Source organism: Streptomyces sp. NPDC048331 (genome assembly GCF_043201215.1).
Taxonomy (GTDB): domain Bacteria; phylum Actinomycetota; class Actinomycetes; order Streptomycetales; family Streptomycetaceae; genus Streptomyces.
Map to the genome: position 1 here is coordinate 169883 of NZ_JBICYT010000003.1, position 113204 is coordinate 283086.

General features: G+C 73.3%; 99 protein-coding genes and 1 pseudogene (1 of these 100 cut by a window edge). 51 read left to right on the forward strand and 49 right to left on the reverse strand.

Features of this window, described 5'->3' with window-relative positions; all coding sequences use genetic code 11:
- The first annotated feature begins 36 nt into the window (after nt 1-36).
- The 3 genes from ACGFYY_RS06795 (at nt 37) to ACGFYY_RS06805 (ending at nt 3541) form a co-directional block, all read left to right on the forward strand.
- Nucleotides 37-432 (forward strand): molybdopterin-binding protein, encoded by a 396-nt coding sequence (locus tag ACGFYY_RS06795; protein ID WP_393707444.1) that lies wholly within the window; start codon nt 37-39, stop codon nt 430-432.
- A gap of 159 nt (nt 433-591) precedes the next feature.
- Nucleotides 592-1386, forward strand: coding sequence for a molybdate ABC transporter substrate-binding protein (modA, locus tag ACGFYY_RS06800; RefSeq protein ID WP_365266472.1), 795 nt, complete (start codon nt 592-594; stop codon nt 1384-1386).
- Between the two features lie 172 nt (nt 1387-1558).
- On the forward strand, nt 1559-3541 hold the full coding sequence (locus ACGFYY_RS06805; RefSeq protein WP_393707445.1) for an ABC transporter permease: 1983 nt from the start codon (nt 1559-1561) through the stop codon (nt 3539-3541).
- Nucleotides 3542-3591: 50 nt separating this feature from the next.
- Here ACGFYY_RS06805 and ACGFYY_RS06810 read toward each other — a convergent pair whose 3' ends face one another.
- From ACGFYY_RS06810 to ACGFYY_RS06820, 3 genes are all read right to left on the reverse strand, one after another.
- Nucleotides 3592-5661, reverse strand: coding sequence for a SpoIIE family protein phosphatase (locus tag ACGFYY_RS06810; RefSeq protein WP_393707446.1), 2070 nt, complete (start codon nt 5659-5661; stop codon nt 3592-3594).
- 119 nt (nt 5662-5780) lie between these two features.
- Nucleotides 5781-6449 (reverse strand): response regulator, encoded by a 669-nt coding sequence (locus ACGFYY_RS06815; protein WP_393707447.1) that lies wholly within the window; start codon nt 6447-6449, stop codon nt 5781-5783.
- Nucleotides 6450-6534: 85 nt separating this feature from the next.
- Nucleotides 6535-7704, reverse strand: a complete 1170-nt coding sequence (locus tag ACGFYY_RS06820) for a sensor histidine kinase (protein ID WP_393707448.1) — start codon at nt 7702-7704, stop codon at nt 6535-6537.
- A 126-nt stretch (nt 7705-7830) separates the two neighbouring features.
- Between ACGFYY_RS06820 and ACGFYY_RS06825 the strand changes: the two genes are divergently transcribed.
- A complete protein-coding gene (locus tag ACGFYY_RS06825) occupies nt 7831-8070 on the forward strand; it encodes a hypothetical protein (protein ID WP_365266487.1) in 240 nt (79 codons plus the stop codon).
- A gap of 331 nt (nt 8071-8401) precedes the next feature.
- Here the strand turns inward: ACGFYY_RS06825 and ACGFYY_RS06830 are convergent.
- Nucleotides 8402-9745: pseudogene (locus ACGFYY_RS06830) on the reverse strand (DUF6777 domain-containing protein); the annotation flags it as partial.
- 93 nt (nt 9746-9838) lie between these two features.
- Here ACGFYY_RS06830 and ACGFYY_RS06835 point away from each other — a divergent pair.
- On the forward strand, nt 9839-11134 hold the full coding sequence (locus ACGFYY_RS06835) for a streptophobe family protein (protein ID WP_393707449.1): 1296 nt from the start codon (nt 9839-9841) through the stop codon (nt 11132-11134).
- A gap of 26 nt (nt 11135-11160) precedes the next feature.
- On the opposite strand, the gene ACGFYY_RS06840 is transcribed toward ACGFYY_RS06835, so the two are convergent.
- Genes ACGFYY_RS06840 through ACGFYY_RS06850 form a run of 3 tightly spaced genes read right to left on the reverse strand, consistent with a single transcriptional unit; the run spans nt 11161 to nt 15361 of the window.
- Nucleotides 11161-12204: a serine/threonine-protein kinase gene (locus ACGFYY_RS06840; protein ID WP_393707450.1), complete on the reverse strand. Its 1044-nt coding sequence runs from the start codon at nt 12202-12204 to the stop codon at nt 11161-11163.
- A gap of 2 nt (nt 12205-12206) precedes the next feature.
- Nucleotides 12207-12956 (reverse strand): hypothetical protein, encoded by a 750-nt coding sequence (locus ACGFYY_RS06845; protein WP_393707451.1) that lies wholly within the window; start codon nt 12954-12956, stop codon nt 12207-12209.
- Nucleotides 12957-12961: 5 nt separating this feature from the next.
- On the reverse strand, nt 12962-15361 hold the full coding sequence (locus tag ACGFYY_RS06850; RefSeq protein WP_393707452.1) for an FHA domain-containing protein: 2400 nt from the start codon (nt 15359-15361) through the stop codon (nt 12962-12964).
- A 179-nt stretch (nt 15362-15540) separates the two neighbouring features.
- Between ACGFYY_RS06850 and ACGFYY_RS06855 the strand changes: the two genes are divergently transcribed.
- The 5 genes from ACGFYY_RS06855 (at nt 15541) to ACGFYY_RS06875 (ending at nt 20819) form a co-directional block, all read left to right on the forward strand.
- Entirely contained in the window at nt 15541-16569 is a 1029-nt protein-coding gene (locus ACGFYY_RS06855; protein ID WP_365276054.1) for a cation diffusion facilitator family transporter, read from the forward strand.
- Nucleotides 16570-16652: 83 nt separating this feature from the next.
- Entirely contained in the window at nt 16653-17132 is a 480-nt protein-coding gene (locus tag ACGFYY_RS06860) for an NUDIX domain-containing protein (protein ID WP_393707453.1), read from the forward strand.
- A gap of 48 nt (nt 17133-17180) precedes the next feature.
- Entirely contained in the window at nt 17181-18434 is a 1254-nt protein-coding gene (locus ACGFYY_RS06865) for a Tm-1-like ATP-binding domain-containing protein (RefSeq protein ID WP_393707631.1), read from the forward strand.
- A gap of 145 nt (nt 18435-18579) precedes the next feature.
- Complete coding sequence (locus ACGFYY_RS06870; protein WP_393707454.1) at nt 18580-20196, forward strand: serine/threonine-protein kinase; 1617 nt, start codon at nt 18580-18582, stop codon at nt 20194-20196.
- Nucleotides 20193-20819 carry a hypothetical protein gene (locus ACGFYY_RS06875; RefSeq protein ID WP_393707455.1) on the forward strand — a complete coding sequence of 209 codons (627 nt, stop codon included), beginning with the start codon at nt 20193-20195 and terminating at the stop codon, nt 20817-20819. The genes ACGFYY_RS06870 and ACGFYY_RS06875 overlap by 4 nt, the downstream gene beginning before the upstream one ends.
- Here the strand turns inward: ACGFYY_RS06875 and ACGFYY_RS06880 are convergent.
- The 3 genes from ACGFYY_RS06880 to ACGFYY_RS06890 form a co-directional block, all read right to left on the reverse strand.
- Nucleotides 20797-21141 (reverse strand): DUF6191 domain-containing protein, encoded by a 345-nt coding sequence (locus ACGFYY_RS06880; RefSeq protein ID WP_393707456.1) that lies wholly within the window; start codon nt 21139-21141, stop codon nt 20797-20799. The genes ACGFYY_RS06875 and ACGFYY_RS06880 overlap by 23 nt on opposite strands.
- A 67-nt stretch (nt 21142-21208) precedes the next feature.
- Nucleotides 21209-22705 carry an IMP dehydrogenase gene (locus tag ACGFYY_RS06885; RefSeq protein ID WP_393707457.1) on the reverse strand — a complete coding sequence of 499 codons (1497 nt, stop codon included), beginning with the start codon at nt 22703-22705 and terminating at the stop codon, nt 21209-21211.
- 377 nt (nt 22706-23082) lie between these two features.
- Complete coding sequence (locus tag ACGFYY_RS06890) at nt 23083-24372, reverse strand: ATP-binding protein (RefSeq protein WP_393707458.1); 1290 nt, start codon at nt 24370-24372, stop codon at nt 23083-23085.
- A 159-nt stretch (nt 24373-24531) separates the two neighbouring features.
- Between ACGFYY_RS06890 and ACGFYY_RS06895 the strand changes: the two genes are divergently transcribed.
- The 3 genes from ACGFYY_RS06895 to ACGFYY_RS06905 all read left to right on the forward strand — a co-directional run bounded on the left by ACGFYY_RS06895 (nt 24532) and on the right by ACGFYY_RS06905 (nt 28498).
- The gene (locus ACGFYY_RS06895; RefSeq protein WP_393707459.1) at nt 24532-26007 is read left to right on the forward strand and encodes a hypothetical protein; all 1476 of its coding nucleotides are present in this window, start codon (nt 24532-24534) and stop codon (nt 26005-26007) included.
- 140 nt (nt 26008-26147) lie between these two features.
- Nucleotides 26148-26912: a trypsin-like serine peptidase gene (locus tag ACGFYY_RS06900; RefSeq protein WP_393707460.1), complete on the forward strand. Its 765-nt coding sequence runs from the start codon at nt 26148-26150 to the stop codon at nt 26910-26912.
- A gap of 359 nt (nt 26913-27271) precedes the next feature.
- On the forward strand, nt 27272-28498 hold the full coding sequence (locus tag ACGFYY_RS06905; protein ID WP_393707461.1) for a cytochrome P450: 1227 nt from the start codon (nt 27272-27274) through the stop codon (nt 28496-28498).
- A gap of 92 nt (nt 28499-28590) precedes the next feature.
- Here ACGFYY_RS06905 and ACGFYY_RS06910 read toward each other — a convergent pair whose 3' ends face one another.
- The 4 genes from ACGFYY_RS06910 to ACGFYY_RS06925 all read right to left on the reverse strand — a co-directional run bounded on the left by ACGFYY_RS06910 (nt 28591) and on the right by ACGFYY_RS06925 (nt 32657).
- Nucleotides 28591-29790, reverse strand: a complete 1200-nt coding sequence (locus ACGFYY_RS06910) for an acyltransferase family protein (RefSeq protein ID WP_393707462.1) — start codon at nt 29788-29790, stop codon at nt 28591-28593.
- A gap of 102 nt (nt 29791-29892) precedes the next feature.
- On the reverse strand, nt 29893-30375 hold the full coding sequence (locus tag ACGFYY_RS06915; RefSeq protein ID WP_393707463.1) for an NUDIX domain-containing protein: 483 nt from the start codon (nt 30373-30375) through the stop codon (nt 29893-29895).
- A gap of 37 nt (nt 30376-30412) precedes the next feature.
- Nucleotides 30413-32038 (reverse strand): apolipoprotein N-acyltransferase, encoded by a 1626-nt coding sequence (lnt, locus tag ACGFYY_RS06920; protein WP_393707464.1) that lies wholly within the window; start codon nt 32036-32038, stop codon nt 30413-30415.
- 103 nt (nt 32039-32141) lie between these two features.
- A complete protein-coding gene (locus ACGFYY_RS06925) occupies nt 32142-32657 on the reverse strand; it encodes a hypothetical protein (RefSeq protein ID WP_365276091.1) in 516 nt (171 codons plus the stop codon).
- Nucleotides 32658-32858: 201 nt separating this feature from the next.
- On the opposite strand from ACGFYY_RS06925, the gene ACGFYY_RS06930 reads away from it, so the two are divergent.
- Both ACGFYY_RS06930 and ACGFYY_RS06935 read left to right on the forward strand, forming a co-directional pair.
- Nucleotides 32859-33497: a TetR/AcrR family transcriptional regulator gene (locus ACGFYY_RS06930; protein ID WP_393707465.1), complete on the forward strand. Its 639-nt coding sequence runs from the start codon at nt 32859-32861 to the stop codon at nt 33495-33497.
- A complete protein-coding gene (locus ACGFYY_RS06935) occupies nt 33497-34420 on the forward strand; it encodes an ADP-ribosylglycohydrolase family protein (RefSeq protein WP_393707632.1) in 924 nt (307 codons plus the stop codon). Before ACGFYY_RS06930 ends, ACGFYY_RS06935 begins: the two co-directional genes overlap by 1 nt.
- An 18-nt stretch (nt 34421-34438) precedes the next feature.
- Here ACGFYY_RS06935 and ACGFYY_RS06940 read toward each other — a convergent pair whose 3' ends face one another.
- Nucleotides 34439-35230 carry a glutamate racemase gene (locus ACGFYY_RS06940; RefSeq protein WP_393707466.1) on the reverse strand — a complete coding sequence of 264 codons (792 nt, stop codon included), beginning with the start codon at nt 35228-35230 and terminating at the stop codon, nt 34439-34441.
- Between the two features lie 288 nt (nt 35231-35518).
- Here ACGFYY_RS06940 and ACGFYY_RS06945 point away from each other — a divergent pair, with 288 nt between their 5' ends.
- The 5 genes from ACGFYY_RS06945 to ACGFYY_RS06965 all read left to right on the forward strand — a co-directional run bounded on the left by ACGFYY_RS06945 (nt 35519) and on the right by ACGFYY_RS06965 (nt 41815).
- Nucleotides 35519-36697 (forward strand): glycosyltransferase, encoded by a 1179-nt coding sequence (locus ACGFYY_RS06945; RefSeq protein ID WP_393707467.1) that lies wholly within the window; start codon nt 35519-35521, stop codon nt 36695-36697.
- A 246-nt stretch (nt 36698-36943) separates the two neighbouring features.
- Complete coding sequence (locus ACGFYY_RS06950) at nt 36944-37453, forward strand: DUF6643 family protein (protein WP_030713698.1); 510 nt, start codon at nt 36944-36946, stop codon at nt 37451-37453.
- 46 nt (nt 37454-37499) lie between these two features.
- Nucleotides 37500-38324 (forward strand): MOSC domain-containing protein, encoded by an 825-nt coding sequence (locus tag ACGFYY_RS06955; RefSeq protein ID WP_393707468.1) that lies wholly within the window; start codon nt 37500-37502, stop codon nt 38322-38324.
- 207 nt (nt 38325-38531) lie between these two features.
- Nucleotides 38532-39203: a hypothetical protein gene (locus tag ACGFYY_RS06960; RefSeq protein WP_393707469.1), complete on the forward strand. Its 672-nt coding sequence runs from the start codon at nt 38532-38534 to the stop codon at nt 39201-39203.
- Nucleotides 39204-39349: 146 nt separating this feature from the next.
- Entirely contained in the window at nt 39350-41815 is a 2466-nt protein-coding gene (locus ACGFYY_RS06965; RefSeq protein ID WP_393707470.1) for a right-handed parallel beta-helix repeat-containing protein, read from the forward strand.
- Here the strand turns inward: ACGFYY_RS06965 and ACGFYY_RS06970 are convergent.
- Complete coding sequence (locus tag ACGFYY_RS06970) at nt 41757-44141, reverse strand: hypothetical protein (RefSeq protein ID WP_393707633.1); 2385 nt, start codon at nt 44139-44141, stop codon at nt 41757-41759. The two genes, ACGFYY_RS06965 and ACGFYY_RS06970, sit on opposite strands and share 59 nt — an antisense overlap.
- 337 nt (nt 44142-44478) lie before the next feature.
- Between ACGFYY_RS06970 and ACGFYY_RS06975 the strand changes: the two genes are divergently transcribed.
- Nucleotides 44479-44961 carry an SRPBCC family protein gene (locus ACGFYY_RS06975; protein ID WP_393707471.1) on the forward strand — a complete coding sequence of 161 codons (483 nt, stop codon included), beginning with the start codon at nt 44479-44481 and terminating at the stop codon, nt 44959-44961.
- Here ACGFYY_RS06975 and ACGFYY_RS06980 read toward each other — a convergent pair.
- Together ACGFYY_RS06980 and ACGFYY_RS06985 are read right to left on the reverse strand one after the other, a co-directional pair.
- Nucleotides 44958-45623: a hypothetical protein gene (locus tag ACGFYY_RS06980; RefSeq protein WP_393707472.1), complete on the reverse strand. Its 666-nt coding sequence runs from the start codon at nt 45621-45623 to the stop codon at nt 44958-44960. The genes ACGFYY_RS06975 and ACGFYY_RS06980 overlap by 4 nt on opposite strands.
- A 147-nt stretch (nt 45624-45770) precedes the next feature.
- On the reverse strand, nt 45771-46925 hold the full coding sequence (locus tag ACGFYY_RS06985; protein ID WP_393707473.1) for a PLP-dependent cysteine synthase family protein: 1155 nt from the start codon (nt 46923-46925) through the stop codon (nt 45771-45773).
- A 199-nt stretch (nt 46926-47124) separates the two neighbouring features.
- On the opposite strand from ACGFYY_RS06985, the gene ACGFYY_RS06990 reads away from it, so the two are divergent.
- Complete coding sequence (locus ACGFYY_RS06990; RefSeq protein WP_393707474.1) at nt 47125-47673, forward strand: ATP-binding protein; 549 nt, start codon at nt 47125-47127, stop codon at nt 47671-47673.
- 170 nt (nt 47674-47843) lie between these two features.
- Here ACGFYY_RS06990 and ACGFYY_RS06995 read toward each other — a convergent pair whose 3' ends face one another.
- Nucleotides 47844-49112 carry an ROK family protein gene (locus ACGFYY_RS06995; RefSeq protein ID WP_365276656.1) on the reverse strand — a complete coding sequence of 423 codons (1269 nt, stop codon included), beginning with the start codon at nt 49110-49112 and terminating at the stop codon, nt 47844-47846.
- 43 nt (nt 49113-49155) lie between these two features.
- On the reverse strand, nt 49156-49815 hold the full coding sequence (locus ACGFYY_RS07000) for an alpha-ketoglutarate-dependent dioxygenase AlkB family protein (protein ID WP_393707475.1): 660 nt from the start codon (nt 49813-49815) through the stop codon (nt 49156-49158).
- Nucleotides 49816-49854: 39 nt separating this feature from the next.
- On the opposite strand from ACGFYY_RS07000, the gene ACGFYY_RS07005 reads away from it, so the two are divergent.
- Nucleotides 49855-50598 (forward strand): maleylpyruvate isomerase family mycothiol-dependent enzyme, encoded by a 744-nt coding sequence (locus ACGFYY_RS07005; RefSeq protein WP_393707476.1) that lies wholly within the window; start codon nt 49855-49857, stop codon nt 50596-50598.
- Between the two features lie 67 nt (nt 50599-50665).
- Nucleotides 50666-50917, forward strand: a complete 252-nt coding sequence (locus ACGFYY_RS07010; protein WP_393707477.1) for a DUF6332 family protein — start codon at nt 50666-50668, stop codon at nt 50915-50917.
- Between the two features lie 215 nt (nt 50918-51132).
- Here ACGFYY_RS07010 and ACGFYY_RS07015 read toward each other — a convergent pair whose 3' ends face one another.
- Both ACGFYY_RS07015 and ACGFYY_RS07020 read right to left on the reverse strand, forming a co-directional pair.
- Nucleotides 51133-52077 (reverse strand): spherulation-specific family 4 protein, encoded by a 945-nt coding sequence (locus ACGFYY_RS07015; protein WP_393707478.1) that lies wholly within the window; start codon nt 52075-52077, stop codon nt 51133-51135.
- Nucleotides 52078-52246: 169 nt separating this feature from the next.
- Complete coding sequence (locus tag ACGFYY_RS07020) at nt 52247-52945, reverse strand: TetR/AcrR family transcriptional regulator (RefSeq protein WP_393707479.1); 699 nt, start codon at nt 52943-52945, stop codon at nt 52247-52249.
- Nucleotides 52946-53102: 157 nt separating this feature from the next.
- Between ACGFYY_RS07020 and ACGFYY_RS07025 the strand changes: the two genes are divergently transcribed.
- Nucleotides 53103-53561: a nitroreductase/quinone reductase family protein gene (locus tag ACGFYY_RS07025; protein WP_393707480.1), complete on the forward strand. Its 459-nt coding sequence runs from the start codon at nt 53103-53105 to the stop codon at nt 53559-53561.
- A gap of 106 nt (nt 53562-53667) precedes the next feature.
- Here ACGFYY_RS07025 and ACGFYY_RS07030 read toward each other — a convergent pair whose 3' ends face one another.
- Both ACGFYY_RS07030 and ACGFYY_RS07035 read right to left on the reverse strand, forming a co-directional pair.
- A complete protein-coding gene (locus tag ACGFYY_RS07030) occupies nt 53668-54165 on the reverse strand; it encodes a hypothetical protein (protein ID WP_393707481.1) in 498 nt (165 codons plus the stop codon).
- 9 nt (nt 54166-54174) lie between these two features.
- The gene (locus tag ACGFYY_RS07035; protein ID WP_393707634.1) at nt 54175-55374 is read right to left on the reverse strand and encodes a geranylgeranyl reductase family protein; all 1200 of its coding nucleotides are present in this window, start codon (nt 55372-55374) and stop codon (nt 54175-54177) included.
- Nucleotides 55375-55767: 393 nt separating this feature from the next.
- Here ACGFYY_RS07035 and ACGFYY_RS07040 point away from each other — a divergent pair, with 393 nt between their 5' ends.
- Both ACGFYY_RS07040 and ACGFYY_RS07045 read left to right on the forward strand, forming a co-directional pair.
- Nucleotides 55768-57132 (forward strand): dipeptidase, encoded by a 1365-nt coding sequence (locus tag ACGFYY_RS07040; protein WP_393707482.1) that lies wholly within the window; start codon nt 55768-55770, stop codon nt 57130-57132.
- Between the two features lie 232 nt (nt 57133-57364).
- Nucleotides 57365-57904, forward strand: coding sequence for a hypothetical protein (locus tag ACGFYY_RS07045; RefSeq protein ID WP_393707483.1), 540 nt, complete (start codon nt 57365-57367; stop codon nt 57902-57904).
- Here ACGFYY_RS07045 and ACGFYY_RS07050 read toward each other — a convergent pair.
- A complete protein-coding gene (locus ACGFYY_RS07050) occupies nt 57823-58860 on the reverse strand; it encodes an NUDIX domain-containing protein (RefSeq protein WP_393707484.1) in 1038 nt (345 codons plus the stop codon). The two genes, ACGFYY_RS07045 and ACGFYY_RS07050, sit on opposite strands and share 82 nt — an antisense overlap.
- Nucleotides 58861-59049: 189 nt before the next feature.
- On the opposite strand from ACGFYY_RS07050, the gene ACGFYY_RS07055 reads away from it, so the two are divergent.
- A complete protein-coding gene (locus ACGFYY_RS07055; protein WP_393707635.1) occupies nt 59050-60036 on the forward strand; it encodes a LacI family DNA-binding transcriptional regulator in 987 nt (328 codons plus the stop codon).
- 189 nt (nt 60037-60225) lie between these two features.
- Here the strand turns inward: ACGFYY_RS07055 and ACGFYY_RS07060 are convergent, their stop codons facing one another.
- The 6 genes from ACGFYY_RS07060 to ACGFYY_RS07085 all read right to left on the reverse strand — a co-directional run bounded on the left by ACGFYY_RS07060 (nt 60226) and on the right by ACGFYY_RS07085 (nt 66752).
- Complete coding sequence (locus ACGFYY_RS07060; RefSeq protein ID WP_393707485.1) at nt 60226-61524, reverse strand: DUF6986 family protein; 1299 nt, start codon at nt 61522-61524, stop codon at nt 60226-60228.
- 170 nt (nt 61525-61694) lie between these two features.
- Nucleotides 61695-63260, reverse strand: a complete 1566-nt coding sequence (locus ACGFYY_RS07065) for a protein kinase (protein ID WP_393707486.1) — start codon at nt 63258-63260, stop codon at nt 61695-61697.
- A gap of 237 nt (nt 63261-63497) precedes the next feature.
- Complete coding sequence (locus ACGFYY_RS07070) at nt 63498-64460, reverse strand: electron transfer flavoprotein subunit alpha/FixB family protein (RefSeq protein WP_365276308.1); 963 nt, start codon at nt 64458-64460, stop codon at nt 63498-63500.
- 58 nt (nt 64461-64518) lie between these two features.
- Nucleotides 64519-65304 carry an electron transfer flavoprotein subunit beta/FixA family protein gene (locus ACGFYY_RS07075; RefSeq protein ID WP_030012969.1) on the reverse strand — a complete coding sequence of 262 codons (786 nt, stop codon included), beginning with the start codon at nt 65302-65304 and terminating at the stop codon, nt 64519-64521.
- Nucleotides 65305-65504: 200 nt separating this feature from the next.
- A complete protein-coding gene (locus ACGFYY_RS07080) occupies nt 65505-66026 on the reverse strand; it encodes a flavin reductase family protein (protein WP_365276314.1) in 522 nt (173 codons plus the stop codon).
- Nucleotides 66027-66383: 357 nt separating this feature from the next.
- Complete coding sequence (locus ACGFYY_RS07085) at nt 66384-66752, reverse strand: thioredoxin family protein (protein WP_393707636.1); 369 nt, start codon at nt 66750-66752, stop codon at nt 66384-66386.
- A 197-nt stretch (nt 66753-66949) separates the two neighbouring features.
- On the opposite strand from ACGFYY_RS07085, the gene ACGFYY_RS07090 reads away from it, so the two are divergent.
- A complete protein-coding gene (locus ACGFYY_RS07090; protein WP_030713622.1) occupies nt 66950-67672 on the forward strand; it encodes a 1-acyl-sn-glycerol-3-phosphate acyltransferase in 723 nt (240 codons plus the stop codon).
- A gap of 67 nt (nt 67673-67739) precedes the next feature.
- Here ACGFYY_RS07090 and ACGFYY_RS07095 read toward each other — a convergent pair whose 3' ends face one another.
- Nucleotides 67740-68129 (reverse strand): hypothetical protein, encoded by a 390-nt coding sequence (locus tag ACGFYY_RS07095; protein ID WP_393707487.1) that lies wholly within the window; start codon nt 68127-68129, stop codon nt 67740-67742.
- Between the two features lie 263 nt (nt 68130-68392).
- Nucleotides 68393-68956 carry a CGNR zinc finger domain-containing protein gene (locus tag ACGFYY_RS07100; RefSeq protein WP_393707488.1) on the reverse strand — a complete coding sequence of 188 codons (564 nt, stop codon included), beginning with the start codon at nt 68954-68956 and terminating at the stop codon, nt 68393-68395.
- A gap of 81 nt (nt 68957-69037) precedes the next feature.
- On the opposite strand from ACGFYY_RS07100, the gene ACGFYY_RS07105 reads away from it, so the two are divergent.
- Complete coding sequence (locus ACGFYY_RS07105) at nt 69038-70294, forward strand: MFS transporter (RefSeq protein WP_393707489.1); 1257 nt, start codon at nt 69038-69040, stop codon at nt 70292-70294.
- On the opposite strand, the gene ACGFYY_RS07110 is transcribed toward ACGFYY_RS07105, so the two are convergent.
- From ACGFYY_RS07110 to ACGFYY_RS07130, 5 genes are all read right to left on the reverse strand, one after another.
- Nucleotides 70230-70829, reverse strand: a complete 600-nt coding sequence (locus ACGFYY_RS07110; RefSeq protein WP_393707490.1) for a transglutaminase family protein — start codon at nt 70827-70829, stop codon at nt 70230-70232. The genes ACGFYY_RS07105 and ACGFYY_RS07110 overlap by 65 nt on opposite strands.
- Before the next feature lie 85 nt (nt 70830-70914).
- On the reverse strand, nt 70915-72009 hold the full coding sequence (locus ACGFYY_RS07115) for a threonine aldolase family protein (RefSeq protein ID WP_393707491.1): 1095 nt from the start codon (nt 72007-72009) through the stop codon (nt 70915-70917).
- Entirely contained in the window at nt 71988-72749 is a 762-nt protein-coding gene (locus ACGFYY_RS07120; RefSeq protein WP_393707492.1) for an SDR family NAD(P)-dependent oxidoreductase, read from the reverse strand. Before ACGFYY_RS07120 ends, ACGFYY_RS07115 begins: the two co-directional genes overlap by 22 nt.
- Nucleotides 72750-72775: 26 nt before the next feature.
- On the reverse strand, nt 72776-74182 hold the full coding sequence (locus ACGFYY_RS07125) for a DUF6421 family protein (protein WP_365276334.1): 1407 nt from the start codon (nt 74180-74182) through the stop codon (nt 72776-72778).
- 236 nt (nt 74183-74418) lie between these two features.
- Nucleotides 74419-75540 (reverse strand): LLM class flavin-dependent oxidoreductase, encoded by a 1122-nt coding sequence (locus tag ACGFYY_RS07130; protein ID WP_393707493.1) that lies wholly within the window; start codon nt 75538-75540, stop codon nt 74419-74421.
- A gap of 49 nt (nt 75541-75589) precedes the next feature.
- Here ACGFYY_RS07130 and ACGFYY_RS07135 point away from each other — a divergent pair, with 49 nt between their 5' ends.
- The gene (locus tag ACGFYY_RS07135) at nt 75590-76216 is read left to right on the forward strand and encodes a PadR family transcriptional regulator (RefSeq protein ID WP_393707494.1); all 627 of its coding nucleotides are present in this window, start codon (nt 75590-75592) and stop codon (nt 76214-76216) included.
- 190 nt (nt 76217-76406) lie between these two features.
- Nucleotides 76407-77093 carry a glycerophosphodiester phosphodiesterase family protein gene (locus tag ACGFYY_RS07140; protein ID WP_365276343.1) on the forward strand — a complete coding sequence of 229 codons (687 nt, stop codon included), beginning with the start codon at nt 76407-76409 and terminating at the stop codon, nt 77091-77093.
- A 75-nt stretch (nt 77094-77168) separates the two neighbouring features.
- Here ACGFYY_RS07140 and ACGFYY_RS07145 read toward each other — a convergent pair whose 3' ends face one another.
- Complete coding sequence (locus ACGFYY_RS07145; RefSeq protein ID WP_393707495.1) at nt 77169-77708, reverse strand: GNAT family N-acetyltransferase; 540 nt, start codon at nt 77706-77708, stop codon at nt 77169-77171.
- A 130-nt stretch (nt 77709-77838) separates the two neighbouring features.
- Here ACGFYY_RS07145 and ACGFYY_RS07150 point away from each other — a divergent pair, with 130 nt between their 5' ends.
- The 4 genes from ACGFYY_RS07150 to ACGFYY_RS07165 all read left to right on the forward strand — a co-directional run bounded on the left by ACGFYY_RS07150 (nt 77839) and on the right by ACGFYY_RS07165 (nt 80889).
- Nucleotides 77839-78390 (forward strand): DUF5134 domain-containing protein, encoded by a 552-nt coding sequence (locus ACGFYY_RS07150; protein ID WP_393707496.1) that lies wholly within the window; start codon nt 77839-77841, stop codon nt 78388-78390.
- Between the two features lie 81 nt (nt 78391-78471).
- Entirely contained in the window at nt 78472-79410 is a 939-nt protein-coding gene (locus ACGFYY_RS07155) for a M56 family metallopeptidase (RefSeq protein WP_393707497.1), read from the forward strand.
- 99 nt (nt 79411-79509) lie between these two features.
- The gene (locus tag ACGFYY_RS07160; protein WP_393707498.1) at nt 79510-80157 is read left to right on the forward strand and encodes a phosphatase PAP2 family protein; all 648 of its coding nucleotides are present in this window, start codon (nt 79510-79512) and stop codon (nt 80155-80157) included.
- Nucleotides 80158-80259: 102 nt separating this feature from the next.
- Nucleotides 80260-80889, forward strand: coding sequence for a helix-turn-helix domain-containing protein (locus ACGFYY_RS07165; protein ID WP_365276356.1), 630 nt, complete (start codon nt 80260-80262; stop codon nt 80887-80889).
- Nucleotides 80890-80908: 19 nt separating this feature from the next.
- Here the strand turns inward: ACGFYY_RS07165 and ACGFYY_RS07170 are convergent, their stop codons facing one another.
- Entirely contained in the window at nt 80909-82393 is a 1485-nt protein-coding gene (locus tag ACGFYY_RS07170; protein ID WP_393707499.1) for an LVIVD repeat-containing protein, read from the reverse strand.
- 76 nt (nt 82394-82469) lie between these two features.
- Here ACGFYY_RS07170 and ACGFYY_RS07175 point away from each other — a divergent pair, with 76 nt between their 5' ends.
- From ACGFYY_RS07175 to ACGFYY_RS07185, 3 genes are all read left to right on the forward strand, one after another.
- A complete protein-coding gene (locus ACGFYY_RS07175; protein WP_393707500.1) occupies nt 82470-83174 on the forward strand; it encodes a DUF305 domain-containing protein in 705 nt (234 codons plus the stop codon).
- Between the two features lie 52 nt (nt 83175-83226).
- Nucleotides 83227-84591, forward strand: a complete 1365-nt coding sequence (locus tag ACGFYY_RS07180) for an FAD-dependent oxidoreductase (protein WP_393707501.1) — start codon at nt 83227-83229, stop codon at nt 84589-84591.
- A gap of 184 nt (nt 84592-84775) precedes the next feature.
- Nucleotides 84776-85288, forward strand: a complete 513-nt coding sequence (locus ACGFYY_RS07185; protein ID WP_393707502.1) for a collagen binding domain-containing protein — start codon at nt 84776-84778, stop codon at nt 85286-85288.
- 15 nt (nt 85289-85303) lie between these two features.
- Here the strand turns inward: ACGFYY_RS07185 and ACGFYY_RS07190 are convergent, their stop codons facing one another.
- The 3 genes from ACGFYY_RS07190 to ACGFYY_RS07200 all read right to left on the reverse strand — a co-directional run bounded on the left by ACGFYY_RS07190 (nt 85304) and on the right by ACGFYY_RS07200 (nt 88286).
- Nucleotides 85304-85651 (reverse strand): ArsR/SmtB family transcription factor, encoded by a 348-nt coding sequence (locus ACGFYY_RS07190; protein WP_393707503.1) that lies wholly within the window; start codon nt 85649-85651, stop codon nt 85304-85306.
- A gap of 136 nt (nt 85652-85787) precedes the next feature.
- Entirely contained in the window at nt 85788-86888 is a 1101-nt protein-coding gene (locus ACGFYY_RS07195) for an NADH:flavin oxidoreductase/NADH oxidase (RefSeq protein ID WP_393707504.1), read from the reverse strand.
- A gap of 75 nt (nt 86889-86963) precedes the next feature.
- On the reverse strand, nt 86964-88286 hold the full coding sequence (locus ACGFYY_RS07200; protein WP_393707505.1) for a wax ester/triacylglycerol synthase family O-acyltransferase: 1323 nt from the start codon (nt 88284-88286) through the stop codon (nt 86964-86966).
- Nucleotides 88287-88510: 224 nt separating this feature from the next.
- Between ACGFYY_RS07200 and ACGFYY_RS07205 the strand changes: the two genes are divergently transcribed.
- From ACGFYY_RS07205 to ACGFYY_RS07215, 3 genes are all read left to right on the forward strand, one after another.
- A complete protein-coding gene (locus ACGFYY_RS07205; protein WP_393707506.1) occupies nt 88511-89602 on the forward strand; it encodes a WD40/YVTN/BNR-like repeat-containing protein in 1092 nt (363 codons plus the stop codon).
- 11 nt (nt 89603-89613) lie between these two features.
- Nucleotides 89614-90300: a uracil-DNA glycosylase gene (locus ACGFYY_RS07210; protein WP_365278582.1), complete on the forward strand. Its 687-nt coding sequence runs from the start codon at nt 89614-89616 to the stop codon at nt 90298-90300.
- A gap of 96 nt (nt 90301-90396) precedes the next feature.
- Nucleotides 90397-91311, forward strand: coding sequence for a sirohydrochlorin chelatase (locus ACGFYY_RS07215; RefSeq protein WP_393707507.1), 915 nt, complete (start codon nt 90397-90399; stop codon nt 91309-91311).
- A 90-nt stretch (nt 91312-91401) separates the two neighbouring features.
- Here the strand turns inward: ACGFYY_RS07215 and ACGFYY_RS07220 are convergent, their stop codons facing one another.
- From ACGFYY_RS07220 to ACGFYY_RS07230, 3 genes are all read right to left on the reverse strand, one after another.
- Entirely contained in the window at nt 91402-92466 is a 1065-nt protein-coding gene (locus ACGFYY_RS07220; protein WP_393707508.1) for a lactonase family protein, read from the reverse strand.
- Between the two features lie 55 nt (nt 92467-92521).
- Nucleotides 92522-93670 (reverse strand): nitric oxide synthase oxygenase, encoded by a 1149-nt coding sequence (locus ACGFYY_RS07225; protein ID WP_393707509.1) that lies wholly within the window; start codon nt 93668-93670, stop codon nt 92522-92524.
- Nucleotides 93671-93881: 211 nt separating this feature from the next.
- A complete protein-coding gene (locus ACGFYY_RS07230) occupies nt 93882-94493 on the reverse strand; it encodes a GNAT family N-acetyltransferase (RefSeq protein ID WP_393707510.1) in 612 nt (203 codons plus the stop codon).
- A 141-nt stretch (nt 94494-94634) separates the two neighbouring features.
- Here ACGFYY_RS07230 and ACGFYY_RS07235 point away from each other — a divergent pair, with 141 nt between their 5' ends.
- On the forward strand, nt 94635-96932 hold the full coding sequence (locus ACGFYY_RS07235; RefSeq protein WP_393707511.1) for a HelD family protein: 2298 nt from the start codon (nt 94635-94637) through the stop codon (nt 96930-96932).
- Here ACGFYY_RS07235 and ACGFYY_RS07240 read toward each other — a convergent pair.
- Complete coding sequence (locus ACGFYY_RS07240) at nt 96922-98415, reverse strand: FUSC family protein (RefSeq protein WP_365266432.1); 1494 nt, start codon at nt 98413-98415, stop codon at nt 96922-96924. The genes ACGFYY_RS07235 and ACGFYY_RS07240 overlap by 11 nt on opposite strands.
- Nucleotides 98416-98797: 382 nt before the next feature.
- Here ACGFYY_RS07240 and ACGFYY_RS07245 point away from each other — a divergent pair, with 382 nt between their 5' ends.
- Nucleotides 98798-99268, forward strand: a complete 471-nt coding sequence (locus ACGFYY_RS07245; RefSeq protein WP_393707512.1) for a MarR family winged helix-turn-helix transcriptional regulator — start codon at nt 98798-98800, stop codon at nt 99266-99268.
- 160 nt (nt 99269-99428) lie between these two features.
- On the forward strand, nt 99429-102479 hold the full coding sequence (locus tag ACGFYY_RS07250) for a BTAD domain-containing putative transcriptional regulator (protein WP_393707513.1): 3051 nt from the start codon (nt 99429-99431) through the stop codon (nt 102477-102479).
- 128 nt (nt 102480-102607) lie between these two features.
- On the opposite strand, the gene ACGFYY_RS07255 is transcribed toward ACGFYY_RS07250, so the two are convergent.
- Complete coding sequence (locus tag ACGFYY_RS07255; RefSeq protein ID WP_365266301.1) at nt 102608-102829, reverse strand: hypothetical protein; 222 nt, start codon at nt 102827-102829, stop codon at nt 102608-102610.
- Between the two features lie 200 nt (nt 102830-103029).
- Here ACGFYY_RS07255 and ACGFYY_RS07260 point away from each other — a divergent pair, with 200 nt between their 5' ends.
- The 6 genes from ACGFYY_RS07260 (at nt 103030) to ACGFYY_RS07285 (ending at nt 112087) form a co-directional block, all read left to right on the forward strand.
- The gene (locus tag ACGFYY_RS07260) at nt 103030-104901 is read left to right on the forward strand and encodes a BTAD domain-containing putative transcriptional regulator (RefSeq protein ID WP_393707514.1); all 1872 of its coding nucleotides are present in this window, start codon (nt 103030-103032) and stop codon (nt 104899-104901) included.
- A 94-nt stretch (nt 104902-104995) separates the two neighbouring features.
- Complete coding sequence (locus tag ACGFYY_RS07265; protein WP_393707515.1) at nt 104996-108271, forward strand: amino acid adenylation domain-containing protein; 3276 nt, start codon at nt 104996-104998, stop codon at nt 108269-108271.
- Nucleotides 108272-108325: 54 nt separating this feature from the next.
- Nucleotides 108326-109726, forward strand: a complete 1401-nt coding sequence (gene glyA, locus ACGFYY_RS07270) for a serine hydroxymethyltransferase (RefSeq protein WP_393707516.1) — start codon at nt 108326-108328, stop codon at nt 109724-109726.
- The gene (locus tag ACGFYY_RS07275; RefSeq protein ID WP_393707517.1) at nt 109723-110412 is read left to right on the forward strand and encodes a DUF2461 domain-containing protein; all 690 of its coding nucleotides are present in this window, start codon (nt 109723-109725) and stop codon (nt 110410-110412) included. The genes glyA and ACGFYY_RS07275 overlap by 4 nt, the downstream gene beginning before the upstream one ends.
- Nucleotides 110409-111479, forward strand: a complete 1071-nt coding sequence (locus ACGFYY_RS07280; RefSeq protein WP_393707518.1) for a threonine aldolase family protein — start codon at nt 110409-110411, stop codon at nt 111477-111479. The genes ACGFYY_RS07275 and ACGFYY_RS07280 overlap by 4 nt, the downstream gene beginning before the upstream one ends.
- A gap of 26 nt (nt 111480-111505) precedes the next feature.
- Nucleotides 111506-112087 carry a GNAT family N-acetyltransferase gene (locus ACGFYY_RS07285; RefSeq protein WP_030713495.1) on the forward strand — a complete coding sequence of 194 codons (582 nt, stop codon included), beginning with the start codon at nt 111506-111508 and terminating at the stop codon, nt 112085-112087.
- A gap of 64 nt (nt 112088-112151) precedes the next feature.
- Here the strand turns inward: ACGFYY_RS07285 and ACGFYY_RS07290 are convergent, their stop codons facing one another.
- Nucleotides 112152-113204: the 3' portion of an acyl-CoA dehydrogenase family protein gene (locus ACGFYY_RS07290; RefSeq protein WP_365266318.1), read on the reverse strand. Its footprint extends 93 nt past the window's final position; only the last 1053 of its 1146 coding nucleotides appear in the window; the start codon falls outside the window, past its right edge; its stop codon occupies nt 112152-112154.

Genomic DNA, 113204 nt, shown 5'->3' on the forward strand with positions numbered 1-113204 from the left:
TGCAAATGCGCCACAAGTACCCCTACGTTGTCGCCCATGCAGTCCTACACCATCGGACAGGCGGCGCGTCTGCTGGGCGTCAGCCCGGACACCGCCCGCCGCTGGGCCGACGCCGGCCGGGTCGTGACCCATCGCGACGAAGGCGGCCGACGCCTGATCGACGGACGCGACCTGGCCGCCTTCTCCGTCGAGGTGGGCAAGAGTGCCCACCTCGACGACGGGGAGCCGTACACCTCGGCACGCAATGCCTTTCCCGGCATCGTCACGGCCGTCGAACTCGGCGACGTGGCCGCCCAGGTCGAGATCCAGGCGGGTCCCCACCGGCTGGTCTCGCTGCTCACCCGTGAGGCCGTCGAGGAGCTCGGGCTGAAGGTCGGCATGCGGGCCACCGCCCGCGTGAAGTCCACCAGCGTGCACATCGACCGCACCTGATCCGGACGGCGCCGCCCGCCCACCACCCGCGGTCCCCCCCGTACCAGCCGCTCAGCACCACCGAACGTCCCCACCCGCTCCGCCCGTCACCGGCGCGGGTCACCACCGCGCGGTTCCGGCACCACGCCGGCCGCCGACCCGACCGAGGAGCATCTGCTCATGTCCCCGAACATGATCCGTCGTCGTACCGCCGCCGCCGCGCTGACCGCCGCCCTGCTCGTGCCGCTGGCCGCCTGCGGCAAGAGCGACGACGGCAAGGCCGCCGCCGACCCCACCCCCGAGCCGAAGGCCGTGAACCTCACGGTGCTGGCCGCTTCCTCCCTCACCGACGTCTTCAAGACCGCGGGCGAGGAGTACCAGAAGACCCACCCCGGTACGAAGATCACGTTCTCCTTCGCCGGCTCTCAGGAGCTCGCGGCCCAGGTCAAGCAGGGCGCTCCGGCCGACGCGCTGGTCACCGCCGACACCAAGACCATGGACGGGCTGAAGGCCGAGACCGGCGACGCCACGATCATCGCGAAGAACCGCCTGGTCATCGCGGCCACCAAGGCCAACCCGTTCAAGATCGACGAGCTCAAGGACCTCGCCGACACCAAGATCAAGGTGGTGCTCGCCGCGCCTGAGGTCCCGGTCGGCCGCTACAGCAAGCAGATCCTCGACGCCCAGAAGATCGAGGTCAAGCCGGTCTCGCAGGAGCCGAACGTCCGTGCGGTGCTCAGCAAGGTCGAGCTCGGCGAGGCCGACGCCGGTCTCGTCTACAAGACCGACTCCGCCAAGTCCGGCGACAAGGTCGTCACCGTGGAGATCCCGGACGAGCAGAACGCCGTGGCCTCCTACCCGGCCGCCACGCTGAAGCAGTCCAAGAACGCCACGGACGCGGCCGCCTTCGTGGCCTGGCTGAGCACGCCCGAGGCGCAGAAGATCCTCCAGGACGCGGGCTTCCAGAAGGCGTAACCACCGTCCGGCCCCACACCCTTCGAGGGGCTGCCTGGTCCGGGGGGCCAGGCAGCCCCTTCCGGCGTTCGCGGGCAGGGCCCCCGGACCCGCCGTCGGCCACGGTCCGGGGACACCCGCCGCCGGCCGGCTACGCTTCTCCCGCATCCGACACCCGCAGCCAGGAACCCTGATGAGCAGACTCCGCAGCCGCACCGGCACGCGCTCCGGCGTGGGCGTCCGTACCCGTACCCGCACCCGGCCGCCGTTGGCCTTGGCCCTCCCCGCGCTGCTCGCCGTCGCCTTCCTGCTGCTGCCGCTCATCGGCATCCTCGTCCGTACGCAGTGGGGCGAGCTCGGCGACCACCTCACCAGCCCCGGCGTGGTCGAGGCCCTGAAGCTCTCGCTGCTGGTGTCCCTGTGGGCCCTGGGCCTCTCGCTGTTCCTCGGCGTACCACTGGCCTGGCTGCTGGCCCGCGTCGAGTTCAAGGGCAAGGCCCTGGTCCGCTCCCTCGTCCTGCTCCCGATGGTGCTGCCACCGACCGTCGGCGGTGTCGCCCTGCTCCTCGGGTTCGGCCGGCGCGGGCTGCTCGGACCCTGGCTGGAGGACACCTTCGGGATCACCCTGCCGTTCCACACCTCGGGCGCCGTCGTGGCGGCCACGTTCGTCGCCATGCCCTTCCTGGTGATCAGCCTCGAAGGCGCGCTCGGCGGTCTCAAGCAGAGCTACGAGGAGACCGCCGCCTCGCTGGGCGCCTCGCCGGTCCGGGTGTTCTTCACCGTGACCCTGCCCATGGTCGCCCCCGGCCTGATCGCCGGCGCGGCACTGACCTGGGCCCGCGCGCTGGGCGAGTTCGGCGCGACCATCACCTTCGCCGGGAACCTGCCCGGGACCACCCAGACCCTGCCGCTCCAGGTGTACCTGCTGCTCCAGGACCGGCCCGAGGCCGCCACCTCCGTCTCGCTGCTGCTCCTGGCGATCGCCATGGGCGTACTGATCGCCCTGCGCGGACGGTGGACGGGCACCCCGGTGGCCCGCGAGGCCGCTCCGGCGTCGGTCCCGGAGGAGCCGCCCGGCGCCGACACCCGCCCCACCGCCACCACCGACGTCGGCGGCGTCGCATCGCCCCACGACAGCGGCAGCTGGCCCTTGCACGCCACCGTCACCGGCTTCAACGAGCTCACCCTCGACGCCGAACCCGGCACCACCATCGCCGTGGTCGGCGAGAACGGCGCCGGCAAGACCACCCTGCTGCGCGCCCTCCTCGGCCTCACCCCGCGGGCCCACGCCGCACTGCGGCTCGGCGACACCGACGTCACCGCCCTGCCCCCGCACCGGCGCCAGGTCGCCTGGGTACCGCAGGACGGGGCGCTGTTCCCGCACCTGACCGCCGTGGCCAACACCGCGTACGGGCTGCGCGCCCGCGGGGTGCCGCGCGCGCGGGCCCGCCGTGAGGCCCTGGCCTGGCTGGACCGGCTCGGCGTGCTGCACCTAGCGGACCGCAGGCCCGCCCAGCTCTCCGGCGGCCAGGCCCAACGGGTGGCGCTGGCTCGGGCGTTGGCCGCCCGTCCCCGGCTCCTCCTGCTGGACGAGCCCCTCGCCGCGCTCGACCAGACCACCCGGGCCCGGGTGCGGCACACCCTGCGCACCCACCTGGCCGGCTTCGGTGGGGTCTGCCTCATCGTCACCCACGATCCCGTGGAGGCGGTGTCGCTGGCCGACCGGGTCCTCGTCCTGGCCGACGGCCGGGCCCTGCAGGACGCACCGCCCGCCGAGGTGACCCGGCACCCGCGTTCCCCGTGGGTGGCCCGCATGCTGGGTCGCAACGCCTGGCCGGGGACGGCGTCGGCCGACGGGCTCGGCCTCGCGGCGGGCGGTCGGCTCGTGGTCGCCGAGACGCTGCCCGAGGGCGCGAAGGCGCTGGCGATCATCGCTCCGGAGGCGGTCTCCGTGCACCGGGACCGGCCGGGCGGCAGCCCCCGTAACGTGTGGCCGGGCACCGTACGGGAGATCACCGCGGTCGGCAGCCGGTTGCGCGTGCTGATCGCCTCGGAGACCGCGCCCGACCTGGTCGCCGAGATCACCCCGGACGCGGCGGCGGAACTGGGGCTCGCGGACGGCGCGGCGGTGTGGACGAGCGTGAAGGCCACCGAGGTCACCCTGGTACAACTGTGACCCGTCTTCGACCCGGCTGACCGGGCTCGGACCCGGCCAGGAACCGGGTCTCAGCCGGCGTCCTCCGGGGCAGCCAACTCGAACTCGCACCACACGCACTTGCCGCCGCCCCGGGGCTCCACCCCCCACTCGTCCGCGAGCCGGTCCACCAGCATCAGCCCGCGCCCCGACACCGCCCAGTCGCCCGCCTCGCGCCGCCTCGGCAGGGCGCTGCTGCTGTCCTCCACCTCGATCCGGATCCGGCCCTGCGCCGTCAGCCGCATGCTGACGTGACCGCCGCCCTCCGTGTGGACCAGGGCGTTGGTCATCAGCTCGTCCGCCGCCAGTTCGATCTCGTCGGCCCGGTGCCGCGCGCCCCAGGCCGCCACCGCCGCCCGGATCAGGTGCCGGGCCAGCGCCGGGGCCTTCGTGTCACCCGGTTCCAGCCGCTGCCGCAGCGGGCCGCCACCGCGCGCGGTAGGGGTGCCGCGGCGGCGCAGGACGAGCATGGCCATGTCGTCCCCGCCGCCCGAGTCACCGACCAGGTCGCACAGCACGTCGGCGAGTTCCTCGACGTCGATCGGGCCGCTGTGGACCGCCGCCATCAGCTCCCGCATGCCGCTGTCCGGGTCGGCGCCGGGGCGTTCGATCAGGCCGTCGGTGCACAGCAGCAGGGTGTCCCCCGGGTGCAGTTCGAGGCTGGTGACGGGGTAGCCGGAGCCCGTCCCGGACTGCTCGCGGGGCGGCAGCCCGAGCGGTAGTCCGCCGGCCACCTGGACCCGGTGGACGCTGCCGTCGCCGCGCCGCACGACCGGGTCGAGGTGCCCGGCGCGGACCAGCCGGGCCATCCCGGTGGTGAGGTCCACCTCGGCGTAGGTGCAGGTGGCGAAGCGTTCCGTCGCCAGGTCGCGCAGGAAGGCCGAGGCCCTGGCCATCGCCGTGCCCGGCGTGTGCCCCTCGACGATGTAGGCGCGCATCACGATGCGCAGCTGCCCCATGACGGCGGCCGCGTCCGTGTCGTGGCCCTCGACGTCGCCGACCATCACCCCGACCCGACTCTCGCCGAGCGGGACCACGTCGTACCAGTCACCGCCGATGTCCCGCCCCATCCGGGCGGACCGGTACCGTACGGCGATCAGCGCGCCCGGCACGTCCGGGATCCGGCGGGGCAGCATGGCCCGCTGGAGTCCCTCGGCCAGGTCGTGCTCCTGCTCGAAGAGGATGGCCCGCTGGAGGCTCTGCGCGACGCCGCTGCCGAGCGCCATCAGCAGGTTCCGTTCCTCGGCGGTGAAATCGCCGTCCCGGGTGTAGAGCAGCCCGAGCGCCCCGATGGGCCGTCCCTGGGCGATCAGCGGGAGGTAGACGCCGCTGCGGACGGACAGCGGCTCGATGTACGGCCACAGGTCCGGGTAGCGCTGCTGGAACTCCTCCCGGGAGACGAGGAAGAGCGACTGCATGGTGCGTACGACCTCGCTCATCGGGAGCCGCGCGTCGATCCGCGTGTACTCGATCTCGGGCACGTACGAGCCGAGCTGTCCCTCCGCGACCAGATGGATGCGGCCGCCGTCGACGACGCCCAGCATCACGCTGACCGCGCCGAGGTGCCCGAGGGCCTGCGGGTCCTTGAGGATGTCGGTCACGTCGTTGACGGTGCGGGCGTGGGCGAGGATGGCGGTGGTCCGCTCCACGACGCCGGTCATCCGGCGTCGCCCCTCGATCTCCTCGCCGCCGGCACCTGGCTCGCCGGGGTCGTGGGCGGCGTCGCGGAGGATCCCGATGACGCGGTACGCGCGACCGGACGGCTCCCGCAGGATGTGCCCCTGGATATGGGTCCAGGTCGGCGCACCGTCGCGGGCGCGGCTGCGGACGTACGCCCCGTAGTGGCTCCGGCCGTCCTTGATCGCCTGCGCGACCCGGGTGTCGAGCCGGGCCTCCTCACCGGGTGCCAAGCGGCTCCGGAGCCCGCCGGGGGTCCCGTCGTACTCGTCCTGACGCAGGTCGAGCACCTCGAGGGCGGTGGGATCGAGATGCATCCGTCCGCTGTCGAGGTCCCAGTCGAAGGTGCCCATGCGGTTGAGCGCGAGGCTGGTGTCCGGCCTCGCCGGCCAGCCGACGGCGGGGTTCTCTGCCCTACGGGCCATGCAGCCAGGGTCTCACTCTCGCCCGCCGGTGTCCCTGCGGCAGGACCGGACACCCTCCGTGCCCGGTCCGACACGGCGGAGGTCGGGCGCCGCGACCGGGGCCCCGGCGGCCGGGCGGTTCAGTGCCGGGCGTCGTCCGGCAGGGCTGCGTCATGGACCAACAAGGCGATCTGGACCCGGTTGTTGAGGTCGAGCCGGGTCAGGATCCGGGACACGTGGGTCTTCACCGTGGGCAGGGCCAGGTGGAGGTCCCGTCCGATCTCCGCGTTGGACAGGCCCCGCCCGACCGCCAGGGCCACCTCGCGTTCGCGCCCGGCCAGCGCCGCCAGTCGGGCGCGGGCGGCGGTGGCCCGGGTGTCCCGGCCCGGGTCGCCCGCCACCTGGTCGATGAGCCGGCGGGTGACGGCCGGGGAGAGCACCGGGTCGCCGGCGGCCACCGTCCGGACTGCCGCCACGATCTCCCGCGGCGGGGTGTCCTTCAGGAGGAACCCGGCCGCTCCGGCCCGTAGCGCCCGCAGGACGTGCGTGTCGGTGTGGAAGGTGGTGAGGACCAGCACCTCCGGCGCTCCGGGCAGCGCCCGGAGCCGCTCGGTGGCGGCCAGCCCGTCGACGCCGGGCATCCGGATGTCCATCAGTACGAGGTCGGGTCCGTGCGCGGCGACCAGCGCGGGCACCTCCGCCCCGTCCGCGGCTTCCGCGACCACCTCGATGTCCGGAGCGCCGCCCAGCATCAGGCGCAGCCCGGCCCGGACGATCGCGTCGTCGTCGACCAGCAGTAGGCGGATCACCGGCGCCTCGTCTCCCGTCTCTCCTCGCGTCCTTCGTATCCCGAGTCCTGGGTCCCGGGTCCCGGGTCCCGTCCTCGTCCCCCGGTCAGCCCTGCCAGGGTAGCCAGGCCCGTACCCGGAACCCGTCGTCGGCGGGGAGCGCCGTCAGTCTCCCGCCTGCCAGCCGGGTGCGTTCGGCCAGCCCGATCAGTCCCTGCCCGCCGCCTTCGAGGGCCCCCGGGACCGTGCCCCGGACCGGATCCGGACCGGGCGGCCGGGTGTTGCGGATCTCCACCGTCAGGCCGTCGCCCGGGGCCCCGGACACCCGTACGTGCGCCGCCGCACCGGGCGCGTGCTTGCGTACGTTGGTCAGCGCCTCCTGCACGATGCGGTACGCCGTACGCCCGACCAGGGCGGGCGGCGCGGCCCCTTCGGGCGGGCCGGCCAGCTCGATCGGTCCGCCCCCGGCCCTGGCCTCGGCCACCAGCCGGGGCAGGTCCGCCAGTTCCGGTTGCGGGCGCTCGCCGCCCTCCGCGGTCTCCGGTCCCGCCCGGAGTACGCCGATCACCTCGCGCAGGTCGTGCAGCGCCAGGTGGGCGCTCTCGCGCATCACCCCGGCGGCCCGCTCGATCTCGGCCCGCTGGGCGCCGGGATTGAACTCCAGGGCCCCCGCGTGCACGCTCAGCAGCGACAGCCGGTGGCCGAGTACGTCGTGCATCTCGCGGGCGATCTCCTCCCGCGCCTCCATCCGGGCCCGCTCGGCGCGTGACTCCGCGTCCGCCTCGGCCAGCTCGGCGCGCTCGCGCAGCGAGGCGATGAGCTGCTGTCGGGACCGCCGGAACAGCCCCCAGCCGATCGCCCCGGCGATCAGGGCGAAGTAGGTCACCGCCGCACCGGCCCGTTCCTCGGGCATGTCCGGGAGCTGCCACAGGAAGAAGGGCAGCGGTCCGAAGGCGAGGGCCGCCACCCAGGCCGTGGCCTTCCACGGCCGGGTCGCGGCGACCGTGAACACCGCGACCATCGCCGGTCCGGTCAGGTAGTGCGCCACGCTCCCGGCCAGGAGCAGCACCACGGCCAGTTGGACCGGCCACCGCCGGCGCAGCAGGACCGCCGCGCACCCCAGTCCGCCGACGACCTGGTCGGCGGCCCGCCAGCCCGGCCCGAGGCTCTCCGCGACCGGGATGGACCGCGAGCTCACGGCGGCGAAGCAGGCGGCGAAGAGGAACAGGGCCAGGTCGGCGGCCAGGTCCCGGCGGGTGCGGTGGATGCGGCGCATGTCCTGGAAATCTACGCGGCCGGGTGCGGGAGCGGGCGGCCGCGCCGCGTACCGAATACTTGAGTACGAGCGGGCGCAGCCCTATGGCCGATGTCCGGCCGGGTGGCCCGCTCCTAGCGTCGGAGCATGACCACTACCGATCCGAAATCTCCGACGGCCGCCGTCACGGGTGTGCTCTGTTTCGTCCTCGTCGTCGGCGGCGCGAGCGGCCTGTTGCACGAGTGGCTCGGCTGGATCCACTTCATGGGCTTCGTCCGTTTCCTCGCCCCCGACGGCTACGAGATCTACAGCTACGTCGTCATGATCGCCCTCGGTCTCGCGGTGGGCGCCGCGGGCGACTCGCTCTCCCGTCGCGGGCGCGGCTGATCCGCGGTCCGTCACGGACGGGAGGCGGTCAGCTCTCCTGGGCGGGGCGCTCGGGCTCCTGCTGCTGCGGCGCCGTCCGGGCCGGTTCCGGCTTGGGCTCGGGCCGCGGCGCTGCCGACGGCGGGGCGGACGGGGGCGGGGGCGCGGCCGAGGTCGGCGGGCGCGACGCGGGAGGCGCCTGGGTGGCGGCGGCCGTGGGAGATGCCGGCGCCGCGGAGGTGGCGGGCGCGGACTTCGGTGTCGGTGACGGCCCGGCCGGCTCGGACGGCGGCTTGGAAGGCGTCTCCGGGGCCGGCTTCGACGGCGACTTCGACTCGGCGGTCGACTCCGTGGGAGACGCCTTCGGTGACTCCGTCGGAGTCTTCTTCGCCGACTCCGACGGGGACGGCGTGGGCGACTTCGGTGTCTCGGAGGGCGACTTCTTCGGCGACTCCGACGCGGACGGCGACGGGGTCTTCGAGGGCGACTCGGACGGCGACGTGGTCGGGGACTTCGACGGGGACTCCGAAGGCGACTTCGACGGGGACTTCGACGGCGATGTGGACGGGGACTTCGTCGCTGTCGGGGAGGTCCCGGAGGGGGTCGGCCTCGGCGAGGTCCCGGACGGGTTCGGGGACGTGATCGTCGGGGGCGGCGTCAGCGGCGGCGTCGGGACGGGCGGCGGCGGAATCGGCCGGTCGGGCCGGGGCTTGCCGCCTTGCTGGTGGTGCTCACCCTTGGGGCGCTCGTACCACTGGTTGTCACGGTGGTCGTAGATCACGATCTTGGTGATGACGGTCGGCGCCGGCGCGATGGCCACCACCTTCGTCGGCTGGTAGGAGGGCCACGTCTGTCCGAAGCGCTTCGGGGCGGCCTTCAGCGCCACCGGCGGACCCAGCGGGTTCCCGCACGCGCACCGCACCCGCGGCACACCCCGGTCGTCCACCAGCACGGCCGTCCCGGCCTGCAGCACGGCCTGGTAGGGGACGAGCTTGCCGTCCCGGTAGCCATGGTTCGTCACGCGGGTGTCCATCCGCAGCTGCACGGAGGTGAGGGAGCGGAGGTAGCCGGGAACGGCGGCCGGCTGGAGGCCGAGCGCCGAGGCGAAGGCGGCGTTCCTGGGAGGGTCCGCACCGAGCGAACCGATCAGCTGCTCGACGTCACAGCTGGCCACGTTCCTGGTGCCGCCGTACACGCCCGGGGCGGAGCCGCTGACGCTCCGGGTGCCCACCGGCCCGGTCGGGCTGGCGCTCGGGCTGACCTGGCCGGTGCCGGTGCCCTGGGGAGAGGGCGGTGGGCTCTCGGGCGGGGGCGGTGCGTCCTTGGTCACCGTGGACTCGGTGAAGGGGTCGGGGCCGGTGGCGGCGACCGGCTGGAGGAACACCTCGCCGCCGGCGTTGTCGGTGGTCCCGCTCGGCCGGATGAGCACCACGGCCAGCGCCACCACCGCCGCCACCGCGACGAGCGCGGTGGCCAGCCGTGGCACGGAGCGCCACCAGGGACCCTTGGTCGGCCCCTGCGGCGGGCCGCCCGTGCCGCCGCCCGTGCCGCCCGGTCCTGCCGGGCCTCCCGGCCCACCCGGCGGCGCCGGCGGAGGCGGTGGCGGAGGCCCCTGCTGCCCGCCCGAGAGCGGGCCGGAAGGCGGTCCGGTGGGGCGTTCTCGAGACGGCGGTCGGCCGGACGGTTGTGTGGTCACGGGCTCTTCTTCCCAGGAGGAGTGAGTTCCCCGGGGACCATTGTGTGCGCCGTCCGGGTGGTGCCCGCAAGCCGAGGGTGTCACGGTGGCAGGGTGAGTCCGACGCCAAGATCGTCATCGTCGGGGGGCTCCGCGAGGGCATGGCGGGACGCCCTCGTCGCCGTCGTCGCGGGCTTCGTGGTGATGGCCGTCGTCGCCGCCGCCGGGGTGCTGTGCGCGGGCGCCGGCGACCTTCCGGACGGCGCGTTCCCGCATGTGGTCGCCGCGGTCGTGGTGATGGCGGCGGGCGGTTCGCTGGAGGTGTCGGGCGGTGCCGGTTCGCTGGCGGGGGCGGAGGTGAGCCTGTCGGTGGTCCCCCTCTCGGTGAGTCTGGCCGGCGCCCTCGTCACCGGGTATCTGTTCCTACGCCCCCTGCACAACCGGGCCGTGGCCCGGCCCCGCGAACTCATCGGCCGCGCGGTCCCGTTGGTCGTGCTCTGGCTGCTCGCCCTGACCGGCGCCGCCTTCCTCGCCCGCGAGACCTTCGGCATCTCCACCGGAGACTCACCCATCGGGACCATCACCGAACTGCTGGACGCCGCGCCCACGGTGGGCTTCCGGGCCGATCTGCCCGCCACCCTCCTGTACGGACTGCTGTGGATCCTGGGCCTGTTGCTGATCGCCCTGCTGGTCTCGCGCCGTGCCCCGCTCCCGGCCCGACTGGTCCGCTTCCACTCGGCCCTGCGCCCCGCCGCCTTCGCCACGATGCTGCTGCTCCTCGCCTACGTCGTCGTCGGCATCGGGATCGGCGTGGTCGTGGCCGCCACCCAGGGCCATGCCGACCGGACCTTGGCCGTCATCCTGCTCGGGCTGCCGAACCTCGTCTGGCTCGCTCTCACCCTGGGCTTCGGCGGCGCCTGGGAGGGCAATGTCGAGGGGCCCTTCGGGCTGCCGATGCCGCAGTTGCTGGATCAGGTGCTGCGCGGCTCCGACCCGTCCCGGATCGACGTCTCCGCGCTCGCGGAGCAGGACTCCCGGGCGTGGTGGCTGGTGGTGGTGGCCGCCGTCCTGCTGCTCGGCACGGGCGTGCTGGCCGCCGTACGCTCGCCTGCCCACGTCCGCCCCTGGCAGCACGCCCTCCACCTGGGTGTGGCCCTGGCCCTGGCGACCCTGGCGGTCTGCCTGCTGGGCCGGATCCAGGCCCAGTTCGGCCTTTCCTTGCTGGGTATCGGTGAGGTGGACGGCCTCGGTGGCCAGGTGCGGCTGGAGCCCGTGCTGTGGCGCAACGTCGGGCTCGGGCTGCTGTGGGGCGCGGTGGCGGGTTTCCTGGGCGCTCTGGTGGCCCGGCCGCTGCGCCGCGGCGGCCGGGTCGACGAACCTGCCGGCGCGACCCGCGCGGCGCCCGAGTAGGTGGTCCGACACGACGTCCGGACCGCTCAGGCCGGCCCGGCGGACGCCGGCGGGTCGAACACCGGGAGCGCCCAAGACGGCACCGGTGGCGGGGCGGGCAGGTCGGGCCCCGCGGTCCGCGCCGCCTCGCCCTCGGCGGCCACCTGTCCGGCCCCCTCTCCGGCCGCCTCGGTCGTCGCCGGTCGGGCGCCCTCCCCCGCGCGCCGCAGGGCCCCGGTGAACTCCAGACAGCTGTTCCACCGGTCGTCCGGGGACTTGGCCAGCGCCTTCGCCAGTACCTCGTCCACCGCCACCGGCAGGTCCGGCCGCCGCGCGCTCAGCGGGGGCGGGGCGTCGTACTGGTGGGCCCACAGCAGGGCGATGTCGTCGTCCCGCTGGAAGGGCGGTTCCCCGGCGAGGGCCTCGTAGACCACGCATCCCAGGCTGTAGACGTCGCAGCGGCCGTCCACCGGCTTGCCGGAGATCTGTTCCGGCGCCACGTAGGTGAGGGTCCCGACGAACTGCCCGTCGGTCGTGAACCCGGTCAACGACAGCGACTTCTTCGTCAGGCCGAAGTCCGTGAGGTAGGCGTGTTCCGGGTGGTCGCGGTCCGTGCCCGGCGCGATCAGGATGTTGCCCGGTTTCACGTCCCGGTGGACCAGGTCGTGGGCGTGGGCCGCGTCCAGCGCGGAGGCCACCTGGCCGGCGATCCGCGCGGCCGTCTCCACCGGCAGCGGACCCGTCCGGTCCAGCATCACCCGCAGGTCGGGGCCCTCGACGAGGCGCATGGCGATGTAGAGCAGCCCGTCCGCCTCCCCCGCTTCGAAGACGGGAACGATGTGCGGGTGCTCGATGGTCGCGGCCACCTTGGACTCGTGGGCGAACCGCTGCCTGAAGGTGTCGTTCCGGGCCAGTTCGGGGGCCAGCAGTTTCAATGCCACCCGCCGGTCGAGGCGCAGGTCCCGCGCTTCGTAGACGACGGCCATGCCGCCGCGTCCGATCTCGCTCTCCACCAGGTACCCGGCGATCTGCTGCCCGCGCAGGTCGGTGCGGGCGGCCCCGCCGACGGGCTCCGCGCGTTCCTCGGCCACCGTCAGTCGCCTCCGGGATCGCGGGTCTCCACGATCCGGGTCGGGTCATGGGCCCCCGACCGGTCGGACCCCTCCTCGGGCCCTTCGCGCGGGACTCCGACCACGTCGGTCGGGGTCGGTTCCCTCCGTACGGGGTCCGCTCCTCCCGGACGCGGGTCCGCGGGCGTCGGCACCTCCGTCGGCGGCGGCGGGGGCGCGGGGGTGGGTGCGGGCGTGGGCGTGGGCGTGGCGGGGGCCCCCGGCCCGGCGACCACCGCGTAGGTCGTCATGCGGTCCCCGTCGTCGTACAGCCACCGGCCCGAGTTCTCGTCGTAGAGCCACACCGACTCGCCGTCGATGACCACTCCGGCCCGCAGTCCGCGGAGCGAGCGGCGAAAGGCGTCGGTGTCGATCCGGCCCGAGGCCAGCTCGTCCACGGCCCGCCGGTAGCGTTCCAGGGCCTCGGAGCCCCGGGTGAGCAGCGGCCGCGGGTCCTCGGAGCGGACCGGGGGCCGTCCGCCGACGGTCGGCGGTGGGTGCGGCACGGCGACCAGCAGCCGTCCGTCCACCCAGGCGGACCAGCCGTTGGCACACAGGACCTCCCCCCACTCCCCGCGCCGGGACAGCAGCTGCACGGGCAGGAACGGGTCCAGGGGCACGGTCGGCCGGGAGACGTCGGGGCTCTCCCAGGCGGACAGCCCCTCCTGTGGCACCACATGGGTGGGCCGGAAGTCCGCCACCTCGCCTCCGGGGTATCCCAGCGGGCTGCTCATGAGGCCTACTTCCGCATGACGGTCGGCTCGTGGCGGCGCAGCAGCCGGGCGACCAGCACGGCGAACAGCACGGACAGGACGACGAGCATGCCCATTTCGAGAAGCCAGAGGTGGGCCTTGTGGTCGAACAGCGGGTCCTGGGTGATCTTTCCGGGCACGATCGCGCCGAGGTCGATGGTGCCCGCCATGGCTCCCATGGCCCACCGGGCCGGTACGAACCAGGCCAGCTGTTCGATGACGGGGACGCCGGTGAGTTTCAGCAGGGAGCCGCAGAAGACGACCTGGACGATCGTGAGGAGGACCAGGAGCGGCATGGTGACCTCCTCCTTGGTCACCAGGGCGGAGATCAGCAGGCCGAGCAGCATCGCGGTGAGGGACAGCAGGGCGACGGCGAGCGTGATTTCGATCAGTGGTGGCATGAAGTTGCCGCGGCCACCGGGGGCGTTGATGGTGACTCCGGCGAGGCCGACGAGGGTGAGGACCACGGCCTGGGCGACGGTGATCACGCCGAGGACCACGATCTTGGACATCAGGTAGGCGGACCGGGACAGGCCGACGGAACGCTCGCGCCGATAGATGACGCGCTCCTTGACGAGTTCGCGCACCGCGTTGGCGGCGCCGATCAGGACGCCACCCACGCACAGGATGAACAGGGCGTTCAGCGCCGTTTCGGCGTTGAGGGTGTTGCCGGCCAGCGCGCGGGTCATGGCTCCCATGACGAACGGCAGCGCGACCATGATGATCAGGAAGGTGCGGTCGGACCTGAGCACGGCGGCGTACCGGCGGGTCAGGGTGGACAGCTGAGAGCCCCAACTCTGGGCCTTGTGGGGTGGCCGCGGCGGGACGCCGGCGGCTCGGTCGGCCTGTGCCGTGAGCGGCGGCCCGCCGGCGACGTCGATGTAGCGGTGCTGCAGCGGCGAGGCCCGGTACTCCCCGGCCCAGTCGCGGTCGCGCTCGTTCTCGAAGGCTTCGAAGGCCTCGGGCCACTGTTCGAAGCCGAAGAAGTCGAGGGCGTCCCCGGGGGCGCCGTAGTACGCGATGCGCCCGCCGGGGGCGAGGACCAGGAGGCGGTCGCAGCCTTCGAGGTTGAGCACGCTGTGGGTGACGACGATGACCGTGCGGCCGTCGTCCGCGAGGTCGCGCAGCATGTTCATCACCGAGCGGTCCATGCCGGGGTCGAGGCCGGAGGTGGGCTCGTCCAGGAAGAGCAGGGAGGGCTTGGTGAGCAGTTCCAGGGCGACGGAGACACGTTTGCGCTGGCCGCCGGAGAGGCTGTGGATGGGCTGGTCGGCGCGTTGTTCGAGGCCGAGTTCGCCGATCACCTCGTCGACCCGGGCCTGCCGCTCGGCCGTGGCGGTGTCCTGCGGAAAGCGCAGTTCGGCGGCGTAGGTGAGGGCGCGCCGGACGGTGAGCTGGGAGTGCAGGATGTCGTCCTGCGGGACGAGGCCGATGCGGCTGCGCAGCTCGGCGTAGTCGCGGTAGAGGTCGCGCCCGTCGTACAGGACGGTGCCCTGGTCGGCGGGGCGTAGGCCGGTCAGTGCGCCGAGCAGGGTGGATTTGCCGGCTCCGCTGGGGCCCACGACGGCGAGCAGGCATTTGGCGCCGACCGGGAAGGTGACCCGGTCGAGGAGGGTCTTGCGGCCACGGTCGACGACGACGCCGAGGCCCTGCACGTCGAGGGAGATCTCGCCGGTGTCCACGTACTCCTGGAGCTGGTCGCCGACGAGGCAGAAGACCGAGTGGCCGATGCCGACGATGTCGCCCTCGGTGACGGGGGTGGCCCGGGTGACGGCGGCGCCGTTGAGGTAGGTGCCGTTGTGACTGCCGAGGTCGACGATCTCGTAGCCGCCGTCGGCGAGGGCGTGCAGTTCGGCGTGCCGGCGGGACACGGTGAGGTCGTCCACGACGAGGTCGCTGTCGGGGGCGCGGCCGATGCGGACGGTGGTACGGACCGGCAGCGGTCGTACGGTCGTCGGCTGCCGGAAGGTACCGGTCATGGACGGGTTCGCGACCTGGGAGGGTCGGCCGCCGGCCGCCGCGGGGGGCGGCGGGGGTGGCGGTGGTGGCGGTGGCGACGCCGGCGGCGCGGGGCTGATGACGGCGGCGCGCGGCCCGTCCTCGACGCTGCCGAAGCGCAGCTCGGTGCCGACGCCGACGCTCCACTCGTGGACCCGGTGGCCGTCGGCGTAGGTGCCGTTGGTGCTGCCCTCGTCCTCAAGCGTCCAGTGGTCGCCGTCCGGGCGCAGGATCGCGTGGTGCCAGGAGACGCGGGCGTCGTCGAGGCAGATCTCGCAAAGGGGGTCCCGACCGACGTGGTAGATCCGGTCGGGATCCATCTCGGTGGCGCCCCAGTCGGTCACCAGGACGAGCTGGGGCGCGGTCGGCACACCGGGGCGCTGGACCATGAACAGATTTTCCCACGATCGCGAAGGTCCGGCACCGGTCGGACATCGTCGCAGGTCAGAGGCCCCTTATGGGTAATGACAACGGTCCCCGTTGCAGCCTTTGCCGATCCCGCCGCGGTGCGCTTCACTTCACGCGACGGGACCGAACACACGGGTGCCGCGACGAGACGGGGGACGCCATGAGTGGGCACGACCACGCGCACGACGGCCACGCACACGGGTCGGACGGCCACGGCCACGGACCCGGAGGGCACAGCCACGGCGTGTCGGCGGACGCCGACCGGCGCTGGCTGGCGATCGCGCTGGCCCTGATCGGCGGGTTCATGGCCGTCGAGGTGGTCATCGGCGTCATGGCCAACTCGCTGGCCCTGATCTCGGACGCGGCCCACATGCTGACCGACGCCGTCTCGATCGTCCTGGCGCTGATCGCCATGCGGCTGGCCGCACGCCCCGCCCGCGGCGGTTTCACGTACGGCCTCAAGCGGGCGGAGATACTCTCCGCCCAGGCGAACGGGCTGACGCTGATCCTTCTGGCGCTCTGGCTGGCGTACGAGGCGGTGCGGCGGCTGCTGGACCCGCCGCCCGTGGAGGGCGGGCTGGTCGTGGTGACGGCGCTCGCGGGCATCGTCGTCAATGTGGCCGCGGCCTGGTGCATCTCCCGGGCGAACCGTTCGACGCTCGTCGTCGAGGGCGCCTACCAGCACATCCTGAACGACCTGTTCGCCTTCATCGGAACCGCGATCGCCGGTCTGATCGTGCTGACCACCGGTTTCCGGCAGGCGGACGCGATCGCCACGCTGGTCGTGGTGGTGTTGATGGTCAAGGCGGGCTACGGGCTGGTCCGCGAGTCCGGCCGGATCCTCCTGGAGGCAGCTCCCGCCCATGTGGACCCGGACGCGGTCGGCGACCGGCTGGTGGGGCACCCGCCCGTCACCGAGGTGCACGACCTGCACATCTGGACGATCACCTCGGGTCAGGCCGCGCTGTCCGCGCACGTGCTGGTGGAGCCGGCGGGCGACTGCCACGCCGTACGTCGGGAGCTGGAGCAGCTGCTGGACAAGGAGTACGGGATCACGCACACCACCCTCCAGGTGGACCACGCGCAGGAGTCCCTCCTGACGGTCGGCCGTGGGGGCGGGGGCGCGTCCGACGCCCACTGCGCCGACGCTCACGGTCCGGTCCACCGGCAGGGGCCGCACGACCACTGAGGGCCGTCGGTGCCGGCCGCCGTCACGGCGGAACGCGGACCGCACGTCATTGGCACGGGTCCCCACGGGGCATGGATGGACCCATGACGCACAAACGCAGTGCCGGACTGCTTCTCTTCCGGCGGACGGGTCCGGAGTCGAAGTCCGGGGTCGAGGTGCTCCTCGGACGTATGGGCGGCCCCCTCTGGGCCGGGCGGGAAGTCGGTGGCTGGGCCATCCCCAAGGGTGAATACGGACCGGAGGAGACTCCACGGGACGCGGCCCGGCGGGAATTCACCGAGGAGATCGGGCTGCCACCGCCGGAGGGCGAGTACGTCCCGCTGGGCGAGGTGCGCCTGACCAGCGGAAAGCTGGTGACCATCTGGGCGGTGGAGGCGGATCTCGACCCCGCGCTGATGGTGCCCGGGACCTTCTCGATGGAGTGGCCGCCGCACTCCGGGAACGTCCAGGACTTCCCGGAGCTGGACCGAGTGGCCTGGTTTGCTCCAACCATGGCGCAAAACCTGCTGATTCCCGCCCAACTTCCCTTCCTGGAGCGACTGTTGGAGCTCCTGAAGGTTTGACCCACACTTGCACTTGCCAACACCCTTACCTGCATGGACATTGCACACATGACGAACGTCGTGCTGGTGGGAACCTTGGACACCAAGGGTGTGGAGTACGGCTGGCTGCGCGAGAGGCTGCTGCGCGCCGGCGTCGAAGTGGTACTGGTCGACACAGGAATCATGGGCGAACCCCGGGTGGCCGCCGACGTGCCGCGGGACGCGGTGGCCCGGGCGGCGGGAACGGAACTGTCGGAACTGCGCACGGCCGCCGACCGGGGTGCGGCCGTGACCACCATGGCGAGGGGCGCGGAGGCGACCCTCTTACGCCTGCACGCCGAGGGCCGGCTGCACGGGGTGCTCGCCATCGGCGGGAGCGGCGGCACCTCCATCGCCACCCGGGCAATGCGCGCCCTGCCGCTCGGCGTACCAAAACTGATGGTCTCGTCCATGGCGTCCGGGGACGTCCGCCCCTACGTGGGCTCCTCGGACATCACCATGATGTACAGCGTGGTGGACATCGCGGGGATCAACAGCGTCTCCGCACCGGTCCTGGCGAACGCCGTGGCGGCGATCTCCGGAATGGCCGGGGCCTACGCCCGCACCTCCCCGGAGGGCCGCCCGCCCCGGCTGGGCACGGGTGGCCGCCCGCTGATCGCGGCGAGTATGGCGGGCGTGACCACGGCCGGGGTGGACGCGGCGCGCGAGCGGCTGACGGAGCTCGGCTACGAGGTGCTGGTCTTCCACGTCAGCGGCACCGGCGGCCGCACCCTGGAGAACCTTGCCGGACAGGGGGTCTTCGCGGGGGTCCTCGACCTCACACTCAGCGAGCTCGCCGACGACCTGTGCGGGGGCATCCTCAGCGCGGGCCCCGACCGGCTCAGCGCCGCCGGGCGGGCCGGAATCCCGCAGGTGGTGAGCCTGGGGGCACTGGACATGGTGAAGTTCGGCCCGCTGGAGAGCCTGCCCCGGCAGCTCCTCGACCGGGGCGTCCACGTCCACAATCCGTCCATCACGGTGACCCGTACGACCCCGGCCGAGTGCGCGGAACTCGGCCGCCGGGTCGCCGCCAAACTGCGCGTGGCGAACGGGCCCACGGCGGTCTGCGTCCCGCTCCGTGGACTGTCCACGCTCGGCGCGCCGGGCGGGCCGTACCATGACGCGGGCGCGGACCGGGCCTTGTTCTCGGCGCTGCGCGAGGGCCTGCGGGGAAGTGCCACCAGGCTCTACGACTACGACACGCACATCAACGATCCGGCCTTCGGGCAGGCGGCGGCCGACCGGCTGCACGCCATGATCGGTGCGCTGTCGGCCGCGGCCTGAGCCATCCGCCGTGGTGGGGAACCGGCCACGGCGGAAACCACGTCCCTTGGGGCGTCCGGTCCGGGAAGGGCCGGTGGACGCCGGTCCGGGACCGGTCGTCCGAGCGAATGCGGCGGCGCCACACGGCAGGCAGGGGGCGGGAACGATGAACGACACACGGGCGGCATGGTCGGTCCCCGGTTACACCGAGGTCCGCGAGCTCGGTGCGGGTGGCAGCGGCCGCGTGGTGCTCGCCGTCCACGACGGTACCGGCACCCCGGTCGCGGTGAAGTACCTCAGCGACAGGCTGCGCCAGGATCCGGCGTTCGTCGGCGAGTTCCGGGCCGAGGCGCGGCTCCTGGGCGGGCTGCAGACCCCGTACGTGGTCCGACTGTACGAGTACGTGGAGGCGTCCGGCGGCGCCGCCATCGTCATGGAGCTGGTGGACGGGATCTCCCTGCGCGCCCTGCTGAAGCAGTCCGGGCGGGCCGATGCCGAGGCCGCGCTGGTGGTCCTCAAGGGCTCCTTGCTGGGGCTCGCGGCGGCGCACCGGGCGGGCGTGGTCCACCGCGACTACAAGCCGGAGAACGTCCTGGTCGCGCCGGACGGCTCGTCGAAGCTGGTGGACTTCGGGATCGCGGCGAACCGAGGCAGCACGCCCGGCGTGGCCGGAACCCCCGCCTACATGGCTCCCGAGCAGTGGCAGGGCCGGCCGGCTTCACCCGCGGCCGACGTGTACGCGGCGACGGCGACCTTCTTCGAGTGCCTCACCGGCCGCAAGCCCTTCGACGGGGAGAACTTCGCCGAGCTCGCCGTCCAGCACATCGAGGCGCCGGTACCGGAGACCGAGGCGCCCGAGCCCGTACGTCCGCTGATCCGGCGCGGCCTCGCGAAGGCGCCCGAGCAGCGGCCGGAGAACGCCGAGGCGTTCGTCGCCGAGCTGGAGGGCGTGGCGCTGGCGGCGTACGGGCCCGAGTGGGAGGAGCGCGGACAGCGCAAGCTGGCGGCGCTGGCCGCCCTGCTGCCGCTGCTGTTCCCTTCGGCGGGCGGCTCGGCGGCGGGCACCACGGCGGTCGCCACGACCACCGTGCCCAGCGGTTCCAGCTGGGCACCGGGCCGTCGCGGCTGGCTCGCCGCGGGAGTGGCACTGGTGCTGGGAACCGTGCTGGTCCTGACGACGGACGCGATCGGCGCGGCCCCGGACGCGGCCTCGGCGGTGAGCTCCTTCGCCACGACGAGTGCGGCCCCGCCCGGCTCGGGCTCGCCGAGCCCGAGCCCGAGCCCGAGCGAGTCCGCCTCCCCCTCGCCGAGTCCGAGCCCCTCCGCGTCCCCGAGCCCCTCGCCGACTCCGTCCGCGTCGCCGTCCACCTCCCCCTCGTGGTCGACGAGCCCCACCCCGACGCCGACGGTGAGCTGGTCCCCCACACCGACCCCGACACCGACGCCCACGCTGAAGGTCACGGACGTCTCCGTGTCGCTCAGGACCGGGGTCTACCGGGGCGACGCGACGATCGCCGTCAACTCCCAGGGCACCGGCTCGGTCACCGTGACGGTGGAGTGGTTCCTGGGCAGGACGCAGGGCTCCTACTCCGTCGCCGACGGCTCGGAATCGTTCGTGGTGCCGGCCGGCTCGACGGCTCCGGTGGTCAGGTCCCACGCCTTCTCGCGCGGCCTCGGCTGCTACGGCGGCGTCCGCGTCACCACCAAGCCCACCGCGGGCAACAAGTCCGCGTCGGCCTCGCAGTACCTGCTGCGCTGCACGGACCAGGAGGTGCCCCGATGACCGGGTCCGGTGCCCCCGAGGGCGACGACTACAGCGCCACCGTCCTCGGCAGCCACTGGTTCAGCGGCCCCCCGGACGCGACGAAGCGGATGCCGCCCGAGTCGGTGGCTCCCGACCGGGTCGAGGGCTCCGTGCTGCGGTTCGGGCCCGGGGTCACCGCGGCCATGCCCGCGCCGTTCCCCGTCCATGCCACGACGGGCCTCGGACCGGCGCCCCGGCGGCGCCGCCTGGCGGGCCTGCGGCGGTACGCCCTCGCGGCGTTCGTCCTGGCCGGGGTCCTCGTGTACCTCGGGTGGCAGCGGTTCGGCCCCGGCATCGAGGTGCGGGAGGTGGCCGTGAGCACCGACCCGAAGGGCCCGGCCTGTGACTCGGCGGCCGATGTGGTGGCCGTCGTGGGGACGAACGGGCGCCCGGGCATCCTCACCTACCGGTGGGTGCGCAGCGACGGCACCCGGTCCGAGCAGCTGACCGAGCGGGTGCCGCGCGGCCGACGGGAGGCCCGACTGCACCTGTTGTGGACCTTCAAGGGCACGGGGAGCTACCCGGCGAAGGCGGAGCTCCAGCTGGTGTCGCCCGGGCAGCGCACGGCCGCGGTGGACTTCACGTACCGCTGCACCCCGTAGTCGGCGCGGCGGCGGTGCCGGGCAGCCGGACGACGGCGAGCCCGCCGTCGAGGTCGACCCGGGTGCGCGGCGGGGCGCCGTCCTCCTCGTCGTCGCGCATGACGAGGGCGCTCTGCCGCTCCTTGAGCTCGTTCTGCTTGCCCGGCGAGAAGCCGGCGTGGAGCTGCTCGAAGCCGGTGGCGGCGATCTGCCCCTGGCGGCCGTTCCACCGCCAGGGCAGCAGCCCGGCGCGGCCCGCGCGGGCGAGTGCCAGGTCGAGGAAGGCCACGGCCGTGAGGACCAGAGCCAGACCGGGAAGGGTCATGAAGACGACGAAGCCCATGCGGAGACGGTAGCCGACCCGGGGCCCGGGCCTCTCGGCCCGGGGTCGGGGGGAGGCCGGCGGTGCGTCAGGAGATCGTCACCGGGGTGTCGCGCAGGGTGACGTTCGCGTGGCTCTCCTGGAAGCTCTGGTCGGAGACGAGGGTCAGCCGGGCCGTGGACCGGAACTCCGGCAGGGTCCGGGAGCCGCAGGAGACCATCGTGGTCCGGAGCTTCGCGACGGTCAGCGCGAGCCCCTCGTCGAGGTCCCCCGCGTAGGGGACGTAGCCGTCGACACCCTCCTCGAAGAGCAGCCCTTGGCCCCCCTGGCCGTAGCGCTGCCAGTTGCGGGCCCGGTTCGAGCCCTCGCCCCAGTACTCCTTCACGAACCCGTCCCGGGTGGGCAGCTTCGCACCCGCGGCCTGGTCGAAGCGGGCGAAGTAGCGCCCCATCATGACGAAGTCGGCGCCCATCGCCAGCGCCAGGGCCACGTGGTAGTCGTGCACCAGCCCGCCGTCGGAGCAGATCGGCACGTACTCCCCCGTGCGTTCGCGGAAGGCGTCCCGGGCCGCGGCGACGTCGAGCACGGCGCTTGCCTGGCCGCGGCCGATGCCCTTCTGGTCGCGGGTGATGCAGATGGAGCCGCCGCCCACCCCGACCTTCACGAAGTCCGCGCCGGCTTCGGCGAGGAAGGTGAACGCCTCGCCGTCGACCACGTTGCCGCCGCCGACCGGGACCTCCGGGTAGTGCTTCTTCACCCAGGTCAGGGCCTGCGCCTGCCAGTCGCTGTAGCCGTCGGACGAGTCGAAGCAGAGGGCGTCCGCCCCCGCCTCCAGCAGGGCCGGAACGCGCTCCTGGTAGTCGTGGGTGTTGATGCCCGCACCCACGCGCAGGCGCTTGGCGGCGTCGACGAGCTGGTGGGGGAACCGCTTGTTGTCCGCGTAGTCCGAGCGGAACACCAGGTGTTGCAGGTGGCCCTCGGCGGTCAGCACCGGGAGGCAGTCCAGTCGCTCGTCCCACAGCAGCGCGTTGGCCTCGGACAGGGTGGTGTCGGGCCCGGCGTGGGTCAGGTCGGCGACGGCGGTCATCCGGCCACCGACCGGTCCGGCCAGGTCGTGGCGCTGCGGGTGGAAGTCCCGGGAGGTCACCAGCCCGAGCAGACGGCCGGTGGCGCTCCCGTCGTGGGTGACGGCGGCGGTGCTGTGACCGGTCCGGCGCATGACGTCGACCAGGAGGGCCAGGCTGTCGTCGGGCCGGACGTTGGTGTCGCTGGTGACGAATCCGGCTTTGAAGCCCTTCACCTGGCGGACCGCGGCCGCCTGCTCCTCGATCGAGCGGTTGTGGTGCAGGAAGCTGAGGCCGCCGTTGCGGGCGAGCGCGATGGCGAGTTCGGGGGTGCTGACGGCCTGCATGATCGCGGACGTGAACGGGGACCGCAGCTCGATCGCCGGTGCCTCGCCCACGATGTGCCGGGCCAGGGGGGTGCGCAGGTCGACGGTCGCGGCCGAGCAGTCCGTCCGGGTCCGGTTCGGCAGGAGCAGGAACTCGTTGAACGTCCGCGAGACCTCGGCGATGATCTGTGCCACTCGTTTCCTCCAGACCGGTCGGCCGGGGCCTGGCTGCCCCGCCGTGGGGGATCGCCCCCGCTTCAGGGCCCGGGCAGGCAGAGACCGGCACACCGGCCGTGGAGTTGCCACCGGCCGTGGCAGAGCCCTGACCGGCCCATGGATCCACGGGGTGCGGTCGTGACCTGGCACTTTAGCGGTCGTTCGGCTGTCGCACGAATCGCGACCCCGGCAACGTCGGTTTTCGCCAAGGGAGTTGTAGGCGGCGCAGGCCGGTCCGGGCCGTCCCGGTGTCGGGGTCGTCGGGAGGCCCGCGGCCACTTCCGTGCGTGGCCGCGGGCCGTTCCGCGTTCCGCCCCCGCCGCAACCGGGGGACGGAAGTTCGGGCTCCGGCCGGGTCAGAACCGGGCGTGCGCGGTGATGTCGGCCTCGAACTCGCCCGTCATCGCCGGGGTCACCGTCGGCCGGCACTGCCGGACCGCCGCCAGGTGGTCCTCGGTGGTCGCGCCCAGCTGCGCGGCCGCCGCGCCCCGCGCGCCCACCGCCTCCAGGTCGCGCTCGAAGGAGACCTGGGCCGCGATCCGCGCCGCGTGTTCGATGTCGGCCGGCGTGAAGAGCTCGGTGGCCGCCACCAGGGCGCTCACGTCGACGTCCGGGCGGCCCGCCGTGTAGCGCGACCAGATCGCGGCGCGCGCCCCGGCGTCCGGGGTGCCGATGGGGATGAGGTAGTCGAAGCGCCCGGGCCGCAAGAAGGCCGGGTCCAGGGAACGGATGGAGTTGGTGGCGCACACCAGCAGCCGCTCGTCGCCCTCACGGAAGCCCGGTATCAGCTTCAGCAGCTCGTTGGTCACCCCGTGGATCCCGCCGGGGTGGGCGGGCTCGGTGCGCACCGGGGCGATCTCCTCGACCTCGTCGATGAAGACGAGGACGCGCTCCAGCTCGGCGATCCGGGCGAAGGCGTCGCGCAGCGCGGCCGCCAGGTTGCCCTGGTCGGCGAGGCGGGAGGGCAGCAGTTCCACGAAGGGCCAGCCGAGCCGGGAGGCGATGGCCCGGGCGAAGGTGGTCTTGCCGGTACCGGGTGGTCCGAAGAGGGTGATGGCACGCGGCGGCCGTACCCCGTGCGAGGCGGCCCGCTCCGGTTCGGCGAGCGGCAGCACCACGCGCCGCTCGATGAGGTCCTTCTCCTTCTCCATGCCGGCGACCTTGGCCCACAGGTCGCCCTGGAGGAAGCGGCCGCCGAGGTCGTCGAGGAGGCCCGCGGCCGGTCCGTGCAGCGGCTCGGTCTTCTCGAAGTAGGCGACGGCCGGCTGTCGGGTGTATCCGGCGTTGAGGAGGCCCTCTCCGAGCATGTCCTCCTCCGGCAGGACGTACGCGATGCGGCCGACGCGGGCGGCGACGAGCCGTCGCTCCAGTTCCACGAGCAGGGCGCTGGCCAGGCCCCGGCCGCGCCAGCCGGAGGCGATCGCGATGCGCATGACCCAGGCCCGTTCGCCGGTGACGCAGGCGAGCGCCGCGCCGATCGGGACGCCTTGGTGGACGGCGACCACGCAGGGCTGGCGGTCGGTCAGCGCGCTGATGCACTCGGCGAGCGAGAAGACGGACTCCTGGCCGAGTTCGGCCGTGGTGTCGATCAGATGGACCACCGCCGCGAGATCGCTCTCGCGGTAGTCGTGGATGAGCCAGTTCACCGGGTACCGCCCCTCGTTCGTGCTCCTGCGGCGAGGCTAGGGGCGGCGGGCCGGACGAACACGCTCCGTCATGCACAACACCCGGTCCGGAAACCGTCCGTGGCGTCCATAGACTGGTGCTTTCCGACGACGCCCCGCACCGAGGATCCGCGTACCTTCATGCCTTCCGACATATCTGCCATATCCGGATCCCGTTGTCGGCGCGTTCTGGTGTGGCTGGTCCCGCTGCTGTGGACCCTGGGACTCGGTCTGTGGGGGCTCTCCCGGCAGGACAGCGTGTGGCGGGACGAGGCGGCGACCTGGCAGGTGGCGGGGCGGTCGGCGGGTGAGATATGGGCGATGCTCGCGAACGTGGACGCCGTGCACGGGCTCTACTACCTGCTGATGCACTGCCTCTTCGAGGTCTTCGGGGCGAGCACGACGACCCTGCGGCTGCCCTCGGTCCTCGCCGTCGCGGCCGCCGCGGTGTGCGTGGCGCTGATCGGGCGGCGCCTGGCCGGCTTCTGGGCGGGGCTCGGCGGCGGAATGACCCTCGGACTGCTGCCGGCGGTCCAGTTCCACCTCCAGGAGGGCCGCCCGTACGCGCTGGTCGCGGCGGGGGTCGGGCTCTCCACGCTGCTGCTGGTCTCGCTCCTGGAGCGCGGGCCCGGGCGGCGGGCCTGGCCACGCTGGGCGGCGTACGGGGTCACCGTGCTGGTGTGCGCCCTGCTGAACTGGCTGTCCCTGCTGGTGCTGCCCGCGCACGCGGCGACCCTGGGGTGGGTGCGGGCCGGGCGGCGGACGTGGCTGCGCTGGGCGGCGTACGGCTCGGGCGCGGTGGCGGGGGCGCTGCCGTTGATCCTGTTCAGCCGCCGCCAGTCCGAGCAGGTGTCCTGGATACAGCCGCTGACCTGGACCACGCTGATCGGGCCGGGGATCCTCCTGGCGGTCGGCGGCCTGGCCGCGTGGGCGGGCCGGCCGGGGCGGGCGGACCGTACGGCGGTCCCGGTGGCGGCGGTGGGCCTGCCGTTGCTGGCGGTGCCGCTGCTCGGGCTGATCGGGCTGTCCCTGGTGCAGCCGCTGTTCCAGGACCGGTACGTGCTGTTCGGCATGGTGGGGCTGGCGCTGCTGATCGGCGCCGCCCTGGGGGCCGCCGTACGGGCCTGCGCACCGCGCCTGCCGAGGGCGGCGGGGCTGGTGGTGCCGGGCGTGGCCGGTGTCTCGGTCCTGGCGCTGCTGCCGGTGGAGCTGGGCAACCGGGCCCCGGCCAGCCGGATCGACGACGTGCTCGCGGTGGCCGGCGAAGTGGCCGGGCTGAAGCGGGACGGGGACGCGGTGCTGTTCGTGCCGGCCGCGCGGCGGGACACGGCGCTGGTCTCGCCCGGCGCCTTCGGAGGGCTGGCCGATGTGGCGCTGGCCGCGTCCCCGGCCGCCTCGGCCACGTTGAAGGGCGAGGAGGAGGAGCCCGCGCTGATCCGGGCGGCGCTGCTCGGGCAGCGGCGGGTGCTGCTGGTGACGGACGCGGAGCAGGTGGCGAAGGCGCCGTCGGCGGACCGGGACAAGGTCAAGGCGGAGGTCCTGCGGGAGCACTTCGCGGTGGTGGCCGACCGGCAGGTGCGGGGGCGTCGGGTGACGGTCTACGAGCGGCGTGGATAGCCGCCGATCGACTGCCGACATCCGACATAGCGGGGCCTGTCCGGGCATGACCCGGCCTTCACACGAGCTTCACAGGATTCACAGGGGATTCATACGGAACACCATCCTCCGGACATAGGTTCGGGGGGCAGGGTGGAAAAATGATCCACTCCACGCTCCCCCGAACGGCCCGGCGCACCCGTGCGCGGCGGGCGTCCCGGATCCTGCTCGCGCTGGCCGCGATGGGCGCGCTGCTCGGCGTGGACCTGCCCGACACCGGACCGCCGCTCGGCGTGACCGCACGGGCCCTGCCCGGCGGCACCACCGACCGGGTGGGCGCGCTCTTCGCGGGCGGACCGGACGGCGGACATCACTGCACCGCCTCCGTGGTGCACAGCGAGCGGGGCGATGTGATCGCCACGGCCGCGCACTGCCTGGAGAGCCCGGACACCACCCTCTTCGCGCCGGGCTACCGCGACGGCACGGCCCCGTACGGCTTCTGGAAGCTCACCGGCGCCTACCTCGCTGCGGGCTGGACGGACGGTCAGGACCCGGACGACGACGTCGCGTTCGCCACGGTGGCCCCGGTGGACGGCGAGGAGACCGAGGCCGTGGAGGACCGCGTGGGTGGGTTCGTGGTCGCCGCCGCGCAGCCGGCCGACGCCAAGGTGACGATCATCGGCTACCCGCGCAGCCTGGAGGCCCCGGTGCGTTGCGCGAACACCACCGACCTCTTCTCGGCGACCCAACGCCGGATCGGCTGCCCGGACCTCACCGGCGGTACCAGCGGCAGCCCTTGGCTGGTGGACGGCCGGCTGGCCGGGGTGCTCGGCGGCTACGAGGGCGGCGGGAGCGTCCCGGAGATCTCGTACAGCGCGGTACTGGGCGACCGGGCGGCGGAGCTGTACCGGCAAGCACGATCCTGAGGCGGTCGGACCTGGGACCGTCGGGCCCTGAGACCGTCGGGCCCTGGGACCGAAAGAACGGACGAACCTCCGGCTGTTGTGCCGTCCGGGGCGTCGCCGACGAACTCCCAGGAGCCCGTCGAACCCCATGGATCGCCCCATGTCACGTGCGGTCAGGGCCCGTTCGGGCACGGGTGCCGAAGCCCTGGCGACGGGGGTCGGCGTGGTGTTTCCTTGAAGGAGTTCAGCTGAACGGACACCACCGACCGGACCGCAATCCGCAGGCTCTCCAAGCGCGTCGGACCGGTGTCCGGCATACCGGGGCGAAGACGGAGCCGGCAGGGACGGCGCGCCGGAGGCCAAGCTGATGGGGGATCTCCATGACCGCCGCGCACAACGTCCCGGACATCCTGTCGCAGGAGTTCGCCGAGAACCCGTACCCGACGTACCGCGCCCTGCGCGACCGTCCGGAGCCCGTGTGGCACGAGGCGACCCAGAGCTACCTCGTCTCGCGCTACGAGGACGTGGCGCGGGTGTTCAAGGACAAGGAATCGCACTTCACCACGGACAACTACGCCTGGCAGGCGGAACCCGTCCACGGGAAGACCCTGCTCCAGATGAGCGGCCGCGAGCACGCCACCCGGCGTGCCCTGGTGGCTCCCGCCTTCCGCGGCAACGAGCTCCGGGAGAAGGTCGTACCGCTCATCGAGCGCAACGCCCGCGAGCTGATCGACGGCTTCCGCGGGACCGGGGCCGTGGACCTCGTCAGCGGCTTCGCCTCGCACTTCCCCATCACGGTCATCGCCGACATGTTCGGGCTGGACCGGTCGGGCCAACGGCACATCGGCGGCTGGTACCGGGCCTTCGTGGCCTTCACCGGCAACCTGTCCGGCGACCCCGAGTGCGCCGCGGCCGGAACCCGCGCCCAGGCCGAGTTCGCCGCGTACATGCTGCCGATCATCCGAGCACGGCGGGACGACCTCGGCGACGACCTGCTCTCCGCGCTGTGCACCGCCGAGGTCGACGGCGTGAGCATGAGCGACGAGGACATCAAGGCCTTCTGCAGCCTGCTCCTGACCGCGGGCGCCGAGACCACGGACAAGGCCGTCGCGGGCCTCTTCGCGAACCTCCTGGCCGATCCCGAACAGTTGGAGGCCGTCCGTCAGGACCGCGGGCTCATCGACCGGGCCTTCGCCGAGACGCTGCGCTACAGTCCGCCAGTTCACATGATCATGCGTCAGGCCGCCACCGACATCCCGATGGGCAAAGGCACCATCCCCGCCGGAGCCACCGTCACCTGCCTGATCGGAGCGGCCAATCGCGATCCGGAACGTTATGCCGACCCGGACCGGTTCGACATCCTCCGCGACGACCTGACGGCGACCACCGCCTTCTCGGCAGCGGCGGACCACCTGGCGTTCGCCCTGGGACGGCACTTCTGCGTGGGGGCGCTGCTGGCGAGGGCCGAGGTGGAGATCGCCACGAACCAGCTCCTCGACGCGATGCCGGACCTGCGACCGGCCGCCGGGTACGACCCGGCCCAGCAGGGTGTGTTCACTCGCGGACCGAAGTCCGTACGGGTCGAGTTCACGCCGACCGCGGGCTGAGACGACCGTCGGCGGCACACCACCACCGCTGCCACACCGCTGGGCGGACACCCACCCATCAGCCGAATCAACAACGCTGCGGGTCAATACACCTAGCGGCCGGCCGGGACGCGTTCCGCCTCCGGGGCGGAGGGCTGTGCGGGGAGCAGTTCGATCGAGGGGGTGCGGGAGGCGTCCGCCCGGATGTCCCGCATCCCGCGGCGCAGTCCGTCGCGCAGCCTTCGGCCGAGCGGGCGTTCCACGAGCCGGTGGATGAGCCAGGCGAGCGCCAGCATCGTGGCGGTCACCCCGATGACCAGCGGTACGGGAGCCACGTCGTGCCGGAAGTGATGGATGAAGGTCAGTCCGGCCATCATGTGGATCAGGTAGAGCGGGTAGGTGAGCGCTCCGGCGTGCGGGAGCCAGCGCCACCGGACGCCGTCGAGGGCGCCGAGCGCGATGGCCGCCATCAGGGCGAAGCCGAGCGCGATGACCAGATGGGCGGGCCAGGCCGGCGTCCGCTCGGTGGCCGCCCGGCCCAGGCTGGAGATCATGCGGGCGTGCACGTAGTGCTGCGCGAGCAGGAACTGGACGCCTACGACGGCCCACAGCACGGCGTTCGGCCGGAAGCGGCGCATCAGGTAGAAGCCGATGCCGGCGATGAAGTAGGGGGACGAGGACGAGGACGCGAAGAAGGACAGCACGCCGCTGTCCGCACCGGGAGCCACGACGCCGGCCAGGGTCCAGGCCGCGCAGAACAGGACGCAGTTGCGGTAGGTCACGCCGCGCATGACCACGATCGCGAACAGGACGTAGAACTTCAGCTCGACGAAGAGCGTCCAGTACGCGTCGTCGATGTTCGGGACCCCGACGCCGCCCTGGAGCATCGAGAGGTTCACCATGACATCGCTGAACCCACTGGCCTCCCTGACCTCGGGCCAGGCGAACAGCACGAGGGTGGTGAAGGCCACGGCCGCCCAGTAGGCGGGGAAGAGCCGGGAGATCCGGGACACCGCGAAGTCGCCCACGGTGCGACCCCAGGCGCTCATGCAAATGACGAACCCGCTGACGAGGAAAAATATCTCCACGCCGAGCCAGCCGTAGACGGCGAACCGGTGAGCGTGCGGGAAGATCTCCGCGGGCGGCTTCCCCCAGGCGCTTTCGAGGGCGAAGTAGTGGTAGAAGAGCACGCCGAGCGCGGCGAGGACCCGTACCCCGTCGAGGACCGCCAGACGCCCGCCGGGAATCGCTCCGGCCGACGCGCGACCACGGCCGCCCGTCTCGGACACACCGGCTGCACTGCGCGAGGTCATCCCTCGACCGCCCCCTTGAATGTACGACTGTCTGATTTACCGCTCCGGATCAGCGGAACCCTACAGCTCACGTACGCGCGGCTCACATCGCCGGTCCGGGAATCAGGTGAGAACGGTGGGGGCCTCGAACCAGGTCGGCTCCTCGCGCAGGGCCCGGTGGATCCGGTCCAGGCCGAAGGGATCCAGCGGAGGCAGCGCGTCCACCTCGAACCAGGCCACTTCGAGGGATTCGTGATCGTTGGCACGCGCCTCGCCGCCCGTCGCCCGGCAGCGGAAGGTGATGTCCTGGAACTGACAGACGTCCCCGTTGGGGTACGTCATGGGCTCCGTCATCTGGACGAGGACCACGCGCTCGACGACGCAGCGCACCGCCGTCTCCTCGTACACCTCGCGCACGGCGGTCTCGGCGGGCTGCTCCCCCGGTTCGGCGATTCCGCCGACCACCGCCCAGTGCCCGGTGTCGGAGCGCCGGCCGAGCAGCACCCGGCCGAGGTCGTCGAAGACGATGGCCGTGACTCCGGGCAGCAGGAGCAGCTGATGCCCGGCGCTGGCGCGGATCCGGCGGATGAAATCGGGTGTGGTCATGCCCCGACCCTACGAGGCCGCCGGCCGGAAGCCGACGTCAGGCGGCGCGGCGCGAGCGGATCCGGCGGTTCAGGATCCACCCGAGGCCGCCCGCGGCCAGCAGGAGCAGCGCGTACTCCGGGAGCGGGCCGACGACCGTGGCCGGGGTGCGCCCGGAGCGCAGCGGGATCTCGGCGACCAGCGCGTCCGCGGTGAACATCTTCGTCTGCGAGACGATCTTCCCGTCGGGGCGGATGACGGCGCTGACCCCGCTGGTGACGGGAACGAGGACGGTCCGGCTGTGCTCGACGGCGCGGATCCGGTCCATGGCGAGCTGCTGGTAGGTCATCTGGGTCCGGCCGAAGGTGGCGTTGTTGCTCGGTACGGCGATCACCTGGGCGCCGGCCCGGACGGTGGAACGGACGGCGTCGTCGAAGGCCGCCTCGAAACAGGTGACCATGCCGACGCCGCTGCCTGCCATGTCGAAGACGCCGGGGTCCTTGCCGGGGCCGAAGTCGCGGCGCACCCGGTCCACGTCGGAGCTGAAGAGGCGGACGACGGAGCGCATCGGGATGCGCTCGCCGAAGGGCTGGATCTTGCGCTTGTCGTAGGTCACGGTGGGGCCCTCGACCGGGTCCCACAGGATCATCGTGTTGCGCAGCGGGCCCGTCTCCGGGGCCACCACGGCACCGATGGCGACGGGCACACCGATGGCCTTGACGGCCCGGTCGATGACGTCGTGGGCGTCGGGCTCGGCGTACGGGTCGAGGTCGGAGGAGTTCTCCGGCCAGACGACGAAGTCGGGCTTCGCGGCCCGCCCGGCCCTGACGTCCTCGGCGAGCTGGACGGTGCGCTTCGCGTGGTTGTCGAGGACGGCCCGTCGCTGGGAGTTGAAGTCGAGCCCGAGGCGGGGAACGTTGCCCTGGATGACGGCGACCACGGCGGTGCCGTCCTCGGCCGCGTCGGAGACCAGCGGGCGGGCGGCGAGGCCCACGCCGATCGGGGCGACGACGGTGAGCGCGGTCAGCGCGGCCGTGGTGCGGCCGGGGTGGCGGCGGGCGATGCGCAGGGCCTCGTAGAGGCCGAATCCACAGAGGGCGACGCCGAAGGAGAGCAGGGGCGTACCGCCGAGGGCGACGAGCGGGGTGAAGACGCCGTCCGCCTGTCCGAAGGCGAGCTTGCCCCAGGGGAAGCCGCCGAAGGGGGCCCGGGCCCGCAGGGCCTCGCCCGCGACCCAGACGGCGGCGGCGAACAACGGCCAGGCCGGGAGCCTGCTGACCAGGGCGATACCGAGGCCGGTGAGGCCGATGAGGAGGGCTTCGAGGGTGCTCAGCGCGAGCCAGGGCACCGGGCCGACCTCCTCACCGGTCCAGACGAGGAGCGGCAGCAGGAAGCCGAGGCCGGCCAGGAGCCCGAGGCCGAAGCCGGCCCGGGCGCGGCGGCCGTGCAGACAGCCGGCGAGCAGGGCGAGGGCGAAGGGGGCCAGCCACCACAGCGGGCGGGGCGGGAAGCTGAGGTAGAGCAGCACGCCGGAGAGGGTGGCGAGCAGGGCGCGCAGCAGCCACAGCCCCTTCCGGTGCGCGGCGGACCGGGCGGTCGCGGGGGGCGCGGCCGTCTCGGCCGGGTGCCCGTCGGCGGACTGCGAGGGCTCGTTCCCGGTCGCGCGGGTGACACTGCTGCTCATCTGGCGGAGTGTACGTCCCCGCGCCTCGCGGGCCGGTAAGCGCCCGGCCGCGCTCCACGGGACACCCCTCTACCGGGCCTACCCTCCCCCTGGTCCACCCGGTCTACCGGGCCAGGGCGCGCAGGTGTGTGCGGATGACGCGGACGGCGTTCTCGGCGTCGTCGACGGTGACGGTGAACCGCTTGCCGTCGTCGAGGAGGAGGGCCACTCCCTCGCCGCGCCGGACGATGATCGCGGTGCCCTTCTCGGGGCGCCAGCGGTGGCCCCAGCCGCCCCATTGCTGCGGGGTGATGCTGGGGACGAACTCGGCGGAGGTGACCTCCGTGAGCCGGATCCTGCGGCGGGGCACCCCTACGTGGCCGCAGCGCACCTCCATCGCCTCGGCGTCGACGGTGACGGCGACGTGCACGAAGGCGAGGGTGCCGTAGAGGATCAGCAGCCCTACGGCGAGGCAGCCGATCACGGACATGAGCAGCGGGATGACGCCGGCGGTCCAGGCGTAGTCGACGGCGAGTTCGATGCCCAGCGCGAGACAGGCCGCACCGATGGCGGCGAGCAGCCACTGCACACGGTTGGAGGCGCGGCCCGCCCAGAGCGGACCCGGAGGGTGACCCGTCATGAGTAGCAGCGTACTCACGTTCCGCTTGCCCGCCACCGTCCCTCGCCCACTCGGTGCAGCGCGGCCCCCGCGCCGCGGACGAGCGCGTCGCGCAGGGCGGGGTGGCGGCCGGTCATGAAGCGGTGCAGGTTCCGGGAGGCGAAGGCGACCCGCTGGGCGCTACTACATCTGTGGTACCACGGTTGTGGTTAGTCTGGCAACGTGAATCAGGACCGGAGGAACCGGCTGCGGGACGCGGCCATCGCCGTACTGGCGCGGGAAGGCGGGCGCGGGCTGACGCACCGGGCCGTCGACGCGGCCGCCGCCGTGCCGACGGGCACCGCCAAGAACTACTTCCCGACCCGCGACGCCCTGCTGCGGGCGGCGGCCGAACGCTGCGCGGAGCGGTACCACGCACTGGCCGAGGCTCTGGCGGATCCCGGACCCGAGCACGGGGCAGGACCCGGGGTGGTGGCGGAGCCGGGGCCCGGAGCGGGGCCCGCCGACGCGGCACTGCTCGCGGCACTGCTCGCGGCACTGCTGCGCGACACGGCCGGGTCGGGCCGCACCCGGGTACTGGCATATCTGGAGCTCCAGGCCGAGGCGGCGCGCCGACCCTGGCTGGCCGAGCTGCTGGACCCGGTCGCGGCGGCGGACTTCGCGGCGCACGCGCACCTGCTGCGCGCGGCCGGACTACCGGCCGGGCCGGCGCGGGTCCGCGCCCTGACGCTCGCCCTGCACGGCGCCATCCCCCACCTGTTGACCGGCGCCCCGGCCACCCTGGCGGCGGCCGGCCTGGACGACCTGGACCGTTTCACGCGCGAACTGCTGGCGGTCGTGTGCGAGGAGGAGACCCGGTGATCACCCGATCGGATCGGGCGGTGGGTGCCGTCGTCGGTTCGGCCGCCGGCGACGCGCTGGGGGCGCCCTACGAGTTCGGGGCGGCGGGGGAACTGACCGCGCGCGGCGCGGAGATGGCCGGGGGCGGCGGCTGGGACCCCGGTGAGGCCACGGACGACACGCAGATGGCCGTGCTCGTCGCGGAATCCCTGCTGGAGTGCGGCGGTCTCGAACTCCCGGACATCTTCGACCGGTTCCGGCGCTGGGCGGCCGGGCAGCCCAAGGACATCGGACTGCAGACCGAGGACGTGCTGACCAACGGCGAGTCCTGGGAGCTGGCCGCGGCCCTGCACTTCCAGATCAACGCGCGGGCCGCGGGCAACGGTTCCCTGATGCGCGCCTCCACCTCGGCGGTCTACTTCGCCCCCGCCGGGCGGGAGGGGACCATGGAGGCGGCCCGGCGGATCGCGGCGCTGACGCACGGCGACCGGGCCGCCTGGGAGGGGACCGCGATCCTGCACGAGCTCGTCCGCGTCGCCCTCGATGGGGCCGATCCGATCGCCGCCCTGCCCGCGACGCTCGCCGCGGTGCACCCGAACCACCGCGAGCGGTACGGCCGGGTGCTCGCCCCCGACTGGCATCCGGAGCTCGCCACCGAGTTCAACGGTGCGGTGTGGCCCTGCCTGGGCTCGGCCGTGTGGGCGCTGCGGACCACCTCCACCTTCGCGGGAGCCGTACGGGCCGCCGTGGACCTCGGCGGGGACACGGACACGGTGGCCGCGGTGACGGGGACCCTGGCCGGGGCCCGGTACGGCCCGGCGGCGATCCCGGAGCACTGGACGGCGACGTTGCACGTGCCGCTGCCCGGCTTCGGGGACCGGGTCCTGGACGCGGCGGACCTGCGCACCCTGGCTCAGCGGCTCGCGGCGGCCGGATCCCGCTGAAGGGGAGGTCGAGCCCGGTCAGCCGACGGGCGCACCGTGGCCGGCGAGCAGTCGACCTTCGGCGTACGCGAGCGCGGCGGCGGGCAGGGCGCCCTCGCGCCCGCTGCGCAGCACGACCAGCCCGCCCGTGCGCGGCAGGCCGGGCTCGGGGCGCAGGCCCACGCGGCGCAGCGCCTGGACCGCGACGGGCTCGGCGGAACCGTGGAAGACCAGCTCCGCGCCCTGGGTCCGCGCGGCGAGCGCGGCCCGGATGGATCCCTCGACCAACTCGTAGTGCGTGCAGCCCAGCACCACATCGGTGACATCGGCCGGGGTCAGCGCGGCGGCCGCGGCGACGGCGGCCGTCACGGCGGCGTCGTCGGCCTGCTCCACGGCATCGGCGAGTCCGGGGCAGGGCACCTCGGTGACGCGGGCCCCGGTGGCGAAGTCGCGGATGAGCCCACGCTGGTAGGCGCTGCCGGTGGTGGCCGGAGTGGCCCAGATCGCCACTCGACCGCCGGCGACGGCGGCGGGCTTGATCGCCGGCACGGTCCCGATGACCGGGATGGTCGGCTCCAGCTCGGCCCGCACCGCGTCCAGGGCGTGCACGGTGGCGGTGTTGCAGGCGACGATCAGCGCGTCCGGACGGTGCGCGGCGGCGGCCCGGGCGACGGCCAGTGCCCGCTCGGTGAGGTCGGCGGGGGTCCGCGGGCCCCACGGCATCCCGTCCGGGTCGGAGGACACGACCAGGTCGGCATCCGGCCGCAGCCGCCACACCGCCGCGGCCGCCGCGAGGAGGCCGATTCCGGAGTCCATGAGTGCGATCTTCACCCGGCCACCTTAATCGACCCCCCGCGCCGACGAGGCCCTCCCACGGCAACACCCGTGAGCGACCGAGCCCCGCCCAGGACCCCCGGCACCAGCACGGCAGAGCCCTCGCGCCCCCGGGCCGGGAACCCACCGCACCCGACCCGGAACGCCGTCGCTCGGGGGCCTCGCCCTCCGGGCGAACACACCAGGACACCCCCCACCGGCTCGGGAGACCACCGCCGGAAGGCCGCCGCACCCGGGGCCGTCGGGATGCGCGACACACCCGCCGGGGCGCGGGACACTGCCGCCATGGGCCTCCTCACCGCCGCCTGCGCGGCCTACGCCTCCCTCGCCGCCTGGCTCTGGCTCACCCTCGCCCAGGGCATGTTCTGGCGGACCGACGTCCGCCTCCCGCCGCGTACGGCCCCCGTCCACTGGCCGTCCGTCACGATCGTCGTGCCGGCCCGGGACGAGGCAGAGGTGCTGCCGTGGACCCTGCCCTCGCTGATCGCCCAGGACTATCCCGGCGAGGCCGAGGTGATCCTCGTCGACGACGGCAGCACCGACGGCACGGGCGAGCTCGCGCGACGGCTCGCCCGGGAGCACCCCGGGCTTCCGCTCACCGTCGTCTCCCCCGGCGACCCCGCGCCCGGCTGGACCGGCAAGCTGTGGGCCCTCCGGCACGGCATCGCGATCGCCCGCACCGCGCACGCGGCCGAGCCCGACTTCCTCCTCCTCACCGACGCCGACATCGCACACGAACCCGACAGTCTGCGCGAATTGGTCGCCGCCGCGACCTCCGCCGACCTCGACCTCGTCTCCCAGATGGCCCGCCTGCGGGTGGTCGGCGTGTGGGAGCGGCTCGTCGTACCGGCCTTCGTGTACTTCTTCGCCCAGCTCTACCCCTTCCGCCGGATCAATCGGCCCTCCGCCCGGACGGCGGCGGCCGCCGGCGGCTGCGTCCTGCTGCGCACCACGTCCGCCGTACGGGCCGGGATCCCCGACCGCATCCGCCAGGCGGTCATCGACGACGTCTCGCTCGCCCGCGCGGTGCAGCGGTCCGGCGGTCGGATCTGGCTGGGGCTCGCGGAGCGGGTGGACAGCGTGCGCCCGTACCCCGCGCTCGCGGACCTGTGGCGGATGGTCTCGCGCAGCGCCTACGCGCAACTGCGCCACCAGCCCCTGCTGCTGGCCGGGACGGTGGCCGGGCTGGTCCTCGTCTACCTCGTGCCCCCGGTCGCCCTGCTGACCGGGCTCGCGTTCGGGCATCCGACCGTCGCCTGGGCGGGCGGCCTGGCGTGGCTGCTGATGGCCGGCACCTACCTGCCGGTGCTCCGGTACTACCGCCGGTCGCCGGCGCTGGCTCCGCTGCTTCCGTTCACGGCGCTGCTGTACCTCCTGATGACCGTCGATTCGGCCGTGCAGCACTACCGGGGGCGCGGGGCGTCCTGGAAGGGCCGTACCTATGCCCGGCCCAGTGACGCCTGAAACCGTGAACTGCCGCACGAAACGGAGTCATCCGAGGTCATGGCGTTGTGACGCTGCGTCAGCACGAAGTCGGCGCAACACCCGCCCGGCTAGCACGAGTACGAACAAGATGGGGCGGAAGTGGCGAATCGTGCACGTGAACGTCAAGTGAAAGGTGAGGCCCTGACCTGCGAATATGCAGGTCAGGACGGGGTTGACGACACCTCGCTATGGACCCGGTGAAGTCGTGGGCTTAACTTAGGTCCCATGACCTCCCCCCGCTCCACTTATGGCGGCGGTTACTACTCCGCGCCCTCCTTCCCGGACACCCCCATCTACGACTCCCTCGTCGCCGAACGCGGCACCCCGCAGATCGCCCCGATCCGCGTCCCGGCCGCCTACGAGTCCCCGAGCGCCGGATACTCGAGCGGCGGGTATCTGCCGGCTCTCGCGTCGTCGATGCCCGCGCTGCCGCCGGCCCAGCCCCAGCAGCAACAGACCTCGGGGTACGGATACCCGTACCAGCAGCAGTCGGCCCCGCAACCGATGCCGCTGCAGCAGGCTCCGGCCCCGTACATCCCGCAGCAGCAGCCGATGGCGGCCCGCGGGGGATACATGCCGCAGCCCCAGCCTCAGCAGCCCCGCCCGGTCGCCATGGCCACCGGGTACGAGGCGATGCGGCCGGCCGCGCCGCGTCCGATGCAGGTGCCCGCACCGGTACCGGCCGCTTCGTACGAGGACCCGTACGGCCGCCCCTACCAGGGGCGCGGCTACTGACGGGGCGCCGCGACGCGGGTGACGCGGGGGCCGGCAGGATGCCCCTATGTCGAACATGCACGTGCAGGCGCTCCACATCCATCCCGTCAAATCGGTAGCGGGGGCCGCTCCCGACGAGGTGGCCGTGGAGCCCTGGGGTCTGTCCGGGGACCGACGTTGGGCGCTGATCGATCCCGAGGGCACGGTCATCACCCAACGCCGTCATCCGCGCCTGGCCCTGGCCGCGGCCCGTCCCGCGGGTGGCGGTCGGATCGTCGTGACGGCGCCGGGCATGGCGGAGCTGTTCGTGGAGGTGCCCGAGCCGGGTCCGCTGGAGCCGGCGATGCTGTTCGGGAAGAAGGTCGAGACCGTCACCGCGGCGACCACCGCGGCCGACTGGTTCAGCACGTACCTCGGGGAGCCGGTACGGCTGGTGCACATGGATGATCCGGCGGTACGCCGTCCCGTGGATCCGGACTACGCCCTGCCGGGCGAGACCGTGAGCCTGGCCGACGGCTATCCGCTGCTCATCACCACGCTCGCCTCGCTGGACGCGCTCAACGCGCTGATCGCTCAGGGGGACCACCCTGTGGAGGGTCCGCTGCCCATGAACCGTTTCCGCCCCAATGTGGTGGTTTCGGGGGCCGAGGCATGGGCGGAGGACCACTGGCTGCGTATCGCGATCGGCGACGCCGTCTTCCGCGGGGTGCGCGAATGCGGCCGGTGCGTCGTCACCACCACGGACCAGGAGACGGCGGAGCGGGGCAAGGAACCGCTGAAGACCCTGGCCAGGCATCGGCGGATCGGCAAGTCGTTGGCCTTCGGGCGGATGCTGGTGCCGGTGCGCGTCGGTACGGTGCGTGTCGGCGACGAGGTACGTGTCCTCCTCTGACGCGTGCGGCACGTGCCGGCGACAGAGGGGACGGGGGTGACGAAAGGGACGGGAGGGTGGTCGCGGACCGGCGACCGGCCGACCGGATTGACACCTTCGAGGGGCTCGGCGCCCGGGCTGGAACCAACTGGCACGACCAGGCCGTTGGAGCAGTCAGGACAGAGGCGCAGACAGGCGGAGACGGGCACAGGTTGGGGGAGCCGGACCGTGCGAACAGCAATGGGTGTGTGGCGTTGGCGGCGCAATCCGCTGCGCCGGCCGACCGATCTTTTCGAGGCGTGGGTGGCGTTCGCCGCGCTGGTGTGTGTCCTGGTGGTGGCTCCGGCCATCGGCTGGGTCGCGGGCCTGCGGGTGGACGGAACCCTTCAGCAAGCCGCGCACGAGCAGCGGCAGGAGCGTCATCTCGTCCCGGCGGTGGTCCTGCGACCCGCCTCGGAGTCGGCGACGTCTGCCGACACGGACGCGGACGCAAGCGCGTCCGTGGGCGTGAGCGCGAGTGCGAGTGCGAGTGCGAGTGCCGACACGTCGGCACCGCGGACATCCCCGCATCGGACGCAGATCGTGGCCTCGTGGACCGCGCCGGACGGCAGCAGCCACCAGGGCACGGTGCCGGCCGCGGAGGAACCGCCGCGTCCCGGCGAGCGGTTCCGGATCTGGACCGACGCCCGCGGCAGGCTGGTGGGGCAACCGCTGGACCCGTCCGCGGCCATGTTCCACGCGGGGATGGCAGGGCTGGCCGCCGCCATCTGCGTGGCCACTCTGGTGGAGACGGTCCGGCGGCTGGTCGTACGGCGGCTCATGCATCGGCGGTACATACGTCTGGACCGGGCCTGGGCGGCGGCGGGGCCGGACTGGGGTCGAGCGGGCGCGGGCAGCTGACCTGGCAGCTCATCGGCTCCGCGCGCGCTACGGTGGAGCGGCCGGACGGGTCACTCCAGTGACTCCGGTGGCCGCGGTGACTTCGGACTTCAGTGGCATCGGTCGTATCGGCAGCGCGAGCACGAGGGTGGGGGCACGACAGCACCATGGTTCAGGGCACGGTCCAGGTGACACACGGCGGGACCTCGCGGTGGCGGCGCCGCTCCGGTGAGTATCCGACGCTGACCGCCGCGCTCGCCGTCGCGGGTGACGGGGACGTGCTGACCATCGCCCCCGGCACCTACCGCGAGAACCTGGTACTGGACCATGCCGTCACCCTGCGCGGACCGGAGGGCGGTGCGGGGTCGGTGCGGATCGCCCCGGTCGACGGGGTCGCGCTGACCGTGCGCGCCTCGGCCGTCGTCCAGGACCTGTACCTGGAGGGCCAGGACCGGGCGGCGCCCGCGCTGCTGGTGGAGGACGGCTGCCCCGAGCTCACCGATCTGCGGGTGAGCACCCACTCCGCCGCCGGCATCGAGGTCCGCGGCTCGGGAGCCCGGCCGCTGGTGCGGCGCTGCACGGTGGAGAATCCGGCCGGTGTCGGCATCGCCGTACTGGACGGCGGCGGCGGGGTGTTCGAGGAGTGCGAGGTCGTGGCCGCCGGGCAGAACGGCATCTCGGTGCGCGGCGGCGGCCGGCCCCGACTGGAGCGCTGCCGCGTCCATCACGCCACGGGCGCCGGCATCGGAATCACCGGCGAGGGCTCGGGGCTGGAGGCACTGGGCTGCGAGGTGTACGAGGTCAAGGGCGCCGGGGTGCAGATCGCCGCGCGCGCCACGGCCCGGCTCACGGACTGCTCGGTGCACCGCACCTCGGCCGACGGGGTCACCCTCGACACCGACGCGGTGCTCACCCTGACCGGCTGCGACATCCACGACATTCCGGAGAACGCGGTCGATCTGCGGTCCCGTTCGGTCCTCACCCTCAGCCGCACCACCGTGCGCCGGTTCGGCCGCAACGGCCTGTCCGTGTGGGACCCGGGCACCCGGGTGGACGCCGAGTCCTGCGAGATCCACGACAGCACGGGCGACTATCCCGCGGTGTGGATCAGTGACGGGGCCACGGTCTCCCTCGACTCCTGCCGGGTGCACGACGTGCCGGACGCGCTGTTCGTGCTCGATCGCGGATCGCGGGTCGACGTCGTCGACAGCGATCTGTCCCAGGTCCGCAACACGGCCGTCTCCGTGAGCGACGGTGCCACCGCGCAGCTCGACGACTGCCGGATCCGGGAGGCGGCGACCGGGGCCTGGTTTCGCGATCACGGCAGTGGCGGCACGCTCGCCGGCTGCACGATCGACGCCGTGCAGACCGGCGTGATCGTCACCAAGGGCGCCGACCCCACCCTGGAGCGGTGCACGGTCACCTCCCCCGCCGAGGCCGGCTTCTACGTGTCGGCGGGCGGCCGGGGCACCTTCACGGCCTGCCGGGTGACGGGCAGTTCCGGTTTCGGCTTCCATGTCATGGACGGCTGCCGCACCACGCTGGCGCGCTGCCACACCGAGCGCTGCGCCCGCGGGGGTTACGAGTTCGCGGAGGACGGGCCGACCGTCGAAGGGTGCACCGGCGACGAGTCCGCCGCGCGTCTCGCCGACCGGGCCACCCCTGGTGGTGCGCCCACCGAGGCGCGGGCGGGCCTTCGTACGACCACCGCGACGCAGGGCCCCGTGGCGCGGCCGGCGGCGACGCCCCCGCCCACCGTGCCGCGACCCGCGGACGGGGCGCAGGAGGCTCCGACCGCCACCGCGCCGGCTTCCGGCGAGATGCTGGGCCGGCTCGACGCGCTGGTGGGCCTGGACAGCGTCAAGCGCGAGGTGCGGGCGCTCACCGACATGATCGAGGTGGGCCGGCGGCGGCAACAGGCGGGCCTGAAGGCCGCCTCGGTGCGCCGGCACCTGGTCTTCACCGGCTCCCCCGGCACCGGCAAGACCACGGTCGCCCGGCTGTACGGGGAGATCCTGGCCTCGCTCGGGGTGCTGGAGCGCGGGCACCTGGTCGAGGTGTCCCGGGTGGACCTGGTCGGCGAGCACATCGGCTCCACGGCGATCCGTACGCAGGAGGCGTTCGAGCGGGCGCGCGGCGGGGTGCTGTTCATCGACGAGGCGTACGCGCTGGCGCCGGAGGACTCCGGCCGGGACTTCGGGCGCGAGGCGATCGACACGCTGGTGAAGCTGATGGAGGACCACCGGGACGCGGTGGTCGTGATCGTCGCCGGGTACACGGCGGAGATGGAGCGTTTCCTGACGGTGAATCCGGGAGTGGCCTCACGCTTCTCCCGGACCATCACCTTCGGCGACTACGGCCCCGAGGAACTGCTGCGGATCGTGGAGCAGCAGGCGGAGGAGCACGAGTACCGGCTCGGGGAGGGGACGTCGCGGGCATTGCTGACGTACTTCGCGGAGCTACCCAAGGGCCCGGCCTTCGGTAACGGCCGCACGGCCCGCCAGACCTTCGAGTCGATGGTCGAGCGGCACGCGGGCCGCGTGGCCCAACTCGCGGAGCCCACTACGGACGACCTCACCCTGCTGTTCCCGGCGGATCTACCGGCGCTGCCGGCCCTGCCCGCTCCTTGCTGACCGGGAGCCGCTGACCCGGTAGATCGGCCTGCGCGGCGGCTTCCAGGCGGCCGAGCAGGGCGTCACGTTCGGCGGCGAAGGCCGGATCGGCCTGGTAGTCGCCGTGGCACAGGATCGGGGCGGGCAGCGGATGACGGGCGCTGCGCCCGTAGGCGAGCGGGTCGGCGAGCGGGCCGCGGTCCACGTCCGGGTCCGCGCCGGGCAGCGCCGGTCCGCCGATGGGGTCGGTCGCCCGCCAGAGGTTGCGCCAGCAGTCGACCTCGCGGTGCAGGGCGGTGAGCGGCCCGGGGCCGAAGTAGGCGGGGAACCAGCGGCCGTAGAGGCGGGCGAGCGGGGATCCGTAGGTGAGCAGGGCGACGCGGCGGCGGGCGGGCGGCGGCAGTTGCCAGACGGCGGCCGCGGCGAGCACGCTGCCTTGGGAGTGGCCGGAGATGACCAGGCGGCCGCCGGTGCGCCCGGTCCAGCCGGCCATCCGCCAGGTCAGGTCGGGGACGGCACGCTCGGCGTAGCAGGGCGGTGCGAAGGGGTGGGCGGCGCGCGGCCAGAAGGTGCCGACGTCCCACAGGATCCCTATGGTCCGGCGGGCGGCGGGGTCCCGGTAGGCGCGGCGGCCCCAGGCGACGAAGGCGGCGATGCCCAGGCCGATGAGCCAGGACCCGGTGTCCTGGGCGGCGCGGGCGGCGGCCTCCAGCACCGGCAGCGTCCCACGGGCCGCCTCGCCCGGAACCTTCCCGCTGAACCAGGCCCCGGCCAGGGCGCCCGCACCGAGTACCAGGGTGATCCCGGAGACGGCCGCCACGAACCAGGGCGCCGAGTCGGTGAGCGCGGCCGCGGTCCGCGCCCCGGCGATCCGGCGGCTGCGGGCCAGGTCCGGGGTCTCCCCCGGGTACTCGGCGGCCACGCCGGCGGCGAGCCGACCCCGTGCCCGGGCTCCGCGCACCGCGAACCGGACCGCGAGCAGGGCCAGTACGAGGAGCAGCGGGGGCAGCACGGCGGCCTGCCAGGACAGCAGCACGGGCGGCCCGGGCAGCGCGGCGCCGGGCATGCCGGGCTCGGCTCCTCCGTCCAGCCAGTCGGCGACGCGCTGGGCGACCCCGCCGGACATCACCCCGCCGAGCGCGCAGCCGAGCATGGCGACGGCGGGCCCGCCGAGGCCGTACAGGGCGGTCGCCGGGTCGGGCGCCCTGCGGTAGAGGTGGCGGGCGACGGCGGCCAGCGCGAGCACGCAGAGCCCCTGACCGAGCATCAGCACGCCGAAGGTCAGGTCCCCGGGGAGCCGTCCGGTGGCGGTCCAGTCGGGCCGCGACCAGCAGGCGTGCACGAGGACGGCGGCGAGCAGGGCGAGGGCGGCGCCGGGCAGCAGGGTGACGGCGGCCCGGTCGAGCCGGTGGTCGGGCCGGGCCTCGGTGCGGCCGCGCCGGCAGACGACCGAGGCCACGGCGACGGCCCCGACGGCGAGCAGGACCTGCGTGAGCGTGCCGAGGGCCGCGAGCACGGGGGCCCCGGAGCGGCGGTCGTGGCGGGCGGTCGGCACGGAGACGGCCACCGCCACGGTGAGCAGCCCGGCGGCGGTGTGCGCGGCGCGCAGCCGGGCCACGAGCCGGCGGCCGTACCAGAACCCGGGGCGCCCGAGCGCGGGCACGGGGTCCGACGCGGTGTCCGGGTCGGCGGCGCCGGCGGGCGGGGGCTGGGACTCGTAGGCGCTCCAGGTGCGGTTCGACAGGTACCAGAGCAGCCCGGTCAACGCGGCGGGGACCAGGGCCCCGAGGGCGAGGCGCCGCCCGGGCTGGGCCCACCAGCCACCGCCGGGCGCGAGGAAGCCGAGCCAGGAGCGGAACCGGGAGCCGGCGCAGGTACCGGAGCCCGCGCACTGCCAGGCGAGGAGGTCGAGCGCGACCTCGCAGGCGGCGGCGATCAGCAGCACGGTGAGGCTGAGGGCGAGGATCCGTACGAGGACCCCGTACGTGCGCACGGCGCGCGGCGCGGGGTCGGTGGCGGGCGTGGCCGGCCGGGCCCAGTGGGCGAGGTTGGCCACCATGAAGGGCAGGAGCAGCAGCCACAGGGCGCGGGCGCCGTTGCCGGAGGTGAGCCGGGACCAGCAGTAGGCCTCGGGGACGGGTCGCCCGGCGTACCGCTCGGGGTGGGCCTCGGCGTCGGCGTCCTCGGTACGGCGGAAGACGGCGGCGGTGGAGTCGCCGGTGACCCGGACGGTGCGCGGGTCCCCGAGCAGCTCGCCAGGGGCGGCTCCGGCGACTCCGTGGACGAGGAGTTCGAGGGCGAGGGGGGTACCTGACGTCGTGTCGGGCGCGGGCGGGGTGTCGGGCACGGGTGCGGGTGCGGGTGCGGCGCCGGGCCGGGTGTCCGGCCGGGCGTGGGGTGGGGCGTCCGGTGGGGAGGTGTCGGGCTGGGGGCGGTCTGGCACAACGGCCTCCGCTCGCGGGGCGGGATCGGCGCGACTCCAGCATCCCGCGCGCGGGGGCGGCTGCCCAGGTCCCACGCGGAGATCGACACAGATCGGACGGAGTCGGACGAGGTCGGGCGACGTCGGGCGAGCTCGGACCGGATCACTCAGGATCGGTCGAGATCGCTACGGACTTCTCACGGGTGCGGGGCTATGGTGGCGCGCACGCCCGTTCAGCACCTCACCCCAGGGGGTACCGCCCATGGCTCGCCGACTCCGCCCGGTGGGGCTCGACTTCATCGAGGACGCGCCCGTACGGCTGGTCTTCGACACCTACGCCGTGGCACCGCCGGAGGCCGTGTACCAGGCGCTCGCCGAGGAAGTGGAGGGCTGGGCGTACTGGTTCGGGGCGGTGACGTCGGCCCGTCCGACGCACGGGGGCGCGGGCCGCGAGGTCAGGCTGAGGGGTGGGGTGCGCTTCCAGGAGACCGTCATGGCCGCCGATCCCGAGCGGCGTTACGCCTACCGGGTCGACACCACCAACGCCCCCGGGATGCGCGCCCTGTTGGAGGAGTGGCGGCTGACCCCGGCCGGTACCGGCACGCATGTCCGCTGGACCTTCGCGGCGGACGGGCCGACCCCGTTCCGCCTGGGCCTGACCGCCGCCCGCCCGGGCCTGGGCCACTCCTTCCGCACGGCGGTCCGCAGCCTGGACCGGCGACTCGGCGCCCGCCGCACGCCTTAGGGCGTCGTGCCGGACACGCGGTACACCTCGGCGAGTTCTCCGTAGCCGCCCGCACTCCAGACGGCCCTGCGGAACTCCCGCAGGGTCATCCCCCGCCCGTCGGCGCCATGGACCACCGCGCAGCGTGCGCAGTACCAACCCCGGGACCAGACCTCCTCGGCGGCGTCCCGGCCGGCCGCGATCCGCGCCCGGAACGCCCGCCGGGTCCGTACGGACGGGACGATCAGCAGGATCGCCCCCAGCAGGGCGGACGGCGAGAGCCAGGCCAGGAACAGCAGCTCGGCCCCTGGCGCGTCGGCGAACCAGTGCCCGCCCAGCGCACCGCCGATGAAGGTACCGATCGCCACCAAAACCGACAGCACGCCCAGGGCGGTCCGACCCGCGGTCTCCGGGGCCGGTGGGGCCGCCGCCAGCGCGTCGGCCAACCGTGGGACGACCTGGCGGACAGCGGTGCGCCGGTCGCCGTCTCCGGTCTCCTCATGGAACCGGCGCTCCCCGCCGAGACAGACGGCCGGAACGGCACGGACCTCGTCGGAGCGCCGGCAGCTCGGGCACTCCAGGGAGGAGGGCCGACTCTCCTCCCCGGGCCGGACACCCGGACCGGCCACCTGGTCCTGTCCGCGCGCTTCCCGCTCCGGTCCGCTGTACTCGATGCCCGCCATGTTCCCCCCGACCGCCCGTGATCCGAACGCGCCGAGCGTAGCCAGGCAATCTCCCTGCCGACAGGGAGATTTCGTCATGACATCGTCACGGCGGCGCACTCCCAGGACCGCACCCGGGCGGGCGCGCGACCGGCGACCCCTGGACCGTCAAGCGGTGGGCTCGCTCCAGACCCCGGTCGTCAGCAGCGTGTCGATGGTCTTCGCGTACGGGGCGATGTCGAGCCGCTGCGCCGCCAGCCACTCGTCGGAGTAGTACTTGTCCAGGTAGCGGTCGCCCGGGTCGCACAGCAGGGTGACGACGCTGCCCGTGCGGCCCTCCGCCACCATCTCCGAGACGATCTTCAGGGCGCTCCACAGACCGGTGCCGGTCGAGCCGCCCGCCTTGCGCCCTATGGCCGTCTCCAGCGCCCGGCAGGCGGCGACGCTCGCCGCGTCCGGGACCTTCATCATCCGGTCGATGGCCCCCGGCACGAAGCTCGGCTCCATCCGCGGCCGGCCGATGCCCTCGATGCGGGAGCCGCAGTCGCTGCTCGCGTCCGGGTCGTTGTTCGTCCAGCCGTCGAAGAAGCAGGAGTTCTCCGGGTCCGGAACGCAGATGCGGGTGTCGTGCTGCATGTAGTGCACGTAGCGCGCGATGGTCGCCGAGGTGCCGCCGGTGCCGGCGGTCGCCACGATCCAGGCGGGCTCGGGGTACCGCTCCAGGCGCAGCTGCTGGTACATCGATTCGGCGATGTTGTTGTTGCCGCGCCAGTCGGTGGCCCGCTCCGCGTACGTGAACTGGTCCATGTAGTGCCCGCCCGTCCGTGCGGCGAGCTCCGCGGACTCCTCGTACATCTTCATCGGGTCGTCCACGAAGTGGCATGCGCCGCCATGGAATTCGATGAGGCGGCACTTCTCGGGGCTGGTCGTGCGCGGCATGACGGCGATGAAGGGGACACCGATCAGCTTGGCGAAGTACGCCTCGGAGACGGCCGTGGAGCCGGAGGAGGCCTCGATGACGGGGCGGCCGGGGCGGATCCACCCGTTGCAGAGCGCGTACAGGAACAGCGAGCGGGCGAGGCGGTGCTTGAGGGAGCCGGTCGGGTGCGTGGACTCGTCCTTGAGGTAGAGGTCGATGCCCCAGGCCTCGGGGAGCGGGAAGCGCAGCAGGTGGGTGTCGGCGGAGCGGTTGGCATCGGCCTGGACCTTGCGGACGGCCTCCTTCAGCCAGGCCCGGTAGTCGGCGTCGCTGCGATCGACATCGACGGTCGTGGCAGTCGTGCCGGTGTTACCGGATGCTCTGGTGGTGCCGGTGGTGCTCATGTGCCGCGCTCCTTCGTGGGTGAACCTCGCCCCCCTTCTTTGCAATGTACCCCTCCCACCTGCGCAAACGTTCACTTTGGGTTTCCATGCGGATCCCTTTCGATCGCGTTCGGTTGCACTGCGCGGCACCGTGGGTGACCCTGGTGGAGCATTACCGAGGGTGCAGCACCCGTAACACTCATGTCGGGGAGTCGCAGCCGTGATCAGTCATTCCCGCAGGCACTGCGTCGTCGAACTGCAGGCCTTGCCGTCGCGGATCGGCCAAATCCGCAGAATCGTTTCTGCACAACTGCGCCACTGGGAGCTGGATCCGCTCATAGACCGGGCCGCGCTCGGTGTGACGGAACTGCTCAGCAACGTCCACCGCCACGCGCAGCCGGACAAGACCTGCACCGTGGAGATCGAACTCCGGCTCGGGCGTCTTACGGTCTCGGTCATCGACAGCGATCCGCGGCTGCCGGTCGTCCACGAGACGCGGGCGGAGGCGCTGGAGACCTGCGGACGCGGGCTCGCCCTGGTGGCAGCGCTCAGTGAGGCCTGGGGGACGCGCGAGCGGCCCGACGGCCCCGGCAAGGCGGTGTGGTTCTCGCTCACCGCGGCCCCGGCCCCGGCGGCCCTGGTACGGCCGGTCCCGATCAGGGCCACGCCCGTACGAGAACCCGCGCGCGCGGTGCTCCTCGCCGTCGATCCGGGGGCCGTCGCGACAGGCCTGCCGGTGGCCTCGCCGGTCGGCGCCCGCCCCGGGTGACCGCCCGGCCGACCCGCCCGGCCGACCCGCCCGGCCGACCCGCCCGGCCGGGACCGTCCGGGCCTGGTGGACGGCCCGAGCCCGGGATGGACGGCCCGAGCCCGGGGGACGGCCCGAGCCCCCGGCAAGATCCGGCGGGCGCGAGCCCGCACCGATCGGCAGGACACCCGCTAGGACAGCGCTCCGAGCGGGTCGTCGAGCACCGGCTGCCACGCCAGCTCGGCCGCGCCGACCAGGCTGTTGTGGTCCAGGGTGCACGGCAGGATCGGTACCCCGCCGCTGCGTCCCCACAGGCTGCGGTCCGCGACCACCGCGCGCAGCCGCTCCGGGTCGGCGTGCAACAGCTCCCGGTGCAGTCCGCCCAGGATGATCCGGTCCGGGTTGAGGATGTTCACCAGGCCCGCGAGGCCGAGGCCGAGCCGGTCGATCAGCTCCTCCGTGGCCGCCCGTACCGCCGGTTCCGCGGGCTCGTCGCGCAACAGGTCACGGGCCTGCTGGAGCAGCGACACCTCGGGGCCGGGGCTGCGGCCCGCCGCCGTGAGGAAGGCCAGCGGGTCCGCCTCCACGTCCAGGCAGCCGCGGCTGCCGCAGTGGCAGGCCCGCCCCTCGGGGTTCACGGTGAGGTGGCCGACCTCCAGGGCCAGGCCCGAACTCCCGCTGTGCAGGCGGCCGTCCAGTACGAGCGCCCCACCGACCCCGCGGTGCCCGGTGGCCACGCACAGCAGGTGCTGGGCGCTGCGCCCCGCGCCGTGCCGATGCTCGGCCAGGGCCGCGAGGTTGACGTCGTTGCCGGTCAGGGCCGGGCCGTCGATCCCGGCCGCCTTCACGCGTTCGGCGAAGATGGCCCGTACCGGAGAGCCGGCCGGCCACGCCAGGTGCAGCGGGTTCAGGGCCGTACCGTCCGGTTCCGCGACCGCCGAGGGGACCGCGAGTCCCGCGCCGACGCAGCGACGGCCGCTCTGCGCGAGCAGCTCCGCGCCCGCCTCCACGACCGCGCCGAGCACCTGCGCCGGATCGGCGGAGACGGTGACCTTCCCCGGGGCGGTGGCCACGATGCGGCCGCCGAGGCCGACCAGGGCGGCGCGGAAGCCGTCGGAGTGCACCTGGGCGGCCAGCGCCACCGGACCGTCCTCGGCCACCGAGAGCCGGTGCGAGGGGCGGCCCTGGGCTCCGCCGGTCCCGCCGGCGCCGCCCGGGCGGGAATCGACCCGGATCAGCCCGAGGGCCTCCAGCTCGGCGGCGACCGCTCCGGCCGTGGCGCGGGTGACCCCGAGCTCGGCCGTCAGCACGGCGCGGGTCGGGGCGCGGCCGGTGTGGACGAGCTCCAGCGCCGGCCCGAGCGCGCCGCGACCCCGTTCCAGCCTGGTCCGCGCCGCCGTACCGGACGCGGACGGCGTGGTCACATCCCCCACCCGCGGCGGGGCCCCGTTGCCGTTCATGGCATCGATCCTCGCATGATCGGAGGACGCCGGGTGCCGCCGCTCAGCCCAGCCCGCCGACCCGGAGTGTGATGTTCAGCCGCCCGGTCAGTCCCAGCTCCCGCGGGCCCGTCCCCGGCAGGACCTTCGGTACCCCGTGATAGGCGAGTCGGCTCGCCCCGCCGAAGACGAAGAGGTCCCCGCTGCGCAGCTCGACGTCGTGGTACGGGCGTCCGCGCGAGGCGGTGTTCCCGAAGCGGAAGACGCAGGTGTCGCCGAGGCTGAGCGAGACCACGGGCGCCGTGGACCGCTCCTCGGCGTCACGGTGCATGCCCATGCGGGAGTCGCCCGCGTAGAAGTTGATCAGCGCGATGTCGTAGGCCGCCCCGGGCCCGGAATCGGGCGGGTCCCCGTACGCGGCGGTCACCGCCTCCCGCCCCAGCTCGGCGAGCCACGGCGGCATCGGCTTGACCGGCGCCCCGTCGCCGTCGACGGCGGTGCGCGCGTAGCCGTACGGGTACCAGTGCAGGCCGAGGCACACCTGGCGGGCGGTCATCACCCCACCGCCCGGGGTGCGCACGGTGCGCAGTCCGGCGGGCGGCCGGGCCCACGCGCGGCAGGCCGCCAGCAACTCGACCTGGCGCCCCGCCCCGAGCCAGTCCGGCACGTGCACCGCGCCGGGGGCGATCACGGTCCGCTCGCGCGGGAAGAGTTCCCCGTTCATGCTCCCCATTGTCGCGGGCGGGCTGATAGGACTCACGGTATGGAGATCACCGAACATGTGAAGACCCTCGCGCGCGAAGGTGAGCTGCTCGCCGAGGTGGCCGAACGCGCCGGTACGGACGCCGCGGTCCCCACCTGTCCGGGGTGGCGCGTCACCGACCTGCTGCGGCACACCGGCTCGGTGCACCGCTGGGCGACCGCGTACGTCGCGGAGCGGCGGCTGGAGCCGGTGGGCTTCCCGGACGCTCCGGAGCTGGTCGGCGGCGAACTGCTGTCCTGGTTCCGGGAGGGCCACGCGGAGCTGGTGCGGACGCTGGGCGAGGCGCCGACCGATGTGCAGTGCTGGACCTTCCTGCCGACGGCCCCGCCCTCGCCGGTGGCGTTCTGGGCCCGGCGGCAGGCGCACGAGACCGCCGTGCACCGGATGGACGCGGAGGCCGCGCTCGGGGTGCTGTTCTCGGCGCCGGCGCCGGAGTTCGCGGAGGACGGGGTGGACGAGCTGCTGACCGGCTTCCACGCCCGGCCCCGCAGCCGGGTGCGGACGGCCGAGCCCAAGGTGGTGCGGGTGCGGGCCGCCGACACGGGCGCGGCATGGACCGTACACCTGTCGGCGGCGCCGGCCCGTACGGTGCGGGGCGACACGGGCGAGGCGGCCGACTGCGAACTGATCGGCGAGGCGGCCTGGCTGTACGAGGCACTGTGGAACCGCGTCCCGCTGGCGGGTCCGGGGGTGAGCGGCGACCTGGCGCTGGCCCGGCTGTGGACGGACACGGCGGGAATCTGATGCTCGGACGGTGGGCGTGGCACGGAGGGGGCTTGTGACGGGCCGTGCGCGCTGTGACACTCCACGCATGGGGCGACGTACGCAGGCGGACCGGGACGCGATCACCATCGAGATCGTCTACGCCATTGTCAGCGCCGGTTTCGCGGCCGCCCTCGCCTTCGGCGCGGTGTACGGGCCCGCGTTCGCGTTCTCCCTCTCCTCGTCGACACGCCGGACCCTGGCCGTGGCGGGGGTGATCCTGGCGGCGGTGGTGTTCCTGCTCCGCGTGACCCATGTGCTGCTCGGATTCGCCCGCCGCCCGGAGAACGACGGCGACTGACCCGGGGCACGGCTGCCGATGCGGACGGGGCGCCGCGGCGGGTTGTCGGCGGCGTGGGGGCGGCGTGTCGGCGGGCTGTCGGCCGGTGGTTCGGCCGGTCGGGTCGCGAATCGGCGTGACGATCACCTCCGGCCCGGAAGTGCGGTGGAGCCACCGGTGATTCGATCACCGAATGCCGAAGGTGGCCGAGCGACCGGGAAGCCCGCCGGTGGCCCTCAGCCGAGGGTGGCCGCGTAGGTGGTCTGGGTGCGGTACTTCCATGTCGGGCTCGCGTTCCAGGGGTTGGGCATGACCGTGCCGGTCGCGTACGCGTAGCCCGCGCCCCGGTCGAAGGCCGTGCGGAGGGTCGCGCGCATCGCTTCGGGGTCGGGGACGTCGTGGACCAGGTGCCAGAACGCCGTTCCGCTCGGGTCGAGTTCGGTACCGGAGCGGTAGCCGGAGGAGTGGTCGAATACGTTGCCGCCGAGCCAGCCGGCGCCGGCGTACACGGCGTAGGTGTCCTCGAACGTGACGAAGATGTCGGCGGTGCGGTGGCCCGGTTCCAGGTAGCAGTCGGCTATGGCGGTGCCGGGGTTGTTGACGACGAGGTCGGAGGCGGTCGGGTCGATGGCGTCCATCCGCTCCTGGACGTAGCGGCGCAGCTCGGCGTAGTAGTCGCGGGTGGCGTTGGCGGGTCCGCAGTCGCGGCTGACGACGTCGAAGAAGATGCCGTCGACGTGGAGGCGGCCGTCGGGGGGCTCGAGGTAGTTGTCGACGGAGGCCTTGGCGGCGGCGATGTCGCGGTTGCCGTGGTCGGTGTGGACGTAGCCCAGCACCCGGGTCTTCTCGCCGGTGGCGGTGGTACGGGCGCGCAGCGCGTCGGCGCGGGAGCGCCAGGGGCCGTCGAACGGGGCGTCGCCGTTGCCCGGGTTCAGCACGACCACCGAGGGGGCCGGCGTGGTGGCGGTGAGGTCGGTCAGCATGGGGTCGTTCGCCCAGACGTAGGCGGGGACGCCGATGTCCAGGCCCCGCACGCCCGGTGTCCGGGGCGTGGGGGGCGGGTCGGGCGCCGGAGCGGCCCGCGGGGGCGTGTCACGGGCCGCGGCGATGATGGCGGGCGCCGACGCGGCCAATAAGGCGGTGACCAGGGCGGCGTACAAGGCCTTCACGGCGCGAGGCATGAACGTTTCCTCCGGCGGCGGCAAGGGGGCGACCCGAGGAACACTAGACGGGCGGCCCCTCGTTCAAGGCTGAACCGCCCGCATTCGTATGAGGAACAGAAGAGCGAGCCATCCCCTCATCATGTGAATCTCCCGGATCCGCACGGCGGTCCGGGTCACCGCCCTCCCGTCACACGGCCGGCAGTCCGACCCCGTGCGCCAACTGGTCGGCGGCGTGCGCGAAGAAGCCGGCACGGTCCTCGACGACCCGGTTGAACTGGCCGAACAGCTCGCAGGACACCAGCCCGACCAACTGCGCCCAGGCGGCGACGAGCGCGGCGGTGACCGCCGGGGGCAGACCCTCGGCGAAGTCGGCGGTCATGCGGTCGGCCTCGGGGCGCAGAGCGGGCGACAGCGGCGGGAGGGCGAGGCCGGGCCCCTCGTACGCGGCGCGGAGGATGCCGATGAAGGCGTTGCCGACGCGGGAGGCCGGGCCGACGGTGTCGACGGGGGCGCTGTAGCCGGGGACCGGGGATCCATAGATCAGGGCGTACTCGTGCGGGTGCTCCAGCGCCCAGGAGCGGACGGCCTCGCAGACCGCGATCCAGCGGGCGCGGGGCGGGGCCCCGGCGGCGCGGGCGTGGGCGTCGGCGGTCTCGGCGGCCGCGCCGATGCTGTCGTACGCGTCGATGATGAGAGCGGTGAGCAGTTCGTCCCGACTGGGGAAGTACCGGTAGAGGGCGGAGGAGACCATGCCCAGCTCGCGGGCCACGGCGCGCAGGGAGAGCTTCGCGGCGCCCTCGGCGGCGAGCATGCGGCGCGCCTCGTCCTTGATGGCGGCGGTGACCTCGATGCGGGCTCGTTCCCTGGCCCCTCGCACGGTGTTCATGCGGGTCAGTCTGCCACGTGGGCGGAGCACCGCCCAGGAAACGGATTGCCGCTCCATTTCGAGAGCACTGCTCTTGCTTTAGTGCAGCGATCCGTGCACACTGCTCTCAAGCGAGAGCAGTGCTCTCTCAATGCAGGAAGCGGCCTCGGAGGTCACGATGAACGCGCCCACTCCCTATTACGCCCAGGCCACCCCGTTCGCGATCCGCTTCAACGCGCTCTTCGGCAAGCTGGCCCGCTTCGGCATCAGCCTGGCGGGCACCGCCGAGCTGTCGGTCCGCGGTCGCAAGTCCGGCGAGATGCAGCGGATCCCGGTCAACCCGCACACCTACGAGGGCGCCCAGTACCTGGTCTCGGCCCGCGGCCACTCCCAGTGGGTCCGCAACATGCGGGTGGCGGGCGGCGGCGAGCTGCGCGTCGGGCGCAAGGTGCGCGCGTTCACCGTCACCGAGATCACCGACCCGGTGCGGAAGGCCGACATCCTGCGCGCCTACCTGGAGAAGTGGGGCTGGGAGGTCAACCGCTTCTTCCAGGGGGTCACCGCCAAGTCCTCCGACGCCGAACTCCGGGCGGCCGCCGGCGACCATCCGGTCTTCCGGATCACGGTGTCCGGCTGACCGGCCGACCGGCCGACCGGGCAGCCGTCGACGTCCGGACGGCGGCGCTCCGCCCGGACGGGGACGGCTCCGCCCGGACGGGGACGGCTCCGCCCGGACCGGTCGTTCAGCCGAACGGTCGGCCCAGCCGGTACACCAGCCGCTCCCACGCGTGGTGCCGCCACAGCCAGAGCGGCAGCTCCCGGTGCGGGACGAACGACCACAGGTCGTCATCGGCCTCGTTGCCGCGCGGGCGGCGACGCAGCAGTTCCAGGCAGCGCCGGTCCACCGTGCCGTGGAGCCGCGCCACATTGGCCAGAGCGATGACCCCCTGCTGGCGGACCTGCGGGTCCGCCGACTCCAGCGCCTTCGCGACAAGGGGGAGCACGGCGGCCGGGTCGTCGTGGTTGAGGGCGAGCCCGATCACCGCCGCCCCGACGAACCGCTCGCCGCGCCCGAACGCCGCGAGGACGACATCCGGCCGGTCCACCCCGAGCAGGTTCGTGCCGCCCCGCCAGTCCGGACCGTCGTCACCGCCGGCCGGGCGGGTACCCGTACAGGTACCCGGGCCCGAACCGTCGGCCTCGGCTTCGGCTTCGACTTCCCCTTCGCCGATCCCACCCACGACGGCACCTCAGCCCTGGCCGCCGCCCCGGGCCGCCGCCTGTCGGGCGTCCATCATGTGCAGCGCCTTGCGGGCCAGCGGGTACGTACGCACCAGCTCGGCCAGCGTCGTCGAGCCCCGCGTGATCCGGGCGAACGCCCGCCACGCCGGACCGAAGCCGGTGATCGCCGCGTGCAGCAGCCGCGGCTTGGCCTCGAAGAGGTGCAGCATCCGCGTGCCGACCCCCATCTCCACGCCCAGCCCGGCCTTCACCGCGAAGGCGTAGTTGAGGGCCTGGCGGCGCGCGTCCACGGCGTCCTGCGCCTCGGAGATCTTCACCGCCCACTCCCCCGCCAGTCGCCCGGAGCGCAGCGCGAAGGAGATGCCCTCCCGGGTCCACGGCTCCAGCAGTCCGGCCGCGTCGCCCGCCACCAGCACCCGGCCGCGCGAGAGCGGTGAATCGGGCTTGCGGCAGCGGGTCAGGTGGCCGGAGGAGACGGCCGGTTCGAAGCCGGCGAGTCCGAGCCGGGCGATGAAGTCGTCCAGGTAGCGCTTGGTCGCGGCGCCCTCGCCCTTGGCCGAGATGACCCCGACGGTCAGGGTGTCGCCCTTGGGGAACACCCAGCCGTAACTGCCGGGCAGCGGGCCCCAGTCGATCAGTACCCGCCCCTTCCAGTCCTCCGCGACCGTCTCGGGGACGGGGATCTCCGCCTCCAGGCCCAGGTCCACCTGGTCCATCTCCACCCCGACGTGCGCGCCGATCCGGCTCGCGCTGCCGTCCGCGCCGACCACCGCGCGGGCCAGCACGGTCTCGCCGTCGGCGAGCACCACGGCGACCGTGCGCCGGTCGGGGACGGCCGCTCCGTGCTGTTCGACGCGGGCCACGGCCGTACCCGTACGGATGGTGGCTCCGGCCTTCTCGGCCTCGGCGACCAGGCCGGCGTCGAACTCCGGGCGGTTGATGAGCCCGAACAGCATGTGCTTCGAGCGTCGGGTGCGGGTCAGCTTCCCGTCCATCGAGAAGGTGACCGCGTGGATGCGGTCCTTGAGGGGCAGCACGAAACCCGGGGGCAGTGCGTCGCGGGAGGGGCCGATGATGCCGCCGCCACAGGTCTTGTAGCGGGGCAGCTCGGCCTTCTCCAGCAGCAGAACGCGCCGCCCCGCCGTCGCCGCCGCGTACGCGGCCGAGGACCCGGCGGGTCCCGCCCCGACCACGACCACGTCCCACACCTCGCCGGTCTCCCCGGCCGCCTCGTCGCCCGCCCCTTGGGCGTCCTGCTCCGTGCCCACGCCTGCGTCTGCGTCTGCGTCTGCGCCCACGGCTGCCTCTGCCGCGTCCGCGGTCGCGCCCGGCTCCGCGTCGGTGCCCTCCGCGTGTGCGTCCATGCCCGTGCCTGCGCCCGCGCCTGCGTCTGTGTCGCGTACGTCGTCGTCGCTGCTCACGATGTGTTGCTGCTCCTGATCACCCGGTTGCTCCGATGCCGGGGAAATCCTACGGCGAGACACCGCCCGGTCCCGCTGTGCGAGGATCAAGTCTGTCTTTCGCCCACCCGGCATACGCACACCCCGCGGATGCGGGCGGCGTACACACGGAACAACGTCGCACCCAAAAGGAGCGTGCCCATGTCCCAGAATCCGATCGCCGAGACCATCGCCTCGCTGATGCCCCGCGCCAAGCAGGAGCTGACCGAGCTGGTGGCCTTCCAGTCGGTGGCGGACTGGGCGCAGTTCCCCAAGAGCGAGAGCGAGGCCGCCGCGAACTGGGTGGCCGACGCCCTGCGCGTCGAGGGCTTCCAGGACGTGGCGCTGCTCGACACCCCTGACGGCACCCAGTCGGTCTACGGCTTCCTGCCCGGCCCCGAGGGCGCGCCGACCGTGCTGCTCTACGCGCACTACGACGTCCAGCCGCCGCTCGACGACGCGGCCTGGACCTCCCCCGCCTTCGAGCTGACCGAGCGCGACGGCCGCTGGTACGGGCGCGGCGCGGCCGACTGCAAGGGCGGGTTCATCATGCACCTGCTGGCGCTGCGCGCGCTGAAGGCCAACGGCGGTGTGCCCGTGAGCGTGAAGGTGATCGTCGAGGGCTCGGAGGAGCAGGGCACCGGCGGCCTCCAGCAGTACGCCGAGGCGCACCCGGAGCTGCTGGCCGCCGACACCATCGTCATCGGCGACGCGGGCAACTTCCGGCTCGGCCTGCCGACGGTGACGGCCACCCTGCGCGGCATGTGCCTGGTCAAGGTGAAGATCGACACGCTGGGCGGCAACCTGCACTCGGGCATGTTCGGCGGCGCCGCCCCCGACGCGCTGGCCGCGCTGATCCGTGTGCTCGACTCGCTGCGGGCGGCGGACGGTTCGACGACCGTGGACGGGCTCGCCTCGGACGAGGTGTGGGACGGCCTGCAGTACCCGGAGGCGGACTTCCGCACGGACGCGAAGGTCCTGAACGGTGTCGAGCTCATCGGCGAGGGCACGATCGCGGACCGGCTCTGGGCCCGCCCGGCCGTCACGGTGCTCGGCATCGACTGCCCGTCCGTGGTCGGCGCGACGCCGTCCGTGCACGCGAGTGCCGGCGCGCTGATCAGCCTGCGGGTGCCGCCGGGTGTGGACACCGCCGCGGCCGTGAAGCTGCTGCAGGCCCACCTGGAGGCGCACACCCCGTGGAAGGCTCGCCTCGAACTGGAGGTCGTGGGTCAGGGTCAGCCGTTCCAGGCGGACACCGACAGCCCGGCGTACGCGTCGATGCGCAAGGCCCTGGAGGCCGCGTACCCCGGCCAGGAGATGCAGATCAGCGGCATGGGCGGGTCGATTCCGCTGTGCAACACGCTGACGTCCCTGTACCCGGAGGCGGAGATGCTGCTCATCGGGTTGAGCGAGCCGGAGGCCCAGATCCACGCGGTCAACGAGAGCGTGTCGCCGCAGGAGCTGGAGCGCCTGTCGGTGGCGGAGGCCCTCTTCCTCGTGGACTACGCGGAGTCCCGGCGCGCCTGACCCGCCCGCCGGGGCCGGAAGCGCGAGCGTGATCGCGCGCTGGAGCTCGCTGTGTACGCCCAGGGCGCACTGCCACCACGGAGTGCGCCCTGGGCGTACTACGCTCCCGGTGAATTCGCGGACGCGGGGGCTGCCGGCCGGCCGTGGGTGCGCCGTATGGATCTTGTCGAAGTACTGCCGAACCGGCTGCACATGCTCCGCTTCCCCATCGGCCGGGGGGTGGGGTGCGCGGGTGTTGGCGCACCGCTGGGACACCCCGGTGATCCGGGGCGCGCGGCCGGTGCCCGAACCGGTCCTGCTGGACCGGGAGATACCGCTCTACGCGCACGGCCTGACCGTAGCCGAGGCCCCGCCCACCCCCGTCGACCACGAGCTGGAGGACGGGGAGGCCCTGGACTTCGACGACGCGGCGCACGTCGTCCACGCCCCGGGCCGCACGGACGGCAGCATCGGGATCCGCCTTCCGCGCCACGGCGTGCTGTTCACGGGTGACCGTGTCGCCGCCGTCGGCCCGCTGATGCCGGGCGTCTTCGACGTGGACCGGCGCCGGGCCGTCGAGACCTCCACCGCCTGGCCGCGCCGGCCCCCTCGACCGCCTGCTTCCGCCACGGCGATCCGCTGCCGGTGGACACGGCCGCGGCCCTGGCCGAGGCCGCGGCGGGAACGCCCGTCCGAGGGGCGCGCGGTCCCTCAGCCGACCGGTGTGCCCGCCTCCAGGTACACCGGCCGGCCGCGTTCGCGGGCGCGCAGGGCCCGGCGCAGGCGTGCGTAGCGGTGCGGCGGCAGCATGTCGGCGGCCTCGGCCTCGGTGACGAAGCGCCAGGCCCGCAGTTCCGGGCCGGGCAGCCGGAGCCGGGCCGTCGCCTCCGCCGAGAGCCGGCCGCCGTCGAAGAGCAGGCGCAGCCCGCCGTAGCCGGGCGGCTGGGGCGGCTCCCAGTCCACGACCAGCAATCCGGGCGCCCGCTCCAGTGCGACGCCCAGTTCCTCGGCGACCTCCCGTACGCCCGCGGCCGCGGGTGCCTCGCCCGCTTCGACGACCCCGCCCGGGAACTCCCAGCCCGCCTTGTACGTCGGATCGACCAGCAGCACCCGGTCCTCTTCGTCGAAGAGCAGTACCCCGGCGGCCACCGTCTCCCGGGTGGGATCCGGGGTCTGCACGATGTCGCAGATCTTGGCCGTGTCGGAGCGGACGGCCTCGGCTATGCGCTCCGCGGTCTGCCGCGGGGTCAGCACCCCGTTGTCGATGACGTGCGCGTCGCCGGTCAGCCAGCCGAGGGCCTGCTGGTAGATCGGGATGTGGTCGTAGGCCCACCGCCGGACCCGCAGGTCGACCTCGGCGGGCTCTCCGAGTTCCTGTCGTGTGGCGATCCGCTCCCGCAGGATCGTTTCCGCAGGAGCCAGCAACACATGCCGCACCGGGATCCGCCGAGCCGCCAGGCCGCCGAAGATCTCGTCCCGGTATTCCTGGCGCAACAGCGTCATCGGTACGACGAGCACCCCGCCCAGTTCGGCGAGCATCGCGGCGGCCGTGTCCACCACCAACCGCCGCCAGCTCGGGAGGTCCTGATAATCGGTGACCTCGGCCAGTCGCTTGGCCGGCAGCAGCACGCGCAGCGCGTCGCCGATGAACTCCGGGTCGAACAGGGTGCTGTCCGGCAGGATTCCGGTCAGTTCGCGGGCCGTGCTGGTCTTTCCGGCGCTGAACGTGCCGTTGATCCAGACAATCACGTCTACCCCTTTCCCCATGGCTCGTCCGGAGCCCCCAGTGGCTTGCCCGCATCAGCCTGCCACGAAAACCTCATGACGGGCGCAGTGCTTATCCTCAAGGTCACAGCCCTGCTCGTGAGCCCCGGAGGATTCGCCACCGTGCCCCACAACCGCCACCCGTTCGAGCCCCGCTACGGCAACCGGCCGACCATGAAGGACGTGGCGTCCCAGGCGGGCGTCGGTCTGAAGACGGTGTCGCGCGTGGTCAACGGTGAGCCGGGAGTGACTCCCGAGACGGAGCGGCGGGTCCAGGAGGCGATCGAGGCGCTCGGCTTCCGCCGCAACGACAGTGCCCGCGTGCTGCGCAAGGGCCGTACCGCCACCGTGGGCCTGGTCCTGGAGGACCTCGCCGACCCCTTCTACGGTCCGCTCAACCGGGCGGTGGAGGAGGTGGCCCGCGCGCACGGGGCGCTGCTCATCAACGGCTCCAGCGCCGAGGACCCGGACCGGGAGCGGGAGTTGGCGCTCGCGCTGTGCGCCCGCCGGGTGGACGGGCTGATCGTGATCCCGGCCGGTGACGACCACCGCTACCTGGAGCCGGAGATGCGGGCCGGTGTGTCCACGGTGTTCGTCGACCGTCCGGCGGGCCGGATCGAGGCCGATGTCGTCCTGTCGGACAGCTTCGGCGGCGCCCGGGGCGGGGTGGCCCACCTGATCGCGGGCGGCCACCGCCGGATCGGTTTCATCGGCGACCAGCCGCGCATCCATACCGTGGCCGAGCGACTGCGCGGCTACCGCGCGGCGATGGCGGACGCGGGCCTGCCGGTGGCGGAAGCCTGGGTCTCGCTCGGGTCCACGGCCCCGGAACGGGTCGCGGCGGCGGCCGGGGCGATGCTCACGGGCCCGGACCCGGTGACCGCCGTCTTCGCCGGCAACAACCGGGTGACGGTGACCGTGGTCCGGGTGCTGGCGGCGCACGACCGTCCGGTGGCGCTGGTCGGCTTCGACGACTTCGAGCTGGCCGATCTGCTCCGGCCGGGCGTGACGGTGGTCGCCCAGGACCCGGCGGCCCTGGGCCGGGTGGCCACGGACCGCCTCTTCCAGCGCCTCGCGGGCGCGGATCTGACCCCGTCCCGCATCGAACTCCCGACCCGCCTGATCCCCCGCGGCTCGGGCGAACTCCCGCCGACGGGCTGACCCTTCACCGGGTCGGCCCGCGCGGCACGGCCTCGGGCCGCCCGAGGCGAGGCCGATCCCGGCTCGCGGCGATCGGCGCGACGGCGCGACGGCGGCAGGTACCGGATGGTGCCGGGCCGGGGCATGGCGGCGGCCCGGCGCCGGTGGTCCGGGGCCGGGTCGCTCACGCCGTCGGGCGGCTCGGGTCGCTCAGTTGGTCGCCGTCAGGGTGGCCGAGCGGCGCGGGATGGCGAAGGCGTCCAGTTCCGCGCGGGTCAGGCCGGTGAGGGCGGTGACCTCGTCGGTACCCACCGCCCCGCAGTCGAGGCCGCGGACCAGATAGCCGGCCAGGGCCTTGGCGGTGGCGGGCTCGTCCATCACATCGCCCTCGATCTTGGCCACGTACGCCTTCAGGCGCGCCGCGGCGGCCTCCAGGCCCTCGCGGTAGAAGGTGAAGACGGCCGCGTAGCGGGTCGGCAGGTGCGCCGGGTGCATGTCCCAGCCCTGGTAGTAGGCGCGGGCCAGGGCGCGGCGGGTCAGGCCGTAGTGCAGCTTCCAGGCCTCGTGGACGTGCTCGGTGGTGCCGATCGGCAGCACGTTGGTCGAGCCGTCGGAGACGCGTACGCCGGTGCCGGCGGCCGCGACCTGCATGATCGCCTTCGCGTGGTCGGCGGCGGGGTGGTCGCTCGACTGGTACGCGGCGGAGACGCCGACGCAGGCGCTGTAGTCGAAGGTGCCGTAGTGCAGACCCGTGGCGCGGCCCTTCGAGGCCTCGATCATCCGGGCGACCGTGGCGGTGCCGTCGGAGGCGACGATGGACTGGCTGGTCTCGATCTGGATCTCGAAGCCGATCCGGCCCGGGCGCAGGCCGCGGGTGCTCTCGAAGGCCTCCAGCAGCTTGACGAAGGCGCTGACCTGCTCGGCGTAGGTGACCTTGGGCAGGGTCAGGACGAGGCCCTCGGGCAGGCCGCCGTGCTCCAGCAGGCCGGAGAGGAAGATGTCCGTGGTGCGGATGCCCCGGTCGCGGACGTTGGACTCCATGCACTTCATGCGGATGCCCATGTACGGCGCGTTGGTGCCGTTGGAGAAGGCCTCCGAGACGAGGCGGGCGGCGCGGGCCGCGGCCTGGTCCTCCTCCTCGTCGGAGCGGACGCCGAAGCCGTCCTCGAAGTCGACGCGGAGGTCCTCGACGGGCTCGCTGCAGAGCTTGGCGCGGACGCGGTCGTAGACGGGTACGGCCAGCTCGTCGGAGATGCCGAGCACCTTGGCGAAGGTAGCGGCGTCCGGGGCGTGCTCATCGAGGGCGGCGAGGGCCTGGTCGCCCCAGGAGCGGATGGTGTCGGCGGCGAAGACGTCACCGGGTACGTAGACGGTGTGGATGGGCTGCCGGGTGCCGGGGTCGCCCGGGTAGTGGCGCGCGAGTTCCGCGTCCACCGGCGCGAGGGAGGCGCTGATGCCCTCGCTGACCGCGCCTGCGAGGCTCGTCGCCACCTTCTCCTGCTGACCCATCGTGCACTCTCCTCTTTTCCGCTTCACGGAAGCTTAGATCCGCATAGCAGAATTTAGTCACGGGGTTCCGCCCCGTCAATGGTCCCCCCGCCGTCCTGGACAAACGACCCGGGGCCGCGCGGTGACAAACACCACACAGCCCCGCCTTCGAAGAGTACGCAGGTCAGCGGCTACGGACCGGATTCGGCCGGGACGGGCGCCGCCGGCATACGGGGAACACAGACGGCCAGGACGAGGGCGGCGGCCGGCCACACCCCCAACCCCGAGGCCACCGCCAGGTACACGGCCTTCCCGTTCGCCGTCAGGACCACGGCGAACACCACGGCGTTGAGCAGCCCGGCCTCGGTGGCCAGCCAGGCCACCCACGGGTCCCGCCGCGCCAGCCCGCCCACCAGCCCCTGGACGAAATAGGACAGGAACAGCAGCGCCATCCACGCCGCGCACAGGACCAGCAGCCCCACCCACCACGGGGCCGGTGGCCAGAACAGCAGCACCACACCGATGAGGACGCCGGCCGTGACGGCCGCCGCGACCCCCCGGCCGTCCTCGGCGGCCGCGTCGGCGGAGCGCCGGGAGACGAAGAACGCGACCAGGTAGGCGAGCAGCGCGGCGCCGAGCGTCACGAGGGCCGCCGCGCTCCAGCGACCCATGCCGACGAGCTGGGCGTACACCCCGGCGGCGGCGAGCAGCGCGCCCCACAGGAGGCGCGGCCGGGTGCCGGGTACGGACGAGGCCGGGAGCGGGTGGCCGGACGCGGTCGCAACGGCCGGTGCCGCCGCGGGCGCGTCGGCTCCCAGGGCGGTCGCCGCCCCCCGTCCCTCCCCCCGTCCCGCCGCCGGGTCGGCGGCGGTCCGGGCGTGGGGCCGCGGCCTGGGCCGGGGTTGCGGCCGGACACGCGTCGCCGCCTTGCGCAACCGGTCGATCACCTGCTGCGCGTCGGCCGGTCGCGCCGCGGGCTCCTTGGCCAGCAGCTCCAGCACCAGCCGTTCCAGTTTTTCGGGCACGGAGGGCCGGAGGTCCCTGATCGGGGTGGGCTCACTGGTGAGGTGCTGCGAGAGCACCGACAGCCCGGAGCCGGTGAACGGCGGCCTGCCGGAGAGCAGCTCGTACAGCATGCAGCCGAGGGAGTACAGGTCGCTGCGGCCGTCGATGCGGCGGTCGCCGCGCGCCTGTTCCGGAGACATGTAGGTCGGCGTCCCGATGGCCGCGCCGGTGGCCGTCAGACCGGTGCCGGTCTCCTCCGCGAGGCGGGCGATACCGAAGTCGCAGATGGTGACGTCGGCCTCGGCCGGTCCGTGGACCATGATGTTGGCCGGCTTGATGTCCCGGTGGACCACACCGGCCCGGTGTGCCGCGGCCAGGCCCTCGCAGATCTGGACCGCCCACCGGACCACGGCGGCGGGGTCCGCGCCCGAGCGATGGTCGCCCAGCACGGCGGTCAGGGGCCGCCCCCGCACCAGCTCCATCACCAGGAAGAGCACCGGGCTGCCGTCGACCTCCACCTCTCCGTGATCGTGGACCGTCACGATCCGGGGGTGGGCCAGGCTCGCGGCCGTGCGGGCCTCCTTGCGGAAGCGCTCCTCCAGGAGGTGGTCGCCGGCCACGCCCCGGGAGATCACCTTGACCGCGACCTCCCGGTCGAGCCGAAGGTCCATGGCCTGCCACACCTCACCCATGCCACCGGCCCCGAGCCTGTGCTCCAGCCGGTAACGCCCCTCCAGTAACGCGCCCCGCATCGGAAGAACCCCTTCCCCGTCCCGCGCCCTCCCCGGGCTGACCGCAGCCTACGCCCCTCCCGCGACCGCACGTGGGGGTTCGAGCAGCGGCCACCGGCTCGGGGACGAGGAGGTCCGCGTACGAGTGAGGGCCTCCCGGTCCCGGTGGGGACGTCGCCGTCCTCACCGGCCCCGGAAGGCCCTCACTCGTTCGTGCACCCCGGTACGCGACTGGTCGCCTTCCCGGGATCGGGGCTACTAGCCCTTGCGCGCCTTGATCTCGTCGGTCAGCTGGGGGACGACGGCGAAGAGGTCGCCGACGACGCCGTAGTCGACGAGGTCGAAGATCGGGGCCTCGGCGTCCTTGTTGATGGCCACGATGGTCTTCGAGGTCTGCATGCCGGCGCGGTGCTGGATCGCGCCCGAGATGCCGGAGGCGATGTACAGCTGCGGGGAGACCGACTTGCCGGTCTGGCCGACCTGGTTGGTGTGCGGGTACCAGCCGGCGTCCACGGCGGCACGCGAGGCGCCGACGGCCGCGCCGAGGGAGTCCGCGAGCGCCTCGATGATGCCGAAGTTCTCGGCACCGTTGACGCCACGGCCGCCGGAGACGACGATCGCGGCCTCGGTCAGCTCGGGGCGGCCGGTCGACTCGCGCGGGGTGCGAGCGGTGACCTTGGTACCGGTGGCCAGGGCGCCGAAGGTGACGGCGAGCGCCTCGACGGCGCCGGCGGCCGGAGCCGCCTCGACCGGGGCCGAGTTCGGCTTCACGGTGATGACCGGGGTGCCCTTGGAGACGCGGGACTTGGTGGTGAACGACGCGGCGAAGGCGGACTGCGTCGCGACCGGGCCCTCGTCACCCGCCTCGAGGTCGGTGGCGTCGGTGATGATGCCCGAGCCGATACGGACCGCGAGGCGCGCGGCGATCTCCTTGCCCTCGGCGGAGGACGGGACGAGCACGGCGGCCGGGGAGACCGCGTCGTACGCGGCCTGGAGCGCGTCCACCTTCGGTACGACGAGGTACTCGGCGAACTCGGGGGCGTCGGCGGTGAGGACCTTGACCGCGCCGTGCTCGGCGAGCACCGCGGCGGTGGCGTCGGCACCGGCGCCCAGGGCGACGGCGACGGGCTCGCCGATGCGGCGGGCGAGCGTCAGCAGCTCGAGGGTGGGCTTGCGGACGGCGCCGTCCACGTGGTCGACGTAGACGAGAACTTCAGCCATGGGACTGCTCTCCTGCGATTGCGAAGTGTCTGGGGGCTAAGAGGGGTGGCCGAGGTTCTTAGATGAACTTCTGGCCGGCCAGGAACTCGGCCAGCTGCTTGCCGCCCTCGCCCTCGTCCTTGACGATCGTGCCGGCGGTGCGGGCCGGGCGCTGCGCCGCGGAGTCGACCGCGGTCCAGGAGCCCTCGAGGCCGACCTCGTCGGACTCCAGGTCCAGGTCGGACAGGTCCCAGGACTCGACCGGCTTCTTCTTGGCGGCCATGATGCCCTTGAAGGACGGGTAGCGGGCCTCGCCCGACTGGTCCGTCACCGAGACGAGCGCGGGGAGGGAGGCCTCCAGCTGCTCGCTCGCGGTGTCGCCGTCACGGCGGCCGGTCACGGTGCCGTCCTCGACCTTGACCTCGGAGAGCAGGGTGACCTGCGGGACGCCCAGGCGCTCGGCCAGGATCGCCGGCAGCACACCCATGGTGCCGTCGGTCGACGCCATGCCGGTGATGACCAGGTCGTAGCCGGCCTTCTCGATCGCCTTGGCGAGCACCAGCGAGGTGCCCATGACGTCGCTGCCGTGCAGGTCGTCGTCCTCGACGTGGATGGCCTTGTCGGCGCCCATCGAGAGCGCCTTGCGCAGCGCGTCCTTGGCGTCCTCGGGGCCCACCGTCAGGACGGTGATCTCGGCATCGTCGGCCTCGTCGGCGATCTGCAGCGCCTGCTCGACGGCGTACTCGTCGAGCTCCGACAGCAGACCGTCGACGTCGTCACGGTTGACGGTCAAGTCCTCGGTGAACTGCCGGTCGCCCGTGGCGTCGGGCACGTACTTCACACAGACAACGATCCTCAGGCTCACGCCGGCTCTCCTACCGCATCGTCTTTTCTGGTACCGCCTTATGCAGGCAGCATAGGCGCCTTGTCGGGCGGATCCCGGTCGGGGCGGCCCGCGCTCCGAAGGGAATGTTACTCGTCAGTACATCGTGGGTCCCACCAAGTCGCAAGGCTGCCGAGCTGTGATCTGCCCAACGCCGTCCGACCCGCCCAAGCAGGGACGATTCAGTCGCGCAACGCGTTGAAGCGCCCCTGGTGGTACAGCAGCGGGCGACCTTCTCCGGCCGGATCCCCGACGACCGCCTCGGCGATGATCACACGATGTTCACCGGCGGGCACACGTGCCACCACCCGGCAGACCAGCCACGCCAGTACGTCGTCCAGCACCGGCACCCCGTGCGGGCCCGCCGCCCAGCCGGTCGCCGGACCGAAGCGGTCGGCTCCGCTGCGGGCGAAGAGCCCCGCGAGCTCCCGTTGGTGCTCGCCGAGTATGTGGACGCCGAGGTGGTCGCTGTCGCGCACCGCGGGCCAGCTGGAGGCCCCGGTGCCGATCGTGAAGGACAGCAGCGGCGGATCGGCGGACACGGAGTTGAGCGAGGTGGCGGTGAACCCCACCGGGCGGCCGCCGTCCTGGGCGGTGATCACGGCGACGCCGGCGGCGTGCTGACGGAAGACCGAGCGCAGCAGGTCGGGCGAGCCGGGACGGGTCGCGCCGGGGGCCGGGTCGGAACCGGGACGGGGGGACATCGGGGAACGGGGGGACGGAGCCGTGGGGACCGTCGGGACTGTCGGAGCAGTCATCAGGGTTCTGCCTTCTGCCGCGGGGCACGCGGGCGCTGTCGAGGATCGGGGGGCCGGGGGTGTTTCAGTGGGCCCGACAGCGCGCGCTCGCGTGGCGGACGAGGTCCACATGGACCCGTCCGTAGAGCAGGAGTTCATACCGCATACCGCCAGCCTGGCGATCACCCGTGGACCCAGTCAAGCGAGATCGGGCAGATGTCAGGCGCGTCACGCTGTGTGCGGGCGCGCGCACCGGCGCCCCCGGCCCCTGGGCCGCGGGTCGCCCGACGCGGACGTCCGGCCGCCGAGCGGCGGGGCCCCACGTCATACGGCGGCCCCCAGGGCGGCGATCACATCCACCTTGCGCGGCATCCCGGCCGCCCGTCGCACGATCCGGCCCGCGGAGTCCAGGACCAGCACCGTCGGGGTCTTCTCGATCCCGAGGGCCCGCACCAGGTCGAGCCGCTCCTCGGCGTCGATCTCGATGTGCGCCACCCCGTCCACCATCGCGGCCACCTCGTCGAGGATCCGCCGCGTGGCCCGGCAGGGCTGGCAGAAGGCGCTGGAGAACTGCACCAGAGTGGCCCGCTCCCCCGGTTCCGCCCCCAGTTCGCCGGCGCTCAGCCGGGTCCTCGCGTCGCCTTGCCCCTGCACCCGCGCTCCCCTCCCCCCGTATTCGTCCGCGTACATCATCCTCGTACGCTCGTCCGTGGATCCGAGCACCCGGCGGGCCCACGACATTCCCGGCGTGATGAGAATCTCCCCGGGCAGGGGCCTCTGGACTGGCCAGCGGGCCGCGTATGGGGCACGATCCCCATGGTCGCGTACCTACGCTTCCGTAACTTCCGGCCGGGAGCACCTCCCCAGGCAGAAAGCGGGGTCTCCCCACCATGGCTGAGCTCGTCTACCCTCCCGTGATCGGCGCCGCGCACGGACTCTTCCGCGCGCTGGACATCCGTATCGACATGAAGGGCACCGAGAACATCCCCCGCAAGGGCGGTGCGGTCCTGGTGTCGAACCACATCGGATACCTCGACTTCATCTTCGCCGGCCTGACGGCGCGGCCGCAGAAGCGCCTGGTCCGGTTCATGGCCAAGGAGTCGGTGTTCCGGCACAAGGTGTCCGGTCCGCTGATGCGCGCGATGAAGCACATCCCCGTCGACCGCAAGCAGGGTGAGGCGGCTTACCAGCACGCCCTGGACTCGCTGCGGGCCGGCGAGATCATCGGCGTCTTCCCCGAGGCGACGATCTCCCAGTCCTTCACGCTCAAGAGCTTCAAGTCGGGTGCCGCGCGCATGGCGCAGGAGGCCGGGGTCCCGCTGATCCCGGTGGCGCTGTGGGGCACCCAGCGACTGTGGACCAAGGGCCGCCCGAAGAACCTCAAGCGCAGCCACATCCCCGTGACGATGCGCGTGGGCGAGCCCGTCGAGGCCCCGGCCGACCAGTACGCCGGTGCCATCACCCGGCGGCTGCGCGAGCGCGTGCAGGAGCTGCTGGACGCCGCGCAGCGCGCCTACCCGGACAAGCCGAAGGGTGCCGACGACTCGTGGTGGCTCCCGGCCCACCTGGGCGGCACCGCACCGACGGCGGCCGAGGTCCGCGAGGCCGGCTGACCGACCCCGCCCATGACGTAGGCCTCCCGGACCGCGACGCGGTCCCGGAGGCCTGATGCCCGCGCCGTCAGTGCCGGGCGCCGCCGGGGGGCTCGCACGGGGCGGCGAAGCACTGCCACTGCTGTCCGCCTTCGTCGTGCCGGCCGGGACGGTGGTCACCGCGCTTGTCGTGACGGTCCCGCTTGTCGTGGTCCCACTTGCCGTGGTGATCCCCCTCGTCGTGGTGGCCCTTCTCCGGCGCGGTGCCGCCGGGGGGCTCGCACGGAGCGGCGAAGCACTGCCACTGCTGCCCGCCGGCCGGGACGCGCACCCCGCCGTCGGCGCCGACGGCCACGACCGTGTGCGGCGCCGCCGGGGTGGCGGCGAAGGCGGTCGTCGGGACGAGCACGCCTCCCGCGGCGATGGCGGTCGAGGCTACGAGCAGGGCCAGGCGTCGGGGCCGAAAGGAATGGGTCATGGCTGTACTCCTCGCGCTGGGAGCCGGAATGGGCTCCTCCAGTACGCCGCGTCCGTCGTCTCCCGTCATGTCGCTGCATCTCGTGGCTTGACGGATCGACGAGCCCGTGTCCTCAGTTCGGGTCGTCGGCGTGCGTCAGGGTCTCCCAGGCCTCGAAGTGGTTCTCGGTACCCGCCGGGCGGCGCCCCTCGGTGAGCCTGTCCAGTCGGGCGCGGCTGTTCAGGACTCCGGGGTGGGCGAACCGCGCGGCGGCCGCGCCTCCTTCAGCCCTCCCGCTCCCCCTCCCGCCTCCGGCGGCGGTGGGCCGCGACCCGTGCCCGCGTGGCACAACTGCCGGAGCAGTAGCGGCGCGCGCTCCCCGGACCGGTGGCGAGGAAGAACCGCCCGCAGCCCTCGGCGGCGCAGGCACCCCAGGCGATCCGCCCGTACTCCGTGAGCAGTTGGGCGAGTACGAGGGCGCCCGAGGCGAGGAACCACTCGCCCCAGCCGGCCCCCTCCCCCCGATCGACGTGCAGGTGCCAGGGGTGCCCGTCGTGGCGCGTGAGGCGGGGGCGGGTGCCGCACTCCGCGAACAGCGCGTTCACGGCCTCGGCGGCGCGGTCCTCGTCGCCCTCGCCGAGCACCGCCGCCATCCGCCGGGCCGCCGCGCGCAGTTCCGCCGCGCTCGCCTCGCAGAACGCCTCCTCCGTGAGGTCGGCGGGGCGCTCGCCGTGCCCGGCCAGCAACTCCGCGAGCTCGGCGCGCGGCAGTTCGGGGGTCGCCCGGACCGCTTCGGTGAGGGCGATCAGTCGCCGGGCCGCCGAGAAGCCCTCCCGCGGGTCACCCATCCCCAAGTCCTTTCGCCCTACACGCGCATGACGTAACGTCTTGTGCGTCTATCGCGTTACAGCATACCGGGGAGGGGTCCGATGGGCGGTTTCGGGCGGTACCTGGCGGCGGCGCTGGCCGCACGCGTCGCCTCGGAGGGCATGGGCATGGCCGTGGTGCTGCTCGCGCTGGAGCGGACCGGGAGCGCGGCGCACGGGGCGTTCGTCCTGACGGCCTGGCTGGCTCCGCACGTCCTGGCCGCCCCGCTCGCGGGGGTCGCGGCGGCCCGGACCCGCCGGCCACGCCTGTTCCACGCCGGCGCCCTGGCCGGGTTCGCGACGGCCGTCGCGGCGTTGACCGTCCTGCTCGGCCGGGCCCCCGTACCGCTGGTGCTGGCCGTGGCGGTGCTCGGCGGCTCCTGCGGGCCGATGGTGACGGGTGGGCTGTCCAGCCTGATCACCGCCCTGGTCCCGGCAGGACCCGGGCGGGACCGGGCGTACGGCTGGGACGCGGCGACCTACAACGCGGCGGCGGTCACCGCGCCGGCGGCGGTCGGCCTGGTCACGGCGCTGGGCTCGGCCGGGCCTGCCATGGCCGTCCTGGCGGCGTCCGGAGCCCTGGCGGCGGCGCTGGCCGCCACCCTCCCGTACGAGGACCAGGGCGCGGGTCCGGTCCCGGGCGCACCCCGGGTCGGGCTGGGCGCGGGGCTCACGGCCCTGTGGCGGGTCCGAGAGCTGCGGGCGGTCACCTCGGCCACGACCCTGGGCTTCGTGGGCATCGGCTCGCTCACCACCGTCTCGGTGCTGCTGGCCACGGAGCTCGGCAGCCCGGGCGGCGGGGGCATCCTGATGACAGCCTTCGCGGTGGGCGCGCTGGGCGGCTCGCTCACGCTGGGCCGGATGACGTCCGTGGAGCCCGACCGGCTGGTGCGGTGGGCGCTGGCCGGGACCGGGGCGGCCCTCGCGGTGGCCGCGTTCGCCCCGTCGGTCGCCGTGACGGCGGCGGTGTTCGCGCTCGCCGGGGTGTGCGACGGGCCGCTGCTCACGGCCACGCTGCGGATCCGCGCGCAGTACGCGCCGGACGGGGTGCGGACCCAGGTGTTCACCCTGGGCGCGGGGCTGAAGGTGACGGCGGCGTCGACCGGGGCCGCCCTGGTGGGGATCGTGGCCGACGCGCCCGCGGCCGCGCTCCTGACCGGGATCGCCGGACTGCTGCTCGCGTCGGCGCTGCTGCACGCCCTGACGGCACCGCGCGAGCCCGACCGCCCCGCCGCCGGCGCGGAAGCCGCGGGACCTACAGAGCCGTCGGCAGGTTCCGCCACAACCTCGGCCGGTCGGCGGACTCCTGAAGGGCCTTGAGCGCGGCCGGGTGCGGGGCGGCATGGAGCTCGGGGTAGTCGATCTCGCCGAGTTCGGGGCGCACGGGGAAGGCGAGCCGTTCCTGGTCGAGGTCGAACCGGGCGTCCACCCCGGGCTTGTTGCCGCGCGGGTCGAGGCGGGACCAGCGCGTGCCACCGGGCAGCCGCACGGCGACCAGGCCGTGCACGACGGGGTTCGTGCCGCCGTCGTCGGTGAGGCGCTGGTAGCACAGGCCCGCCGGGATGCCCTGGGCGCGCAGCAGGGCGACGAGGGCGTGGGATTTGGCGTAGCAGATGCCGTTGCGCGTGGTGAGGACGTCGGACGCGCGCCAGGCGACGCGCGGGTCGCCGGAATCGGCCGAGTGCGGGATGGTGTCGCGGACGAACTCGAAGGCGGCCTCGGCGTATGAGTATGCGTCGCCACTGGACGACCAGAGCGTGTCGGCGGTCTCCTGTACGACCGGATGCCAGTGGTCGATCGCTTCACTGGACGCCAAGTAGGCGTGAATATCGAGGCTCTGCTGGATCAGCTGCATGGTCGGAGCATAGGTATGCCCCTGACCGTGAATCAATAGATTTACGGTCAGGGGCATATCTATGCAGACTGGTGCGGTGCGCCGATCAGCGCGCCAGCTCTTCCTTCAGTGCCTGGAGGAAGCCGTCCACGTCCTCTTCCTGGGTGTCGAAACCGCACATCCAGCGGACATCACCGGCGGCCTCGTCCCAGAAGTAGAAGCGGTAACGCTTCTGCAGTCGCCGCGAGACCTCGTGGGGCAGCCGCGCGAACACGGCGTTCGCCTGCACCGGGTAGAGGATCTCCACGCCGTCCGTCTCGCGCACGCCGGCGGCGAGCCGCTGCGCCATCGCGTTGGCGTGCCGGGCGTTGCGCAGCCACAGGTCCTTGGCGAGCAGGGCCTCCAGCTGCACCGACACGAAGCGCATCTTGGACGCGAGCTGCATCGACATCTTGCGGATGTGCTTCATCTGCCGGACCGCGTCCGGGTTGAGCACCACCACGGCCTCGCCGAACATCATGCCGTTCTTGGTGCCGCCGTACGACAGCACGTCCACGCCGACCGCGTTGGTGAAGGCGCGCATCGGCACGTCGAGGGAGGCCGCGGCGTTGGCTATCCGGGCACCGTCGAGGTGGACCTTCATGCCGAGCCCGTGGGCGTGCTCGCAGATCGCCCGGATCTCGTCCGGGGTGTAGACCGTGCCCAGCTCGGTGTTCTGGGTGATCGACACGACCTGCGGCATGGCCCGGTGCTCGTCCTCGAAGCCCCACGCCTCCTGGTCGATCAGCTCGGGGGTGAGCTTGCCGTCCGGGGTCGGTACGGCGAGCAGCTTGAGGCCCGCCATCCGCTCGGGCGCGCCGCCCTCGTCCACGTTGATGTGGGCGCTCTTGGCGCAGATCACGGCGCCCCAGCGGTCCGTCATCGCCTGGAGGGCGGTGACGTTCGCACCGGTGCCGTTGAAGACCGGGAAGGCTTCCGCGTACGGCCCGAAGTGGCTGCGTATGACCTTCTGCAGGTGTTCGGTGTAGTCGTCCTCGCCGTAAGCGACCTGGTGGCCGCCGTTGGCGAGCGCGACGGCGGCCAGGATCTCCGGGTGCACTCCCGCGTAGTTGTCGCTCGCGAAGCCACGCACCGCCGGGTCGTGGTGGCGCCTGGCGTCGGTCTTCCCTGCCTCGGTTCTCACGGTTGCGGAGTGAGCCACAGACGCTGTCCGTTCACATCGATGGCGGGCCGCTCCCAGACGCCGGCGATGGCCTCGGCCAGCTCCGTCACGTCGGTGAAGCCCGCGAACTTCGCAGTGGGACGCTCGGCGCGCATCGCCTCGTGCACCAGTGCCTTGATGACCAGGATCGCAGCTGCCGCGCCGGGGCCCTCGTCACCCCCCGCCTTGCGGAAGGAATCCGCCATGGACAGGGTCCAGGCCTCGGCCGCCGCCTTGCCCGCGTTGTACGCGGCGTTGTTGGCGACAGGCTTGTGCGCCCCGGACTGGCTGATCAGCACGTAGCGGCCGCGGTCGCTGCGCAGCAGGCCGTCGTGGAAGGCCAGCGAGGTGTGCTGGACCGTGCGGATGAGGAGCTTCTCCAGGAAGGTCCAGTCCGCGAGGTCGGTGTCGGTGAAGGTCTTGCTGCCGCGCCAGCCGCCGACGAGGTGGACCAGGCCGTCGATCCGGCCGAACTCCTTCTCGGTCTGCTCGGCCCAGGCCTTGGTGGCGTCCAGGTCGAGCAGGTCCACGGTGTCACCGGTGATGGTGGCGCCACCGTGGGCGTAGCGTGCCGCGTCCACGGCCTCCGCGAGCCGCGCCGGATCGGCGTCGGACGCGATGACCACCGCGCCCGCCTCGGCGAGGCGGAGCAGGGTGGCGCGGCCGGCGGGCCCGCCGGCCCCGGCCACCGCCACCACCGCTCCGTGCAGCTTTCCGTTGCCGTTCCCGGAGCCGTTCATCTGTGCAGCCTCCTGTGGGCGAGTGCTCACGCGGCGACCCGCTCGGCCTGATCCGCGTTCAGGGCGGTGATGCCCTTGGTCGCCGCGATCGTGCCCTTGAGCTTCTTGGCGAGCGCCTCAAAGAACATGCTGAGCGGAAACTCGTCCGGAAGCACGTCGTCCACGAGCTTGCGCGGCGGCTGCGTCAGGTCCAGGGCGTCGGCGCCCTTGGCCCACTTGGATCCCGGGTGCGGGGCGAGGTAGGTGGAGACCAGCTCGTACGCCTTGAACCAGTGCACGAGCTTCGGGCGGTCGATGCCGGCCCGGTACAGGTCCTCGATCTCGGCGCACAGCTGGTTGGTGACCTGCGGGGCGCGCATCCAGTCGATCTTCAGCTTGTTGTCCGTCCAGCGCACGACGTCGTGCTTGTGGAGGTAGGCGAAGAGCAGCTGGCCACCGAGGCCGTCGTAGTTGCGGTTGCGGTCGCCGGAGACCGGGAAGCGGAACATCCGGTCGAAGAGGACGGCGTACTGCACGTCACGGCCGTGCTCGTTGCCCTCGGACTCCAGCTTCACGGCCTCCTTGAAGGCGGTGAGGTCGCAGCGCAGCTCCTCCAGGCCGTACATCCAGAACGGCTGGCGCTGCTTGATCATGAAGGGGTCGAACGGCAGGTCGCCGTGGCTGTGGGTGCGGTCGTGGACCATGTCCCACAGGACGAAGGCCTTCTCGCAGCGCTCCTGGTCCTCGACCATGCGGGCGATGTCCTCGGGCAGGTCGATGCCCAGGATGTCGACGGCGGCCTCGGTCACCTTGCGGTAGCGGGCGGCCTCGCGGTCGCAGAAGATGCCGCCCCAGGTGAAGCGCTCGGGGGCCTCGCGCACCGCGATGGTCTCCGGGAAGAGCACGGCGGAGTGGGTGTCGTAGCCCGGGGTGAAGTCCTCGAAGGTGATGCCGAGGAAGAGCGGGTTGTCGTACCGGGTGCGCTCCAGTTCGGCGAGCCACTCGGGCCACACCATCTTGAGCACGACGGCTTCCAGATTGCGGTCCAGGTTGCCGTTCTGGGTATACATGGGGAAGACGACCAGGTGCTGGAGCCCGTCGGCGCGCTCGGCGGCCGGGTGGAAGGCCAGCAGGGAGTCGAGGAAGTCCGGCACCTTGAAGTCGTCCGCGGCCCACTTGCGCAGGTCGGCGACGAGCGCCTTGTGGTACGCGGCAGCGTGCGGGAGCAGCGGCGAGAGCGTCTCGACCGCCGTGATCACGCGTTCCACCGCGGCCAGGACGGTGGCACGGCCGTGCGCGCCCTCGACCTCGAAGTCGATGGAGCCGTCCGCGGCCTGCCAGGGCCGGATCTCCTCCACGGCGGCCTTGAGCTCGGGCCACGCGGGGTGGTCGACCACCCGCGCTTCGGCGGTTATCACGGCGCCGCCGGTACCGGGCACAAGAGTTTCCGTCATGTCACTTCCTCCACAGGAGAACCTCACGTATGGGCAGAGTATGCGCGCGAGGCTCTCCCCCTCAAGAGGAAACTCGGGAAATTATCCTGCCTCACCCCCCGTTTCGCCGGAAGTCTTCCCGTTCGTTGGTGCGGAACTGACTACTCCGCCCAATTGCGCCAAGACTTGTCCGCCTTTCGGCCACGCTCCGGCCGGGCCGGGCCGGGGTGGGGTCCGGCGGTCGACAGAGGCGCACATCACACACCCCGGAAGTGCGGAATGACCTTTTCGCCCCATTGCCTCAGGGTCTCCAGGCAGGCGTCCTGCTCCACCGTGCCCATCTGGATCAGACACATCACCTCATCGGCGCCCGCCTCCCTCAGCCGCTCCACGTACGCGATCGCGTCGTCGGCGGTTCCGTAGGCGTGGTCGGTGTCGAACGTGGCCGTCGCGGTCGGCCGGACGGGGATGTCCAGCTCGTGCAGCCGCGCCACCACCTGCTCGGCGGCCCTGCGCATCTCCTCGGCCTCGTCGGCGCCCGCGACCACGGCCTCGTCCGGGACCCCGGCCCCGCCGTACCAGTGGCCGATGGACTGGGCGAAGAACCGCTGCCCCCGGGTGCCGATCCGGCGCGCCTCCTCCCGGTCGTCGAGCACGACGGTCGGGCACAGCACGGCGAAGTGGTCGTTGACCACCGTGGACACGAAGCGGCTGCCGTCCCGCCCGGCGATCGCCGCGTCGTAGACGGAGCGCAGCCCCGCGACGGACTCGGGACCGGCGAAGCCCATCACCAGCGCCCCGATCCCCAGCTCGGCCGCCCGGACCAAGGTCTCGCCCCTGCTGCACGCCAGGAACAGCGGCGGATGCGGGGTCTGCCGCGGCCTCGGCAGGATCGGGTGCGGGTCGATGTCGATCAGCTCGCCGTGGTACTCCAGCTCCTCCTCCCGCCAGGCCCGGCCGATGATCCGCAGGGCCTCCTCGACCTCGGCCGCGGTGCGGTCGCGGTCCACCCCGCACAGGGAGGTCTCCTGCTCGGTGCCGCCGCGCCCGGCCCCGAGGTCGAGGCGCCCGCCCGAGAGCAGGTCGAGCATGGCGGCCCGCTCGGCGACCCGCACCGGGTGGTTGAAGTTGAAGGGCATGCACACGACGCCGTGACCGATGCGTATGGTGTTCGTCCTGGCCGCGACCCAGGTCAGGAAGATCTCGGGGGCCGACATGTGCGCGTACCACTTGAGCGAGTGGTGCTCGACCGCCCAGATCCGGTCGAATCCCATGCGTTCGGCGAGCACGGCCTGCTCGACGCAGTCATGGATGAGCCGGTGCTCCCGTTCCACCGTCGGGTCGGCAAGCTGAGCTTCGAAGATCACGGAGAATTCCACTGTGCCTCCAGGGTTGCGTCGCGTACCCGGTCTCACTTCAATTCGAAATATGACTAGTAGTCATGAGTCGAAGAAGCAAGAGCTGCCGCCGACCGCGTGGGCCGTGCTGGGACTGCTCTCCTTCCCGGGCGAGCGGACCGGCTACGAGCTGAAGAAGTGGGCGGACTCCTCGCTCCGCTTCTTCTACTGGTCACCGGCCATCAGCCAGATCTACGCTGAGCTGCGCCGGCTGGAGGACCTGGGCTACGCGGCCTCCGTGCGCTCGGGACCCGAGGAGGCGCGGGCCAAGCGTCGCTACGCCATCACGGACGCCGGGCGCGGCGCGCTGGCCTGCTGGGCGGCCGACACCGCGGAGGCCGGGCCCCCGGTCCTCAAGCACGGGCTGCTGCTGCGGATCTGGCTCGGCCACCTGGCGGAGCCGGAGCGGCTGCGCGCGATGGTCGGCGAGCACCTGGAGCGCACCCGGGGCGAGCTGGCCGCCGTACGCGAGGCGATGGAGCACGCGAGCGGCGTACCGGAATGGACGTTCCCGACCCTCGCGCTGCGCTGGAGCGAGCGGCAGCACCTGGCCGAACTCGAACTCGCCGAGGCCCTGCTCACGGACCTGGACGGGCTGTCCGAGGACCGCCGCGAGCCGGGCCGTCAAGCCGACGGGGACGCGCCCACCCCCGGGTGACGCGACCGGCGCGGTGCCGCTCCCGGTGGGGCGCACAACCCTGGCGGGAAGCGGCCGGAGCGCTTCCCGGGGGCCCTGCACGCCCGGTCCCTTCGCACCCGCGGCGCACTAGCATGCGACCTCATCGCGCGCGGCCGGTCGGGACACCGAAGCCGCGCGGGGAGCCGCCGTCGACGGAAGCGAGAGAACCTTGACTTTCCTCACCATCGGTCACCGCGGGGTCATGGGTGTCGAACCGGAGAACACCCTGCGGTCGTACCTCCGAGCGGAACGTTGCGGCATGGACGTCATCGCTCTGGATCTGCGTCTGAGCAAGGACGGAGCCCTGGTCGCCGTGCACGACCCCGACGTGGACCGGACCACCGACGGCTCGGGGGCCGTCGCCGATCTCACCGTGGCCGAGCTGCGCGAGCTGGACGCCGGCCAGGGCGAGCGCGTACCGGTCCTGGAGGAGGTCCTGGACGCGGTCCGGGTGCCGATCCAGGCCCTCGTCGGCGACCTGGCCACCGCCACCGCGCTCACGGCCCTGATCGTGCGCCACGACCTGACCTCCCGCGTGGAGGTGGCCTCCGCCGAGGAGGCGGTGCTCGCCGAGACGGCCCGCCTGGTGCCGGGCGTACGGACCGTCCTGTACGCGAGCTCCGGCGGAGCCGGGTCCGTCGTGGAGCGGGCGTCGGCGGTGGGCGCCGCGACGGTCGCCGTGGACGTCCACCGGCTCAGTCTGGAGACGGTGGACGCGGCGCACGCGGCGGGCCTGCGCGTGACGGGCCTGGCGGTCGACACCCTGGACCTGTTGCGGCTCGCGCGGGCGCTCGGACTGGACGGCGCGGTCACGGACTTCCCGGAGATCCGCAGTACCGGCCGCTTCACCGCCTGACGGCGACGACCCGGCTCCCGCGCCCGATGCGGCTCCCGCGCCCGGTCCGGCTCGGACCCGTGATCGGACTCCGGCTCAGAGCGACTTGACCAGCAGCTCGAAGGCCAGGTCGTCGCGGAGCGGGACGCCGAAACGCTCGTCACCGTAGGGGAAGGGGCTCATCTCGCCGGTGCGTCGGTAGCCGCGGCGCACGTAGTAGGCGATGAGCTCCTCCCGTACGTGCACCACCGTCATCCGCATCTCCTTGGCGCCCCACGTCTCGCGGGCGCGGCGCTCGGCCTCGGCCAGGATCTCCTTGCCGAGGCCCGCGCCCTGGAGGCCGGGGCGGACGGCGAACATCCCGAAGTAGACGTGGTCGTCGCGGTGTTCGAGCTGGCAGCAGGCGATGAGCTCGCCCGCGCGCTCGACGACGAGCAGGACCCCGTCCGGGGCGGCGATGACGGCGCGGACCCCGTCCGGGTCGGTGCGCTGCCCGTCCAGGTAGTCGGCCTCGGTGGTCCAGCCGGCCCGGCTCGCGTCCCCTCGGTAGGCGGACTCGACGAGCTCCACCAGTTCCGGTACGTCCGTCTCCACGGCGCTGCGGAAACTCAGGGCTTCGGGCTGGGCGGTCGTCATCGGGCGCTCCGTTCAGTGCGGCGGCATATGACATGCCGGGAAGGCACGCAGAGCCTAACCCGGAGCCGCGTGAGGGTGCTGTGAGAGGGGCATCTCTCCCCGTGACGCCGACGAACCGGGAGGTTCCGCCGTGCACGGTTCCGCCACGTCCCTCGCCACCTCCGTCTCCTCCTGGCTGCTGGTGCTGCTGTGCGCGGTGAGCGGCGCGTACTGCCTGCGGCGGGCGCGACGTTCGGGCGGCGCCGCCGGGGAGGCGGTGATGGGATTGGGGATGGCCCTGATGGCCGTGCCCCTCGGCGGGGCCGGTGAGGGGTGGCGGGCGCCCGTGCTGGGCGCGGTCTTCTGCGGTGCGGCCCTGCACGCGCTGTGGCTGCTGCGGTGCGGATCGCACCACGCCCACCACCTGGTCGGCTCGCTGACGATGGTCTACATGGCCCTGATGCCGGGAACCGGGTCCGGGCACGGGCAGGAGCACTCCCCGACGGGCGGGCCGCCCCTGCTGACGGGCGTGCTGCTCCTCTACTACGCCGGGTACGTGATGCTCGGCGGGACCCGGCTGATCACCACGGGCGGCGCCGTCCACCCGCGACCGGCCGCCGGCCGAGACGCACCCACCGAACTCGTGCACGCCTGCCGACTCGCCATGGGAATGGGGATGTTGGCGATGCTGCTCACGATGTGACGGCGTCGCGGGACGTGTCCTGCGTCACCAATGGCCCGGGGGCGTACCCGCAGGTAGTCCCTCGCTCATAGGCTGGCGGCCATGATGGTCCCCGCCGTTCTCCTGTTGCTCGGCGCCCTGACCGCGGTGCTCGCCCCCCGCCTGCTGGCCCGGGCCCGATGGCCCGAGCGTGAGCCGGTCGTCGCCCTGTGGGTGTGGCAGTGCGTGGTCGGCGCCGTGCTCCTGTGCTTCGGGCTGTCGATGCTGCTGAGCGCGGCGGCCGCCTGGCAGGCGGTCCGGGGCCGCTTGTTCGCCTCCGCCCCGCACGGGGTGGTCGACGCCTACGCCCTGGGCGCGGCCGGCGGGCACTGGGCCGCTCTCACCGCGCTCGTGCTGGCGGGCGGCGGGCTGTGGACCGGGGCGATGCTGACCGGTGAGGTGCTGCGGGCGCGGGCCCGGCGGCGCGCGCAGGGCAGCGAACTGCTGGTACGGGCCCCGCTGCTGCCGGGGGAGGATCCGACGGGGGCGCGGCTCGTCGTCCTGGAGGCTCCCCGGCCGGACGCCTGGTGGCTGCCGGGCGCGGCCCCGCAGCTGGTGGTCACGACGGCGGCGCTGGCCCGGCTGAAGGGCAGCCAGCTGGACGCCGTACTGGCGCACGAGCAGGGGCACGCGGCGGCCCGGCACGACTGGCTGCTGCACTGTTCGCGGGCGCTGGCCCGGGGCTTCCCGCAGGTGCCGGTCTTCGCGGCGTTCGAGGCGGAGATGCACCGGCTGGTGGAGATGGCCGCCGACGACGTGGCCTCCCGGCGGTTCGGGCGGCTGACGATCGCGCTGGCGCTGGTCGGACTCAACGAGGACCGGGGGGTGTTCGGGTCCTCCTCGCCCGAGCACGCGCACGTCCCGCAGCGGGTGCGCAGGCTGCTGTCGGCGACGCCTCGGCTCTCCCCCGGCCGTCGGCTGCGGCTGACGGCACTGGCCACCCTGGTCCCCGCGATCCCCCTGGTGGTGGCCTTCGTACCGGGGCTGAGCGCCCTGTCCTAGTGCGGTGAACCTTCCCGGTCACAGCACTGGCCCCCCTGGAACCGGGGGCCTCGGCGCTGCCCGCCGCCCGTCGGCGCCCGGCGGTGCGAGGATCGGGGCATGCGCAAAGATCCCCTGTGGTGGACGGGCATCGGCTGTGCGCTGCTCGCGGCGGTCCTGACGGCGCTCGTGGTGGCCGGGTGGCGACCGCTGCTCGCGTACGACGAACGGGTCGCGCGGGATCTGCACGCCCACGCCGTGACCCATCCCTCCGTCACGCAGTTCATGCGGGTGCTCAGCGACTGGGTGTGGGACCCGTGGACCATACGGGCACTGGCGGCGGTGGCCTGCGTCCTGTTGTGGTGGCGGGGCGACCGGAGGCGGGCGCTGGTGGTGGCCTTGGTGACGTTGGCGGCGTCGGCGGTGCAGCAGGGGCTGAAGGTGCTGGTGGGGCGGGATCGTCCGGTGTGGTCCGATCCGGTGGACTCGGCGCAGTACGCGGCCTACCCGTCCGGCCACGCCATGACGGCGACGGTGGTGTGCGGACTGCTCCTGTGGCTGCTCCCCCGCCCGCTTCCGGGCGTCCGCGTGGTGGCCGCCTGGACGGTGGCCGCGGTCTCGGTGCTCGGGGTCGGCTTCACCCGCGTGTACCTCGGGGTGCACTGGCCGTCGGACGTGCTCGCGGGCTGGCTCCTGGGCGTGGCCCTGGTGGCTCTGGTCACGTCCTGGCCCGTTCGCGAACGCGGATGCGACCCGGTGGAGCGGTGAGGGTACGGCGTGCCTGCCCTGGATGATCCCCCGTGTCACCCAGAGCAGGCGACCCCGTGCGCTGAGTATATTGGCCGGTAGCCAGTCAACGCAGGAGTAAGCATGTCCCCGCGCAGCGCATCGGTCAATGAAGAATTGCGCAGACGTTCCCGGGAGCGATTGCTGCAGTCCACGGTCGAACTCGTGGCCGAACACGGCTACGAGGCGACGACGCTCGGCGACATCGCCGACCGGGCGGGCGCGGCACGCGGCCTGGTCTCGTACTACTTCCCGGGCAAACGGCAGTTGTTGCAGTCCGCGGTGCACCGGTTGATGCACCTCACCCTCTCCGACGCCCTGGAGCGGGAGCCCCGCAGCGAGTGCGGGCGCGAGCGGCTCGCGCGCGCCGTCGACGCGGTGCTGGGGTTGGCGCGGGACGAACCCCTCCTGATGCGCACGCACATGGCGGGCATCCTGACGGCCGAGGGCTTCGTGCAGTGTCCCGAGCAGCAGCGGCTGGCGGAGCTGCTGCGGGACACCGTCGTGCGGTACGGCTCGGCGGACCCGGACGCGGACTATCCGTTGCTGCGGGCCCTGTTGATGGGGGCGGTCGTGGCGATCCTGCTGCCCGGGGCCCCGATGCCGGCGGGCCGCTTGCGGGCGGAGCTGTTCCAGCGCTACGGGCTGGACTGGGAGCTCGGAGTCCCGCCGGACGGCGGGCCGCCCGGCGGAACGTTCCCCTCACAGACCTGACACCCGGGCGCTCCTGGGGTCAGTGGTACTCGGGTTGGGTCTGCACGTTGAGTCGGTCCATGCGCACCCGTGCGGCGCTCTCGGTGCGCCGGTCGTCGAGCCGCAGCACGTCGAGGCCCTTGACGATGTCGTTCGAGTAGATGTGCCCGTTGTAGTAGTACGCCGACCAGGAACCGCCCAGTCCGAGCTGGTCCGTCGTCAGCGGCCCGCGCTCGAAGTACGCGATCTCCCTGGGCCGGGTGGAGTCGGTGAAGTCCCATACGGAGACGCCACCCTGGTACCAGGCCTGCACCATGATGTCGCGGCCGCCGCCGACCGGGATCAGCGAACCGTTGTGCGCCACGCAGTTCTCGGTGTCGGCCTGGTGGCGCGGGATCTTGTAGTAGCCGCGGAAGACGAGTTCGCGCTGGTCCCCGCGGCCGGTGATGTCGTAGATCCCGTCGGCGCCACGGTCGGGACCGGTGGCCTCGTTGCAGGTGGCGCCGCCACCGCCGCCGAGTTCGTCGGTGAACACCACCTTGTTCGCGCGCTCGTTGAAGGTGGCCGAGTGCCAGAACGCGAAGTTCACGTTGTCCTGGACCCGGTCGATGACCCGCGGCTGTTCGGGCCTGCTGATGTCGAAGAGGATGCCGTCACCCATGCAGGCGCCGGCGGCCAGGTTCTTCGACGGCAACACGGTGATGTCGTGGCAGCCGGTGGTCTTGGAGACGCCGGGGTTGGTGGGTGCGCCCGGGTTGCCGCCGTCGGGGAAGAGGACCGGGAAGGCGACGACCGCGGCCTTCGTCGGCGCCTTCTTCGGGACCTTCACGACCGAGATGCCGTCGTGCGGCGGCTTGCAGTCGGGGAAGGCCTCGTTCGGGGAGTACGAGGCGACGTAGAGGTAGAGGTCGCGGTCGCCCGGCACCAGGGTGTGGGTGTGCGAACCGCACGCCGTCTCGACGGACTTGACGTACCTGGGGTTCTTCTTGTCCTTGATGTCGAAGATCTTGATGCCCTCCCACGAGGACTTCTCCGTGGCGGGCTGCGAGACGCTGTTGCAGGAGTCGTCGCTGCGCGAGGAGTCGGTGGAGAGGAAGAGCAGGTCGCCGTGGACGGAGATGTCGTTCTGGCCACCGGGGCAGAGCACCTGGGTGACGGTCTTCGGCGCCTTCGGGTTCGCGATGTCGTAGATGGTGAAGCCGCTGTAGCTGCCCGCGTAGGCGTACCTGCCCTGGAAGGCCAGGTCGGTGTTGATCCCCGTGGGGTCGGTGCTGGGGATGTTGGCCAGTGGCTTGACGTTGGCGCTGTGCACGATCTCGTCCTGGCCGGGGATGTCTCCCGGGGCGAGTTCCCGGCCCTCGGTGAGGCCCGCGTCGTGCTGGTGCGCGGTACCGCGTGATAACTCACCCGGGTCGGGGGTGGCGGCCGCGGGTCCGGCCGCCAGGAGCGTGGCGAGGAGTCCGGCCGCGGCGACGGCCACCCCCACCCTCCTGTTCCGTGCCCGCCTGCTGTGGAGCGAGGTCACTGTGCCCTCCTTTGAGAGCCCGATCGGTTCCGCACGTGAGGGAGCGGAACCACGACCCCGGCAGTATCTTCTCTTCATGGACATGGCAAAAGCCCACAGGGTCCAGGGCCGCCAGGTGTTATCGGCGCGGCCCGGACGGTTCGCCGTGGCGGTCGTGACCGTGACCGCCGGCCTCCTGCTGACGCTCCCCGGCTGCCAGGGGGACGACGGATCGGACCGCGCCACGATCGTCGCCCCGGGCGGGCCGGGCGAGAAGGCCCGTCACCTCACCCCCGAGGAAGCCGCGAAGGCGAAACCCGACGACAGCCCGAACGCCGCCGACCGCGCCTATGTGTCACACATGATCGAACACCACCGGCAAGCCCTCACGATGAGCGCGCTGGCACCGGACCGGGCCGCAGCGGACGGGGTCAAACGGCTGGCCGAGCGGATCACGGCGGCCCAGAGACCCGAAATCGGCGCCATGGAGAAGTGGTTGGCCCGCCACCCCGTCACGACCGCCGGCACGACCCCCGCCACGCCCGCGGCACCGGCGGCGGGCCATGACCACGGCTCGATGCCGGGCATGGCGACCGAGCAGCAGCTGGCGGAGCTCACCGCGGCCCGGGGGGCCGACTTCGACCGGCTCTTCCTGAAGCTGATGACCGCCCACCACGAGGGCGCCGTGCGGATGGCCGGCGAGGCGCTGGCGGGCGGGAACAACGTGGCCGTGGAGGAGATGGCCACCGAGGTGGTGGCCACCCAGAGCGCCGAGATCCACCGGATGCGCGCGATGGGCTGACTCCACGAGGGGCCGGTGTCATGCTGGGACCACCTGCGGGAGGAGCTCCGCCGTGCTTCGTGTCGCCGTCGTCGGATCGGGCCCCAGCGGGGTCTACGCGGCCCAGACGCTGGTGCAGCAGCGCGAGGTGCCCGGGGTGCGGGTGGACGTGCTGGACCGGCTCCCCGCACCCTACGGGCTCGTCCGCTACGGGGTCGCCCCGGACCACGAGAAGATCAAGTCGCTGCAGGGCAGCCTGCGCACCGTGCTGGAGGACGAGCGGATCCGCTTCCTCGGCAATGTCGAGGTCGGCGGCGACGCCCTGCCCACGGCCCGGCTCCTGGAGCTGTACCACGCGGTCGTGTACTGCGTGGGCGCGGCCCGGGACCGAATGCTGGGGATCCCCGGCGAGGACCTGGCAGGGGTGCATTCCGCCACGTCCTTCGTGTCCTGGTACAGCGGGCACCCGGACGCCGCCGCCGAGGCGTTCGACCTGCCCGGCGTGGACGCGGCGGTGGTGGTCGGGGCCGGCAACGTCGCGGTGGACGTGACGCGGATCCTCGCCCGGGGCACGGCCGAGCTGGCGCCCACGGACATGCCGCAACCGGCGCTCGGCGCGCTCGCGCGGAGCGGGGTGCGCGCGGTGTCGATGGTCGCCCGGCGCGGCCCCTCGCAGGGCCGGTTCACCACCAAGGAACTCCGCGAACTGGGCACGCTGCCGGGTGTGGACATCGGGGCGGATCCGGCCGAACTGGCCCTCGACCCCGTGTACGCCGACCCGGTGGCGGCCGCCGCCCTGCCGGCGGTGGCCCGGCGGAACCTGGAGGTGCTGCGCGGCTGGGCGCGGGCGGATCCGGGCGGAGGCCCCCGGCGCATCGCGCTGCGGTTCTACCTGCGCCCGGTGGAGATCCTGGGCGGGCCGGACGGCCGGGTCAGCGGGATGCGCTTCGAGCGCACCGCCCCGGACGGCCTGGGCGGGGTGACCGGGACGGGCGTGCACGAGGACATCGCGGCGCAGCTGGTGCTGCGCTCGGTGGGGTACAAGGGCGTTCCGCTCGCCGGGCTGCCCTTCGACCCCGCGAAGGGCACGGTGCCGCACGCGGCGGGCCGGGTGCTGCGCGCGGGCCGGGCCTCGGTGGGTGAGTACGTGGCGGGCTGGATCAAGCGCGGCCCGACCGGGGTGATCGGCACGAACCGGCCCTGCGCCAAGGAGACCGTGTCCGCGCTGCTCCAGGACGCGGGGGCACTGGCTCGGCGCGACCTCCCGGGAGATCCGCTGGACATCCTGCGGGCGGCGGGTCTGTGCCCGGTCCGATGGCCGGGCTGGCTGGCCATCGAGGCGGCCGAGGCCGATCTGGGGCGCTCCCTCGGCCGACGCTCCGTCAAGATCCCCGACTGGCCGGGCCTCTTGGGCGCGGCGGGCGCGGGCCCGGCGTAGGACGAGACGGCTCGGCGTCGGTCCTGCCGGGCCGAGGGCTGTCCCGTGGCCGGCCACGGAAGTGCTTCCGGGTGGTCCTCCGGCCGGAAGGGGCTCACGCGGGAGTGTCGCCGCGCCGCCCCGCGCCCACGGGCCGATCATGTCGCTGGATCGAAGCCCCGGAGCAGCGTGCGGATGGAGTGTCATGGCAGCGAACGATTTCCGCCGGTCGTGGGTGCGGTGGCGGCCCTGGGTCCTCGGGGCGGCGACGGCGGCGCTGCTGGTCGCGACGCCCGCGTACGCCGGGGCCGCCGACCGGGCGTGGTGCCCCCCGCCCCGATGCGACGCCGGGTCTCCCGGCTGCGAAGGCCCCGGTGAGCCCCTCGGCGACGTCACCGTGATCAAGGAGGACTCGTTGACGGGCGACCCCCTGGCCGGAGGAGTCCTCCAGCTCTGGGAGGAGACCAACGGCATCCCGGGACTCCAGACCACGGGCGCCGATCCGGACACCTCGATCGGCGACTCCTGCACCACCGCGGCCGACGGCACGTGCACCCGCACCCTGCCGACCGGCGTCTACTACTGGCAGGAGACCCAGGCGCCACCCGGCTACGACCTGCCCATCAACCCGGTTTTCGGCCCTCTGGTGCTGACGGAGGAGAACATCACCGAAGGCGTGACGGTGAACGCCGAGAACACCCGCACCCCCGAGCGGTGAGGTCGCCCGACGCCCTCAGGACGTGAGCCGGGCCGCCTCGGCCGCGGCCGCCGCGAGGACGCTGTCGAGGAGGCCGGGAAAGAGTTCCTGGAGCTCCTCCCGGCGCAGGGCGTTGAGCTTGGTGGTGCCGCGGTAGGCCTGGCGCACGACGCCGCTCTCGCGCAGGACGCGGAAGTGGTGGGTGGTCGTGGACTTGGTGACCGGCAGGTCGAAGGAGGAGCAGGCCAGGTCCTCGGCCGAGGCGGCCAGGTCCAGGACGATGGACAGCCGGACCGGATCGGAGAGCGCGTGCAGCACGCCCTCCAGGCGGATCTCGCCCGCCTCGGGGTGGACGAGGGTGCGGGAGGTGTCCCGTTCCGTCATGTCCCTGCTCCACTCGCTCGGTCGGTGCGGTCCGGATGCCGCGGGCCCCATGGTACGAGAGGCGTCGAAGAAGGCGGGCCGGTCGGGGAAACCGGCGGTACGGCTCCGGGGTCTGTCCCCCGGAGCCGAACCCGCGTCACCAGGAACGGTGGTACTGCTCGGGCGTACGGAGCTCCCCGCCCAACTCCTTGGCCGCGCGGCGGGCCCAGTACGGGTCGCGCAGGAGTTCCCGGCCCAGCAGGACCGCGTCGGCCTCCCCGTTGGCGAGGACCTTCTCGGCCTGCTCCGGTTCGGTGATCAGGCCGACGGCGGCCACGGGGAGGGCGGTAGCGGCCTTGACCCGGGCCGCGAAGGGAACCTGGTAGCCGGGGCCGACGGGGATCACGGCGTGCGGCGCGAGGCCGCCGGTCGAGACGTCGAGCAGGTCCACGCCGTGCGCCAGGAGCAGGTCGGCGAGCCGAACCGTCTCGTCCGCGGTCCAGCCCTCCTCCTCCAGCCAGTCGGTGGCGGAGATCCGGAAGAAGAGGGGCAGCTCCTCGGGCCACACCGCCCTGACGGCGTCCACGACGTCGAGGGCGAAGCGGGTGCGGTTCTCGAAGGAGCCGCCGTACTCGTCGGTGCGCTTGTTGCTGTACGGGGAGAGGAACTCGCCGATCAGGTAACCGTGGGCGCCGTGGATCTCGACGACCTCGTACCCCGCGGCCAGCGAGCGCTCGGCGGCGGCCGCGAACTGGCCGGTGATCTCCCGGATCTCCTCGACCGTCAGCTCGTGCGGGGCCGGGTAGCCCTCGGCGAACGGCACGGAGCTCGGGGCGACCGGCTGCCAGCCGTGCGCCTCGGGCCCGACCGGGCGGCCGCCGTTCCAGGTCCGGTCGGTCGACGCCTTGCGGCCGGCGTGGGCGATCTGGATTCCGGGGACGGCGCCCTGGGACTTGACGAAGGAGGTGATCCGGCGCAGCGCCTCGACCTGGGTGTCGTTCCAGATGCCGAGGTCGTAGGGGGAGATCCGGCCCTCCGGGGAGACGGCGGTGGCCTCCTGGAGGATCAGTCCGGTACCGCCGGTGGCGCGGGCGGTGTAGTGCGCGAAGTGCCAGTCGCCGGCCACGCCCGCGTTCGGTCCGAACGCCTCGGCGCTGTACTGGCACATCGGGGCCATCCACACCCGGTTCGGGACGGTGACGGAGCGGAGCGTGTAGGGCGCGAACAGGGCGGCGAAGGCGGCGGGGGCAGCACTCATCAGGCTCTCCAGAGACGACCGGGCATGCCGGGGACGACTAAGTACGAGAGTCACCGTACTACGGATTCCCTCGTACTACGAGACCTCTCGTACAAGCTCGTCGAGTTCCGCGCGCAGCGCCCCGGCCAGAGCCGCCAGGTCCGGGACGGCGCCCGCGTCGGCGACCAGTCCGTAGTGGACCGTCCCCTTGTACGTGGAGACGGCGACGGCCAGCGACTGCCCTCGGGCCAGCGGGGCGAGCGGGTAGACCTCGCGGACCGGGCTGCCACCGAGGGTGAAGGTGAAGCTCGGCAGCGGCACGCTGGTGACCAGGATGTCGAAGAGCAGCCGGGCCGCCTGAGCCACGAGCGGGCCGCCGAGTCGGTGGCCGAGCGGGTGGACGTGGTCGGCGAGCAGGGCGACCGCCCCGGCGCCGCGGGCGGGTCCGGCGTCCTTGTTGCGGTCCATGGCGGCGCGCACGTGGTCCAGACGGCGCAGCGGATCGGCTTCGGCGAGCGGGAGCCGGAGCAGATAGCCGGACAGCCGGTTCCCGGCGCCTCCCGAGCCGCCGGGCCCACGACGGCGGGACACGGGGATCAGCGCGCGCGGGCCCGCGCCCCAGGGCTCGGGGTCGCCCCGCTCCGCCAGCCAGCGCCGCAGCGCGCCTGCCACCAGGGCGATCAGCACGTCGTTGACGGTGCCGCCGGCGCCCTTGCGGACGAGGTTGACCTCGTCCAGGTCGAGCGCGAGACCGGCGACCGCACGGGCGCCCGAGCCGGTGGGGTCCGCGGTGAGTGCCGTCGGCACCCCGAGCGGCAGTCCGGCGCGGGCCACGGCGGCCCCGATCTCCAGGGCCTGACCGACGTCCTGGACCCGCGCCGCCAGGACGCCGGGGAGCCGGCGCAGGACGGAGCCGCCCCGCTGCTCGGGCACCGGAGGCACGGGGGGCCGCGGGGCCGTGGCCTCGTCGAACAGGGTGGCCGCGAGGGCCAGCGCGCCCAGGCCGTCGGCGAGGGCGTGGTGGAACTTGAAGAGGACCGCGAAGGATTCCGGATCGGGTCCGGCCAGTACGTGCGCCTCCCAGGGAGGCAGCGTCCGGTCCAGCGGCCGGGCCATCAGCGGTCCGGCGGCGGCGTGCGGAACGCTCTCGTCGGTACGGACGAGGAACACGTGCCGGGCCGGGTCGAAGCCCGGGTCGGGCGACCAGGCGGCCGCCCCGACGGGCAGCAGCACGTCGCGGATCCGACGGCGCAGGCGGGGTACGGCCACGCACCGGGCGGTGAGCAGCTCGGCGGCCCTCTCCGCGGCGCCGGGTCCGGCGGCGCGGAAGACGGCGAGGGCACCCAGGTGCATGGGGTGGTCGGCGGATTCGATCCGCCAGAAGGCGAGGTCGAGCGGGGAAAGATGCTCGGTGGCCACATACGTCCTCTCGCGTGCGGCGGCAGTGACCTGAAGTCAATCCATTACGGACACCTACATGCAAGTAGCAATCATTTCAGGGCGGTAAATGATCGGTATGGATCTGCTCATCCGTAGCCCCGCACCGTCCGCCGGGTCACTGTCACCGGGTGGGTGCAGACTGGCCGAAAACATACTCCGCAAGGAACGCCCCCGGAGGGCGACGAGGCCCGGAGGTACCGGCCATGACCGACGTAGTGCTGCTCGTGGGAACCCGCAAGGGACTCTTCATCGGAAGTCGCCGGGGCGCGGCGCCCTGGGAGTTCGACGGACCCCATTTCAACGCCCAGGCCGTCTACGCGGTCGCCGTGGACCGCCGCGGACCGGTGCCCCGGCTGCTGGTCGGCGGGGACAGCACCCACTGGGGCCCGTCCGTCTTCAGCTCGGACGACCTCGGCGCGACCTGGCGGGAGCCCGCCGCGCCCGCCGTGAAGTTCCCGAAGGACACCGGGGCCTCCCTGGAACGGGTCTGGCAGCTGCAACCGGCCGGCCCCGAAGCCCCCGACGTGGTGTACGCGGGGACGGAACCGGCCGCGCTGTTCCGCTCGACCGACCGGGGCGACTCCTTCGAGCTGGTCCGCCCGCTGTGGGAACACCCGAGCCGCGGGAAGTGGGTACCGGGCGGCGGGGGTGAGGGTCTGCACACCGTGATCACCGACCCGCGCGACCCGGACGCGGTGACGGTGGCCGTCTCCACCGCCGGCGTGTTCCGGACCACGGACGGCGGGGCCAGCTGGAACCCGTCCAACCAGGGGGTCTCCGCGGTGTTCCTGCCGGATCCGAACCCCGAGTTCGGCCAGTGCGTGCACAAGATCGCCCAGGACGCCGGGGACACGGACCGGCTCTACCTGCAGAACCACTGGGGCGTCTACCGCAGCGACGACGCGGGCGGCCGGTGGACCGACATCGGCGGCGGCCTGCCCTCCGACTTCGGCTTCGCGGTCGCGGCCCATCCGCACCGGCCGGACACCGCCTACGTCTTCCCGCTCAACGCCGACTCCGACCGGGTCCCCGCCGAACACCGGTGTCGGGTCTTCCGCACCCAGGACGCGGGCGCCACCTGGGAGCCGCTGACCCGTGGGCTCCCGGCCGGGGACCACTACGGCACAGTGCTGCGCGACGCGCTGTGCACGGACGACGCGGACCCGGCGGGCATCTACTTCGGCAACCGCAACGGCGAGGTGTACGCCAGCCACGACGACGGCGAGAGCTGGCAACTCCTCACCGAGCACCTGCCCGACGTCCTGTGTGTGCGGGCGGCCACGTTCGGCCAGTAGAGTGATCCACCGTGGCAGCACGACCGTTGAACGAGATCGTCGAGCCGGGCTGGGCCCGTGCTCTGGAGCCGGTGGCGGGGCAGATCGCCGCCATGGGCGACTTCCTGCGCGCCGAGATCGCGGCGGGGAGGACGTACGTACCGGCCGGGGCCCATGTGCTGCGCGCCTTCCAACAGCCCTTCGACGAGGTCAAGGTGCTGATCGTCGGGCAGGACCCCTACCCCACGCCGGGACACGCGGTGGGACTGTCCTTCTCGGTCGCACCCGACGTACGACCGGTGCCCCCGAGCCTCGACAACATCTTCCTGGAGATGCACCGGGACATCGGCACCGGCCGCCCGTCGAACGGCGACCTCACCCCGTGGACCCGGCAGGGCGTGCTGTTGCTGAACAGGTCGCTCACGACCGCGCCGCGGCGCTCCAACGCGCACCAGGGCAAGGGCTGGGAAGCCGTCACCGACCAGGCCATCCGCGCCCTGGCCGCGCGCGGCAAGCCGCTGGTCTCCATCCTCTGGGGACGGGCGGCCCGCAACCTGCGTCCCCTGCTCGGCGAACTGCCCGTCGTGGAGTCCTCGCACCCCTCCCCCAAGTCCGCCGACTACGGGTTCTTCGGCTCCCGGCCGTTCAGCCGGACGAACGAGCTGCTGGTGGGGCAGGGTTCACAGCCTGTGGACTGGCGCTTGCCGTCAGTCAGTTGAACGTATCTGATATTCACCGGATAAATACGGACAGATGCCTCGCGGGAAGGCCCTGCCCGAACACCTTGTTCCGATAAGCCAGTAGCATGCGGCGCCATGAGCTCCCCCACTGGGCCCGCAAATGGCCTGCCCGTACGAATGCCGCGACCCCGCCAGACCGGACGGCACCGCCGGCCCGAGCCCGCGGTGGCGCCCGAGGGCGCGCCCGCGCTGGTGCTCGCCGTGCCCGGTGCCCCCTCGGCCGCCTCGCGAGGGCTCGCGGAAGAGATCATCAGCATCGGCCGCTCCGAGCTGCCGGGCCTCGACGCCCGCATCGGCTTCCTCGAGGGTGACGACGCGACCGAGTTCCCGTCCCTGTCCGGCGTGCTGTCCGCCGTCGCGACCGAGCGTGTCGCGCGCGCGGACTTCGCCCGCGCGGCCGGCCACGAGGTGCCCGCGCCGACCGGCCCGGACGCCGTGGTCGTCCCGCTGCTCGCCGGCCCCGACAGCGATCTGCTCCGCCGGATCCGCCAGGCGCTGATGGACTCCTCCGCCGCCGCCGAGCTGGCCGACGTGCTCGGCCCGCACCCGCTGCTGGCGGAGGGCCTGCACGTGCGCCTGTCCGAGGCGGGCCTGGCCCGCGCCGACCGCGCCCGGCTCTTCACCGTGACCACCGCCGCCGACGGCATCGTCCTGGCGACCACGGGTGGCGAGGAGGCCGTCCAGGCCGCCGGGATCACGGGCATGCTGCTGGCCGCCCGCCTGGCCGTGCCCGTCAAGGCCGCCGCGCTCGACCAGGAGGGCTCGGTGGCCGCGGTCGCCGAGCAGCTGCGCCGCGAGGGCTCCACGCTGCTCGCGCTCGCCCCGTACCTGATCGGCCCGGAGGCCGCCGAAGGCCTGCTCGACACCGCCTGCAAGGAGGCCGACTGCGCCACGGCCGAGGTGCTCGGCGCCTACGGCGCGCTCGGCAAGCTGGCCGTCGCGCAGTACGCCGCCGCCCTCGGGATCGCCCAGGACGCCGCCGCACACTGACCCGCCCGTACGAGGCGCAGGGCCCCCGCCGACCACGTCACCCGTGGTCGGCGGGGGCCCTTTCCCGTGGCCCGTGCGTGCCCGCGGGCCTCAGCCGAGGACCACGCAGGTGGCCGCGGGTACGGCCACCGAGCCGGCCCGGCGCGGCTGCCCGGTCAGCGGGTCCACCTCGAACCAGGTGACGTCCCCCGAGCGCTCGTTGGCGGCGTAGAGCCGGCTCCCCGAGGGATCGACGGCGAGGTCGCGCGGCCACGCGCCCCCGCAGGCCACGGCGCCGGTGAGCCGCGGCTTGCGGGGCCCGTCGGCGAGGGAGAGGGTGACGATCGTGTCGGCCCCGCGGACGGCCGCCCAGACGAACCGGCCGTGGGGCGAGGCGACGATCGCCGAGGGGTAGGCCCGTGCGGCCCCTGAGGCGCCCCCGGAAGCCACCGGAACCTCTCCGACCGGTTCCAGTCGCCCGGACTCCGCGTTCCAGCGGCAGACGGTCACCTGTGGCTCCAGCTCGTGCAGCACGTACGCCGTCCCGCCCTCCGGATGGAAGACGAGGTGGCGGGGGCCGGTCCCGGCGCGCAGCACGGTCTCGCCGTGCACCCGCGCCGCCCCGGTGGCCGGGTCGAGCGCGCAGACCCGTACCGAGTCGGTGCCGAGGTCCACGCTGAGCACCCAGCGGCCGGTCGGGTCGGGCAGCACCTGATGGGCGTGCGGGCCCTCCTGCCGGTCCGCGTCGGGGCCGGAACCCTGGTGCGACAGGACGTGCGAGGGCCCGCCCGGGCGGCCGTCGGCGGCGAGCGGGAGACTGCTGACGCTGCCGGAGGTGTAGTTGGCGGTGAGCAGCCTGCGTCCGACCAGGCTGAGGTGGGTGGGTCCGGAGCCCCCGACGCGGACGGGCGCGCCGAGGGGGGCGAGGCCGGCGGCGGTGGGCCGGAAGGCGGCGACCGCGCCCCGCTCGGTCTCGTTGACCGCGTAGAGCAGGCCGGTGGAGCGGGAGAGGGCGAGGTACGAGGGGTCGTCGGCGGGGGTGACCGAGAGCGGGGTCAGCGCCCCGGTCTTCGGATCCACGCCGGCGGTGGTGACGCCGCGGCCACCCGTCGAGGTGAACGAGCCGATGTAGGCCCGGGGTTCACCGCTCCGGTCCCTGATGTCCGTGCCGCCCACGTCGAGCCCCTTTCAGCGCTGCCGGATCCGTCCGGAGCCGACGGTAACAGAAGGTCTAGACCAGATCCCGTCCCTGGGCGCGCTCCTGCGCGCCGGGGTGGTGGACGTAGGCGGTACTGCTGCTGCGGTCCTCGTAGGTGCGATGGAAGACCGGGGTGGCGGAGCCGGAGATCGGCGGCACGATCCAGGACCAGTCCGCGCCCACCTCACGCCCCTTGCGCTCCTCCCGTTCCATGTGGGACAGGAAGCGCCGGGACTCGGTGTGGTGATCGGCGATGGTGACCCCGGCGCGGTCGAAGGAGTGCAGGACGGCCCGGTTGAGTTCGACGAGCGCCCGGTCCTTCCAGAGGGAGCGGTCGCTGGAGGTGTCCAGACCCAGGCGGCGGGCGACGGCGGGGAGGAGGTTGTACCGGTCGGTGTCGGCGAGGTTGCGCGCGCCGATCTCGGTGCCCATGTACCAGCCGTTGAACGGCGCGGCCGGATAGTGGATGCCACCGATCTCCAGGCACATGTTGGAGATGGCGGGTACGGCGTGCCAGCGCAGCCCCCAGTCCGCCCAGCCGTCGCCGTGGCCGTCGCCGTCGGGATGGCCGATCGGCACCTCCAGGACGGCGTCGGCGGGGGTGTCGAACCAGCGGGGCTTGTCGTCGACGCCCTGGACCACCAGGGGCAGGAGGTCGAACGGGGTGCCGGGGCCGCCGGGCCAGCCGAGCTGGAGCAGGGCCCCGGTGAGCGGGGCGTTGCGGGCGTCGCCGACGGTTATGGACGGGTGGTCGCCGTAGCCCGCGTATCTGACCAGTTGCTCGCTCCAGATCAGCGGGCCGGGGCGGTCCGGGGCGTCCGGGGCGAAGACGGTGATCGTGGGCCTGACCCGACCCCGGTTGGTCGCCTCGCGCAGGTGGTCGAAGCACTCGGCGGCGATGTCGTCGGCGTCGGTGAGCCCGCGACGGTCGCGGACCCGCAGCGAGTTCCAGTAGAGCCGGCCTATGCAACGGTTACTGTTGCGCCAGGCGACCCGCGCCCCGTGGACCAGTTCCTCGGAGGTGTGCGCATAGGTGCCGGTCTCGGCGAGCTCGGCCCGCACGGCGGCGAGTCGGGCGCGCGGATCACCGGCGTCCGCGTTCTCCCGGTGGAAGAGTCGGATGAACTCCTCGGCCGCTTCCCACACCTGAGCGGTGGTGGAGCGCTGTTGAAGAATTTCCATTCCGGGCCGTTACCCCCTGTCCGACCAGATCCACCCTGTACGTGCCGGATGAATGTGCAATAAACAATTACCCGTTGTACATGCCGCAGGTCAGCGTGGGGTGATGGGCGGCAAGGGTGCACTCCTTGGGGTGATCCCCGGCGAATCGGGCTGCGGTGGGACACGCGGGGGCGTACGATCCGGCGCGATCCGGGAGTTGACCGTGCGCCGGTCAGCGGCAGGGGCGGCTCATGTAGAGCGCCCGCTCACCGGCCGCCGGCGTGCCGTCGTAGAGCGCGGTGTCGAGGCCGCAGAAGGTGAACCCCATCCGCCGATAGGCGTGCACGGCCGGGGCGTTGACCGAGCTGACCTCCAACCACAGGTGCCGCGCGCCCCGTTCGCGGGCGAATCGCTCGGCGCACTCCATCAGGCCGCGGCCGACGCCACGGCCCCGGTGGCCGGGCGCGACCTCGATGTCCTCGACCGTCAGCCGTCGATTCCAGGGCGCGTATCCGACGGCGGCGTACCCGCACAGCAGGTCGCCGTCGAGGGCCACGAAGGTCCGCGCGTCGGCGTCCGAGTCCTTCCCGCCGCCGAAGACCTGCTCGTCGTGTTCCTCGGGCGGGAACACCTTGTGCACGGGGGGGTCCACGGGGACCTCGCGGAGCAGGAAGCCGAAGCCGACGCCCCGGCCGTCACCGCCGCAGTCGCCCGGGCCGGGCGCGCTCACCTCGAAGACCGTGGCGGTGGTGAAGGAGCCGTCCAGGGCCTCGATGGCACCCGCGTCCTCGGGACGGGCGGGGCGGTACACGATCGTGTCGGCCGAGCCGTGTGCGGTGGTCATGAGATCCACCGTACGCAAAAAATCCCCCGGCCGAATTGGCTACCGAGGGAGAGAAGAGCGTATATTCATTGGTTCACGACTTCGCCTTGAACGAGGTCGTGGTGAAGCTTACGAGGACACTGTATCGCGGCAGGAGTGCAATTGTCAACCGAGGAATTCCGGAAAGAGCAGCAATTCGTCACCGATCTCTATCGGCGTCTCGACGGCCTGCGTGACCAGGCCGAACGGGCGGTCGAAGGGGCGCTGCGCGATGTCGGGACCGGCCTTCAGGCGCGGTTGGAGCGGGACGTCCTCGTCGCTGAGCAGTCCGGTCTGCTTTCCGCCCTGAACGCGGGCGAGAACGGCCTCTGTTTCGGCCGTCTGGAGTTCTCCGACGGCCGGGACCATCACATCGGCCGGCTCGGAATCCGGGCCGACGACGCGGAACGCACTCCGTTGGTCCTGGACTGGCGCGCGGACGTGGCCCGCCCCTTCTATCTCGCCACCGGTCACACCCCGATGGGGCTGCGTCGCCGCCGGCACATCAGCAGCCGGGGGCGCGAGGTCACCGCCCTGCACGACGAGATCCTCGACCTGACCGACGCGGAGCGCACCGGACACGAGGGCGCCGACGCGGACGCCGTGCTGCTCGCCGCGCTCGACGCCGCCCGGACCGGACGGATGCACGACATCGTGCGCACCATCCAGGCCGAGCAGGACCGGATCATCCGCTCCACGCACCGCGGGGTGCTCGTCGTCGAGGGCGGTCCCGGCACCGGCAAGACCGCGGTCGCGCTGCACCGCGCCGCCTACCTGCTGTACGCCCACCGGGAGCTGCTCGCCAAGCGCGGTGTGCTGATCGTCGGACCGGGCCCGGCCTTCCTCGGCTACATCGGCGGGGTGCTCCCGGCCCTCGGCGAGACGGGCGTGCTGCTGGCCACCCCCGGAGAGCTCTTCCCCGGAGTGCACGCCACCGGCACCGACCGGCCGGGCGCCGCGGCGGTGAAGGGGCGGGCCGCGATGGCGGAGGTCCTCGCCCGGGTGGTGACCGATCGGCAGGGCCTGCCGGAGACCGTACCGGCGGACACCGGCGAGGAGTACGACACCGTCCCCGAGCCGGCGCTGGAGATCGACCACGAGGAGTACGGGACGCTGCGACTGGACCGCACCATGGCGTACGAGGCGCGGGACCGCGCCCGCGCCACCGGGCTGCCGCACAACCAGGCGCGCCCCTCCTTCGCCTTCCCGATCATCGACGCGCTCACCGCGCAGCTCGCCGACCGGCTGGGCGCCGATCCGTACGGCGGTCCCAACCTCCTCGGCTCGGACGACATCGCCCAGCTGGGCAAGGAGATCGCGACGAGCTCCGCCGTGCACGCGGCGATCGACTCGCTCTGGCCCTCTCTCACGCCCCAGCGGCTGATCTCCGACTTCCTCGCGGATCCCACGCACCTGCCCGCGCACGAGGCCGACCTGATCCGGCGCGCGCCCTCGGCCCGGCCCGACTGGACCCCGGCCGACGTGCCGCTCCTGGACGAGGCGGCCGAGCTGCTCGGCGAGGACGACACCGCCCGGCGGGCCGCCGAGGAGCGGGACCGGCAGCGGCGCATCGCCTACGCCCAGGGGGTGCTGGACCTGTCCGAGGGCTCGCAGTCGTACGAGTTCGAGGACGAGGAGAGCGAGTACCTCGCGGCCCACGACATCATCGACGCGGAGCGGATGGCCGAGCGTCATGAGGAGGCCGACCACCGCAGCACCGCCGAGCGGGCCGCGGCCGACCGTACCTGGGCCTTCGGACACGTCATCGTGGACGAGGCGCAGGAGCTGTCGGCGATGGCGTGGCGGCTGCTGATGCGGCGCTGCCCGACCCGGTCGATGACGCTGGTCGGCGACCCCGCGCAGACGGCCGACGAGGCGGGCTGCGGGTCGTGGGAGCGGATCCTCTCGCCGTACGTGGGCGAGCGCTGGGAGTGGGTCCGGCTGGGGGTCAACTACCGCACGCCGGCGGAGATCATGGAGGTGGCGGCGGCCGTGCTGCGGGCCCGCGATCCCGGCTTCGAGCCGCCGCGGTCGGTACGGGCCACCGGGGTGCGGCCGTGGGCGCGCGCGAGCGACGACCTGGCGGCGGCGACCCGGGAGGCCGTGGCGCGTGAGCTGCCGGCCGAGGGGCGGCTCGCGGTGATCGCGCCGCGGGCGCGGCACGCGGCCCTGGCCGCCGTACTGCCGGGGGTACGGGAGGGCGCCGAACCGGATCTGACCGAGGCGGTGGTCCTGCTGGACCCGCGCCAGGCCAAGGGGCTGGAGTTCGACACGGTGATCGTGGTGGAGCCGGCCGAGCTGCGGCCGAGCGATCTGTACGTGGCGCTGACCCGGGCGACCCAGACCCTCGGGGTGGTGCACACCGCCGGTCGGCTGCCGGCGGGACTGGCGGACACCCCGGAGGGGCTGCTCAGGCGCTGATGACGAGCGGCGCCCGGGGGTCGGTGCGCAGCGGGGTCGCCAGTGCCACGAGGGTGTGTTCCAGGCCGTGGAGGTGGGCGAGCGCCGGTTCCGCGGCGGCGGGCCGCGGCTGCGGCACGGTGGCGGGCCCGGCCGTTCCGTGCGGGGTGGTCAGGGCTTCCACCGCGGCCTCCACGCGCCAGCAGGCGGCGGCGAGCCGGGCGTCGTGCGAGGCCTGCGGATCGGCGGCGACGGCGACGAGGCCGCGCACGTCCCGGGCGCAGTCGTCGAGCAGTGCGAGCACCTGCCGGGCCCGGGCCTTGCGGGCGCGCAGCGGGCTCAGCGGGTGGACGAGCGGCGCGAGGGCCGTCCGGACCCGGCCCAGCAGCAGTTCCAGCTCGGCGGCATGCGGCGCGGGGTCGGCGTCCGGGTCGCCCGCGAGGCGGTCCAGGGCGGCCGCGGTGCAGGCGCGTACGCAGTGCAGGGCGCGCTGGATCCAGGCGTCGTTGGCGGCGTGGGTGGTGACCGGGAGGATGATCACGACGGCGAGGGCGGCGCCGAGCGCGCCGATGGCGGTCTCCTGGAAGCGCAGGAGCAGCAGTCCGGGGTGCAGGACGCCGAGCAGGCCGTAGAGCAGCCCCGCCATGACGGTGACGAAGAACATCATCCAGGAGTACGAGGGCGCGGCCGTGTAGAAGATCCCGAAGACGCATACGGCGACCAGGACGGCGGTGGGCATCGGCGCGCCGTGCAGGGGTACGGCGATCAGCAGGCCGGCGGCGATGCCGACGACGGTGCCGAGGACGCGGCGGAAGCCCCGTACCAGGGTCTCGCCCCGGGAGGTGGTGTTCACGAAGATCCACCAGGAGGTGCCGACGGCCCAGTACCAGCGGTCGTCGGAGAGCGCCTGGCCGATGCCGAGCGCGAAGGCGCAGGCGGCGGTGGCCTGGAAGGCCTGCCGCGTGGTCGGCCGCGCGAGCCCGGTCCCGGGGAGGCCGGGCGGGGCCGCGGGGGGCGGGGTGCGCCGCTCGATGGGCCACAGCAGGAAGCGCACGGCTCCGGCGGCGAGCAGCGCCAGGCCCACGGCGACGTACAGCTCGGGCAGCTGCCCGGGCCGGGCGTGCAGGAACTGGGTGACGAAGAACATCATGAAGCCGAAGATCCCGAGGGCGTGTCCGCGCGGGCCGAAGCGGCGGGCGTGGACCCCGGCGAACACGACGGCGAGGAAGGCGGCGTCCCGGGCGAGCGGCACTCCGTGCAGGGTGGTCGCGAGGGTCAGGACGGGGAATCCGGCGACGGGCAGCAGGGCGGTGGTGAGGCGCTGGGCGCGGACGTTCGCGTCGAGCACGGTGAAGAGGGCGAGCAGGGCGGCCAGTCCCCCGGTGATGGAGGCGGTCAGGGAGAGGCCGCACGCCTCGGCGAGGGCGACGGCGGCGGCGACGCCGATCACCGCGCGGGCCGAGTTCCGCAATCTCATACGCCCCGGATCCGGAGCCACGAACATCCTCTTCACGGCGGTGTGCCGCCCCCCTTGCAGTGGTGCGCGCCGGACCGGCGCCGCCCGGGGGTGGTGGGCGGCGGACGGGCACGGCGAAGGCGCCGCGCTCCGGAACCGGCCTCGTTGCCGTCCGGCGCTGCGCGGCGCCGTAAGTACATGGATACGACACAGATAAGCATCCGGGGGCCCACTGGCTCAACCGGACCCTCTGCGACTGGGCCATTGGCCTAGCTGGAGGCGGTGAGTGTCGACCATGGGCCTGCCATCGGCCCACTGCCGAGGGGGGCCGCACATCGAGCGGGTCACGCCTCCGTGGCCGACTCTCGTCCACGTGACCACGCGCTGTTATCGTGCAGCGACCCGCGGGGCGTACGGAAGGGGACCGACGTTGACGCGTACGGCGGAGTTCGGGGAGGCCGAGGCGTTCAGTCGGGCAGCCGTGGCCGTCTTCCGACTGAACGGACGGTTCACCGCGGCCCTCGACCGGCTCACGCTCGCCTCGGGGCTCAGCGCCGCGCGTTGGCAGATACTCACCACGGTGACGGAGGAATCACTTTCCGTGTCCGCCGTGGCCCGGCGGGTGGGGACCACGCGGCAGAGCGTGCAGCGCATAGCGGACCTGCTGGTGCGGCAGGGACTCGCGATCTACCTGGACAACCCGGCGCACCGGCGGGCCAAGCTGCTCACCGCCACCGAGCAGGGCGTGGCCGCGAAACGGGAGATCGACTCCTGTCTCGCCGAGCTGGCCCGGCAACTGTGCGAGGGCCTCGGCGGCGAGGACGAGGTGTACCGCACGGCCGAGGTGCTGCGGGGCCTGTCCGGCGCGTTGTCGTCGATCGGATCCGACGACTCTGCGTGAAGCCCGTACACGTGTCCACCGCTATACGGACAAGCCGGCCTGAAACTGCCCATGTTTTTCCAAAGAGTTGACTGCACCGAGGAACGCTCTTTGCGGTACCGTTCGCGCCTGACGCGGGGTTTCAAGGCCGGGGGACCTTTTGAATCGGTTTGTCTTCAGAGTGCTGGGACCGCTGCTCGTCCAGACCGATGACGGTCCGCTGCGCATCAACGGCCGGCGCCAGGTCACGGTCCTCGCGATGCTGGTCCTCTACGCCGACCGGATCGTGTCGGTGGACACCTTGGTGGACGCCGTCTGGCCGGAATCTCCCCCGGCGACGGCCCGCAACCAGATCGCGATCTGCGTGGCCACCCTCCGCAAGACCTTCAAGCAGGCCGGGGTGACCGATCTGCTGATCACCTCTCCCCCGGGCTATCTGCTGGCCAAGGGCGAGCACCGGATCGACGTCCAGGAGTTCCTGGAGCGGGCCGAGCAGGGGCGGGACGCCGCTCGGCACGGACGGACCGAAGAGGCGTGCGCCCAGTTCGAGGAGGCGCTCAGCGTCTGGCGGGGCTCCGCGCTCGACGAGCCGTCCGGTTCCCGGCTGGAGGCGGAGACCACCAGGCTGGAGCAGATGCGGCTCGCGCTGATCGAGGAACGTGCCGGGCTGATGCTCCAGCTGGGCCGGCACCGCGCGCTCACCGGCGAGCTCACCGAGCTGGTGGCCCGGCACCCCCTGCGCGAGCAATGCCGCGAACACCTCATGCTGGCGCTGTACCGGTCCGGGCAGCGGGCGGAGGCCCTGGAGGTGTTCCTGCACGGCCGCCGGTTACTCACCGAGCAACTCGGGATCGAACCGGGTCCCGGGCTGCGGCAGTTGCACGAACTGATCCTGCGTGACTCCCCCGAACTGACCCGGCCCCCCGCCACGGCGGTGCCCGCGCCGGCGGCCCTGAGCACCATCCCGGCACAACTGCCCGCCGATGTCATGGCGTTCACCGGCCGGCAGCGGGAGATGACCTCGCTGGACCGGCTCCTGAAGGAGCCCTACAACCCTCACACCCCGGCGCTGGCGACCATCGTCGGCGTGGGCGGGGTGGGCAAGACCGCCCTCGCGGTGCACTGGGCCAGCCAGGTCGCCGACCAGTTCCCGGACGGCCAGCTCTTCGCCGATCTGCGCGGGTACGACGAGGAGCACGCGCCGGTGTCCCCCGCCGCCGTGCTCGACCGGTTCCTGCGGGCGCTCGGGATCGGCGCACCCCAGATACCGACGGATCCCGACGAGCGGGCCTCGCTGTTCCGGAGCCTGCTCAGCACCCGCAAGACACTGATCGTCCTGGACAACGTACGCTCCTTCGACCAGCTCAGACCCCTGCTCCCGGGTGGCGGGCGCAGCGTGGTGCTGGCCACCAGCCGGGAGAGCCTGGGCGATCTGACCGGGGACTACACGGCGCTGACCCTGCGGTTGCGGATGCTGGAGCCGGCCGAGGCGACGGCGCTGCTGATCAAACTGGCCGGGGCCGACCGGTTCGGCAGCGACCCGGTGGCGGTGGAACAGCTCGGCGCGCTCTGCGACTGCCTCCCGCTCGCCCTGCGGATCGCCGGGGCGCGACTGGCGGCCAAACCCGGTCTGAGCGTACGGAGCCTGGTGGCGCGGCTGCGCGACCACCGGTCGCGGCTCGACGTACTGAGCCCGGGCGAGGGCGGGGTGCGGGCCGGATTCCGGCTGACCTACCGGGACCTGCCCCCCGAGGCGGCCCGGATGTACCGCAGGCTCGGGCTCCTGCGCACGGCGGACTTCGCCGCCTGGGCGGGGGCGGCCGTCCTGGACACCGACGTGTGGCACGCGGAGGAACTGATCGACCACCTGGTCGACGCGCAGCTGCTGGAGGTGGCCGACGCCGAGCCGGGGCGGGCCGCCCGCTACCGGTTCCAGGACCTGCTGCGGCTGTTCGCCCGCGAGCGGGCGGAGTCCGACGAGCCGGAGGGGGAGACCGACGCGGCGCTGGAACGTGCCTTCGCCTCCTGGCTCTGGCTGGCCGAGGAGGCGCACCGGCGGATCGACGGGCGCGAGTTCCCGGTGGGCCGGACGCCCGAGCCGGCTCCGCGCTTCCTGCCGGAGCTGGCCGACGAGCTGCTGGCCGCGCCGATGGACTGGTTCGAGTCGGAGCGCACGGCCGTGACCGACCTGGTGGCGCACGCGGCGGAGACGGGCAGGGCCCGGTACGCGTGGACGTTGACCGAGAGCGCGGTACCGCACTTCGAGACGAAGAACTACCTGGAGGACTGGCAGCGCTGCGCCGAGCAGGCGCTGGCCGCGGCCCGGCGCACCGGCGACGAGCCGGGCGAGGCGACGATGCTGCGGCTGCTGGGGTCGTTGGCGATCTACCAGCGGCGGTACGAGCAGGCCGAGGGGTGGAACAGGGCGGCGCTGCGGCTGCTGCGCAACGCCGGTGACATGGGCGGGGCGGCGCTCGCCCAGCGGAACCTGGCGATGTGCGCGCGGTTCCAGGGGGACTGGGAGCGGGCCCTGGAGTACTGCGAGGCGGCCCTCGGCGGTTTCCACGCGACGGGTGACATCGGGAACGAGGCCCATCTGCTGGGCTTCCAGGCGCAGATCGAGCTGGACCGGGGCAACGTGGGTGGCGCGCTGCCGCTCGCGGAGCAGGCGGTGGCGTTGAGCCGGCGCACCGGATCGGTGCGGGCGGAGGCGCAGAGCGTGTACCGGCTGGCCGAGGTGCGGCTGCGCGCGGGAGATCTTGACGAGGCCGCGGAGGCCTTCGGCGCGGTACTGCGGCTGACCCGGGGCGAGGGCGACCGGGTCGGGGAGGCGCACGCGCTGCGGGGGCTGGGACAGACGCAGTGGAGCCAGGGCCTGCTGCCCGCGGCGGGAGGGACGCTGCGGCAGGCCCTGGAGATCACTGATGAGCTGGCGGACCGTTTCCTGTACGCCCGGGTGGAGACGGATCTCGGGTGTGTGGAGGCGATCGGCGGCCGCCCGGCGGAGGCGGCGGAGAGGTTCCGGCGGGCGCGGGCCGCCTTCGGCGAGGTCGGCGCGCAGCCCTGGCGGGCCCAGGCGGACCGGCTGCTGGCGGCGGTCCAGGGCGCGGCGGGCGAGCCGGGTGGGCCGGGGGACCCGGGCGAGCGGGGCGGTGGGGGCGCCGGTGAACTGCCGCATCGTTCCTTCACGGCGGCGGAACTGACGGTGCTGCTGACGCATCCGGAGGGCTAAGGGCTGTCCCGTCATCCCCGGTGGATCAGCGCGCGGCGTCAGATGCGGTGCCTCTCCCCCAGCTACCGCTGGGAGGGGCCCCCGGGCGGAGGGGCTCCCTTGTACGTCGTACGGCGGAGCGGGACGGATCAGCCCCAGGGCATGTCGCCGTGCGTGCCGGCGGAGCCGTGGTGCGGGGGGACCACCGGCTTGACGACGCCCCAGGGCATGTCGTCGTCCGCCCGTGTGGTGGTGTGCGTGTCCGACAGGACGGCCGACGCTGCCCCCGTGCCGACGAACATCCCCGCAAGAACGACCAGGCAGGCCGCCGCCGTCGTGTTCGCCGTCTTCGCCGTCCGCGTGCTGCGCATCTGGGAATCCCCTCTCGGTGGAGCATCACTGCCGCTCGCTGCGGCATGAATGGAACCGTAGGGACGCCTCCTTTTTCTCCTGTGTTCCATCGATTTCGTGACCCTGGCCGCCCTCGAAATCGACACGATATCGAGGAGACAACGCACTCCACTAGCTTCGTTCAGAGATTCTTCTCCATGAATCACGGATGGGGCGGTACATGGAATTCCGAGTGCTCGGGCAAGTCGAGGTACGGCGGGACGGCCGCCGGGTCGCGTTCTCCGGGGCGAAGCTGCACACCGTGCTCGCGGCGCTCCTCGTGGCCCGTGAAGAGGTGATCTCCGACGAACGGCTGTGCCGGCTGCTGTGGGGCTGGGCTCCGCCGGCGACCGTCAGCGCACAGCTTTACACCTATGTTTCCCGCTTGCGCAAGATTCTCGGCGACGATGTTCTGATCGATCGTCGGCCGCCTGGATATGCCATGAGCATCGGTAATGCGACGCTCGACCTGAACGAATTCGAGAAGCTGGCGCTCGGCGGCCGCGAGGCACTGATCGCCGAGGACTTCGAAAAGGCCGGTGAGCTGCTGCGCGGCGCCCTGGCCCGGTGGAACGGGCTGCCCTTCGCCAACGCCACGGAATACCTGGCCGACGCCGAGGCGCCGCGGCTCACCGAGGCCCGGGCGGTCACGCTGGAGCACCGCATCGCGGCCGATCTCGCGCTGGGCCGGCACGAGCAGATCACCGGTGAGCTGACCGGCCTGGTCGCCGAGTACCCGCTGCGCGAGCGCATCCGGTGCCAGCTGATGACGGCGCTGTGCCGGTCGGGGCGGCAGGCGGACGCCATCCACCTCTACCACCACGGCCGCGCGGTGCTCGCCGACGAGCTGGGGGTGAACCCCGGGGAGGAGCTCCAGGCCACCTACCGGGCGCTGCTGGAGGGCACGCTGGACCGCCGGCCGCGCACCGCGGCGGCCTCGTCGACCGGCCCCCGGCGGGGCCCGGCCGGCCGCTCGGACGGCGCCCCGGCCATGCTGCCGCCGGACACCGTGGACTTCACCGGCCGGGAGCCCGAACTGGAGCTGCTGTGCCGAGCGCTGTCCCCCGACGCGCAGGGCACCGGGCGGCCCCGTCGGGTCCTGGTCACCGGAATGGCCGGGCTCGGCAAAACCGCCCTGGCCGTACACGCGGCCCACCGCTGCCGGGCCCACTTCCCCGACGGGCAGTTGTACGCCGACCTGCGGGCGCCCGACGGCACTCCCCGGCCCCCCACCCGGGTACTGCGCGGGCTGCTGCGCGCGCTGGGCCCGATGGACGACGTACCCGACGCCGAGGACCAGGACCAGTTGGTCCGGCTCTACCGCGAGCGAACCAGGGGCAAGCAGCTGCTGATCGTGCTGGACAACGCCGCCGGGGCCGCCCAGTTGGGTCCGCTGCTGCCCAACACCCCGGAGCCCGCGGTCCTGGTCACCGGGCGGACGGCCCTGCCCACCGTGGCCGGGGCACACACCGTGGCGCTCGCTCCGCTGGCACCCCGGGCCTCGCTGGAGCTGCTCTCGGCGGCGGCCGGTCCCTCCCGGGTGGCCTCGGCGCCCGGTGCGGCGTCCTCGATCGTCGAGCACTGCGCCGGCCTGCCGCTGGCCCTGCGCATCGTCGGGACCCGGATCGCGGCACGGCCGCACTCCACCCCGGACCGGCTCGCCCGCCGGCTGGCGGATCCCGTGACCCGGCTTCGGGAGCTGCACTCCGGTGATCTGGACGTGCACAGCTCGCTGCTGCCGTCCTGGCGGGCCCTGGACCCGGAGGTGCGCGCGGTGTTCCCGGCGCTGGCCGCGCTGGGCCCGCAGCCGTTCCCGGCCGCGGACGCGGCGATGTCGCTGAATCTGCCGGAGGTCGAGGCCGAGCGGCTGCTGGAGGCACTGGCCGACGCGGCCCTGCTGGAGGTCAGCGGGGCGGACGAGTGGGGTCAGCCCTGCTACCTGTTCCATCCGCTCGTCCGGCTCTTCGCTCTCTCCCTGGGCGAGGGAGCCGCGCCCGACCGCGGGACCGCCGCCCGGACGGAACATAACCGACGGCTAACTCACCGCCCCTAGCCTCGCCCTGCCCCGCAGCAGGGCGCTCCGGCCCCCGTACCCACCCCCGGGCAGGCACCAGCCGACGGCCCGTGACACCGAATGGAGTTGGACCATGACCGAGCTCCTGCCCGCTCGCGCGGACAGTGCCGCGTCCTTCCCGATGACCGAGACGCAACAGGCACTGATGATCGGGCGAGGTGAAGCGGTCGAGCTGGGCGGTATCGGCTGCTACGGATACTTCGAGTGGGAGCGTGCGGACCTCGATCCCGAGCGTTTCGCCGCCGCCTGGCGCAAGGTGGTCGCCCGTCACGACATGCTCCGCGCGATCGGCCGCACGGACGGCACCCAGTGGGTGCCGGCCGACCCGCTGCCCTTCGACATACCGGTCGTGGACCTGAGCGAACTGTCCGCCGACGCCTCGCGGGAGCGGCTCGCCGCGCTGCGGGACGAGATGAGCCATGTGGTCTTCCCGGTGGGCAGCTGGCCGCTGTTCGACCTGCGGATCATCCGGCTGGGCGGTCCCGGGAACCTGAGCCGCGTCCACCTCGGGATCGACCTGCAGGTGCTGGACGCCTCCAGTGCGTTCCAGGTGCTCTTCCCCGAGCTCGTCGACCTGTACGAGGACCCGGACGCCGAACTCCCCGAGCCCGGTATCGACTTCGCCGAGTACGCCCGGTGGCGCGCCGACGCCCTGCCGCACACGGAGGCCTTCCGTGCCGCCCGTGCGTACTGGGTGGAGCGCGTCCCCACCCTGCCGCCGGCCCCCTCGCTGCCCACGGGCGCCGCCGACACCGGGCGCGAGGTGCGCTTCGACCGGCGCGAGCACCGGCTGGCCCCGACCGAATGGCAGCGCTTCTCGGCGCGGGCGCACGAGGCGGGGCTGACACCGTCGATCCTGCTCACCGCCGCCTTCGCCGAGGTGGTGAGGTGCTGGTCGGAGGAGTCGGACTTCACCATCAACTACCCGATCTTCCAGCGCCCGGCGGTGCACCCGGACATCACCGGTGTCCTCGGAGACTTCACCAACGCCGTGATGCTCGCCGCCGACGGTTCGGGCGCGACCTTCCTGGACCGCGCGCACGCGCTGCGCGACCAGCTCGCCCGCGACGCGGAGCACGGCTCGTTCAACGGCGTCCGGGTGCTGCGCGAGCTGACCCGGCTGCACGGGGTGGGCGCGCAGGCCGGCATGCCGGTGGTGGTGACCAGCCTGCTCGACTACCCGGTGCGCAGGCCCGTCACGGACCTGGGCCGGGAGGTGTACTCGATCTCGCAGACCCCGCAGGTCTCGCTCGACGTACAGCTGCGCGAACTGGCCGGTGAGCTGCGCGTCATCTGGGACTTCGTCGACGGGGCGTTCGCGCCCGGCTTCATCGACGCCGCCTTCGGTGTGTACGTGGACCTGCTGGAGCGGCTCACGCGGGACCCGGAGGCACTGCACACCGGGCGCTTCGACCTGATCCCGGCGGCCGAGCGGACGCTGCGCCGCCAGGTCAACGACACCGCCGGGCAGATCCCGTACACCACCTTGCACGAGCTGTTCGCCCAGCAGGCGGAGCGCACGCCCGACGCCGAGGCCGTGGTGGACGGCAGCGGGCGGCGCCTGAGCTACGCCGAACTGGCCGCGTACGCCTGGCGGATCGGGCACACGCTGCGGGAACACGGGGCGGCTCCGGGCGAGCTGGTCGCCGTCGTGATGGAGAAGGGCTGGGAGCAGTACGCCGCGGTGTACGGGATCCTCGCCGCCGGCGCCGCCTACCTGCCGCTGGACCCGACCGTGCCGCCGGAGCGGCTGCGCCGGCTGCTCACCGAGGCCCAGGTGGACCGGATCCTCACCCAGTCCTGGCTGGACTCCCGGATCAGCCTGCCGCCCACGGCCCGCCGCTACCGGGTCGACAAGGACTTCGAGTCCGGCAACGGGATCCGGCCCGACACCGCCCAGACCCCGGCGGACCTCGCGTACACCATCTTCACCTCGGGCTCGACGGGTGAGCCCAAGGGCGTGATGGTCGACCACATCGGCGTGGTCAACCTGATCCGCGATGTCGCGACCCGTTTCGAGGTCGGTGCGCGGGACCGGCTGCTGGCCATCTCCGGCCTGCACTTCGACGCCTCGATCTACGACGTGTTCGGGGTGCTGACCCAGGGCGGGACCGTGGTGCTGCCCCCGCCGTTCGAGCACGCCGAGCCCGATGTGTGGGCCGATCTGGTGCGGACGGAGCAGGTCACCCTGTGGAACTCCGTGCCCGTCCTGATGGAGCTGCTCGTCGGCGAGGCCGAGGTGCGCGAGCGGCGCGGCGGCGACCGGCCGCTGGAGTCCCTGCGGCTGTCCGTGCTGTCCGGCGACTGGATCCCGCTGACACTGCCGGACCGGCTGCGGGCGCAGAGTCCCCGGATCGAGGTGGTGGGTTCGGGCGGTCCGACCGAGACGATCTGCTGGTCGCTGTTCCAGCCGATCGGCGAGGTCGACCCGTCCTGGACGAGCATCCCGTACGGCAAGCCGATCACCAACCAGCGTTACTACATCGTCGACGCGGCCGCCTACGAGCGTCCGCTCGGGGTGGTCGGCGAGATGGCCGTCGCCAGTGACGTCGGGCTCGCGCTGGGGTACTGGAACGACGCCGAGCGCACCGCGGACCGCTTCGTGCGCCTGCCGGAGACCGGCGAACGCGCCTATCTGACCGGCGACCTGGGCCGCTACCTGCCGGACGGCAGCATCGAGATCCTGGGCCGGGACGACTTCCAGGTGAAGATCCAGGGCCATCGGATCGAGCTCGGCGAGATCGAGGCCGTGCTGCGCCAGGACGTCGAGGTCGAGGCGGCCGTGGTGGTGGCCCCGGCCAGCGCCCACGGGGTGCGACGGCTGCACGCCTTCGTCGTGGCCGCGGCGGAGGCGGCCGGGCCGGTGCTGGAGCGGCTCGCCGCGCAGCTCCCCGGCTACATGGTGCCGGCCGCGCTCACCGTGCTGCCGGAACTGCCGCTGACCCGCAACGGCAAGGTCGACCGGCTGCTGCTGGCGTCCTCCGCCGGGCGGCAGCAGTCCGCCGACGAGGCGGCCGTACGGGAGGCCGGGGACGGGCCGGGCAGTGCGCTGGAGCTCGTGCTGTGCGCGGCGGTCGCCGACATCCTCGGCCTGGACGGGGTGGCGCCCGGTGACAACTTCTTCAGCCTGGGCGGCGATTCGCTCAGCGGTACCCGACTGGCCGGTCTGCTCAAGGAGCTGCTGGGGGTGCCGGTGCCGGTGAAGACCGTGTTCCAGAACCCGCTGATCTCCGAGCTGGCCGAGAAGATCGCCGCGGACGAGCAGCACGGCGCGGAGGCGGTCGCGGCGGCCGAGGCCTTCGGCGAGCTGGACGCCGACGAGACGGACACCGCCGATGCGGACGGCTGAGGACACGAGCCGGTTCAGCACGGCCATCACGGACGATTCCGAGAGGGGACAGTCATGAGCCTCACCCTGCCCGCGCCCGTCACCGATCCGCCGGCCGAGGACGGGCTCCGGGGCGGCGCGCCGCGGGACCCCGGGCCCGACCTGGTCGCGTTCGCCGCGCACGCCAACACCCGTTTGAGAGAACGCGATTCCGTCCTGTACGACCTGCTGGCCCGGGAGTCGGCGCGCCAACGCGACACCCTGATGATGGTCGCGGCGTCCAGCGTCGCGGATCCCTCCGTCCTGGCCTGCGAGGGCAGCGCGCTCGGCAATCTGACCGCCGAGGGCTTCCCCGGGAACCGCTACCACGCCGGATGCGGGGTCGCCGACGAGATCGAGCGCCTGGCGATCGACCGGGCCTGCGCGGCCTTCGGGGCGCAGGACGCGATCGTGCAGCCGCACTCCGGCTCCTCCGCCAACCTCGCCGTGATCACGGCGCTGCTGAACCCCGGCGACTCCCTGCTCGGGCTGGACCTGGACTGCGGCGGGCACCTCACCCACGGTTCCCCCGCCTCGGTGACCGGCCGCTACTACCGGGCCCACGGCTACCGGGTGACCCCGGACGGGCTGCTCGACTACGACCAGATCCGCGAACTGGCCCTGGAGCACCGCCCGAAGCTGATCGTCTGCGGGGCGAGCGCCTACCCCCGCAGCATCGACTTCGCCCGGTTCCGGGAGATCGCGGACGAGGCCAACGCCTATCTCCTGGCCGACATCTCGCACATCGCGGGACTGGTCGCGGCCGGCCTCCACCAGAGCCCCGTCGACCATGCCCACGTGACCACCACCAGCACCTACAAGCAGCTGTACGGCCCGCGCGGTGGGCTGATCCTGCTCGGCCGGGAGGCCCGCAGGGCCGGGCCGGAGCGAGGCACCCTGGCCGCGACCCTGCGCCGGGCCGTGTTCCCCTTCACCCAGGGCACGCCCGACCTGGCCTCGGTGGCGGCCAAGGCGCGCGCCCTGGACTTCGTGGCGAGCCCCGACTTCGCCGAGGTCGCCAAGCGGCTCGCCGACGGCGCGCAGGCGATCGCCGCACGGCTCCTGGACCGGGGGTTCCGGCTGGTCACGGGCGGCACCGACACCCATATGGTGCTCCTCGACCTGCGGGGCACCGGGGTCACCGGGGACGTCGCCGAGCAGGCCCTGGAGTCCTGCGGGATCGTCGTCAACCGCAACCGGGTCCCCGGCGACACCACCCCGGTCCGGGTGACCGGCGGACTGCGGCTCGGTACCAACACGCTGGCGGCGCGCGGGATGGACCACGCGGTGGCCGCAGAGTGCGCCGACCTGGTCGCCGACGTCCTGGTGGCGCTGCGCGCGCAGGGCGGCGTCCTGCCGGACGTCCTGCGCGACCGGGTGCGTACCCGGGTCTCCGAGCTGTGCGCCGCCCATCCCCTGCCGGGGTATCTGCCGTGACCTTCAGCGGCTTCCCGCCCTCGGCCTTGCGCCTGTACGAGGACCTCGCGGCCGAGAACAGCAAGGAGGCGTGGCGACTGCGCCACCGCGAGCGGTACGAGCGTGACGTACGTGCGCCGATGGACGAGCTGGCCGCTGAACTGGGCGCCTTCTTCGCGGAGTCGACCGGGTCGGGCGAGGTGCACGTGCTCGGCCCGGTCCGGGACACCCGGATGTCCCACGACAAGTCCCCGTACAAGACCTACCAGGGCGCCTATCTGGATCTGCTGCCCTGTCTGGGCCTGTGGGTGCACCTGGACCGGTACGGCCTCCACGCCTCGGGGCGCTGGTACCCGTACGCCGGGGCCGAGGTCGCCCGGTACCGCGCCGCCGTCGAGGAGGAGGACGGCGGCGCGGAGCTGGCCGCGATCGTGGGCCGGCTGGAGGAGCAGGGGTTCACCCTGGGCGGCGACCGGCTCAAGTCCCGGCCTCGGGGGGTCCCCGCGGACCACCCGCGGCTGGGGCTGTTGCGCCACCGCAAGATCGACGCGTGGCGCCGCCACGGTCCGGACGCCGGGCTGCACACGGCGCGCGCCGGGGACCTGGTACGGGAGACCTGGCTGCTGGTGCGCCCGCTGCTGGACTGGATGGCGGCCCGCGAACTCACCCCACAGCCCCGCGAGCGAGGAGTTGACGTACCGTCATGAGCATCGGGAGTTTCGAGACCGTCGATCTGCGCAGCGACACGGTGACCCGGCCGGGCGCCGGGATGCGGGCCGCGATGGCCGCCGCGGAGGTCGGCGACGACCTGTTCGGGGAGGACCCGACCGTCCGGGCGCTGGAGGACCGGCTGGCCGGGCTCTTCGGCTTCTCCGGGGCTCTGTTCACCCCCTCCGGGGTGATGGCCAACCAGATCGCGCTCCAGCTCCTCGTCGGTCCCGGCGAGGAGCTGGTGTGCGACGCCGAGGCGCACATCCTGGCGCACGAGGAGGCCTCCCCGGCCCGCTACGGCGGGATCCAGACACGCACGGTGGCGGCGGAGCGGGGGGTGGTCACCACGGCCCTGCTGGCCGGGGTGGTCCGGCGGGGGAACCCGTACACGCTCGGCACCCGTGCGGTCGAGGTCGAGCAGACCCACACCCGGGCGGGCGGCACGGTCCACCCGCTGGACACGCTGCGCGCCGTCCGCGAACTGACGTCCGGCGCGGGCCTGGCGGTCCACATGGACGGGGCCCGGATCTGGAACGCGATGGCCGCGACGGGCACCTCCGCGCACGCGTACGGGCGGACGGCCGACTCGCTGTCCGTGTGCCTGTCGAAGGGCTTGGGCGCGCCCGTCGGCTCGGTGCTCCTGCTGGCGGCCGAACAGCTCGCACGGGCAAGGAAGTTGCGGCACGGCCTCGGCGGCGGGATGCGCCAGTCGGGCATCCTGGCGGCTGCGGGACTGTACGCCCTGGACCACCATGTGGAGCGGATCGCCGAGGACCACGCCCATGCCGCGCTGCTGGCGGCGGGGCTGCGGGACGCGGGGTTCACCGTGCGCCCGCCGGAGACCAACATCGTCCTCATCGAGGTTCCCGGCGCCGACGAGGTCGTCGCACGGGCCGCCAAGGAAGGAGTACTGGTGACCGCGCCCGGCCCGGAGACGGTCCGGCTGGTCACTCATCTGGACGCAGGACGGCAGGCGTGTCGGCGGGCCCTCGGGGTGCTGGCCGCCGTGATGACCGATGTCGTCACCGGGTCGCGGGACACCGCGGCCGCGGGACGCTCGTAAGAAGCGGAAGAGAGCGAAGTAGCAGCATGAGTTTAGAAGTACGGCCCGCCACGGCGGATCTGTGGGACGACATCCGCCAGGTGCTCCAGCCGAAGAAGAGCGCGCACACGTGCTGGTGCATGGCGTGGCGGCTGTCCACCGGCGACTACGGGCGGCTCACGGCGGACGAGCGGGGCGAGCACCTGCGTGGCCTCATGGAGAAGGCCGATCCGCCGCCGGGGGTCCTCGGGTTCCTGGACGGCGAGGTGGCCGGCTGGTGCAACGTGGCGCCGCGCCGGCAGCTGGACCGGCTGACCTCCTCGAAGACGATCACACCGGTGGACGATCTGCCCGTGTGGTCGGTGACCTGCTTCGTCGTGCGCAAGGACTTCCGCGGCAAGGGGGTCGCCTCGGGCCTGCTGGAGGGGGCCGTCGAGCACGCGCGCGCCCACGGCGCGCCGGCCGTCGAGGGATATCCGGTGGACCCGGAGGGCGGGCGGGTGAATCCGACCCTCGCCTATGTCGGGACGATGGACATGTTCGAGCGGGCGGGCTTCCGCCGGGTCCACCGCACCGAGGCCAAGAGCGACAAGCGCCACCGCTGGGTCATGCGCCGCGACCTGGTCTGACGGTCTCGCGGTACGAGGAAGGGGCTCCCGCGGCGCGGGGGCCCCTTCCTCGTACGGGCGCCGGTCAGGGCGTGTGTGCCGCGATGTCCCAGAGGTGGGCGGGACGCCCGCAGCGCATGGCCTCCCAGGCCGCGCGCCGGTAGCAGCCCGCCACCAGGCCGTCGCGGACCAGGCCCGAGGCGCCGTGCAGGTGGACCGCGTCACGCGTCACGTCGAGGGTGGTCTCCGCCGTGAGGGCGATCAGCCCGGCGGCCTCCCCCGCGCTGAGCCGGTCCTCGTCGAGGTCCCGGGCCGCGTCGCCGACGGCCCAGCGCACGGCGTCGAGGCGGGCCAGCAGGCCTGCCACGCGCAGCCGGGGGCCCTGGTGTTTGACCAGGGCCTGGCCGAACTGCTGCCGGCCGCGGATCCGGGAGACGACCGCGGTCAGGGCGGCAGCCGTGATCCCGGCCAGCAGCGAGGCCTGGTGGACGGCGGCGCGCAGGCCCACGCGGGCGAGGGCCTGTTCGGCGGCCAGGCCGCTCAGCAGCACCGCCTCGGCGGGCAGCCGGACCTCGTCGAAGACGGCACCGGCTACGGCTCCCCCGCCGTGGTCGCGCAGCGGGCGTACCCGGACGCCGTCGGTGGGCAGGGTCACGAGGGCCACGCACGGACCGTCGGGCCCTGCGGCCAGGACCAGCAGGGCGCCGGGGTCGACGCCGGCGGCGAAGGGTCCGCCGGTGCCGGTGAGGACGACGCCGCCGGTGTCCGGGTCCGGTTTCCAGGTGACGCCCGGCGGTACGGTGCCTCGCGGATCGGGCAGCCGGCCCGGCACGGCGAGTGCCAGTTCCCCGGTACGGACCTGGTCCAGGAGGAGGTCGGCGGCTTCGGGGGCGAGCGGGCCGAGGCCGGAGATCAGGTCCAGGGCGAGGAGGGTGTCGGTGAGCGGGACGGGCTGTGTCGCGTTGCCCGCCTCCTCGCACACCATGGCGACGACCGCCTGTCCGAGGTCGAGGCCGTCGTGACCGATGGGCAGGGCGAACTCCCACGCGCCGACCTGGGTCAGCGCCTCCCAGGCGCCGGCGGGGGTGTCCCCGTCGACCTCCAGGCCCTGGCGCACGGTGAGCCGGAGCTGGCGGAA

Bases quoted from the DNA above. Each gene is read 5' to 3' on its own strand.
- ACGFYY_RS06905 (WP_393707461.1), top strand. From the start codon at position 27,272: ATGACCGCCGCGCACAACGTCCCGGACATCCTGTCGCAGGAGTTCGCC.
- ACGFYY_RS07015 (WP_393707478.1), bottom strand. From the start codon at position 52,077: ATGCCTCGCGCCGTGAAGGCCTTGTACGCCGCCCTGGTCACCGCCTTA.
- ACGFYY_RS06985 (WP_393707473.1), bottom strand. From the start codon at position 46,925: ATGAGCACCACCGGCACCACCAGAGCATCCGGTAACACCGGCACGACT.
- ACGFYY_RS06895 (WP_393707459.1), top strand. From the start codon at position 24,532: ATGCCTTCCGACATATCTGCCATATCCGGATCCCGTTGTCGGCGCGTT.
- ACGFYY_RS07155 (WP_393707497.1), top strand. From the start codon at position 78,472: ATGATGGTCCCCGCCGTTCTCCTGTTGCTCGGCGCCCTGACCGCGGTG.
- ACGFYY_RS07100 (WP_393707488.1), bottom strand. From the start codon at position 68,956: ATGGGTGACCCGCGGGAGGGCTTCTCGGCGGCCCGGCGACTGATCGCC.
- ACGFYY_RS07285 (WP_030713495.1), top strand. From the start codon at position 111,506: ATGAGTTTAGAAGTACGGCCCGCCACGGCGGATCTGTGGGACGACATC.
- ACGFYY_RS07105 (WP_393707489.1), top strand. From the start codon at position 69,038: ATGGGCGGTTTCGGGCGGTACCTGGCGGCGGCGCTGGCCGCACGCGTC.
- ACGFYY_RS06950 (WP_030713698.1), top strand. From the start codon at position 36,944: ATGACCTCCCCCCGCTCCACTTATGGCGGCGGTTACTACTCCGCGCCC.
- ACGFYY_RS07000 (WP_393707475.1), bottom strand. From the start codon at position 49,815: ATGAACGGGGAACTCTTCCCGCGCGAGCGGACCGTGATCGCCCCCGGC.
- ACGFYY_RS07125 (WP_365276334.1), bottom strand. From the start codon at position 74,182: ATGACGGAAACTCTTGTGCCCGGTACCGGCGGCGCCGTGATAACCGCC.
- modA (WP_365266472.1), top strand. From the start codon at position 592: ATGTCCCCGAACATGATCCGTCGTCGTACCGCCGCCGCCGCGCTGACC.
- ACGFYY_RS07260 (WP_393707514.1), top strand. From the start codon at position 103,030: ATGGAATTCCGAGTGCTCGGGCAAGTCGAGGTACGGCGGGACGGCCGC.
- ACGFYY_RS06820 (WP_393707448.1), bottom strand. From the start codon at position 7,704: ATGCGCCGCATCCACCGCACCCGCCGGGACCTGGCCGCCGACCTGGCC.
- ACGFYY_RS07215 (WP_393707507.1), top strand. From the start codon at position 90,397: ATGAGCTCCCCCACTGGGCCCGCAAATGGCCTGCCCGTACGAATGCCG.
- ACGFYY_RS07255 (WP_365266301.1), bottom strand. From the start codon at position 102,829: ATGCGCAGCACGCGGACGGCGAAGACGGCGAACACGACGGCGGCGGCC.
- ACGFYY_RS06995 (WP_365276656.1), bottom strand. From the start codon at position 49,112: ATGAACGGCAACGGGGCCCCGCCGCGGGTGGGGGATGTGACCACGCCG.
- ACGFYY_RS07095 (WP_393707487.1), bottom strand. From the start codon at position 68,129: ATGACCCATTCCTTTCGGCCCCGACGCCTGGCCCTGCTCGTAGCCTCG.
- lnt (WP_393707464.1), bottom strand. From the start codon at position 32,038: ATGAGCAGCAGTGTCACCCGCGCGACCGGGAACGAGCCCTCGCAGTCC.
- ACGFYY_RS06810 (WP_393707446.1), bottom strand. From the start codon at position 5,661: ATGGCCCGTAGGGCAGAGAACCCCGCCGTCGGCTGGCCGGCGAGGCCG.
- ACGFYY_RS07080 (WP_365276314.1), bottom strand. From the start codon at position 66,026: ATGTCCCCCCGTCCCGGTTCCGACCCGGCCCCCGGCGCGACCCGTCCC.
- ACGFYY_RS06870 (WP_393707454.1), top strand. From the start codon at position 18,580: ATGAACGACACACGGGCGGCATGGTCGGTCCCCGGTTACACCGAGGTC.
- ACGFYY_RS07065 (WP_393707486.1), bottom strand. From the start codon at position 63,260: ATGCGGGGCGCGTTACTGGAGGGGCGTTACCGGCTGGAGCACAGGCTC.
- ACGFYY_RS06975 (WP_393707471.1), top strand. From the start codon at position 44,479: ATGGCTCGCCGACTCCGCCCGGTGGGGCTCGACTTCATCGAGGACGCG.
- ACGFYY_RS07175 (WP_393707500.1), top strand. From the start codon at position 82,470: ATGGACATGGCAAAAGCCCACAGGGTCCAGGGCCGCCAGGTGTTATCG.
- ACGFYY_RS06965 (WP_393707470.1), top strand. From the start codon at position 39,350: ATGGTTCAGGGCACGGTCCAGGTGACACACGGCGGGACCTCGCGGTGG.
- ACGFYY_RS06805 (WP_393707445.1), top strand. From the start codon at position 1,559: ATGAGCAGACTCCGCAGCCGCACCGGCACGCGCTCCGGCGTGGGCGTC.
- ACGFYY_RS06945 (WP_393707467.1), top strand. From the start codon at position 35,519: ATGGGCCTCCTCACCGCCGCCTGCGCGGCCTACGCCTCCCTCGCCGCC.
- ACGFYY_RS07265 (WP_393707515.1), top strand. From the start codon at position 104,996: ATGACCGAGCTCCTGCCCGCTCGCGCGGACAGTGCCGCGTCCTTCCCG.
- ACGFYY_RS07060 (WP_393707485.1), bottom strand. From the start codon at position 61,524: ATGGGTCAGCAGGAGAAGGTGGCGACGAGCCTCGCAGGCGCGGTCAGC.
- glyA (WP_393707516.1), top strand. From the start codon at position 108,326: ATGAGCCTCACCCTGCCCGCGCCCGTCACCGATCCGCCGGCCGAGGAC.
- ACGFYY_RS06880 (WP_393707456.1), bottom strand. From the start codon at position 21,141: ATGGGCTTCGTCGTCTTCATGACCCTTCCCGGTCTGGCTCTGGTCCTC.
- ACGFYY_RS07190 (WP_393707503.1), bottom strand. From the start codon at position 85,651: ATGACGGAACGGGACACCTCCCGCACCCTCGTCCACCCCGAGGCGGGC.
- ACGFYY_RS07240 (WP_365266432.1), bottom strand. From the start codon at position 98,415: ATGTTCGTGGCTCCGGATCCGGGGCGTATGAGATTGCGGAACTCGGCC.
- ACGFYY_RS07085 (WP_393707636.1), bottom strand. From the start codon at position 66,752: ATGATGTACGCGGACGAATACGGGGGGAGGGGAGCGCGGGTGCAGGGG.
- ACGFYY_RS06795 (WP_393707444.1), top strand. From the start codon at position 37: ATGCAGTCCTACACCATCGGACAGGCGGCGCGTCTGCTGGGCGTCAGC.
- ACGFYY_RS07005 (WP_393707476.1), top strand. From the start codon at position 49,855: ATGGAGATCACCGAACATGTGAAGACCCTCGCGCGCGAAGGTGAGCTG.
- ACGFYY_RS06825 (WP_365266487.1), top strand. From the start codon at position 7,831: ATGACCACTACCGATCCGAAATCTCCGACGGCCGCCGTCACGGGTGTG.
- ACGFYY_RS07165 (WP_365276356.1), top strand. From the start codon at position 80,260: ATGTCCCCGCGCAGCGCATCGGTCAATGAAGAATTGCGCAGACGTTCC.
- ACGFYY_RS06915 (WP_393707463.1), bottom strand. From the start codon at position 30,375: ATGACCACACCCGATTTCATCCGCCGGATCCGCGCCAGCGCCGGGCAT.
- ACGFYY_RS06955 (WP_393707468.1), top strand. From the start codon at position 37,500: ATGTCGAACATGCACGTGCAGGCGCTCCACATCCATCCCGTCAAATCG.
- ACGFYY_RS07090 (WP_030713622.1), top strand. From the start codon at position 66,950: ATGGCTGAGCTCGTCTACCCTCCCGTGATCGGCGCCGCGCACGGACTC.
- ACGFYY_RS06900 (WP_393707460.1), top strand. From the start codon at position 26,148: ATGATCCACTCCACGCTCCCCCGAACGGCCCGGCGCACCCGTGCGCGG.
- ACGFYY_RS07230 (WP_393707510.1), bottom strand. From the start codon at position 94,493: ATGACCACCGCACACGGCTCGGCCGACACGATCGTGTACCGCCCCGCC.
- ACGFYY_RS07185 (WP_393707502.1), top strand. From the start codon at position 84,776: ATGGCAGCGAACGATTTCCGCCGGTCGTGGGTGCGGTGGCGGCCCTGG.
- ACGFYY_RS07070 (WP_365276308.1), bottom strand. From the start codon at position 64,460: ATGGCTGAAGTTCTCGTCTACGTCGACCACGTGGACGGCGCCGTCCGC.
- ACGFYY_RS06850 (WP_393707452.1), bottom strand. From the start codon at position 15,361: ATGGTCCAGCGCCCCGGTGTGCCGACCGCGCCCCAGCTCGTCCTGGTG.
- ACGFYY_RS07040 (WP_393707482.1), top strand. From the start codon at position 55,768: ATGTCCCAGAATCCGATCGCCGAGACCATCGCCTCGCTGATGCCCCGC.
- ACGFYY_RS07145 (WP_393707495.1), bottom strand. From the start codon at position 77,708: ATGACGACCGCCCAGCCCGAAGCCCTGAGTTTCCGCAGCGCCGTGGAG.
- ACGFYY_RS07225 (WP_393707509.1), bottom strand. From the start codon at position 93,670: ATGGAAATTCTTCAACAGCGCTCCACCACCGCTCAGGTGTGGGAAGCG.
- ACGFYY_RS07110 (WP_393707490.1), bottom strand. From the start codon at position 70,829: ATGCAGCTGATCCAGCAGAGCCTCGATATTCACGCCTACTTGGCGTCC.
- ACGFYY_RS06925 (WP_365276091.1), bottom strand. From the start codon at position 32,657: ATGACGGGTCACCCTCCGGGTCCGCTCTGGGCGGGCCGCGCCTCCAAC.
- ACGFYY_RS06855 (WP_365276054.1), top strand. From the start codon at position 15,541: ATGAGTGGGCACGACCACGCGCACGACGGCCACGCACACGGGTCGGAC.
- ACGFYY_RS07135 (WP_393707494.1), top strand. From the start codon at position 75,590: ATGACTAGTAGTCATGAGTCGAAGAAGCAAGAGCTGCCGCCGACCGCG.
- ACGFYY_RS07010 (WP_393707477.1), top strand. From the start codon at position 50,666: ATGGGGCGACGTACGCAGGCGGACCGGGACGCGATCACCATCGAGATC.
- ACGFYY_RS07160 (WP_393707498.1), top strand. From the start codon at position 79,510: ATGCGCAAAGATCCCCTGTGGTGGACGGGCATCGGCTGTGCGCTGCTC.
- ACGFYY_RS07195 (WP_393707504.1), bottom strand. From the start codon at position 86,888: ATGAGTGCTGCCCCCGCCGCCTTCGCCGCCCTGTTCGCGCCCTACACG.
- ACGFYY_RS06910 (WP_393707462.1), bottom strand. From the start codon at position 29,790: ATGACCTCGCGCAGTGCAGCCGGTGTGTCCGAGACGGGCGGCCGTGGT.
- ACGFYY_RS06875 (WP_393707455.1), top strand. From the start codon at position 20,193: ATGACCGGGTCCGGTGCCCCCGAGGGCGACGACTACAGCGCCACCGTC.
- ACGFYY_RS07205 (WP_393707506.1), top strand. From the start codon at position 88,511: ATGACCGACGTAGTGCTGCTCGTGGGAACCCGCAAGGGACTCTTCATC.
- ACGFYY_RS07025 (WP_393707480.1), top strand. From the start codon at position 53,103: ATGAACGCGCCCACTCCCTATTACGCCCAGGCCACCCCGTTCGCGATC.
- ACGFYY_RS06860 (WP_393707453.1), top strand. From the start codon at position 16,653: ATGACGCACAAACGCAGTGCCGGACTGCTTCTCTTCCGGCGGACGGGT.
- ACGFYY_RS07120 (WP_393707492.1), bottom strand. From the start codon at position 72,749: ATGAACGGCTCCGGGAACGGCAACGGAAAGCTGCACGGAGCGGTGGTG.
- ACGFYY_RS07280 (WP_393707518.1), top strand. From the start codon at position 110,409: ATGAGCATCGGGAGTTTCGAGACCGTCGATCTGCGCAGCGACACGGTG.
- ACGFYY_RS07055 (WP_393707635.1), top strand. From the start codon at position 59,050: ATGAAGGACGTGGCGTCCCAGGCGGGCGTCGGTCTGAAGACGGTGTCG.
- ACGFYY_RS06845 (WP_393707451.1), bottom strand. From the start codon at position 12,956: ATGAGCAGCCCGCTGGGATACCCCGGAGGCGAGGTGGCGGACTTCCGG.
- ACGFYY_RS06980 (WP_393707472.1), bottom strand. From the start codon at position 45,623: ATGGCGGGCATCGAGTACAGCGGACCGGAGCGGGAAGCGCGCGGACAG.
- ACGFYY_RS07020 (WP_393707479.1), bottom strand. From the start codon at position 52,945: ATGAACACCGTGCGAGGGGCCAGGGAACGAGCCCGCATCGAGGTCACC.
- ACGFYY_RS06865 (WP_393707631.1), top strand. From the start codon at position 17,181: ATGACGAACGTCGTGCTGGTGGGAACCTTGGACACCAAGGGTGTGGAG.